The organism is Flavobacterium crocinum, from assembly GCF_003122385.1.
In the GTDB taxonomy this organism is placed as follows: Bacteria; Bacteroidota; Bacteroidia; order Flavobacteriales; family Flavobacteriaceae; genus Flavobacterium; species Flavobacterium crocinum.
The window spans coordinates 5,075,086-5,190,428 of sequence record NZ_CP029255.1; the positions used below are offsets into that span (position 1 = coordinate 5,075,086).

At 33.9% G+C, this 115,343-nt stretch carries 81 protein-coding genes and 1 other RNA gene (1 of these 82 running past the window's edge); 31 read left to right on the plus strand and 51 right to left on the minus strand.

Annotated features, from left to right (window positions below; genetic code table 11):
- The 14 genes from HYN56_RS21565 to HYN56_RS21630 form a co-directional block, all read right to left on the minus strand.
- Positions 1-1,815, minus strand: the 5' portion of a protein-coding gene (locus tag HYN56_RS21565) for a metallophosphoesterase family protein (RefSeq protein WP_109194088.1). It extends 15 nt beyond the left edge of the window; 1,815 of the gene's 1,830 nt are visible here — the first part of the coding sequence; the start codon lies at positions 1,813-1,815; its stop codon lies beyond the left edge, outside the window.
- A 224-nt stretch (positions 1,816-2,039) separates the two neighbouring features.
- A complete protein-coding gene (locus HYN56_RS21570) occupies positions 2,040-2,891 on the minus strand; it encodes a DUF4861 family protein (RefSeq protein ID WP_109194089.1) in 852 nt (283 codons plus the stop codon).
- 84 nt (positions 2,892-2,975) lie between these two features.
- Positions 2,976-4,772 carry a hypothetical protein gene (locus HYN56_RS21575; RefSeq protein WP_146194626.1) on the minus strand — a complete coding sequence of 599 codons (1,797 nt, stop codon included), beginning with the start codon at positions 4,770-4,772 and terminating at the stop codon, positions 2,976-2,978.
- Between the two features lie 309 nt (positions 4,773-5,081).
- Positions 5,082-5,645: a hypothetical protein gene (locus tag HYN56_RS21580; protein ID WP_109194900.1), complete on the minus strand. Its 564-nt coding sequence runs from the start codon at positions 5,643-5,645 to the stop codon at positions 5,082-5,084.
- Between the two features lie 13 nt (positions 5,646-5,658).
- The gene (locus HYN56_RS21585; protein WP_240622612.1) at positions 5,659-7,962 is read right to left on the minus strand and encodes a GH92 family glycosyl hydrolase; all 2,304 of its coding nucleotides are present in this window, start codon (positions 7,960-7,962) and stop codon (positions 5,659-5,661) included.
- A gap of 80 nt (positions 7,963-8,042) precedes the next feature.
- Positions 8,043-10,364, minus strand: a complete 2,322-nt coding sequence (locus tag HYN56_RS21590; protein WP_109194091.1) for a GH92 family glycosyl hydrolase — start codon at positions 10,362-10,364, stop codon at positions 8,043-8,045.
- 292 nt (positions 10,365-10,656) lie between these two features.
- On the minus strand, positions 10,657-12,270 hold the full coding sequence (locus HYN56_RS21595) for a RagB/SusD family nutrient uptake outer membrane protein (protein WP_109194901.1): 1,614 nt from the start codon (positions 12,268-12,270) through the stop codon (positions 10,657-10,659).
- Positions 12,271-12,289: 19 nt separating this feature from the next.
- The gene (locus HYN56_RS21600; RefSeq protein ID WP_109194092.1) at positions 12,290-15,301 is read right to left on the minus strand and encodes a SusC/RagA family TonB-linked outer membrane protein; all 3,012 of its coding nucleotides are present in this window, start codon (positions 15,299-15,301) and stop codon (positions 12,290-12,292) included.
- Between the two features lie 278 nt (positions 15,302-15,579).
- On the minus strand, positions 15,580-17,754 hold the full coding sequence (locus tag HYN56_RS21605) for an alpha-N-acetylglucosaminidase (protein ID WP_109194093.1): 2,175 nt from the start codon (positions 17,752-17,754) through the stop codon (positions 15,580-15,582).
- Positions 17,755-18,216: 462 nt separating this feature from the next.
- Entirely contained in the window at positions 18,217-20,010 is a 1,794-nt protein-coding gene (locus HYN56_RS21610) for an alkaline phosphatase (RefSeq protein WP_109194094.1), read from the minus strand.
- A gap of 263 nt (positions 20,011-20,273) precedes the next feature.
- Positions 20,274-22,016, minus strand: coding sequence for a RagB/SusD family nutrient uptake outer membrane protein (locus tag HYN56_RS21615; RefSeq protein WP_109194095.1), 1,743 nt, complete (start codon positions 22,014-22,016; stop codon positions 20,274-20,276).
- 16 nt (positions 22,017-22,032) lie between these two features.
- Positions 22,033-25,002, minus strand: coding sequence for a SusC/RagA family TonB-linked outer membrane protein (locus tag HYN56_RS21620; protein ID WP_109194096.1), 2,970 nt, complete (start codon positions 25,000-25,002; stop codon positions 22,033-22,035).
- A 177-nt stretch (positions 25,003-25,179) separates the two neighbouring features.
- Complete coding sequence (locus HYN56_RS21625; RefSeq protein ID WP_109194097.1) at positions 25,180-28,875, minus strand: AraC family transcriptional regulator; 3,696 nt, start codon at positions 28,873-28,875, stop codon at positions 25,180-25,182.
- Positions 28,876-29,030: 155 nt separating this feature from the next.
- Positions 29,031-30,011 (minus strand): YheT family hydrolase, encoded by a 981-nt coding sequence (locus HYN56_RS21630; protein ID WP_109194098.1) that lies wholly within the window; start codon positions 30,009-30,011, stop codon positions 29,031-29,033.
- A gap of 201 nt (positions 30,012-30,212) precedes the next feature.
- Between HYN56_RS21630 and HYN56_RS21635 the strand changes: the two genes are divergently transcribed.
- The 3 genes from HYN56_RS21635 to HYN56_RS21645 all read left to right on the plus strand — a co-directional run bounded on the left by HYN56_RS21635 (position 30,213) and on the right by HYN56_RS21645 (position 32,775).
- Positions 30,213-31,043: a helix-turn-helix transcriptional regulator gene (locus tag HYN56_RS21635; RefSeq protein ID WP_109194099.1), complete on the plus strand. Its 831-nt coding sequence runs from the start codon at positions 30,213-30,215 to the stop codon at positions 31,041-31,043.
- Positions 31,044-31,204: 161 nt separating this feature from the next.
- A complete protein-coding gene (gene ygiD / locus HYN56_RS21640; protein ID WP_109194902.1) occupies positions 31,205-32,038 on the plus strand; it encodes a 4,5-DOPA-extradiol-dioxygenase in 834 nt (277 codons plus the stop codon).
- Positions 32,035-32,775, plus strand: coding sequence for an alpha/beta hydrolase (locus HYN56_RS21645; protein ID WP_109194100.1), 741 nt, complete (start codon positions 32,035-32,037; stop codon positions 32,773-32,775). The genes ygiD and HYN56_RS21645 overlap by 4 nt, the downstream gene beginning before the upstream one ends.
- Positions 32,776-32,945: 170 nt before the next feature.
- On the opposite strand, the gene HYN56_RS21650 is transcribed toward HYN56_RS21645, so the two are convergent.
- Positions 32,946-33,635, minus strand: coding sequence for an SIMPL domain-containing protein (locus HYN56_RS21650; RefSeq protein WP_109194101.1), 690 nt, complete (start codon positions 33,633-33,635; stop codon positions 32,946-32,948).
- 51 nt (positions 33,636-33,686) lie between these two features.
- Positions 33,687-34,325: a rhomboid family intramembrane serine protease gene (locus HYN56_RS21655; RefSeq protein ID WP_109194102.1), complete on the minus strand. Its 639-nt coding sequence runs from the start codon at positions 34,323-34,325 to the stop codon at positions 33,687-33,689.
- Between the two features lie 111 nt (positions 34,326-34,436).
- On the opposite strand from HYN56_RS21655, the gene HYN56_RS21660 reads away from it, so the two are divergent.
- The gene (locus HYN56_RS21660; RefSeq protein WP_109194103.1) at positions 34,437-35,309 is read left to right on the plus strand and encodes a lysophospholipid acyltransferase family protein; all 873 of its coding nucleotides are present in this window, start codon (positions 34,437-34,439) and stop codon (positions 35,307-35,309) included.
- A gap of 67 nt (positions 35,310-35,376) precedes the next feature.
- Here HYN56_RS21660 and HYN56_RS21665 read toward each other — a convergent pair whose 3' ends face one another.
- The 3 genes from HYN56_RS21665 to glmM form a co-directional block, all read right to left on the minus strand.
- Positions 35,377-36,213 carry an IS3 family transposase gene (locus HYN56_RS21665; protein ID WP_240622704.1) on the minus strand — a complete coding sequence of 279 codons (837 nt, stop codon included), beginning with the start codon at positions 36,211-36,213 and terminating at the stop codon, positions 35,377-35,379.
- Positions 36,210-36,740, minus strand: a complete 531-nt coding sequence (locus HYN56_RS21670; protein WP_109193491.1) for a helix-turn-helix domain-containing protein — start codon at positions 36,738-36,740, stop codon at positions 36,210-36,212. The genes HYN56_RS21665 and HYN56_RS21670 overlap by 4 nt, the downstream gene beginning before the upstream one ends.
- 229 nt (positions 36,741-36,969) lie before the next feature.
- A complete protein-coding gene (gene glmM / locus HYN56_RS21675; RefSeq protein WP_109194104.1) occupies positions 36,970-38,358 on the minus strand; it encodes a phosphoglucosamine mutase in 1,389 nt (462 codons plus the stop codon).
- 207 nt (positions 38,359-38,565) lie between these two features.
- On the opposite strand from glmM, the gene HYN56_RS21680 reads away from it, so the two are divergent.
- From HYN56_RS21680 to HYN56_RS21720, 9 genes are all read left to right on the plus strand, one after another.
- Complete coding sequence (locus HYN56_RS21680) at positions 38,566-39,150, plus strand: acyl carrier protein phosphodiesterase (protein WP_109194105.1); 585 nt, start codon at positions 38,566-38,568, stop codon at positions 39,148-39,150.
- A gap of 29 nt (positions 39,151-39,179) precedes the next feature.
- Complete coding sequence (gene ggt, locus HYN56_RS21685; protein WP_109194106.1) at positions 39,180-40,859, plus strand: gamma-glutamyltransferase; 1,680 nt, start codon at positions 39,180-39,182, stop codon at positions 40,857-40,859.
- A gap of 73 nt (positions 40,860-40,932) precedes the next feature.
- Entirely contained in the window at positions 40,933-42,717 is a 1,785-nt protein-coding gene (locus tag HYN56_RS21690) for a chloride channel protein (protein WP_109194107.1), read from the plus strand.
- Between the two features lie 65 nt (positions 42,718-42,782).
- The gene (locus HYN56_RS21695) at positions 42,783-43,736 is read left to right on the plus strand and encodes a Fic family protein (RefSeq protein ID WP_109194108.1); all 954 of its coding nucleotides are present in this window, start codon (positions 42,783-42,785) and stop codon (positions 43,734-43,736) included.
- 100 nt (positions 43,737-43,836) lie between these two features.
- Positions 43,837-46,668: an excinuclease ABC subunit UvrA gene (uvrA, locus tag HYN56_RS21700; RefSeq protein ID WP_109194109.1), complete on the plus strand. Its 2,832-nt coding sequence runs from the start codon at positions 43,837-43,839 to the stop codon at positions 46,666-46,668.
- A 100-nt stretch (positions 46,669-46,768) separates the two neighbouring features.
- Positions 46,769-47,677 (plus strand): hypothetical protein, encoded by a 909-nt coding sequence (locus tag HYN56_RS21705; protein ID WP_109194110.1) that lies wholly within the window; start codon positions 46,769-46,771, stop codon positions 47,675-47,677.
- Positions 47,678-48,090: 413 nt separating this feature from the next.
- A complete protein-coding gene (locus HYN56_RS21710) occupies positions 48,091-48,819 on the plus strand; it encodes an LOG family protein (RefSeq protein WP_109194111.1) in 729 nt (242 codons plus the stop codon).
- Between the two features lie 299 nt (positions 48,820-49,118).
- Positions 49,119-51,869: a gluzincin family metallopeptidase gene (locus HYN56_RS21715; RefSeq protein ID WP_109194903.1), complete on the plus strand. Its 2,751-nt coding sequence runs from the start codon at positions 49,119-49,121 to the stop codon at positions 51,867-51,869.
- A gap of 188 nt (positions 51,870-52,057) precedes the next feature.
- Positions 52,058-54,469 carry an alpha-ketoacid dehydrogenase subunit alpha/beta gene (locus tag HYN56_RS21720; protein WP_109194112.1) on the plus strand — a complete coding sequence of 804 codons (2,412 nt, stop codon included), beginning with the start codon at positions 52,058-52,060 and terminating at the stop codon, positions 54,467-54,469.
- A 270-nt stretch (positions 54,470-54,739) separates the two neighbouring features.
- Here the strand turns inward: HYN56_RS21720 and kdsB are convergent, their stop codons facing one another.
- The 3 genes from kdsB to HYN56_RS21735 all read right to left on the minus strand — a co-directional run bounded on the left by kdsB (position 54,740) and on the right by HYN56_RS21735 (position 58,589).
- Entirely contained in the window at positions 54,740-55,474 is a 735-nt protein-coding gene (kdsB, locus tag HYN56_RS21725) for a 3-deoxy-manno-octulosonate cytidylyltransferase (protein WP_109194113.1), read from the minus strand.
- 204 nt (positions 55,475-55,678) lie between these two features.
- On the minus strand, positions 55,679-56,491 hold the full coding sequence (locus tag HYN56_RS21730; protein WP_109194114.1) for a class I SAM-dependent methyltransferase: 813 nt from the start codon (positions 56,489-56,491) through the stop codon (positions 55,679-55,681).
- A 688-nt stretch (positions 56,492-57,179) separates the two neighbouring features.
- Positions 57,180-58,589, minus strand: coding sequence for an ATP-dependent DNA helicase (locus HYN56_RS21735; RefSeq protein WP_109194115.1), 1,410 nt, complete (start codon positions 58,587-58,589; stop codon positions 57,180-57,182).
- A 298-nt stretch (positions 58,590-58,887) separates the two neighbouring features.
- Here HYN56_RS21735 and HYN56_RS21740 point away from each other — a divergent pair, with 298 nt between their 5' ends.
- Complete coding sequence (locus HYN56_RS21740) at positions 58,888-59,709, plus strand: DUF3822 family protein (RefSeq protein ID WP_109194116.1); 822 nt, start codon at positions 58,888-58,890, stop codon at positions 59,707-59,709.
- Complete coding sequence (locus tag HYN56_RS21745) at positions 59,706-60,311, plus strand: RsmD family RNA methyltransferase (protein ID WP_109194117.1); 606 nt, start codon at positions 59,706-59,708, stop codon at positions 60,309-60,311. Before HYN56_RS21740 ends, HYN56_RS21745 begins: the two co-directional genes overlap by 4 nt.
- Positions 60,312-60,394: 83 nt before the next feature.
- Here the strand turns inward: HYN56_RS21745 and HYN56_RS21750 are convergent, their stop codons facing one another.
- Positions 60,395-62,512, minus strand: a complete 2,118-nt coding sequence (locus HYN56_RS21750) for an outer membrane beta-barrel family protein (protein ID WP_109194118.1) — start codon at positions 62,510-62,512, stop codon at positions 60,395-60,397.
- A 284-nt stretch (positions 62,513-62,796) separates the two neighbouring features.
- Here HYN56_RS21750 and HYN56_RS21755 point away from each other — a divergent pair, with 284 nt between their 5' ends.
- The gene (locus tag HYN56_RS21755; protein ID WP_109194119.1) at positions 62,797-64,155 is read left to right on the plus strand and encodes a sensor histidine kinase; all 1,359 of its coding nucleotides are present in this window, start codon (positions 62,797-62,799) and stop codon (positions 64,153-64,155) included.
- A gap of 10 nt (positions 64,156-64,165) precedes the next feature.
- Positions 64,166-64,855, plus strand: coding sequence for a response regulator transcription factor (locus HYN56_RS21760; protein ID WP_109194120.1), 690 nt, complete (start codon positions 64,166-64,168; stop codon positions 64,853-64,855).
- Positions 64,856-64,887: 32 nt separating this feature from the next.
- Here HYN56_RS21760 and HYN56_RS21765 read toward each other — a convergent pair whose 3' ends face one another.
- The gene (locus HYN56_RS21765) at positions 64,888-65,439 is read right to left on the minus strand and encodes a hypothetical protein (protein ID WP_109194121.1); all 552 of its coding nucleotides are present in this window, start codon (positions 65,437-65,439) and stop codon (positions 64,888-64,890) included.
- A gap of 193 nt (positions 65,440-65,632) precedes the next feature.
- Between HYN56_RS21765 and HYN56_RS21770 the strand changes: the two genes are divergently transcribed.
- Positions 65,633-65,827 carry a hypothetical protein gene (locus tag HYN56_RS21770; RefSeq protein ID WP_068845681.1) on the plus strand — a complete coding sequence of 65 codons (195 nt, stop codon included), beginning with the start codon at positions 65,633-65,635 and terminating at the stop codon, positions 65,825-65,827.
- Positions 65,828-66,006: 179 nt separating this feature from the next.
- Here HYN56_RS21770 and HYN56_RS21775 read toward each other — a convergent pair whose 3' ends face one another.
- The 3 genes from HYN56_RS21775 to rnpB form a co-directional block, all read right to left on the minus strand.
- Positions 66,007-66,924, minus strand: coding sequence for a ketopantoate reductase family protein (locus HYN56_RS21775; protein ID WP_109194122.1), 918 nt, complete (start codon positions 66,922-66,924; stop codon positions 66,007-66,009).
- Between the two features lie 101 nt (positions 66,925-67,025).
- A complete protein-coding gene (locus HYN56_RS21780) occupies positions 67,026-68,276 on the minus strand; it encodes a cation:dicarboxylate symporter family transporter (RefSeq protein ID WP_109194123.1) in 1,251 nt (416 codons plus the stop codon).
- Between the two features lie 31 nt (positions 68,277-68,307).
- Positions 68,308-68,637, minus strand: an RNA gene (rnpB, locus tag HYN56_RS21785) — RNase P RNA component class A.
- A 124-nt stretch (positions 68,638-68,761) separates the two neighbouring features.
- On the opposite strand from rnpB, the gene HYN56_RS21790 reads away from it, so the two are divergent.
- The gene (locus HYN56_RS21790; protein WP_091493065.1) at positions 68,762-69,055 is read left to right on the plus strand and encodes an SH3 domain-containing protein; all 294 of its coding nucleotides are present in this window, start codon (positions 68,762-68,764) and stop codon (positions 69,053-69,055) included.
- Positions 69,056-69,378: 323 nt separating this feature from the next.
- Here the strand turns inward: HYN56_RS21790 and HYN56_RS21795 are convergent, their stop codons facing one another.
- The 4 genes from HYN56_RS21795 to HYN56_RS21810 form a co-directional block, all read right to left on the minus strand.
- Complete coding sequence (locus tag HYN56_RS21795; protein ID WP_109194124.1) at positions 69,379-69,756, minus strand: LysM peptidoglycan-binding domain-containing protein; 378 nt, start codon at positions 69,754-69,756, stop codon at positions 69,379-69,381.
- Positions 69,757-69,762: 6 nt separating this feature from the next.
- Positions 69,763-70,242 carry a BON domain-containing protein gene (locus tag HYN56_RS21800; protein ID WP_109194125.1) on the minus strand — a complete coding sequence of 160 codons (480 nt, stop codon included), beginning with the start codon at positions 70,240-70,242 and terminating at the stop codon, positions 69,763-69,765.
- 171 nt (positions 70,243-70,413) lie between these two features.
- A complete protein-coding gene (locus HYN56_RS21805) occupies positions 70,414-70,965 on the minus strand; it encodes a hypothetical protein (protein ID WP_109194126.1) in 552 nt (183 codons plus the stop codon).
- 27 nt (positions 70,966-70,992) lie between these two features.
- Complete coding sequence (locus HYN56_RS21810) at positions 70,993-71,478, minus strand: hypothetical protein (protein ID WP_109194127.1); 486 nt, start codon at positions 71,476-71,478, stop codon at positions 70,993-70,995.
- 199 nt (positions 71,479-71,677) lie between these two features.
- Here HYN56_RS21810 and dnaX point away from each other — a divergent pair, with 199 nt between their 5' ends.
- Positions 71,678-72,763 carry a DNA polymerase III subunit gamma/tau gene (gene dnaX / locus HYN56_RS21815; RefSeq protein ID WP_091493057.1) on the plus strand — a complete coding sequence of 362 codons (1,086 nt, stop codon included), beginning with the start codon at positions 71,678-71,680 and terminating at the stop codon, positions 72,761-72,763.
- A 263-nt stretch (positions 72,764-73,026) separates the two neighbouring features.
- Complete coding sequence (locus HYN56_RS21820) at positions 73,027-73,440, plus strand: DNA polymerase III subunit gamma/tau (protein WP_109194128.1); 414 nt, start codon at positions 73,027-73,029, stop codon at positions 73,438-73,440.
- A 90-nt stretch (positions 73,441-73,530) separates the two neighbouring features.
- Here the strand turns inward: HYN56_RS21820 and HYN56_RS21825 are convergent, their stop codons facing one another.
- The 5 genes from HYN56_RS21825 to HYN56_RS21845 all read right to left on the minus strand — a co-directional run bounded on the left by HYN56_RS21825 (position 73,531) and on the right by HYN56_RS21845 (position 78,471).
- Positions 73,531-74,109 carry an NAD(P)H-dependent oxidoreductase gene (locus HYN56_RS21825; RefSeq protein WP_109194129.1) on the minus strand — a complete coding sequence of 193 codons (579 nt, stop codon included), beginning with the start codon at positions 74,107-74,109 and terminating at the stop codon, positions 73,531-73,533.
- A gap of 207 nt (positions 74,110-74,316) precedes the next feature.
- Positions 74,317-74,877, minus strand: coding sequence for a Crp/Fnr family transcriptional regulator (locus HYN56_RS21830; protein ID WP_109194130.1), 561 nt, complete (start codon positions 74,875-74,877; stop codon positions 74,317-74,319).
- 99 nt (positions 74,878-74,976) lie between these two features.
- Positions 74,977-75,867: a Ppx/GppA phosphatase family protein gene (locus HYN56_RS21835; RefSeq protein WP_109194131.1), complete on the minus strand. Its 891-nt coding sequence runs from the start codon at positions 75,865-75,867 to the stop codon at positions 74,977-74,979.
- Positions 75,868-75,901: 34 nt separating this feature from the next.
- The gene (gene ppk1, locus HYN56_RS21840) at positions 75,902-77,980 is read right to left on the minus strand and encodes a polyphosphate kinase 1 (protein ID WP_167398338.1); all 2,079 of its coding nucleotides are present in this window, start codon (positions 77,978-77,980) and stop codon (positions 75,902-75,904) included.
- Between the two features lie 5 nt (positions 77,981-77,985).
- Complete coding sequence (locus tag HYN56_RS21845; RefSeq protein WP_109194133.1) at positions 77,986-78,471, minus strand: SixA phosphatase family protein; 486 nt, start codon at positions 78,469-78,471, stop codon at positions 77,986-77,988.
- Between the two features lie 616 nt (positions 78,472-79,087).
- On the opposite strand from HYN56_RS21845, the gene HYN56_RS21850 reads away from it, so the two are divergent.
- The 4 genes from HYN56_RS21850 (at position 79,088) to HYN56_RS21865 (ending at position 89,850) form a co-directional block, all read left to right on the plus strand.
- A complete protein-coding gene (locus tag HYN56_RS21850) occupies positions 79,088-79,522 on the plus strand; it encodes a hypothetical protein (RefSeq protein ID WP_146194627.1) in 435 nt (144 codons plus the stop codon).
- A 16-nt stretch (positions 79,523-79,538) separates the two neighbouring features.
- The gene (locus HYN56_RS21855; RefSeq protein WP_109194135.1) at positions 79,539-86,837 is read left to right on the plus strand and encodes a T9SS type B sorting domain-containing protein; all 7,299 of its coding nucleotides are present in this window, start codon (positions 79,539-79,541) and stop codon (positions 86,835-86,837) included.
- Positions 86,838-86,983: 146 nt separating this feature from the next.
- Positions 86,984-87,895, plus strand: coding sequence for a PorP/SprF family type IX secretion system membrane protein (locus HYN56_RS21860; protein ID WP_109194136.1), 912 nt, complete (start codon positions 86,984-86,986; stop codon positions 87,893-87,895).
- Positions 87,896-87,906: 11 nt separating this feature from the next.
- On the plus strand, positions 87,907-89,850 hold the full coding sequence (locus HYN56_RS21865; RefSeq protein WP_109194137.1) for an OmpA family protein: 1,944 nt from the start codon (positions 87,907-87,909) through the stop codon (positions 89,848-89,850).
- 123 nt (positions 89,851-89,973) lie between these two features.
- Here the strand turns inward: HYN56_RS21865 and HYN56_RS21870 are convergent, their stop codons facing one another.
- The 7 genes from HYN56_RS21870 to pyrR all read right to left on the minus strand — a co-directional run bounded on the left by HYN56_RS21870 (position 89,974) and on the right by pyrR (position 95,159).
- Positions 89,974-90,477 (minus strand): CAP domain-containing protein, encoded by a 504-nt coding sequence (locus HYN56_RS21870; RefSeq protein WP_167398339.1) that lies wholly within the window; start codon positions 90,475-90,477, stop codon positions 89,974-89,976.
- Positions 90,478-90,652: 175 nt separating this feature from the next.
- Entirely contained in the window at positions 90,653-91,297 is a 645-nt protein-coding gene (gene pdxH, locus HYN56_RS21875; RefSeq protein ID WP_109194138.1) for a pyridoxamine 5'-phosphate oxidase, read from the minus strand.
- A gap of 85 nt (positions 91,298-91,382) precedes the next feature.
- Positions 91,383-92,288, minus strand: coding sequence for a ribonuclease Z (locus HYN56_RS21880; protein ID WP_109194139.1), 906 nt, complete (start codon positions 92,286-92,288; stop codon positions 91,383-91,385).
- A gap of 116 nt (positions 92,289-92,404) precedes the next feature.
- On the minus strand, positions 92,405-92,734 hold the full coding sequence (locus HYN56_RS21885) for a ribonuclease Z (RefSeq protein WP_109194140.1): 330 nt from the start codon (positions 92,732-92,734) through the stop codon (positions 92,405-92,407).
- 204 nt (positions 92,735-92,938) lie between these two features.
- Positions 92,939-93,868, minus strand: coding sequence for an aspartate carbamoyltransferase catalytic subunit (locus HYN56_RS21890; protein WP_109194141.1), 930 nt, complete (start codon positions 93,866-93,868; stop codon positions 92,939-92,941).
- A gap of 79 nt (positions 93,869-93,947) precedes the next feature.
- Positions 93,948-94,589 carry a DUF6891 domain-containing protein gene (locus HYN56_RS21895; protein ID WP_109194142.1) on the minus strand — a complete coding sequence of 214 codons (642 nt, stop codon included), beginning with the start codon at positions 94,587-94,589 and terminating at the stop codon, positions 93,948-93,950.
- A 30-nt stretch (positions 94,590-94,619) separates the two neighbouring features.
- Positions 94,620-95,159: a bifunctional pyr operon transcriptional regulator/uracil phosphoribosyltransferase PyrR gene (pyrR, locus tag HYN56_RS21900; protein ID WP_109194143.1), complete on the minus strand. Its 540-nt coding sequence runs from the start codon at positions 95,157-95,159 to the stop codon at positions 94,620-94,622.
- Between the two features lie 234 nt (positions 95,160-95,393).
- Here pyrR and HYN56_RS21905 point away from each other — a divergent pair, with 234 nt between their 5' ends.
- The 3 genes from HYN56_RS21905 to HYN56_RS25120 are packed head-to-tail and all read left to right on the plus strand — an operon-like array spanning position 95,394 to position 96,459.
- On the plus strand, positions 95,394-95,954 hold the full coding sequence (locus HYN56_RS21905) for a hypothetical protein (protein ID WP_109194144.1): 561 nt from the start codon (positions 95,394-95,396) through the stop codon (positions 95,952-95,954).
- 27 nt (positions 95,955-95,981) lie between these two features.
- Complete coding sequence (locus tag HYN56_RS21910) at positions 95,982-96,230, plus strand: hypothetical protein (protein ID WP_109194145.1); 249 nt, start codon at positions 95,982-95,984, stop codon at positions 96,228-96,230.
- A gap of 55 nt (positions 96,231-96,285) precedes the next feature.
- Positions 96,286-96,459: a hypothetical protein gene (locus HYN56_RS25120; RefSeq protein WP_167398340.1), complete on the plus strand. Its 174-nt coding sequence runs from the start codon at positions 96,286-96,288 to the stop codon at positions 96,457-96,459.
- Between the two features lie 243 nt (positions 96,460-96,702).
- On the opposite strand, the gene HYN56_RS21915 is transcribed toward HYN56_RS25120, so the two are convergent.
- The 3 genes from HYN56_RS21915 to HYN56_RS21930 all read right to left on the minus strand — a co-directional run bounded on the left by HYN56_RS21915 (position 96,703) and on the right by HYN56_RS21930 (position 100,329).
- On the minus strand, positions 96,703-98,322 hold the full coding sequence (locus tag HYN56_RS21915; RefSeq protein ID WP_109194146.1) for an ABC-F family ATP-binding cassette domain-containing protein: 1,620 nt from the start codon (positions 98,320-98,322) through the stop codon (positions 96,703-96,705).
- 396 nt (positions 98,323-98,718) lie between these two features.
- Entirely contained in the window at positions 98,719-99,489 is a 771-nt protein-coding gene (locus HYN56_RS21925; protein WP_109194148.1) for a TlpA family protein disulfide reductase, read from the minus strand.
- Between the two features lie 141 nt (positions 99,490-99,630).
- Positions 99,631-100,329, minus strand: coding sequence for a DUF3592 domain-containing protein (locus HYN56_RS21930; RefSeq protein WP_109194149.1), 699 nt, complete (start codon positions 100,327-100,329; stop codon positions 99,631-99,633).
- Between the two features lie 220 nt (positions 100,330-100,549).
- On the opposite strand from HYN56_RS21930, the gene HYN56_RS21935 reads away from it, so the two are divergent.
- The 3 genes from HYN56_RS21935 (at position 100,550) to HYN56_RS21945 (ending at position 103,130) form a co-directional block, all read left to right on the plus strand.
- Complete coding sequence (locus HYN56_RS21935) at positions 100,550-101,290, plus strand: prolipoprotein diacylglyceryl transferase (RefSeq protein ID WP_109194150.1); 741 nt, start codon at positions 100,550-100,552, stop codon at positions 101,288-101,290.
- Positions 101,291-101,320: 30 nt separating this feature from the next.
- Positions 101,321-102,721, plus strand: coding sequence for a radical SAM protein (locus tag HYN56_RS21940; RefSeq protein WP_109194151.1), 1,401 nt, complete (start codon positions 101,321-101,323; stop codon positions 102,719-102,721).
- Positions 102,722-102,932: 211 nt separating this feature from the next.
- Positions 102,933-103,130 carry a hypothetical protein gene (locus HYN56_RS21945; protein WP_109194152.1) on the plus strand — a complete coding sequence of 66 codons (198 nt, stop codon included), beginning with the start codon at positions 102,933-102,935 and terminating at the stop codon, positions 103,128-103,130.
- A gap of 335 nt (positions 103,131-103,465) precedes the next feature.
- Here the strand turns inward: HYN56_RS21945 and HYN56_RS21950 are convergent, their stop codons facing one another.
- From HYN56_RS21950 to HYN56_RS21970, 5 genes are all read right to left on the minus strand, one after another.
- Positions 103,466-105,532 carry a beta-N-acetylhexosaminidase gene (locus HYN56_RS21950; protein ID WP_109194153.1) on the minus strand — a complete coding sequence of 689 codons (2,067 nt, stop codon included), beginning with the start codon at positions 105,530-105,532 and terminating at the stop codon, positions 103,466-103,468.
- Positions 105,533-105,684: 152 nt separating this feature from the next.
- A complete protein-coding gene (gene nagB, locus HYN56_RS21955) occupies positions 105,685-107,622 on the minus strand; it encodes a glucosamine-6-phosphate deaminase (protein WP_109194154.1) in 1,938 nt (645 codons plus the stop codon).
- A 107-nt stretch (positions 107,623-107,729) separates the two neighbouring features.
- The gene (locus HYN56_RS21960) at positions 107,730-109,307 is read right to left on the minus strand and encodes a RagB/SusD family nutrient uptake outer membrane protein (protein WP_109194155.1); all 1,578 of its coding nucleotides are present in this window, start codon (positions 109,305-109,307) and stop codon (positions 107,730-107,732) included.
- Positions 109,308-109,317: 10 nt separating this feature from the next.
- A complete protein-coding gene (locus HYN56_RS21965; RefSeq protein ID WP_109194156.1) occupies positions 109,318-112,383 on the minus strand; it encodes a SusC/RagA family TonB-linked outer membrane protein in 3,066 nt (1,021 codons plus the stop codon).
- 390 nt (positions 112,384-112,773) lie between these two features.
- The gene (locus tag HYN56_RS21970; protein WP_109194157.1) at positions 112,774-115,113 is read right to left on the minus strand and encodes a S8 family serine peptidase; all 2,340 of its coding nucleotides are present in this window, start codon (positions 115,111-115,113) and stop codon (positions 112,774-112,776) included.
- Positions 115,114-115,343 lie beyond the last annotated feature (230 nt).

The following is a 115,343-nucleotide window of genomic DNA, read 5'->3' on the forward strand; positions in this document are numbered from 1 at the left end:
ATTATCAATTTTGTTATTTTTCAAATCAATTTTAAAATGGTCTGAAGGCTCGCCATTCATGGTTTTGTAGAATATTTCTGCCCATAAAACCAGTTTTGGATCATCTGATTTTTTTAACTGCCTGCAGATCAATTCATATTCTTTTAATCTTTTCTTTCCAATTTTTGAAAAAGCCAGTTCATCGGCACTTTTTAGGCGGTAAAAATCAAAAATCATATCAAAACCATTCCATGATTCAAAATCAGAAATAGTGAAAGAATTGGATTTCAAAACGGAATCAATATCTGCAGCATTAGAATTCATCAGCAATAAATCTTTTCCTGAAAGATTCACAATCGATTTTAAAAAATCGGCTGGAAAATCTTCAGGCAGGAATCGTAAACGCACCAATTCTTTTAAATGCCAATTGGTAAATTCTTCATAATCTTTGGCATTCAGAATTTCTTTCTGCCAAATATCTTTGCTTTTAATTTCTTTTAAATGAGCATATTCTTCTTCATAAAAAGGAAACAAACTGTTGAATTTATTGACTTTGCTAATTACAATAGTTTCGACTTCAAGTTCAGAATTAGAATGAATAGTCAATATTTTATAAGCTGGCATGTAAGCGGCAAGCGATGGCGTCTGAATATTAAACAACGTATTTCCTTTTGCAGATGTTCTTACGCCTGTGTCGTTAATGTGCATGTGACCTCCAAAATGAACCTGAATTCCGGCATCTGCAAATTGTTGTGCGACTTCTTCATCGGGCACTCTTTGCAATTGCATTTTATTGGCGCCAAAAAGCTGTTTTAATTCTGGCGAAGCATCGTCATTGAAATCAATCATTGGATAATGACTAAAAGCAATTAGTGTTTTTCCTTTTTGTTTCGCTTCCGTAGCAACTTTTTTTACCCATTTTAAAAGATGGTTTTTATAAATCAGAACGTTATTGTAACCCGTGTTCGCTCCCGAAAAATCATGCGGATCATTTGGTTTTCCTGATAATTTCTCATTCGGAACATACGCATTTGCATCTATTGCCAAAAGCCAAATTCCTTTAATAGGTTCTACCAAATAACTGGCATCGGGCAGATACAAATTAGTATTTTTTATTAGATACGTTCTTTTTTCTAAATCGGATTCTTTTTGAGCTTCTTCAAAATTGTAATTTTCATAGCTGTAGTTAGAAAATGGAGTTTCCCAATATAAATCGGTTTTCTTTGGAAAGAAACCAAAATCACGCATTTCGTTTATAGTTTCTTTGTAACCCCAGTTTTTTATATCAGCAGTAATTATCGGTTCTAGTTCGCTTTTATTTTTGTTGAAGCTGTTTGCAGAACTGCTGATAATCTGTTCTTTTCCGTTTTTTCCTAAAAAATCAGTTTTAACAGCATCTTGAGAAAATGGTCTTACAACATCATGATTTCCTGTAGTCACATAAAAAGAAAGTCCGTGTTTTTGGGAATATTCATTGAGAATTTTTCGCAATCCGCGAACGTGAACAGGTTGTCCGTCATCGCTAAAATCGCCTGGAAGAACGACTTGTTTGATACCTTTTTTAACAATATCATTCAAAGCTTCTAAATAAGCGAAATAATTTTCATTGAAAATTCTCGTAGAATGCAACTGTGAATTCATGGTTCGGATATTGGCATATTCGCCCGTTACCGGATTTGGAATTCCACGATAATTGCTGTCTTCAAATTGGGCAAAAATATCCTGTAAATGAGCATCGGCTATAAAAGCAATCTGAACTTCTTTTTTCGTAGTCTGCTGTGATTTGCAGGAAAATAAAGAAAGTAGTAGTACTAATATAGCCGATATTTTAAACATGTATTTTGTTTTTAATTTTATGATTACCCGTTATTTGTCCTATTTTTAAAAATAGAAAACCTGTAAAATCAGACGCGGATTAAACAGATTCGCTAACGCGAAAACGCGGATAAAAACGGATTTTTATTAATCTTTTAAAAAATATAAATAGATTATCCGTTTTTATCCACGCCTTTACGAAGTAAATCCGTTTAATCCGCGTCCTTGCTTAAAGGATAATTCAATTATTTTTTAATGTATGCTTCCAATTTATCTAAAGTGTTTAGTTCTGTTTCTCTTGCACATGAAGATAAAATAGTTGTTTCTATGTTTTTTGCTGGTTTTGAAATCAACAAATACTGCGTTCCGTCATCTGTATTTTTTTCAAAATCTTTTGGATTGTACTTAATTGCTCCTCCAACTTCAACAATTTCGGCAGCAACGTCTTCCGGATGTTTTCCCCAAACTGCGATATAATTCGCTCCTTTTTTCGTTGCCGAATCTTTAAAGTAATTCACTCCAGTTGCAAATTGTACTTTTTCCCCAGTTAAAGAAACTGCTTCCACTTTTGCTTCTCTTTTACCTGAAAATACCGTTACGCGAACTAGAATGTCCACTTTTTTTCCTTTGTAAGGCACGCCTCTTGAAATCATTTCCATCCAGGAAGTGGTATCTGTTTTTCCAACTCTTGCTAAACGATTGGTTACCGGATTTAAAGGAACTAATTTCTCTCCATCCCAAAGTTTTACACCTCCTAAACCAACAGTTGATGCTACTTTATAATAATCGGCTCCCCAACCTTCTTTTTGCTGTTCTGGTGTTGGATACCAATTTGCTTTTCTTAATTCTAAACCTGGTTTTGCTTTAGAATAAACGTCGATTGCTACTTTATCGCTAAAGTAAATTCGCAATGCCATCCACTCGTTTTCAACCGCTGGCCCGTGATGTCCAATCGTTTTATATAAATCCCCTGAATCTGAGCCGATATCTGATAAATAAGTAATTTTGTCCGACTTCATATACAAACTGTTGTCTGTATTATTCTGTCCAAAACAAACGCAGCAAAAAAGTAAAGAGGTTACAATAGATAGTTTCATAATTTAAAATATTATAGTTTAAGTTGTAATTCCTGTAAATTTAAAAACAACTTTTAAAAATCTACTAAGAATTTCAATCTAATCCTAAAATATTGTCATTTGATGACGAAAAGGTGTGAATCCAGTTATGTAAACATGCTCTCCATTGGTACGCAAACTTCCCTGATGATAAGTGTATTCTTCGCTTTCAAGGTTTTCGACATTTAAATGTTCACATTTTCCCGGCCCAAATTTTATGGCATCTCCTGCGGTGGCAACTTCTCCATAACCTGTTTTAAGAAAATAATTCTTCTTTTCATCAGCCGTTGCTCCATTTACAATACTATTTTCGTTGAAACACATTTCGATTGTTACCTCAACATTTGGCGGGCCATCTACTTTAAAATCCAAACTTAATGATCCGTTATTCTCCGTAATTTCAATTACGGTAATTTGTTTTTTGACATTGCTTTTTGTTCTCGAATCAAAATCCATTTTATTCCAAAATCTTCCATCCGATGATTCTGATAATTTATAGTCTCCATCCGATTTTCGATTTTCAGGGGCAAGAGGCTGATAATAATCTGCTTCTTTGGTTTCGGTCAAAATATATTTATTTCCTTCTTTTACGATTCCGTCACTGCTGAAATAGCCCATTCTAAAAAACGAGGTCGAAAGACGCATGTATTTTAAAATGGCTTCTCCTTTTCTGTACATTAAAAAATTAGGATTTGATGATCTTCCTGATACAATCTGAACCGGCTGATCATTTCCTCCAAATAAAGTAATGGACGTTTTTTCTCTTCTGATTCTTGCCAAATTCGAAAGAACAAAAAACTTTTCGAAATCATTTGGAACATTGCTTTCAGCTGGAACTTGCTTTTGAAGGTCTTCATTTTCCATAAAAAAAGCTAACGAATCGGATAAGATATCACTTGTAAATTCCGGAAGTTTTTCAATCGTATTTACCATATAAACAAACATCGGATTTTGAGTACGAATAGCCATATATCGATATTGCCAGTAAAATTTTGTCACTTTTAAAGCCATAAACTGATCCTGTCTTTTGGAATCGACAGTAACCAGGTCGCCGTTTTTTTCTGTATAATAAAAATAAGTAATGAGGTTTTTATTTACGATTTCCAGCAATTGTGGCCTTTTCAGCAATCTTGCCATCGTAATTAAAGCTTTATCAATTACTGCCGAATAAATACCGCTTCGTTCTGAATAATGCCCGTCTTCGTTGAGATAAATTCCTTCTGCCAGCCATTCGTCAATTCGGTTCACATATCTGGGATCTGGATACAGCGCATTAATATTCGCTAAAGCGGCGCAAATAACCCATCTATGATTTGGCGTATGAACACCTCCTGTTATCATCGCCTCGCCTGCATTTAAAATAAATTGCTTTATTTTTTCACGAAGCAATGTCAGATCTCGCTGTTTACTTTTATTCAACAATACTGCTGCCGGACATATATATTCTAAAATAAAAGCGGTGTCTGGCGGAGATTGTCTATTTCCGCCTGCATCTAAAGTTCCGTCGCTATATTGGTCTTTCAACAAAATAGCTATCGCATCATTCATCTTTTCAACTAAAAGAGGCGACTTGTAATATTCTGAACCCGAATTGCATAATGAAGCTGACATTACAGTTATAGTATTGGCAATGCCCCGAAAATTATTGATTCTAATGGACGGATCTTGTGATGGCTGGTTCAGTAAACTTTTGACTTTGGCATCATTGTTCTGAACTAGTTTTTTCATTAATTGAAGATCCTCTTTTGAGGTTGTACCATTTGCAAAAAAATCATTTGCAAAAAGAGTATTACTCATTAAAACACCTCCTAATGATAAACTGCTTAATCTGATAAATTCGCCACGGCTCATAGAATGTTTCATGATACTCTTTTTATTAATGAAAAAATAGCTTTTACTTCAATTGTTTTAAACACATAGAAACATAGTTTTTGATTGTCTAAAAAGAAGACGAAAAGAAACTAGGTTTCAGAGTTTGTCATTCCGACGAAGGAGGAATCTCCGCAAGTAGCTCGACAAAGATTGTGGATTCCGATTGAGGAGTTTCTCGCGAAGATTCCTCCTTCGTCGGAATGACAAGATTGTGTGGGCTATGCTTGATTAAGCAAAAAAAACTTTTTAACAAGATCTAAAATCTATGTCTCTATGTGTTTAAAAATAAACCCAATATTACTAATCCACTACTTTTACCAAAGTCGGATTAATTCCTAACGGGTTCTTAATTACTTTACAGATCAAAGGAAACTCTGGATTTTTGATAATCCACATTTCGGTTTCGTCTATTTGTGCTTTTACATGCAATGCTTCCACGATTTTTCCATCTATCGAAACTCCGTTTTTATCTTCACTTTTATCCAGAACATAAGTTGTGTTATTGTAAACGAATGAACCTTTTTTAACCAAATCCTGATAAGCTGACTGTGAAATCATAAAAAACGTTTCAGTTGGTTTTAAGTTTAAAACCGGTGCATATTCTCCTTGATTAAAACTTAATTCTGTTCCATTTTTTACGGCTTCGGGAAGCATTACTATTTTACTTTTTACTCCTCTTGTTTCTAGTTTAAAAGCCAATGCATTGTTGGAAGTTTCAGCCGTGAGCTGTAAAGTTCTCGTTTGTCCGTGAAGCTTACAGACATAATGCAATTGGGTATTGTTTTTTAATGTTGGAATGTAATTCTGAGATATTCCTTTCTGATAAACAATGCAGAAAAGAATCATTAAAAATATATTTTTCATCTTGTTCATCATTTTATTTTGCTGGTGGTAAAATTGTTGTTCCCCAAGCTGAAGGTTTCGAATCCATTTCTAAAACTAATTCTCCGCCATTATTAATATCCTCATGCAAAATCCATGCTTTGTTGTATGGTTTTCCGTTTAACAAAGCGGTTTTAATGTATTTGTTTTTATCACTCATTTTTTTTGTAGTGATTTTAAAACTTTTACCGTTTTCTAATTTCATAACCGTTTCTTTTATCAAAGGCGTATTAATCAAATAATAAGGCTGTCCTGCATTTGGATATAATCCCATCATGTGGAAAGCCAGCCAAGAAGACATCGCTCCTGAATCGTCATTACCCGGAAGTCCTTCTCTTGAAGTATTGAAATTATCCTTGATAATCGTTCTGATTCTGTCACTGCTTAAATAGGGTTTTCCAATCCAGTGATACAAACAAGGTGTTAAGAATGAAGGTTCGTTGGCAACATTGAATAAATTATTATCAAAGAATATATCCAATCGGTTTTCGAATGCTTTTTCTCCACCTGATTTTTTTACCAATTCTGGAATATCGTGTGGCAAACTAAAGGAATATTCCCATGAAGTTCCTTCGTAGAAAAACACACACCAATGGCAGACATACCAAGGCGATTCGATAATGACAGGCGTATATTTAAAAGTTGGTTTTTGGATTTTAGATTCTCCGAAAATGACATCATCCAGCCAGTTTCCGTCTTTGTCTTTTGGCATGATGAATCCTTTTGCACCGTTATTTTCATAATCTGCACGCCATAAATTCTGCCAGCTTTCGGCTTGTTTCATGTATTGATTGTACAATTCTGTTTTGCCTAAACCTTTGGCTACTGTAGCAATATTATAATCGTTATATGAATAATCGATCGTTCGGTTTCCAGCGCGGTCGGTTCCGTAAGGAACGTAACCTAGTTTTAGATAATCTAAAAGTCCGCCACGCCCTTCTCTTTCTTCATTTCCTCCCGGCGGTACTGTTGCGTCTTTGATCATTGCCTGCAGAGCAAGTTCATAATCAATTCCTTTTAAGTTTTTTACAAAAGCATCTGCAATTACAACCTCAGCGTTAGAACCTCCCTGAGTTCTTCCATTATCATTTCCGCTTCTTCCTTCGGGCATATAGCCTTCGCGTTTGTATATATTCAGCATCGCATTGATTATATCTACTTTACGTTTAGAATCTATTAAAGTAATTAACGGACTTGAAGTTCTGAAGGTATCCCAAATCGTATAAAAATCATCGTAATACGGTTCATCATTTGTCCATAACGGATTTTCGTCTGTTCGATCCACCGGCATAATCATCGTGTGGTACAAACCAGTATAGAACATTTTTCTATATTCTACCGAAGTATCATCCGATAATTTGATTCGGCTTAATAAATCTTCCCATTTATTTTCTAAAGTGGCCAAAACAGTATTGAAATTCCAATGCGGGATTTCAATTTCAATATTGTTTTTCGCTTTTAATTCACTTAAAAATGAAATTCCGATTTTGACATTTAATTCTTCTTTTCCCGAATTTCCAAAAGAAAGCATAGCTCCTGTTTTCTTTCCGGAATCAAACTGTGCTTTTTGATTGTTGTAAAATTTACCGTCTTTAAAAGTGACATATTTTGCAATTGGCTGATCGAAAACGGCCCAGAAATAAACCGTATAAGCACGTCCGTTATTCCATCCTCCTCTGATTCGGCTGTAACCTCTTACTTCAGTATCTGAAACTATTTCGATTTGAGAACCTACAAACTGCTGGGCTTCTCTTGCATCGGGAATTTTTTCTTCTCCAAGGAAAAATCCTGGGTCAATCTTTAATTCTTTTGATTTATTTTTTGGGTAAGTAATTCTATAAAATGAAACTTTTTCCCCAGTCGTAATTTCTGTTTTAATGTTGTTTTCTTTGAAAACCGTTTCATAATACCCCAGTTTTACATTCTCTTCTGTTCTAAAAGAAGTTTGATCCATTTTATCTAAAGCTCCCGAAAATGGCATAATCTGAATATTTCCATATTTTGGGCCACCTCCCGTTCCGCTCACGTGTACCTGACTGAATCCTGTGACTTCTTTAGGCATTGGAAGCCATCCACTGTTTGGACTCGAAGTACAATCCGGACTTGGTTTTACCATTCCGTAAGGACAGGAAGGCCCGATAAAAACCCTGCCCACTCCCTCTGAACCGATCATTGGGTCAACGTATTGATGAACTTTTTGCTGTGCGCTACCTGTAATAGTAAGAAATGATATTCCTAAAAAAAAGATAAACTTCGATGCTATTTTCATTGTGGTTACTTCTTTGTTTTTTGTTGGCATGTATAATTATTTTTAATATTTCTCAAATAACTATAATTCTATTTTCCTTTACGTTAATAGGGTTTTAACCCAACGTTATATTACTGTTTTTGCAGATTTGAATGATCTGACATTTGTAAAATCAATTCGCCTCCATTCGTAATATCCTGATGTGAAAGCTCAAAATTTGACACTTCTTTCTGGTTGAATTTGATATCCTTTATATATACATTTTCAGGATTATTATTGTCCGCTTTAATCACAAATGTTTTCCCTGAATAATATTTCGGATTTAATGTAATCGTGATTTTATTGAATATCGGACTTCCAATTTCATAAACGGCATCTTTGTCTGTTCCTCCGTTCATTTGGAATAAACCTAATTTCAATAAAACATTCAGGCTTCCCATTAATCCCTGATCTTCATCCCCGTTATAACCTGTTGCAGGTGATAATCCGCTGAAGGTTTCTTTTACCACGTTTCTTGTCCAATATTGCGTTAAATCAGGTCTTCCCAAAACGGTAAAAATATTTGACGTCTGCATAGAAGGCTGATTTCCAAAATTTACCGGAATTCGGCTAAACTCCGGGTGTAATTCTGCATCGTGTGATGTACCAGAGGTATACTTTAGTTTTTTAGCTGCTTCAAATTGAGCATTCAATTTTTCTACTGCTTTTTCTTTTCCGCCCATTAAATCAGCCAAACCTAAAATATCATGCGGAACAAACCAAGTCGATTGTGCGCCGTTTGATTCTATAAATCCGTTTTCGTATTGATACGGATCATAATTTTCACGCCATTTTCCCTCTACATTTTTCGGACGCATCCAGCCTATTTTAGCATCAAAAACATTTTTATAGTTTTCGGCTCTTTTCATGAAATAGTTGTAATCTTCTTCATGATTGAGTTTTTTAGCCAGCTGAGCCAAAGTCCAATCCTGATACGCATATTCCAGAGTCTGGCTCGCACCATCTTCGTGGCTTCCGAAATTTCCATCAGGAAGCGGATACGGAACATATCCTTTTTCTAAATAATATTTTAAGCCTCCTCCAATATTGGTATTGTGTTCATATCCTGCTTTTTCCATGATACCGCCTGGCATATGATTCTTTTTGAGTGCAATGTAAATTTCCTCTAAATTTTCTTTTACAATTCCTTTTTGAATGGCGCTGACAATAAATGGCGTTGTTGAAGCTCCAGTCATTACATAGGTATCATTTCCACCCGAAGGCCCGCGCGGGATTATGCCGCCGTCTTTGTAATACTGCATTAATGAATACACAAATTCTTCCATAATCTCGGGATATACCAATCCCCAAAGGTTATTGATGGTCCATTGCGCTCCCCAAAAAGCATCTGAATTATAGTGGTTGAATTTTGGTTTTCCATCAACATTTAATGGCAAATGTCCTACCCTGAATTTGTCCCCTGTATTGTCAGGATAGGCTCCATTTGCGTCACTAACCATTTTTCTCCCTTGCAGGGCATGCCATAAATCAGTGTAAAATCTTCTTTGGTCGGTTTCGGTTCCGCCTTCTACTTTTATTCTTCCTAATAAATCGCTCCATACTTTTCTGGAATCAGCGGTTGTTTGGTTAAAGTTCCAATGTGGTAATTCGGTTTCTATATTATTATTCGCATTTTCAATCGAAGTATAAGAAATACCCACTTTCATCAATACTTGTTCTTTGGTTTTACCAAAATGAATCAAATAATTTCCTGTCGCATTATCTTTTTCAACAGAAGAAATTGGCTCATTGGTTTTCACTTTAAAAAATACAGTCAATGGTTTTGGGCGTCTGAAATTGGTACTTAAAACCAAAGATCCTGAAAGTTCAAAGTCATTGTTTTTTTCTAATGTTCCGTTGGTATTGTCGCAAGGGCCTAAAACAGTGTTTAAATTAAAAAGAACTGCTTTTTGTGCTTTTGCCGGAAAAGTATATTTATGAAAACCAACTCTTGGTGTGCTGGTTAATTCTGCTGTTATCTGATATCTGTCTAATTTTAGCGAATGATATCCAGGCGTAATAATTTCAGTTTTATGGCTGAATTTGGAATAAAAATTTTTGAAAATAGTCTTTTTATTTTCTTCTGAAATGGTGACAGGCATTACCGATACGCCAGACATCTGCCATTCGTGCACATGACTGAAACCTTTAACTGTATCTGTAGTATATTTATAACCACCTCCCCAATCACCATTAATTTCAGTGTCCGGATTTAAATTAACCATTCCAAAAGGCCGACTCGCTGATGAAAAGAAAAACCATCTTGAGTTTTCAGTGTCCAACAACGGGTAAACCATGTCTGATAACTGTTTTTTCTTTAAAGAAACCGTTTTCTGAGCGTTGCACGACACTAAAAAAATAAGGGTTAGACTTATTGCGATACGTCCTATTTTATTGATTTGACTTAGTTCCATTTATTCTGTTTATTGATGAGGCAACTATTGTTTTGTAGAGGATTCTTTGTACTGGCTTATTATTCTGGATTGAAAGAATGTTTACAAAGCTTAATCTTTCATTTACTCTCAGGAATTACATTCGATCAAGCTTTGTATTCATTCAAAAAATGAAAATGAAACTAAACTGGCTATCATGAGCAACCAAAAAAGACCAGTTTTCTTTTTAGTAAAAAAGGAGAAGAATTTTTACGCTCTTCTCCTTTCACAATTAAAATTGAATTACAATGCGTACTTAACTAAATTTTTATTCTTAATATCCATCATTTTGTGTTAATGCGGGATTTAAAACCATTGCGTTTGTTGGAATTGGGAATACACGACGATAAGTGTCTGTATTCGTTTTATAACCCCAGGATCCTTCATATTTTCCAAAACGGATCATATCATTTCTATGCCAAGCTTCCCAGGCAAATTCACGGCTTCTTTCTTTATAAAGATCTTCCAGTGTTACACCGTTTAAAGCTGCAGATGTGGTACGATTAGAGCGAACCATATTTACTAAGGCATCTGAACTTTGACCTAAAGTTGCTGCTCCGCCACGTAAGATTGACTCTGCTTTCATTAAAAGCACATCTGAATAACGTAAGAAAGGAACATCATTCTTTTGGTTACGGTTTGTTGAAGTTGCATCAGGATAGAATTTGATATTTCTGTATCCCATGTTCCAGGCGATTTCGTCGTTTCCAAGATCAAATAAAGGAACACTTTGACGAGGAATAATATCTGGTGTTAAATTTACCTGATACGTATAAGCTGCTCCTCCATCTGATCCAGTATAAAACTGATCGTATCCTTTTTTCGTTGTTGTAACCGTTACTGGAGTAACACCATCATTCATAAACTGAAGTCCTGTAAGCCATTGTCTGTTACGAATATCATTTGGGTCATTAAAGTAAGCATAGAACTCAGGCAGGGTACTTCTAGGTGCACTTGGCGTGAAAGAAAGACCGAATTTGGCTCTTTCAGAGCGTGGCACATCATAACGCGCGTGGTACATTTGACCATTGTAACCCACCGTAACTGCTGCTGGATCGTAAGGAACTGCAAAAATGAATTCTTTCATTGTTGGTCCGTTGGTTGGGTAAAACATTTGCAAATATGATGCTCTTGGTTCCACTGCGTATAAACCTGAGTTAATTACCTCATCGCAAGCTGCAATACATTCATTGTAACGTGCAGTTCCAGTATAAATATTGGCATTCAAATATAACTTTGCTAACATTGCATTAGCAGTTTGTTTATTTGGTCTTCCGTAAGTAGCAACTCCGGATGCAGGGTTTAAATTTGGGACAGCGCTTTTTAATTCTTTCTCAATAAAATTGAAAACTTCTGCTCTTGGTGTTTTAGCATGAGATGTGAAATCCCCATATAACGTATCCAATGGCACATCTCCATAACTGTCCATCAACATGAAATAAGAAATGGCACGCATGGTTTTTAACTCCGAAATCAAAGTCTTTTTGTCTGCACCTTCCGGCATTGTCTGTCTTAAGATAGAAATTGCCTGATTGCTTGTTCCGATCACTTTAGATGACCAATCCCAAAGACTTCCGATAATACCATTGTCTGCATTCCAGTCATGAAAATGCATTGCAATATAGTTACGGTTATCAAACCAGTTTCCTCCTCTTGCAGGAAGAATAGCTTCATCAGTAGATAAAGACTGAGACCACCACCAGGCAAATGAAAACTCACCGCGGAAAGCTGCATAAACCGGTCCTGTTGTCTGAATATATTGTGTTGAATTTTGTGGAAATACTTCAGGTGTCAACTGGGTTGTTATAGGCACATCAAGATCACTGCAAGACCATACTAAACCAGCCATAAATACTGGAAGACCTAAATATTTTAATATCTTTTTCATAATTTTTAGCATTTAATTTTTAGAAGATCACATTTAAACCAAACATGTATGTTCTGGTTTTTGGATAGAAGTTATTTGAATCTACGCCCGGAGCGGTTCCTCCTTGTTCAACTTCCGGATCAATTCCTTTGTATTTGGTAATGACAAACACATTGTTGATGGTTTGATAAACACGTACACTACTAATGTACCTGCCGACTTTACCAAAATTATACCCTAAAGTCATGTTGTCTAATCTTAGATAACTGCCGTCTTCGATGAAACGATCTGAATATTTGTAAGCGTTCAGGTCATTTGGCGACTCGTTTCCTGCATCTACCAGAATATTAGTAGTCATTGCAGTACTCGGTCTAAATAAATCGGCACGGGTTGCGTTGAAAATTTTATTACCAAATACTCCTCTGAAGAAAATACTTAAATCAAATTTTTTGTATTGGAAGTTATTTGCCCATCCTAATAATAATTTTGGCTGTGCACTTCCTGCATAGTGATAATCTACTCCAATTTGAGGTGTAGTAGTCAAATCACCATTTTTGTCATAATACTGAGAAACTCCGTCAGCATTTTTTCCTGCATATTTAAGTGTAAAGAATTGTCCTAATGGTTTTCCTTCTTTAAAAATCTGTAAAGTACTTCCTGTTTGTCCACCTCCGTCTGGCTGTACACGACGAATTGAATCTCCACCAACAAAGAACGGACTGGTTAATTTCACGATCTCATTCTTGTTATGAGCCAGGTTCAAGTTAGTTGTCCAGCTGAAATCTGCTGTTTTAACCGGAGTTGTACTTAAACTCACCTCAATACCTTTGTTAGACATTGTTCCTCCGTTTGCTACAATTGTTCCTACTGGTACTAAAACCGGATTAACATTGTAGTTAAAAATCATGTCTGTTGTTTTCTTGTCGTACACATCAACAGAACCAGTTACTTTTCCTTTTAAGATAGAGAAATCAAGACCAATATTTGCTGTAGCTGTTTTTTCCCATTTCAAATCAGGGTTTGCTGCCTGGTTTGGTCCGTAAGCTCCAATTTGTTGTCCGTTGTAATAGAAAGTACCTAAACTTCCTGAAATAAATTGTGCTGTGTAAGCATTAAATCCTGAAGAGTTACCTGTTACACCCCAGCTTCCACGAAGTTTCAAATCACTAAAGAAGTTTTGATTTTTCATGAAGTTTTCTTTGTCTAATCTCCAGGCACCACCTACAGAAGGGAAATATCCCCATTGGTTATTTTCTCCAAACATAGATCCACCGTCTCTTCTGATTGATCCTTGTAAAAGATATTTGTCTTTATAATTGTAGTTTAAACGAGCAAAGTAAGCTATCAAACGTGTTTTTTGATAGGCTTTGCTATCTCCAAAGTTTACTACATAACCGTTAACTGAAGTATAATTACTTAGAGCTAAGTTATTATATCCAACATTATCAACAGGAAAGTTAGTTGTTGTAGCCTGAAAACCGTCTCCTAATGTATTTTCCTGCCAAGAGTAACCTGCAACGGCTTTTATTTTATGCTCTCCAAATGTTCTATCCCAAGTAAAGAAGCTTTCAATAATATTGTTTCTAGTCTCATAAGAATTTCTCAAAGCAGAACCATTTACACCAAAATTCACTAAAGTTTTTGTCAAAGGCGGATCTGGGTTGTTGTAGAAGTTCGCACTATTGTATTGTGAATAATAGCTGTCATAAAACTCTCCGTGAGATGCTGTAAGCCTTTGGTGTGCTAAGTTCAAATTATAAGTGATTCCAAATGGTAATTTTACTTCTGCTGTTAAGTTCCCCACAAGGTTATCTGTTTTTGTTTCGTCTGTACCGTGAGCAATTAAAGCTACAGGATTGAAATATCCGGTACTTACAAAATTTTCAAAATAACTTCCGTCAGCATTTTTTACCGGAGAAATTGGAAGATAACTTGCCGCTTGTAAAAGAACTGTATTACGCTGTGGTACATTTTGATATTTTGTTGTAGAGTTCGTAACATTTAAACCAAATTTAACCTTATCGTCAAAAGCAAACTGCTCAACAGATAAACGAGCAATGATACGAGAGAAATCACTTTTCTGCATTACCCCTTCTTTATTGAATGAAGTAATACTTGCTGTATAGTTTCCATGATCTCCTCCTCCGCTCATAGACAAGTTATGGCTGCTTGATGCTGCACGTCCTGGTCTTAAAATTTCTTTTTGCCAATTTGTGTTAGCTCCTTTGTCATTTTCCGGCGTAAAATTCAAATTGTTTTTAGTTGTAAAAGCTCTTAACTGATCTGCATTCATCATGTCCAGATTATTAGAAACTTCTTCCCAACCCATATAACCGTTGTATGCGATTTGCGTTCTTCCTTTACTTCCTTTTTTTGTGGTTACCATGATAACCCCATTTGCTGCACGGTTACCGTAGATTGCAGTTGCCGCCGCATCTTTCAAAACGTCGATTGTAGCAATGTCATCCGGTGCAATTACAGAGATATCTACTCCCGGTATACCATCAATTACATAAAATGGCCCTTGAGAACTATTTAACGTAGATGCTCCACGTAATACTACAGAAGCCGTTTTTGTAGGGTCACCACTTGATGAAATATTCAAACCGGAAACTTTACCCTGTAAAAGCTGTCCAACATCACTGATGGCTCCTCTGTTTAAATCTTCAGCTTTAACCGAAGTTACAGAAGTCGTTAAGTTTTTACGGGATCCTTTACCGTAACCTACTACAACTACCTGCTCTAAACTTGTTGTGGTTGGCTGTAATCGAATTGAATAAGTTGTTTTTGTTCCATCTAATTTTACAGGCTGATCGTCAAATCCCATAAAAGAAAATATAAGTGTTGCGTTTTTGTTTGAAGCCGAAATTTTAAATTTCCCATCAAAATCTGTAGATGCTGTATTCGTTGTACCCTTTTCTAGTACATTGGCTGCTGGCAGTGGAACGCCTTTGTCATCTAAAACTACACCGGACACTTCTGTTTTTTGTGCCCATGTATTCATTGAGAAGCCAAAGCAAAAGGCTAATAATAAAAGTTTAAGTTTTTCCATTGTGATATTGGTTAATTGGTTAAATAGTATTGACGAAATTAGTGCTAAAGAAATGTTAACAAATGGACAAGTTATTCATAAACATGGATAATTTCAATAAAGTCAGTGATAGTAAGGCTTTGCAAAGTTATTTTTGTATTTTTCTATAATCAAATACTTACTAATAAATCGTTTTCGTGGCGTTTTCATTTCATATTTTAGTTGTTATTTAGGTTTTAGTTAATAAGAATTAGTTAATTTTTTCTTTATATACGGATTAATCATAATTAAGTATTGATTTAATTATTCTCTGTCCATTTTATTTCCCAATTTTTAATCGATTCTCTTTCTTTCATTTCATCAAATTGAGTATTATTTACTGCTGCATTTTTTAAAGCTTCCAGAAACATTTTCCATCTTGGCCAGTAAAATCCTTTGTACATTCCCTGCCATGATCTTGAAGCGTAATCATTCAAATGACCTTCTCCACCCCAAAGCGTAATTAAGGTTTTGGCATTTTTTGCATACAGTTTAGAAACTGAAGGAGTACTTCCATAATCTGAAGCCGATTTCACCCATTGATCCAAATTGTTTAAAGGCTGTCCGGACATAATCTTATCTGTTTCTAAAACTTGTTTTTCAATCTGTTTAAACAATTGATCTCCTTTTGCAATGTCTTTCTGCTGATATGCTTTTACACATTCTATCAATTCTTCATCAATAGCAAGTGAATTATAATGTCTTGAAACATCAATTAAATCGTATTGAATAAGATTCTGCTTATTGTACTTTTTAGCCTCTTTGCTTAAAATTTCCAAAGCTTCTTTTAATTTGGTTTTATCTCCGGGATTTCCTTTAAATGCTGTAATGGTTACAGTTGGTCGTTTAAATAACAAATACGCTCCAGCCCAATCGTTCCACCAACGTGTCTCCCAGTATTTGACATTATAAACAGATTCCAGCAATAATTCCCAAGCCTGAAAAACAGGTTTTGATGGTGCTTGTCCATATCTTGCATTTAAATATTTAGTCAGCCAATCGTTTACAGGTTGTTCCCCTTTTGTCCACGGAAGATCATAAATGTATTCGTAAACAATTGAATTATTATTTAATCCTTCCGGCATTGCGCCATAACCGACAACATTTCCTTTGTGTGAATTTTTTAATAAACTTGTCAATTCGTCTTTATAAAAATTCAAATCTCCATAAACCGGATTTGATCCTCCGTAATTATGTACATAACCGTAAGTCCATTGTTTACCATAAAAAGCTTCCTGATTATCCCATACCTTATATCTGTCGTTGGCATAATCCTGAACCATAACTTTATCATTTGGAACTTTACTTAAAAATGCACTTGTGGCTTCTTTGGTCCAGAATTCTTTGTTGTCGCCAAAAAGCCATCCCTGCATAACCCAGGTTGCACCGGGAGCCGCTTCGTTTATGGTTTCATAAACAGCGCTTCCGTAATTTGAAAGTTCTTCATATTTATTATGTTCTGAAACAGGAGGTTCAATTTCATTGAAAGAATCGGCCAAATAGAAATTAGACTTTCCGTACATTTTAGTGTAGATTTCGATAAAACGTTTTCCTATTTTTTTAAATAAAGGATCTTTAGAATCTAACAGAAAAGTACTTGCAAAACCGCCACCTGACCAGGATTTTAGTTCGGTTATTTTGGCTTCTGGATGTTTTTCGGCGAAAGCCTTCGGTACATAACCACTAAAAGCAGGCACAACAGGATGCATGTCCAAAGCTCTCATTCTTTCTAAAATTTTCTTTTGAAGTGCTTCTTTTTTAACGAACCATTCTTGTGGTAACGGACCTTCTAAACTATTGATATTTCCCATTCGCTGCCAAGGCAGATAAGCCGGCCCTGCAAAGTGAGATTCTAACTGAGAATTCGTCAAACCATATTCTTTCCATAATTCCTGCCATACCGCTTCCTGACCTTCCATTGCGGTTGGAAGGTTAATTCCGTGTAGTGCCATCCAGTCGATTTCCTGCTCCCAGCGTTTCCAATCCCACCATGGTGTTGTATAACCAAAAGTACAGGCATTTAGATATTCTCTGTATTCAAATGGTGTATCTCCTTTTTTAGCATATTTCGGCCAGGTTTTAGGCAGATTAACTCTGTTTCCTTCCCAGCTTACTAAAACGGCTCCGATATCTCTTAAAAAATTATAAGCTGCATAACAAAGTGCTGTATTGTTTGATGCTTTTATTTTTACCTTATTATTAGCCGTTTCAATTTCAAACCAATCCGATTTGTTATTGGTTTGATTTTCGGCAATGCTTAACTCAAACTCGCTGACACGATTTCCAACTAGCCTCTCAATTACTCCAAAGGCACTTTTTGTTTTTTCATCGCCTTGACAATGTGCTTTAAAAGATCCCAAAAACAACAGTATAAAAGCCATTACCGCCATTTTTAAGGAATCGTTCTTTTCAATTTTAAAATTCTCACTTTTCATATAAATAACCTATTATTAAATTGTCTTGATTCATTTTAGTCTAACAAAAACAAGGGAGATTAAATTATTTATTAATCTCCCAACTCAAATAAAAACCTAACAAAAATTTATTACTAATAATTAACAATCTTACTTCAGGATTCAGAAGGAAAGAATTAATTCCTGAACCGAAAATAAAATTACTTCAATTGCTTTTTTTAAAGATGGATTAATCAGTCAAAAATATAGACAGATTCTTTGCGTAATTATTGCCTTTGTTATCACTAACGGCTGAAATTATTCTTTTTTTTTGTGGTTAAAAGAAAACATGCATCACAATGCTTAAATAATATAATCAAATTTAAAAGCATTTCAATTGAAATTTGATCTAATACTAAAAGCCTGCCATTGTTTATAAAAACACTGACAGGCAAGATTGAACATTTGGGGGCTGTTCGTTATACTATTATTTTCGGATGCTTTTTATTTTAACACTGAAAGTATTTTATGGAATACTTCGTTGTTTTCATAAACTCCCTGGAAATCTTTAGAATGTGGTCCATAAGAAAAAACAGGAACCATTGTCGCTGTGTGATCTACAGTTATAAAATCACCTTCGATTTTATGTTGTTTCACATTTCCCTGCGGAATAGCAAAACCAGAAGTTTCATGATCTGCTGTAACGATAACTAATGTACCCTCATTTTTATCGGCAAATAATAATGCCTGAGTAATGGCTGTATCAAAATCTATAGTTTCTGCTACAATTCCTCCTACATTATTAACATGACCGAAACTGTCAATCTGTGCACCTTCAACCATTAAGAAGAAAGGTTTATTTTTTTTGTTTAAAAATTCTAAGCTGTATTTTACGGCATCAGCCAATATTTCTCCTCTTCCTTCTAAAACTGACGGAACTCTATGCTGCGAAATGAAAACACCTACTGCATCATTATTCTCGGCCTGCATTTCCTGTACCGTATTCAATAATTTGAATTTAGGAGTCAATGCAATATTTTTAAAAGTTGAAGCACCGCCTCCAACAAACAGATTCAATTTGCTTTTTAATAAATCCTGCGCTATTATTTCAGTATTCGATCTTTCTTCGGTATGTGCATAGAAAGCGGCTGGTGTAGCTCCTGTAACTTCATCAGTCGTAATAATTCCTGTAGAGAAATTTCGCTTTTGCAATACTTCTAAAATATTTGGAATAGGCTTTATTAGACTATCCGTTCCAATTGCTCTGTTGTTTGTTTTCTGGCCTGTTGCCAATGCCGTTCCCGCAGCCGCAGAATCGGTTGTAAAATCATCTGCCGATTGTGTTTTTATGAAACCGATGCTTTTCATTTGTGTTACAGACAAAGCTCCGTTATTGGCCAAAACTGCCGAAGAAATTTGCGATAAACCATTTCCGTCTCCAATTAAAAGGATTACATTTTTTACAGGAGTCTCTTTTTGATCCGTTTTATAAGTCGGAACATACACTTTTGAAGAGTTTGTTGCTGTAACCAATCTTTTTGGTAAAGCCTGCAGATACTGAACACAATTATAAGGTGAATCGGTATTAATGATATCAACTCCTAATTCTAAAAAGGCTTTCCACGCAGTTTTAGTATCCGGACAGCTCCAAAATCTAAAAGGTTTGTTTAAGTTTTTTGCTTTAGTAATTACTGCTTTTACTTTATTGTAATCATCATGGGTTAATCTTCCTAAACCATTCCAAACAGAATATTTTTTGAAATCAACACTGATCATAGCGACTTTTTCCCAATTTTCTTTTGAAATTGTTTTGTCTATTTCCTGAAAATCAAACAAGATAAAGTCAGGGTACTTTTTATACGTTTCTGCATCTGGTCTGTTTCCTGATATAACGATTTTAATATCCTTGTTTTTTGTTATGCTTTCATATTTTTTTAAAACTGAAATAAGCTTATCTAAAGTAGCTGTCGCTTCTGTTTTAATGTCAATCAGTAAAACTAATTTGTGCTCTTTTTTATAATTCATTTTTAGAGCCGTTTCTAACGGTTTTAAATAGAAATCTTCTAAAGTTCTTGTCGCAGAAATTCCTTTTTGATCATGAGACACATATAACATATTATCTTTCAAAAAAATATCGGCTTCTATGGATGTCGCTCCATTTGCATAAGCATTCCAAAATGGAATGGCTTGTTCATAATCGTTATGAGAATGTACTGTAACTAAGTTCTGAGAATATAACTGATCACCTGCTCCCCAGAAAAACAGGGATAGCCAGATGAATAAAAAGGATGTTTTCATTTGGAATAAATTGATGGATTTTGAATGAACAAAATGGCAGGTAGTAGATGGGTAGAGGGCAAAAAAGGGCTGTCAACTGAAATGATCAGCCGAAACAAATACTTAAAAAATAAAATTAGGATTAAAAAAAACAGGGCGTTTTCTTAAAGGTTCAAAAACGCCCGTGTTTTAAACAACTAACACAAAAAGACTGCCTATTTTACAATAGCGTACGATAGAAAATCGGCAGTCTTCAATTCAACGTATAAAAAAACAAACTTAAACTAGTATCCTTTATTTTGTACTAAATATCCGGGAGTATTAGATGCACCGTCAATTGCAACTTGTGGAATTGGGAACAATCTCTTGTTTACATCTGCATCTGATTTCTCAGTCCATTTATCTTCAAAATGGCTGAAACGGATTTGAGTATTTCTTCTTAAACCTTCCCAGTAAAATTCGAAACCGTATTCTCTGTACAAAATATCTAAATTGATTGCTGGAAGCGCAGCAGGAATTGGAGTACGAGCCGTTCTTGACGTTCTAACTGCATTCATATCGGCTAATGCACCAGCGTTATCTCCTTTTCTTAATTTAGCTTCAGCACGCATCATAAAAATCTCAGCATATCTAAGCATTACCATGTCTACACTACTGTATGTATTTCCATCAGGAGAAGTGTGGCTAAATTGATATTTTGATACTCTATATCCAGAATAGTGCATACTTCCTTCTTTAGTAAAATCAACTTTTTCTGTAAGATTTACATAACCAACGTTTTTATCAGGACCATTTCCTTTAATTTGTTTAACCGGATAAATTCTGTACCCGCCATCACATTTGTAGAATGCCCCATTATTGTCTTTTCTTGCGGCCCATGGAATACCTCTCATAATTCCTCTGTCTATTTCAAAATCTTCTGCTTTAACGCAGTAGTAGTGATTTTCATCATTTAATGGAGATAATCCTGTAAGATCTTTTAAGTTATCCGGAACTTTTGCATTGTTTTTATAAAATCTTGAATCAGCATCGGCTGGATCTACAGTACCATAAGCACTTACCCATGTTTGATAAAAATCTGAAGTAATAGCAGGACCATCAGTACCATCTGCATTGATAGACTCAGGTCTTGGGAACATAGATCCCGGAATTGACCAATAGGCCCAACGGTTGTGCTCATCAGCTAAAACTCCACGCTGATCTATTGAGAAGATTACTTCTTTGTTTTTGTCATTGCTGTCATCAAATAAGTCAAAATACTCAGGAGAAAAACTGAATTTACCAGAATTGATAATGTTATCTGTATATTTAATAACCTTATCCATATCTGCTGGAGTAAATGAAGGCACTCCGTAAGGATCACGATATACCGCAGCATTTAAATTTAATCTCGCAAGAAGCCCCCAAACCGCAGATTGAGTCATTCTTCCCGGACCTTTATCTGTATTGATTACATCAGCAACAGAAAGTAATTCATTTTCAATATAAGTCACAGCATCTTGTCCGCGAAGGATTTCAGAAGTACTAGCCGATGATTCTTTTTTAAACACAAGTCCCCAGCTGTCTAATGTCTGCATATTCAAATAAGCTCTTAAGGCTTTCATTTCATAAAGAGCTCCTTGAGCTTCTGCATTGCCTCCTTCTGCAAGAGGAGTTAATACTTCAATAGCAGATAATGTTCTGGAAATATTTTTAGTAAGAGCATTCCAAGTACTTGTAACTAAGTCATTAGTAGGTGTTGTAGTATGCGCATGTACTGCTAAATATTTACCTCCATCGTACCAATCTGTTCCTCCTCTGTAAGGTAAAATACCTTCATCACTGGCAATTAACTGTAAACCAAAATTATTGGTATGGTACCATGTTGCTTTTAATTGTCCATAAGCTGGAGCAATAGCACCACTGATTGCTTCTGCTTGTCCTGCACCGTTTAAGGATTCGTCAAGGATCTTTTCTTCTAAGTCAGTACAGCTCCAGGTAAACAATATACCTAATGCAAGAGCAGCTATTATTATTTTATTTTTCATGTTTTTTTATTTTTGATTAAAATGCTACGTTTAAGCCAAATACAATGGTTCTCGCTCTTGGGTAACTGAAATAATCAATACCAAAAGACTGAATTTCGCCCACAGAAGTTCCAGTATTAATTTCAGGATCAAAACCGCTGTATTTTGTAATTACAAATAAGTTCTGACCTGTTACAGAAAGACGTATGTTGTCCATTACATCTCCAAGTCCAACTAATTTTGGGCTTAAATTATATCCTAAACTCGCATTATTTAATCTTAAGAAACTTCCATCTTCTAAGTATCTTGTAGAAACTGTATTAGAGTTTGTAGAGGCTTCGTTTAAATATTGTGAAGCTCTGTCTGTTGTATTAAAAGAGTTTGCCAAATTTCCTCTATTGAATGAAGTCATTGCAACGTGGTTGTAAATTTTATTTCCGGCTGCACCATTAAAATTAGCAACAAAATCAAAATTCTTGTATTTTAAATTCAGGTAAAAAGCATAGATATAATCTGGTAATGCGCTTCCTGCAACAATACGATCGTTGTCAAGGATAGAACCATCTCCATTTGTATCTGCAAACTGATTTTGACCATCAGGACCAATTCCTGTAAAATCAAGCATGTAGAAAGAACCGATTGGGTGTCCGTTTAAAACTCCGTTGATAGTTGCTCCAGTTTGTCCGCCTCCTTGGGCCGCTCCGGTTGTCAATATTTTATAAGGAGAGTTTACTACTTTATTGTTTGTAAAAGATATATTTCCTCCAATGCTATAAGAGAAGTCTTTACTTTTATCACTGCTGTAATCTAAAGCAACTTCAATACCGTTGTTTTCGATTTGCATATTAGGAATGTTTGTCCAATACTTTGATGCAGGCTGAATAGGATCTACAGGTGCAACCTCTAACAAAATATTATCTGAAACTTTGTTAAAATAATCTACTGTACCTGATAATCTGTTATTGAATAAACTAAAATCTAAACCAACGTTTGTTTGTGTTGAAACTTCCCATTGAAGATTTGGATTTGCTAAACGAGTATAGATTGAACCATAAGGATAACTAGCTAAATCTGTATCGCTTGGATCTAGCGGATACGTATCATAGCCACTGTTACTTTCTGTATAACTTGTTTTGGTAATTTTTGAAGGAATCTCTTGAACACCTGTCTGACCCCAGCTTGCTCTTAGTTTCAAGTTGTTCAGCGTTTCAGATTCTTTTAAGAAATCTTCTTTTGTAATATTCCAACCTAATGCTACAGATGGGAAATATCCGTATCTGTTGTTTTTACCAAATTTGGAAGAACCATCTGCACGCATAGTTGCAGTCAATAAATATTTGTTATCATATCCATAGTTTAATCTTCCGAAGAAAGACTGAAGTTCATTTTCTACTGCCGATGAAGACTTAGTTCTAAGCTCAGCTGCTGCTCCAATTTGATTTTTAGGTTCTACACCATTATCCGGAAATCCTTTAAAATCATAATTCTTCTGATTCACTTGTATTTTCTGGTAAGATTGACCAGCTAAAACCGTAAAATTATGGTTCTTAACATTGAAGTTATACGTCAAAGTGTTTTCGTATAAAACGTTATTATTATTCGTAACAATGTTGTTCAAAGTACTTTCAGTAGTATTAGTAGCAGAAGTATATGGTAAAACTTGAATGTCTCTTTCAGACATAGAATAATCAACTCCAAGATTAAATTTATACGTTAATCCTTTTATAAATTCGTATGATGGACTAATGTTCGCAAGAATACGATTGTTGTTTGTTTCATCAGAATAAATTCTCTGGCTGATTAAAGGATTTACAGCATCGTTGCTTAAGTTAACATTTGGCTGTCCGTTAACATATACTGCATCAGTAGGATTCAATGTCAGCATATTTCCAACAACATTTCTTGCATCTGGTCTTGAATTTTCAAGTTTAGTTGCTGTCAAGTTAAAGGCAATATTAAACTTATCGTTTAATGCTTTTTGGTTCAAATTCAAACGTCCTGAATAACGTTTTAAATCACTATTTTGGAAAATACCTTCCTGATTATCCATCCCCACAGAAGCTGCGTAAGTAGATTTTTCAGTTCCACCACTCATCGATAAATTAACGTTTTGCGAAACTCCTGTTCTTGTTAATTCATCCTGCCAGTCTGTATTTGCTCCACCATCTTGTAAAGTTCCGTTCACAGCAGTAACTTGTTTTCTAAATTCATCTGCACTAAAAACATCTACTTTATTTGCTAAAGAAGAAAATCCGGTAGTCATAGAAAGGTTAATTTTTGACTGTCCTTTTGAACCTTTTTTAGTTGTAATTACTACAACTCCATTTGCCGCTCTGGAACCATAAATAGCCGCTGCAGATGCATCTTTAAGAACATCAATGCTCTCGATATCCTGTGGATTGATAAAGTTTAAAGGGTTTGTAGCAACACCATTACCAGAATTATCAAGAACAAATCCGTCAACTACATAAAGAGGTGTTGTTCCAGAACGTAAACTTCCAACTCCACGAATAATAATATCCTGATTAGCTCCTGGCTCACCACTTGCCGCCATTACATTAACTCCGGCAACTTTACCCTGAATTAATTGCCCTGCATTGGCCACAACTCCTTTGTTAAAATTTTCGTTTTTTACAGAACCAATAGCACCCGTTACATCAGATCTCTTTTGAGAACCGTAACCAACCACTACTACTTCATTTAAAGTACTTACCTCTTCTGCTAAAGAAACAGTTAGTTTTTGAGTACCTGAAAAAGAAACCTCTTTTGTTTTAAATCCAACATAAGAAAAAACCAAAACACCTTCATTCTGTTGTGCCTTAATTTTGAAATTTCCATCAAAATCTGTTGTAACTGCTCCTTTTGGTTCTCCTTTAATATAAACAGAGACACCGGGAACTGGTACTTTTTCAACATCAGAAACTACAATTCCTGATACATTTATCTGCCCATAGGAGTATGACATACATCCAAAGGCAAGAATTAGCAATGCATAAATTTTTTTCATTTAAATTACTTTTTTTGTTTTGCCAAAAGTATTTTAACGATCCCTCCAAAAGGAGGATTTTTGTTTTTCAAAAGAGGACTTTTAATTCAATTTAGGATAGAATTAACGCTGAAAAAGGGGGATTTTTGTACATTAACATTAGCCTAACTTTGTGCAAATACAGGGCTAACAGAAAATCTAAAGCGAATACTCTTTATATTCCTTAGGACTTTTGCCAAAATACTTCTTAAAAGAGCGGCCAAAATATTTTGGATCATTATAACCGCACTCAAAACTAATCTCGGAGATGTTCAATTTTTTAGTTTTTAATAATAATTCGGCCTTTTGCAAACGAAGGGACATTAAAATATCTGATGGAGACTGATTCAAAGTTTCTTTAAATAAACGATAACATTTTACCCTAGAAATCCCTAATTGTTCGCCCATCATTTCAACATTAAATGCCGGGTTCTGCAATTCTTCTTTAATGATTTCCAAAGCCTTTTTCAGAAGCTTTTCGTTAGGCGTGATATTCTCATTGTTTTCTGTCAGAATCTCGAATATCTTCTGCTGGATTTTATACTCTTTTACCGGTTCGCTGTTTTGATTGATCAGCCTATTAATCTTTTTACTGATAAATGATAAACTAGCCGGCAGTTTAATATGAGTATCAATACCCAATTCTAACAATTGTTCATCTTGTTCGTAATTAATATTTTCAGAGATGTAGATAAGCGGAATTTTTACAGCGCTGCTTTCTTTATTTTGTCTTAGAAAATGAATTAGTTCTCTGGAGAATTCTGTCTGATAAAAAACTAATGCCGCAATTTCAGTCTGTTTAATTATGGCATTTAAATTTGAAATGGAACTTTCAAAAATTAAATTATACTTATCATTTTCTAAAATCTGATTGGCAGCCGGAGTATTGTAAGGATCAGCAAAAACCAAAAGACATTTTTTATCTGCAGCAAACTGATCTTGCTGATTAAAATTTTTCCAGGAAATGGTTTCTTTTAAATCGAGATTTGAATCGACAACTTCGATTGGGATTCGCAATTTGGCTTGAAATTGTTCTTCAGACGAAGAAACAATTTCTCCATTCAAATCTTGAAGCAAAATTTCTAAAGCTTTAAAATAAGGACTGTAGTGTAAAATATTGTACCAGTTATCTTTTAAAATAACACTATCCGAAATCGTCTTTATTTCGATACAATCATTTTCGTAAGTAATCGAAATATTTAAAGTACTATCCTTATCTGAATATTTACTTAAGTCATTAAAAAAATACTGAAGCGAAAGTTTTAAACGCAAAACATCTACAGCCGCAAAACAATCTGAATTGTCTATTTCGCAATTAAAATTCACCTGATTAAGCTGTGAATCTTTCTTTAGTTTTTCGACATTGTTTTTTAAAACAGGAAACAAATTCACTGCTGTTTTCTTTACAGGCCCCAAATCTTTTACCTGTTCCAGATAATTCCATTCCGAAATAAGATTGAGCAGTTTACCTGATTCCGCCAATAAAGCTCGCTGCATTTCGGTATCTTTTTTTAAAGAGCTGGAAGTTTTAATTATTCGTGATATGGGTTCCTGAAATTCAGCCAGCATAAAGGTTTTGAACTTTTCAATCTCGAAATTTTCGTTTTTCAAATTGCTGTGAAGAATTAAAAGTTTTTCTTTTTGCTCTACAATCTTTTTATTTTTCTGATCCAGTTCTGCGTTAATTTCTTCCAGGTTTTTCTTCTGATTTTCGATAACAGCCGTACGTGCTGTTACCAGTTCTTCCAAATATTTTTGCTGTGCAAGTGAAGTTTTGTTTTTAGCGCGAACAATCAGTACACATCCTAGCAGTATTAAACCGGATAACAAAATATAGAACAAAATCGATTCGTAAAAAGCTTCCGTAATATGAAGCGAAAAAAGAGCTGGTTCTTCAATTCCGTCTTTTCCTTCTTTAATTAAAAAACTGTAATTTCCGGAAGATAATCCGTTATATTCTATTTTATTATCTTCGGGAAGCAACGTCCAGTCCTCATCGCTTCCTTCCAGTTTATAATAAATATTGTTCCTTTTACTGTTTGGAAATAAAATCGGAATTACCTCAACTTTTAATTCATTATCACTAAAACCTTTTTCGAAAGCAGTGAGATAATTTTCATTTCCATCAATCTTCAATTTTATTTTTGCTTTTGAATTATTGATCTGAAGTGTATTAGGATTAAAATAATTGAGTCCGTTTACACCACCAAAAAACAAATTTCCTTTTGAATCCTGATAATAAGCTCCTTCCGAAAATTCAAGAGCCTGCCAGCCATAATCGGGATTATATGAAGTTACCGAATAATTTTTTTTATCAATAGAAGCAATTCCTTTTGTAGTGCTAATCCAAACCTTGTCTCCGTTATCTATTAAACCATAAACCATGTGACTTGGCAGTCCGTCAGATTCCGCAATGTTTTTTACAACGCCTTTTCTTTTATTATAAATAGTAACACCTCCTAAAGAAGCAATCCAGTAATTATCAGATTCATTATCCAAAAAAACAGAATAAATGCTATTTCCAAGAATTCCTTCCTTAGTTGTTATCTTTTTTAAAGTGCCATTGGTTAAATTAAAGACAACAACACCACTGTTTTCAGTTGCCAGTATCAAATTCTGATTGCTCTTTTTCACACATCTAATGTGATATTTACTTAATAGTTCCTGCCCTTTAAACTTTTCAAACTTTCCGGTTAACATATTAAATTTGGCCATACCGCCCCAGCATCCCATCCAGAGCTGTTTGTTTTGATCTTCGCAGATTGAATAACATCTTTCAATAGGCATTCCCACAGCAGGACTCTCATAACTTGTGCAATTTTGATCTGAAATATGCAGAATTCCTTTGTAAGTCCCTGCCCAAATACTGCCATCACTAGCCGTAAATAAAGATCTAATGCGTTCCCAATCCGAACTTAAAGACGCTTTATCAATACTAAACTTCTGGAAAGAATGATTTGTTTCGTTATAATAATAAAGTCCTCGTGTATAATATCCCAACCAGATTTTCCCTTTGTTGTCTTTGGTTACTGCCCTTATGGTTTCATTTGGAAGATTAGGTTCTTTAAGAGGATGTGGCATAACAGAATTTATTTTTTCAGAACCTCCAAATGCCATACTTAATCCTCCATCCTTTTGTCCAACCCAAATGTTTCCGAAATAATCTTCGTGAATTACTTCTATTTCGTTGTTTTTAAGTGAATAAGGCGAATACAAATCGGCTGTAAAATGTTGTATATTATTCTCTTCAGACTCATTTGTCATAATATACAATCCGTTTTCGCGGGTGGCAAACCAAATATTTCCTGTTTTATCTTTTAGAATATCATTGATAATCAGGTTTGGATATTTTCTCAGTAAAGTAGTTTTCAGATTTTTATAATCTTCTATTTTAATACTATTACCGGTAATTTCTACAAACGATTTATTTTTAAACTCATAATATTTTTTGCCTGTTTCTACAACAATATTTCCTTTGTGAGATAAGTAAATATCCGTTGGAAGGCTTTTGAATTTAAACTCCTGAAACTCCTCATTTCCAAGATATTTATTAATATGCCCCTCTTTGGTAATGAGCCAGATTTTTCCTTCGGCATCTTTTTCCAGCTTGGTAATATAGTTGCTGGAAATCGTTTTTGGATCATCAAAACTCTTTTTAAACACTTTGAAATGATAGCCATCAAAGTAATTCAGTCCGTCCCAGGTGGCAATCCATAATCCGCCGTCTTTGTCGTTTTCTATATCAACTACAGAATTATTGGATAATCCCTGATTGGTTGTGAAATTTTCAAATTTTACCTGTTGTCCAAATGAATATATTGTGAAAAAGTAAAGAAATAGTAATATCCTGGTCATCGTTTGTATTTTAACTCACAAGGATACAATCGGAAGTTTATTTAATCATAAACTGTATGTTAAGTTAAAAACGAAAACGAATTAAAGACTCTCAACAAAGAGAAACTGTAAGTTTTTTACAACAGACTTAAAACAAAAAATTTAATTGGAAATTATTACGCTTTAAAAGTTGACGGAAATTGATAAGTCTTAAAAAACTCATAAGCTCTTTTCTCTGCATAAGAATAAGTTGAATCACGCAATGGAAAAGCACAATGACCACCGTATTTTGGAGTTTCGAGATAAACATATTCGCTGTCCTTTGCTATCGCTCTTGGATAACATCTTTCACCTAAAAAAGGATCGTCAAGTGAGTTGATAATTAAAACGGGAGTTGTAATATCTTTAAGAGAGAATTCAGGAGAAACCCGGTGATAATAGTCTTCCCGACTTGCAAAACCATGAAGTGGTGCAGTGAAATACTGATCTACTTCATCAAAAGAAGAAATCTTTTCGATCTGATCACGGTTGATAAAATCCGGAAACTGAATTGCTTTATATCTTAGCTTTTTTTTAATATCTATTGTAAAGTTTTTTAAATAGACTTTGTTAAATCCTTGCTTGAGTACTTCAGCACTTGTTGCAATATGAGTAGGAACTGAAATAGAAACTGCCGCTTTTATTCGGGTATCAATTTTTGTCCAGCCCAAATAATTCAAAAGCTGCACACCTCCCATAGAATATCCAATCAAATAAACTTCTTCGAACCCTTTTTGCAATGTAAACTGAACTACTTCATTAAGATCGTCTACCGCACCATGATGATAAAGTCTTGGCAATCGGTTCATTTCGCCTCCGCAGGTTCTGTTATTCCACGCAAAAACAGAAAAACCCTGTTCCAGAAAATAAGCTGCACAACTGTTATTATAGGTTCTGCGGGAATCTCCTTCCAGACCATGACATAAGATAACGGCCTTTTTAGAATTGTTTAGGACAAAATCTATATTGATGAAATCCCCATCATTTAATTCCAGTTTTTCTCTGGTATAATGTGGTGCATCAAACTTTTTAATCAAAGCGGCATAAATTGTAGAAATATGCCTGTTGCGATGAATAATAGAAGGAAAGTTATATTCTGATTGTTCAATTATCGGCATAATAAAACGTTTTTTTCTAGTGCGTACTACAAAGCTAAGAAATACATTGATACGTAATTTAAGAACTTTCGTATTTATTTCATTTTTATGAAATTAAAAAAACAGAAGTATAGAAAATAACAGATTGGAATTTACTCAAGTTCTAAAGTATATAATTATCATAAATAGTTACCTTTATAACTTGTCTATAAAAAGTCCATAATGACAGAAATTTTTAAAATATTCCGTATAACAGCATCAGAATCTGAAAAAATAATGCAGTCTGTTAATGAACCTCATTCTCATAATTTTGAAGAACTTATTATTGGTAATAAAGGTCAGCTGGAACATTTTATAGATTTTAATTCAAAACTGATTAATGCTCCTTTTATCAGTTTTGTAACGCAGGGAAAAATTCATCGTGCAAAACCTCTCATAAAAGACGGCGAATGCGATATGTGGGTTTTAAGATTTAAAAGTGAATTCATTGCCGAAACCACTTTTAGTCTTTATGCTTCTTTTCATGACAAAGCCAACATTAGTTTACAAAGCAATCAGTGTTTTGAAAAACTGGACGTTCTATGCGAAATGATTTACGACGAATATATACAGGAAGCATCGGATCTTGCTGTTATCCGTCAATTATTAAGTGCTTTATTTACTATTATAGAATCTGAAAGACGTAAACTCAACCTGAATAATGATGAATCTAAGAAAATCCAGAGTTCAACTTTTAAAAACTTTTTAAGATTACTGGAAGAACATTATAAGGATTCTAAAGACGTTAATTTCTACGCAGAAAAACTCTTTATGACTTCCCGAAATTTAAACCTCATCTGCCAGAATATTTTACAGCAAAGCGTTTCTGAAATAATAGAAACCCGAAAACTTACAGAAGCCAAAAACCTTTTAATGACTACTGATAAAAATATTGCTGAAATTGGTTATGAATTGGGCTTTAATGAAAAAACCTATTTTACTCATGCTTTTAAACGTAAATCAGGCATGACTCCTACTGAGTTTAGGGACGAAATGCAAAAACTGCTTTCTTAAAAACACAACCATTCTTCCGAAAATCGTTACCGTATTCCTTGTTATTAATCCGAACTTTGTAATTACAAAAAACGATATTCTTAAAGAACGAATTACAATATAAAATGGATCGAAAAGATTTTCTAAAAACTATGGCAATACTACCAATTGGAGCTGCTGCAATGAAATTGAGCTCTCTTAAAACTGTTTCAGATTCTTTCGCCGCAACAGAAAGAATGCCCGTGCTGTTTCTTGGACACGGAAATCCGATGAATGCTCTTGCTGATAATAGCTTTACGCAGGGTTTTCAAAACATAGCCAAAACACTTCCGAAACCAAAAGCGATTTTATGTATCTCAGCACACTGGGAAACCAAAGGAACTTTTGTAACTGCTATGGAAAAACCTGAAACGATACATGATTTTGGCGGTTTTCCACAGGCACTATTTGATGTTCAGTATCCTGCTCCCGGAAGTCCGGAACTGGCTTTGGAAACACAAAAACTGATTACTTCAGCTTCTGTTGGATTAAGCAATGACTGGGGTCTTGACCACGGCTGCTGGACAGTGGTAAAATTCCTGTATCCAAATGCTGATATTCCCATTATTCAAATGAGCATCGATTATACCAAACCAGCCTCTTATCATTACGAATTAGGAAAAGAGCTGGCGGCTTTAAGACGTAAAGGAGTTTTGATTGTCGGAAGCGGAAACTCCGTTCATAATTTAAGACTTGCTGCCTGGGACAAAATGATGGTTCCGGGTTACGCTTTTGAATGGGCTCATATTGCCAACGAAAAAATGAAAAAGATGATTCTGGAAAATGATCACCAGTCTTTGGTAAACTTTGATAAACAAGGAAAAGAATTTCAGCTGGCAGTTCCTACTCCGGAACATTATATGCCGTTGTTGTACACTTTATCTCTTAGAGAAAAAGATGAAAAAGCGACTATTTTTAATGATGCCATTTTAGCAGGATCACTCAATATGATGTCGGTTAAAATAGATAAAGCATGAGTTTAAACAAGCCGTTTTGGATTTCATTTGGAATCCTTATTTCTATTTCAATCTTTAGTTTTACCATTATGAATTCAGATACAAAAAATACCAAACTGCACTATTTGATCAGAGAGCCAAAAATAAAAACAGAAAATCCGCCTCTACTGATTTTACTGCACGGAGTTGGCGGAAACGAACAGAATCTTTTTTCGTTTGCTCCCCATTTACCGGATAACTTTGTCGTAGTTTCAGCACGAGGTCCGCTGACTTTTGGCGCTAATAGCTTTGCGTGGTTTCAGGTTGATTTTTCAACAGGAAAACCTCAAATCAATGAACAACAAGCCGAAAATGCCCGAAAAATGCTAATTGATTTTATTGACGATCTAAAAACCGAAATCACTTTCGATTCTAAACAAGTCTATTTAATGGGATTTAGTCAGGGTGGTATAATGAGTTACAGCGTTGCATTGACAGCACCGGAAAAAGTAAAAGGAATTGCCGTTTTGAGCGGAAGATTACTTCCGGAAATCAAACCTTTAATTGTGGATGAAAAACGTCTGGAAAAGCTTAAAATCTTTATTTCACACGGAAAACAAGATGCTGTTTTAAATTATCAATATGCAACGGATGCATTTGAATTTCTTAAAACTAAAAACTTAAATCCTGACTTTCATTCTTACGAAGAAGGACATACGGTAAATCAGCATATGTTTAATGATGTGAATTTGTGGCTAAATACGAATAGTGGTTTATAAAAAGTACATTTTCTATTATTTAGTTTCCAATTCATTCAAAAAGTCCTGAGTTTCATTCAATCGAAACTCAGGACTTTTTTTATCGCTTGGAAAAAATATTCAAAAAAAAAAATCCAAATCCCAACAAGAATTGGAATTTGGATTTTTAAATATTGGAATTTTATATTCGTTTAGTCTAAAACAAAACTTACACTAACATTGGCAGTAATTTCGATTTCACCAATGGCTAAAGTTTCGTTTGAAGATCCCATTGAATCTGCTTCTTTCATTCTCATAGCAGCATAAACCGGCTGCGGATGATAAACTTGTGAATTGTCTGAAATAGTAAACGCTTTACCAACTTTCTGCCCTAAAACAGATACGTACTCTTCTGCTTTTACTTTTGCATCTTTCATCGCTAATTTTCTGGCTTCAGACTGGTATTGTGTCAACTTAGAAGATTCAAAAGAAACTCTGTCGATACGATTAATTCCTTGCTGAACCAGACCTTCCATTAATTCATCATATTTAGACAAATCTTTTACTACAATTTCTACTGTTTGAGTAGCGTTGTAAGAAGTTTTCTTTTTCTCATAATCGTATTGCGGATTTAGAGAAACTTGTTTTGTTTTGAAATCTGCTGTTGGAACATTCATTTTTTTGATGAATTTTAAAACAGCATCCATCTTTTCGTCATTCTGTTTTTTAACGTCTTTAGCATTATTCCCTTTGGTTTCAACCGTAGCTGAAATACAAACCTGATCAGGTGCTACTTTTACTTTTCCTTCCCCATTCACATTGATTAGAGGTATTTGTTTGATTTCCTGGCCGTAAGACATAGTCATAAACATGATTGTTAAAAATAATACTAGTTTTTTCATTTTTGTTAAATTTTAATATTTGATAAAAGCTTTTCAAAAGTTATGCCAGCATTATAATTTACCCAATTTTGCCATTCCAAAAAGTATTATAATTGGTATCGCCAGCAGAATTACCATCATGGTTTGATCTGTAAATAAAGAAGGTTGTTTTATCAAAGTAATCACATAACCGCCTATAGCACCACCAAAGTGAGCTGTATGACCAATATTATCATTTTTCGCTTTCATTCCGTAAATGGAATACAATAAATATAAAATTCCGAAAATATAAGCCGGCATCGGAATTACAAAAAATATCCCTAACATCATGTCAGGTCTTAATAAGATTGCAGAATATAAAACTCCGGTTACAGCACCTGAAGCTCCAACGGCACGATAACTATAATCGTTTTTATGAAAGAGCATTGTCAAAAGGCTTCCAAAAATCAAACTTCCAAAATAAATGAGAACAAAAGAAAAAGTTCCAAGCCAATCCAATACAACCGGAGCAAAGAAATAAAGTGTCAGCATATTGAAAATTAAATGCATCATATCGACATGCAGAAAACCCGAAGAAAACATTCTGAATTGCTCTCCGGAACGAATACTCCCTACATGAAATTCATACTTTCTAAAAAAAGCAAGATCATTAAAACCTTTGTAACTAATAACAGCATTTGCAACGATAATACCGACTAAAATGATATTCATAAATAAAAATTATTGTGAATTGTAAATATAATCATTCTTAAAGATAAGTTAGCACGAAAGCAAAATATCAATCGCTAATCATTTTTAATTTATCTTTGTAAAAAAAATTACATGCAGTTTCTTGTTTATATTCTGGCCTACCCTTTACTTTGGCTTATCTCTATATTACCTTTCCCGATATTTTACTTATTCTCAGATTTTGTTTATTTTTTAATTTACAGAGTTATCGGATATCGTAAAAAAGTGGTTCGCGCAAATCTGGCATTGACTTTACCACATTTAAGTGATGCCGAAAGAAAAGACATCGAAAAAAAATTCTACAAACATATGTGCGATATGTTTTTGGAAATGGTCAAAACGATGAGCATGTCTCCCGAAGAAATGGAAAGAAGATTTCACGTTACCAATATCGATTTAGTTTTAGATTATGCTAAAAAAGGAAAAAGTGTCATTCTTGTGGCTTCTCATTATGCTAGTTATGAATGGCTTTTAACGATAAATCCAAAACTCGGATTTCAGGGAGTTGCAGTTTATAAAAAATTAGCAAATCCGTATTTTGATAAATTAGTTCGAAAAATCCGTTCGAAATACAATACAGAAATGATTGAAACCAGAAAAGCAATTCCAACAATGGCTCAGAACCAGCGTAATGGAGTTTTGGCTATGTATGGTTTAGCAAGCGATCAATCCCCAAAACTGGATAGAATATTTCATTCCATGAAATTTATGGGAGTTGAAGTTCCTGTGCATACCGGAGCCGAAATGCTGGCTAAAAAATATGATTTGGCTGTGATTATGGTAAAAGTTGAAAAAGTAAAAAGAGGTTTTTATGAAGCAACATTTTTATCGCTTGCGGACAATCCAAAGGATTTTGAAGATTTCCAGATTACCGAGATGTATTTGAAAGAAGTGGAAAAACAAATTCTTGCAAAACCTGAATTTTATTTATGGACACATAAACGATGGAAACATCGCGTAAAATAACAGATCGAAAAAATCCGAAGAACAGCAATTGTTTAGACTGCACCCAAAAGTTTAGACGAATTTATAATTAAATTTGATAATAGTGAGCTCGATATTGTATCGGGCTCATTCCTTTTAAATTAAGTTTTATTCTTTCATTATTATAATATTCTATATAGTCGATTATTTCTTGTTTTAATTGGTTAATCGAACTATATTTTTTAAGATGAAAAAGTTCAGATTTTAATATTCCAAAGAAATTTTCAATTATAGCGTTATCCAGACAATTCCCTTTTCTGGACATACTTTGTTTAATTCCTTTTTGTTTTAATAGATACTGATATTGTTTCATTTGATACTGCCATCCTTGATCTGAGTGCAATATTAAATTAGTTTGATTGGGTATTTTTTTAAAAGATCTTTCAAGCATTGATAAGATTTGATTAAAAGTGGGTCTTTCAGACAAGTCATAACTTATAATTTCTCCATTAAATAAATCAATTATCGGAGAGAGGTACAGCTTTTTCCCTGAGACATTAAATTCTGTAACATCTGTAGCCCATTTTTGATTAGGCATTACCGCTTTAAAATTACGTTTCAATATATTGGGAGCTATTTTTCCATGTTCTCCTTTATATGATTTGTATTTTTTTATCCTAATTAAACTTTTTAGACCTAAAATCTTCATTAGCCTGAGCACCGTTTTATGATTAATCAAAATACCTTTGTTTTTTATTTCTAAAGTAATACGTCTATAACCAAATCGACCTTTATGTTGATGGTAAATTTGCTCAATCAGCTCTTTAATATCCTTGTATTTATCTTTGGCTTGATATTTTTTCTCGTAGTAATAATAACTGCTTCTTGCCATATTCATATGATCTAGCATGATGCCCAGATCATAATCATGCCTTAATTCTATTATGGCTTGTGCTTTTTGTTTTGCTTGGCTTCTTCGGCTTGAACTAAGGCATTGAACTTTTTTAAAAGAGCATTTTCACATCGCAATGATTCTATCTCAAGTAAGAGTTCTTCTTCTCTTGTCAAGGGTTTGTTTGATTTCTTTTTAGCTCTTTTGAAGTTCATAGATTTAGGTCTTCCTTTAGGTTGATCTTTTAAGCCTAAGATACCTTGATCTTTATATCTTTTCTGCCATTGAATAACAACAGATTCACTAGAAATATTAAATTCAAGACAGGCGTCTCTCAAAGATAAAGACTTATTAGTAATTTTCAGCAATACATTTTGCTTAAACTTGACACTGTATATCTGATTCTTCCTGGGTAAAAGACCTTCTTTGCCATACTTCTGGTAAAACTTAACCCATTTTCTCAGATTTGACTCGTCAAAATTATTTTCATTCGCAACTGAATTAACTGAACGATGTTTATTTATAACTTCATTTACACACCGAAGTTTAAACTCATAATTGTACTTGATTTTTCTTTCCATAAAAATGCCCCCAAATAGTGTCTAACTTTTTGGGGGCAGTTCATGTTTTTCGGATTTTTTCTTTTAAAATACAAAACTTGCTAAATGCTCGGATCACATTTTTTCTTTCTAACAATGAAACATTCCTACGGAATGACAAGCTGATGAAAATAGAAATGCTCAATTTGTAAAAAAACAAAAGACCTCTTTTTGACAAAAGAGGTCTTTTTTATAATTCAGAACTAAAATCTTAGATTCCGGCAATAACTTTAATTTCGTCAATAATACGAAGAGCTAATTTATCAGCAGCATCCTGAGAAGGTGCTTCTGTATAAATACGGATAATTGGCTCTGTATTTGATTTTCTTAAATGCACCCATTCTGTAGCAAAATCAATTTTCACACCGTCAATTGTCGAGATATCTTCGTTTTTGTATTTCTCTGTCATTTGAGTTAAAATAGCATCAACGTCAATTTGTGGTGTCAATTCGATTTTGTTTTTACTCATATAATATTCCGGATAAGAAGCTCTTAAAGCAGAAACTGACATTTTTTTATTTGCTAAATGCGTTAAGAATAAAGCAACTCCAACCAGACTGTCACGTCCGTAATGCAATTCAGGATAGATAATTCCACCGTTTCCTTCACCACCAATTACAGCGTTATTTTTCTTCATTAATTCCACAACGTTTACTTCTCCTACTGCACTTGCTTCGTAGCTTCCGTTGTGCGCTTTAGTTACATCACGCAATGCACGAGAAGACGACATATTAGAAACTGTATTTCCAGGAGTTTTACTCAAAACATAATCAGCAACAGCAACCAGTGTATATTCTTCACCAAACATTTCTCCATCTTCACTAATGAAAGCCAAACGGTCAACATCCGGATCTACTACGATTCCGAAATCCGCTTTTTCTTTTACAACCAATTCAGAAATATCCGTCAAATGCTCTTTTAAAGGCTCCGGATTGTGAGGAAAATGTCCATTTGGTTCACAGTATAATTCTACTACTTCTACTCCCATTTGTTTCAGAAGTTTTGGAATAATAATTCCTCCAGAAGAATTTACTCCATCAACCACCACTTTGAATTTAGCCTCTTTCACCACTTCAATATCCACTAAAGGTAAATTTAAAACCTCGTCAATATGAATGTCCATATAAGCATCATTTGAAATGATTTCGCCTAAACTATCAACATCAGAAAAATCGAAAGCTTCTGCTTCAGCAATTTCTAAAATTTTAGCGCCATCAGCACCGCTTAAAAATTCACCTTTCGCATTTAATAATTTTAATGCGTTCCATTGTTTTGGATTGTGAGATGCTGTTAAGATAATTCCGCCGTCTGCTTTTTCTAAAGGAACAGCTACTTCGACAGTTGGCGTTGTAGAAAGTCCAAGATCAATGACATTGATTCCTAAACCAATTAAAGTATTTACAACCAGATTGTGAATCATTGGCCCGGAAATTCTGGCATCGCGACCAATTACAACAGTTAATTTATCTTTAGCAATATTATTTTTTAAGAAAGTTCCGTAAGCCGATGCAAACTTCACTGCATCTACAGGAGTCAAGTTATCTCCTACTTTTCCTCCGATTGTCCCACGGATTCCAGAAATAGATTTTATTAGAGTCATTTTTGTGAGTTAGGGTTATTTTTTTACAAATATAAAAAAGTTACTGAGTTACTAAGGTGCTAAGTTTCTAAGATTTTAAATTTAACTTATAAGAAAGCACTTTCATTGTATTGTTTTTATAACAAAATGATTTAAAAAAGTTTTTATACATTTACTAAAATAACTCAGAAACTTAGCCACTAAGATTCTCAGCAACTCTATACGAAAATGAATTTCTTAGCCCATATATATCTTTCTGGAGAAAATGATTTGATTAAAATCGGGAATTTTATGGCAGATGGAATTCGCGGAAAACAATTTGAACATTTTCCCGAAGACGTGCAAAAAGGTATTTTACTTCACCGATTCATTGATACTTATACCGATTCTCACGATGTTTTCAGAAAAAGCACCAAACGTTTACACGACAGATACCATCATTATGCCGGAGTTATTGTAGATATTGTTTACGATCATTTTCTGGCAAAAAACTGGACCAATTATTCTGATGAAAAATTAGAAAGTTTTATTAATCGATTCTATAATTCTTTGCATGATAATTACGATATTTTAACGGAAAAAACTCAAGGTTTAATGCCATATATGATCGAGAGAAACTGGCTTCTAAGTTATCGTACCACTGAAGGAATACACCAAATTCTGACTCAAATGGATCGTCGCTCTAAAAACATTTCTAAAATGCAGTATGCTGTAGAGGAATTAAATGAGTTCTACGATGATTTTGAAGAAGAATTTACTCTGTTTTTTGAAGAAATAAGAAAACAAGCTGGAGAAAAACTCCTTTCTCTATAACGGCAAATTTCAAACTACATCTTATCCACATGAAAAAAATTACGCTTTTATTAGCCTTTATTTATATCAGCAGTAATGCACAGCAAACAAATCCTACCGGATTAGTCGTTACAAAAGCTATGGTAGTTTCTGCCCGTGAAGAAGCTTCGAAAATTGGAACCGACATTATGAAAAAAGGCGGTAACGCATTTGATGCCATGGTTGGAACAGAATTGGCTTTAGCTGTTGCTTTTCCGTTTGCCGGAAATATTGGCGGAGGCGGATTTATGGTTTACAGAAAAGCCAACGGAGAAGTCGGCTCTTTGGATTATCGCGAAAAAGCGCCTCTGGCAGCTACAAAAGATATGTTTTTAGACAGTGACGGAAATGTAATTAAAGGAAAAAGTACCGAAACAGCTCTAGCAATTGGAGTTCCCGGAACTATTGCCGGTGTTTTTGCGGTTCATAAAAAATACGGAACAATGCCAATTTCTAAAATTTTGGAACCCGTAATTGCTCTGGCAGAAAGAGGTGTTGTGGTTACCAAAAAACAAGAGAAAAGCTTAAAAGATTACCACGAAAGCATTGTCAAAATTAACGGAGAATCTTCTCTGCTTTCCGGAAATTTCAAAGAAAATGATACTATCAAATATCCTGCTCTTGCCAAGACTTTGAGAAGAATTCAGAAAAAAGGAAGAAATGAATTCTATAAAGGAGAAACAGCGAAAATTTTAGTTAATTACCTTCAGCAAAAAGGTGGCATCATTACGATGGAAGATTTGGCAAAATATGAAGCTAAATGGAGAAAACCGCTTCAGTTTACTTATAAAGATTTAAAAATAACCTCGATGTCTCCACCGAGCAGTGGCGGAATCTGTCTGGCACAAATTCTAAAAATGCTGGAACCGTATGATTTAGCTAAAATGGGACATAATTCAGCCGATGCCATTCAGGTTATTGTGGAAGCAGAAAGAAGAGCCTATGCCGACAGAAGTTACTTTTTAGGCGATCCCGATTTTGTCAAAATTCCGATAAAAGAATTACTGGATCAAAATTATTTACGTGACCGGATGGCTAGCTTTAACCCTGAAAAAGCGACATTGTCTTCTGAAATAAAAGAAGGAAAAGTAAATTATGCAGAAAGTACAGAAACAACACATTATTCTATTGTAGATCAATTTGGAAATGCAATTGCCGCAACCACAACTTTAAATGACGGTTACGGTTCTAAATATTATTGTGACGAATTAGGCTTCTTTTTAAATAACGAAATGGACGATTTCAGTGCCAAACCCGGTTCTCCAAATATGTTTGGTTTGATTGGAAATGAAGCCAACAGCATTGCACCGCAAAAAAGAATGCTAAGTTCGATGACACCAACAATTGTAGAGAAAGACGGAAAATTATTGATGGTAGTTGGAACTCCGGGAGGTTCAACTATTATCACTTCTGTATTACAGACTATTTTAAATGTTTACGAATACAATCTAAGTATGCAGGAAGCAGTAAATGCACCGCGTTTTCATCATCAGTGGCTTCCTGATTTAATTACTTTTGAACCCAATACTTTTCAAACTAAAACAATAGATCTGCTTAAAGCTAAAAATTATTTAATCAATGAAAAACCAACTCCTATAATCGGAAAAGTAGATGCAATTTTAGTTCTGCCAGATGGTAAATTAGAAGGTGGGGCCGACTTTAGAGGAGATGACAAAGCGGTTGGTTTTTAATACTTATGCGTTTTTATTTTTTTGATACAAGATTATGACTTAATTTTGTAAGACCGTTAATTTTTAAATCAGAATGCTAAAAAAATATTTCAGAAGACTCGAAAGCATCATTGCTTTGGCACAATCCTTAATGACTCCAAAGCAGTTCTTATTTTTGTCAAGTGTTCTTATTGGAATATCATGTTCCTTTGCCGTTATCGTACTTAAGACCTTTGCACACAGTGTTTTTTCCTTTGCAACTTATATTAATGGCATTCTAAAATTAAGCTTCATCAATAGTATTCTGCCAATTATCGGAATTTTACTAACCGTTTTTGTTGTAAAAAAAGTACTTAACGGAAGCATCCAGAAAGGTACTTCACAGATTCTTTATGCTGTTGCCCAAAAGGCCAGTATTATTCCGAGAAAACAGATGTATGCTCAAATTGTGACAAGTTCGTTAACGGTTGGTCTGGGAGGTTCTGCAGGTTTAGAAAGTCCAATCGTAATTACCGGAGCAGCATTTGGTTCGAATTATGCTCAAAATTACAAAATGCAGTATAAAGACAGAACCTTACTGATTGGATGCGGTGTTGCGGCGGGAATCGCGGCAGCTTTTAACGCCCCGATCGCAGGAGTTCTTTTTGCCATTGAAGTCTTATTGGTAGATGTTAGTATTTCGGCCTTTACCCCAATTATGATTTCGGCGGCGACCGGTGCTTTGGTTTCTGCAATTGTTTTAGATGAAAGCATTCTTTTAAGTTTCAAAAAACAAGAAACTTTCGATTATCATAACATTCCTTTTTATGTAATATTAGGGGTTTTAACAGGGTTAACAGCAATTTATTATTCCCGAAATTTTCAGAGAGTTGAACATTATTTCTCTAAACAGCAAATTAATCCTTATAAAAAAGCACTAATTGGTTCATCACTTTTAGCATTATTAATTTTTATTTTTCCAACTCTGTTTGGTGAAGGTTACGAAAGCATCAGAACATTATCTGAAACCGATCCCGGAAAACTATTGGACAATACTCTTTTTGCAGATTTTAGAAACAATCAGTGGGTTTTACTGCTTTTTGTAGGTGCCACTATGATGATGAAAGTTTTTGCTTCCGGACTAACGCTTGGAAGCGGAGGAAACGGAGGAAACTTTGCCCCTTCTTTATTTTTAGGATCTTACCTTGGTTATTTCTTTTCAAAATTTATAACCATGATTGGTTTGTCCAAACTTCCTATTACCAATTTTACAATGGTAGGAATGGCAGGAATTCTAAGCGGTTTATTTCATGCGCCATTAACCGCTATTTTCTTAATTGCAGAAATCACAGGAGGTTATGGCTTAATGATTCCGCTAATGATGGTTTCTTCTATTAGTTTTGCAATTTCTAAACGTTACGAGAAATATTCGCTTGACGTAAAAGGACTGGCTAAAAAAGGTCACGCCTTTACCAGTAATAAAGACTCTAACATTCTTTCAACTTTAGATATTGACACCATTATTCAGTGTGATTATTTAACAGTTCATCCGGATGAAAACTTAAGCAAGCTGGTTGATCTGATTTCTCATTCCAATCAAGTAGTTTTTGCCGTTGTAGATAATGAAAAAGAATTAGTTGGTGTAGTTCATTTTAATGATATCAGAGAAATTATCTTTAATTCTTATCGCGTAAAATACACGCAGATTAAAGACGTAATGAAAACTCCTGCCGCGACAATTTCTTCTTTTGACAGCATGGAAATTGTAATGAGCAAATTCGAAAAATCCAAATCAGCATTTCTTCCTGTTTTACGAAATGGAAAATATCACGGCTTTATTTCTAAATCAATTGCACTGGAAGCTTATCGAACCAAACTTCGCTCTATGACGATTGAGTAAAGCTTAATATCGGATAAATTAAAAATTTTCATTATCCGATATTAACATTTACATTTGTGGTCATAATGTGGAATATAGATCTAACATACCGAGAAGAATTTCAATCAACATTTGACCGATTGCACCAAAAAAGGCAGAAACTGCAAACCAGCAGACCACTGCCCGATATCGCTTTGAATAAAATCCGCGAAAGTTTATCTCTAGAATGGACTTACAATTCAAATAGTATTGAAGGGAATACAATGAGTTTACGTGAAACCCAAATGGTAATTCAGGAAGGTATTACCATTAAAGGAAAATCTCTGCGTGAGCATTTTGAAACACACAATCATGATAAAGCAATTGATTATCTATATTCAATTGTTGACAAAAATTACAAACTCAGAAGTATTGATATACTTTCTATTCATGGTTTAGTTTTACGTTCTATTGAAGATAATTTTGCAGGACGTATTCGAAATGGTGGTGTTCGTATTTCAGGAGCAAATTTTTTACCTCCAAACGCGAATAAAGTTTCAGATTATCTTGATGAATTAATTGATTTTATCAATACAAATCCATTGGATTTAAATGATATCGAACTCGCCACAATTTACCATCATAAACTAGTATGGATTCATCCTTTTTTTGATGGAAACGGCCGAACTGTTCGTTTAAGCATGAACTTACTTTTAATGCGTCGTGGTTTTCCTCCTGCAATCATTCTTAAGAATGACAGCAAAAAATATTATGAGGCATTAAATCAAGCCAATAATGGCAATTATCAAAAGTTGACACTTTTGATGTGTCAGGCTCTCGAAAGAACCTTAAATATTTATCTAAACGCAATGCCGGGAAGTACTTATGATTATCAGTCTATATCAGATATCGTTAGTGAACCCGAATCCCCCTATGGTCAGGAATATGTTAGTTTACTGGCGCGAACAGGAAAAATAGACGCTTATAAAGAAGGCAGAAACTGGTACACCACCAAAGAAGCCATCGAAGATTATATCGCAACCCGAAAAAGAAAACGCTAGTATAAACTAGCGTTTTTTGTTACTAATTATAACATAAACTTTTGCTATCGAGCACTAAAAGAACAAATCAAAGTGGTAACTTTGCGTTTTGCTCAAAATTATGTTAGAAAAAGACAATACTATTGAAGTTCTTGGTGCAAGAGTTCATAATCTTAAAAATATAGACATTTCTATTCCGCGTGAAAAACTGGTTGTTATTACTGGTTTATCCGGTTCAGGAAAATCATCTTTGGCATTTGATACTATTTATGCTGAAGGACAGCGTCGTTATGTTGAAACTTTCTCTGCCTATGCAAGACAATTCCTTGGCGGATTAGAACGTCCCGATGTAGATAAAATTGACGGACTTTCTCCTGTAATTGCCATTGAACAAAAAACAACCAGCAAAAGTCCGCGTTCAACGGTTGGAACTATTACTGAAATTTACGATTTCCTTAGACTTTTATACGCCCGTGGAGCAGACGCTTACAGTTACAACACAGGCGAAAAAATGGTTTCTTATTCTGATGAACAAATTAAAGATTTGATTATTCAGGACTATAAAGGAAAACGAATCAATATTCTGGCTCCGGTTATTAAAGCCAGAAAAGGACATTATGCCGAATTATTCCAACAGATTACCAAACAAGGATTCTTAAAAGTCCGTGTAAATGGAGAAGTTCAGGATTTGGTTTCGGGAATGAAATTAGACCGTTACAAAACACACGATATTGAAATTGTGGTAGACAGAATGCAAATTGAAGATACACCTGACAATCAGAAAAGATTATCAGAAAGTATCAATACTGCCATGCATCACGGTGAAAATGTTTTGATGATTCTGGATCAGGATTCTAATGAAGTTCGTTATTTCAGCCGAAATTTAATGTGTCCTTCCACTGGAATATCGTATCAAAATCCGGAACCGAATTTATTTTCTTTCAACTCTCCAAAAGGAGCTTGTCCGCATTGTAACGGATTGGGAACTGTACATGAAATCAATGTTAAAAAGATCATCCCAAACCCGAAATTATCAATAAAAAGCGGTGGTTTTGCTCCGCTTGGTGAATACAAATCTTCGTGGATTTTCAAACAACTGGAAACCATTGGAGAAAAATTCGGATTCAAAATTACCGATCCTATCGAGAAAATTCCGGAAGAAGCCATGACGATGATTTTGTATGGCGGAAAAGATAAATTTTCTATCAATTCTAAAGATCTTGGCGTAACCAGAGAATATAAGATTGATTTTGAAGGAATTTCTAATTTCATTAAAAATCAATATGATGAAAGCGCTACAACAAGCATCAAACGATGGGCAAAAGATTTTATGGACGAAATTCCTTGTCCGGTTTGCGAAGGTTCACGCCTTAAAAAAGAAGCATTATTCTTTAGAGTAAATGAAAAAAATATCACCGAATTGTGTGATATGGATATTTCAGATTTGACAGCATGGTTTCATGATTTGAATAGTCATTTGACTGACAAACAACTTTTAATTGCTTCTGAAGTTGTAAAAGAAATTAAAGACCGTTTGAACTTCTTAATGAATGTTGGTTTGAATTATCTGGCTTTAAGCCGAAGTTCAAAATCACTTTCTGGTGGAGAAGCTCAGCGTATTCGTTTAGCAACTCAAATTGGCTCTCAATTGGTCGGTGTTTTGTATATTTTGGATGAACCTAGTATTGGTTTACATCAAAGAGATAACGAAAAACTGATTCAGTCTTTAGAACAATTACGTGATATTGGAAATTCGGTTATTGTAGTAGAACACGACAAAGACATGATCGAAACAGCTGATTATGTAATTGATATTGGCCCAAAAGCCGGAAAATATGGAGGAGAAATCATTAGTATTGGAACTCCAAAAGAAACTTTAAAATCAAACACCATTACCGCTCAATATCTGAATGGTAAAATGAAATTTGATATTCCTAAAGAAAGACGAAAAGGAAACGGCAAATTCTTAAAACTTACAGGAGCTACAGGAAACAACCTTAAAAATGTTTCTATCGAAATTCCGTTAGGACAGCTTGTTTGCGTTACAGGAGTTTCAGGAAGCGGGAAATCGACTTTGATAAACGAAACCCTCTACCCGATTCTGAATGCCTATTATTTTAATGGTGTTAAAAAACCACAACCCTATAAAAAGATTGAAGGTTTAGAACATATTGACAAAGTTATTGATATCGATCAAAGTCCGATTGGGCGAACACCACGTTCGAATCCTGCGACTTATACTGAAGTTTTCTCTGAAATCAGAAATCTGTTTACAATGACTTCAGAAAGTATGATTCGAGGTTACAAAGCAGGACGTTTTAGCTTTAACGTTAAAGGCGGACGATGTGAAACCTGTGAAGGATCTGGCGTCAGAACCATCGAAATGAACTTTTTACCGGATGTTTATGTAGAATGTGAAACCTGTCAGGGAAAACGTTTCAACAGAGAAACTCTGGAGATTCGTTATAAAGGAAAATCTATTTCAGATGTTCTGGACATGACGGTTGATGAAGCAGTTCCGTTTTTTGAGAACATTCCGAAAATCCACAGAAAAATCAAAACGATTCAGGATGTTGGTTTAGGATATATTACACTTGGACAGCAAAGCACAACGCTTTCCGGTGGTGAAGCACAACGTATTAAACTGGCCGGAGAATTATCTAAAAAAGATACCGGAAATACATTTTACATTCTGGACGAGCCAACTACTGGATTACATTTTGAAGATATTCGTGTCTTAATGGAGGTTATCAACAAACTGGTTGATAAAGGAAATACGATTTTGATAATCGAACACAATATGGATGTTATCAAACTTGCGGATTACATTATCGATATTGGTCCGGAAGGCGGAAAAGGCGGCGGACAACTAGTTGCTAAAGGAACACCTGAAGAAGTGGCGAAGAACAAAAAAAGTTATACGGCTAAGTTTTTGAAAAAAGAATTAGAGTAAAGAAAAGGTCTTTGTCAAAGTTTAGAACTTTGACAAAGATTTACACATTTTCATAATTTAACAATAATTATTTTATATTTTAGCTTTAAAAAAGCGAAATATGAAAACCACCGTATTATTTATTATAATATCGATATTCTCTCTTACTACTTATTCTCAATCTCAAAAAGACAGTCTCAATAAAGTTTTCCAGGAACGAATTAAAAACATAAAAGAAGATCAGTCTGACAATCCTTACTATACTCAGGAAGAACTCCAAAACGAGTATAAAAACGAAATCAATACCTTTAAGGATTTAGCCAAACCTAGTGAAAATAGTGATTTAGCTAATCATTTCAAGATTTATCTGGAGAAAAAACTGCTCAAAAAAATTGACTTTAGCTCAATTAAATGGTCTACTTTTTATAAAGATGTTTCAAAAAACAAAACCGACCTTAGTGTTCGATTAACTTTTGAATTAAGCAAAACAGGCAAAGCAACAAACTGCCGTATCAATTCCAGAGATAAAGAATTAGAGAAAAAAATTATTGAGGTTTTCAAAAAATTTCCTTTGGAAAAATTAGGGATCAAAGAAAGTGATAAATCAGGTAAAATAAGTGTACAGTTATTTGCCAGAGAAGATAATGAAACTGTAATAAAAGCAAGTCAATTTGCTGTAGTTGATGTACCTCCCGTAATAAAAGGTTGTGAAGATTCTACTTTATACTGGCAAATAAATAAATGTCTGTATGACAGATTATATGATTATATCCTAAAAAACATTTCTTTAAAAACACTTAACAGCCAGGAATTAAGAGGTGAAATTATATGCAGGCCACGTTTTACAATTAATAGCGAAGGAAAAATTACGAATGTAAATTCTATTGCTCCAAACAAAGTCATTAAGGACGAAATTGATCGTGTTATTTTATCTTTTAATGAAATAATTGAACCTGGCAAAAGAAATAATGTTCCTAAAAACACCTATTGCGATACGTTTCGTACTATTACAATAGAAAACTTGAAATAGTAAATTTTCTTTATAAAAGGCCGACAATCAAATCATTTATTGAAATTACGGAACATCCTATTTCAAATTCATAATTAATGTCGAATCTAATTTAATTCATTGATAATGAAACAAAAACCTCAAATTCGTCATTATCGTAACATTAGATTTAGATTATAATTACTGTTTTCTATAACAATTCTGGAAAAAAGAGTTAATTTAGTGTCCGCTTTTTTTGAAAAATTCAAAGTTAAAAGAGAGATCTTTCAATTAAACCAATTATTTATTTGAAACCAACTGCCCTAGCCCTGATGGAAGCGGCATCCTTTTGTTTTGGGGTTCAAAACAAAAGATATAGCGGACAGCAGGAACGAGCTCCTTCTTTTAACTACACAAAAAATATAGAAATAAAATAATAAATTAAAATACCTAAAATGAGATTAGAAGATTTTGATAATGATGAAGATAAAGTAATTCAGGACCGTTTGAAACAAAAAACGTGGAATGAAATTAGAACCAATGACAGCTGGGCAATTTTTAAAATTATGTCTGAATTTGTAAACGGTTATGAAGCAATGGGACGTATTGGGCCTTGTGTTTCTATTTTTGGTTCGGCAAGAACAAAACCAGAAGATAAATACTATCAATTGGCCGAAAAAATTGCTTATAAAATCAGTAAAGCAGGTTACGGTGTGATTACAGGAGGTGGTCCCGGAATTATGGAAGCTGGAAACAAAGGCGCGCATTTAGGAGGCGGAACTTCGGTTGGTTTAAACATTGAATTGCCTTTTGAACAACACTTTAACCCTTATATCGATCACGATAAAAACCTGAATTTCGATTATTTCTTTGTGAGAAAAGTAATGTTCGTAAAATACTCTCAGGGGTTTGTGGTAATGCCGGGTGGTTTTGGAACTCTGGACGAAATGTTTGAAGCCATCACTTTGATTCAGACTAAAAAAATTGGAAAATTCCCAATTATTTTGGTGGGAGTCGAGTTTTGGTCTGGCCTAATCGAATGGGTTAAAACTGTTTTGGTAGAAAAAATGCATACCGTTAGTCCGGAAGATTTGGATTTATTCAAGATTGTTGACACAGAAGATGAAGTAGTTGATGTTTTGGATAAATTCTACAAGAAATACGATTTAAGTCCGAATTTCTAAATATTTCAAACCATATAAGCGATATAAGAAATTATAATTTTGCTGTCAAAGTATTATAATTCAAATACAGTTACCTGACATATATGGTTAAATTTTATTAAATATCGTAAAAATTGAAAGCTGTTTTTTTAAACAGCTTTTTTTATGCTATTTTTACAAAAATCCGAAGTAACTTTATGTACGTAACTTAAGTATATCTGATAAATTTTGCGCCATTCTTGAAATTGTTTTTTAAAATTATCTACACGGTTTTAGTTTTATTCAGTACAATAAAACTTTCAGCACAACATCTTTCTAAGATGGAGGTGGCGGTAAATCTCGAACTAAAAACACTGAATGTAAAACAGGATATTACGTATCACAATACTTCTGAAGATTCTTTATCTACTATTGTACTTAACGACTGGAACAATGCTTTTGTTAGTAAAAACACACCTTTAGCAAAACGTTTCTCGGATGAGTTTTACCGAGGTTTTCATTTAGCAAAAGCTGCAGATCGTGGAAAAACTACTATTTTAAGCCTTACAGACGATAATTCATCTGCTTTTGAATGGGAAAGATCCGGCGAAAATCCGGATTATATTGTGGTTCGCTTAAATCGAAAACTGGCTCCAAATGAAAAAGTTGATTTGCATCTAACTTATATCGTTAAAGTCCCAAATGACAAGTTTACTCATTTTGGGTTTGATCAAAATGGCGGAATGGCGCTTAAAAACTGGTTCTTAAGTCCTGCCCGTTTCGAAAACCATAACTTTATAAAATACAGTAATTTTAATCTTGATGACATTGCCAATGCTACAGTAGATTATGAAGTTGAAATTAAAATTCCAAATCCGTATGCTATTACAACCGATTTAAATTCGGTTTCAAAAGACGTTTCCAACAAAGATTTCAGTATTTATTCTTTTTCCGGAAAAAACAGAACCGATTTTAGTCTTTATATCGAAAAACAAAACTCTTTTAGATCTTATGATAATGGCTTAACGGAAGTTGAAACGAATCTAAAAAACAAGAAGATTGATGAAATTCAAAAAGCGATAATTATTGATCGTGTGGTTTCTTTTGCCACCAGTTTTATTGGTAAGTATCCTCATGAAAAAATCACAGTTTCCCAGGCAGATTATGATCGAAATCCTTTTTACGGATTAAACCAGCTGCCTTCTTTCATTAGTCCGTTTCCGGATGATTTTATGTTCGAAATTCAGTTTTTAAAAACGTTTTTAAACAATTACCTAAAAAACAGTCTCCGCATGGATTCCAGAAAAGACAATTGGGTTTATGACGGAATTCAGATTTATGCCATGATGAAATATATGGAAGAAAATCATCTGGATAAAAAAATGCTGGGCAGACTTTCAGACATGAAACTCTTTAAAAGCTACAATATCACCAATCTGACTTTTAACGAGCAATACAGCTATTATTATATGCTTATGGCTCGAAAAAATCTGGATCAGCCATTGGGAGATCCCAAAAATACTTTGATTAAATTCAACGAACAAATTGCAAGTAAGTACCGTGCAGGTTTGAGTTTGAGCTATCTGGACGATTATTTAAACCACAATATTGTTCCCGAAAGTGTAAAAGAGTTTTATAATCTCAACAAAAATCAACAAACAAACCGTTATGATTTTGAAAAGATTCTAACTCAAAAAAGCAAAAAAAAGATAGACTGGTTTTTTAATACCATAATCGACTCCAGAGATATTATTGATTATAAATTTTCGAACGTTTCAAGAACTGCCGACAGTGTAACTTTTTCTATTAAAAACAAAACGGGAATTTATGCTCCAATTCCTATTTACGGACTTAAGAAAAATAAAGTTGTTTTTAAAGAATGGATCGAACCTAAAACAAAAGATTCTGTTTACGAATTTGAAAGAAAAAATGCAGATAAAATTGTTATCAACTATGATAATGAAGTCCCGGAATACAATCAGAGAAACAATTGGAAATCATTAAAAAGTCTAGTAATCACAAATCGTCCTATCAAGTTTAACTTTGCTAAAGATTTGGAAGATCCGTACTACAATCAGATTTTATACATTCCGACATTATACTACAATTATTATGACGGACTAACTCCGGGAGTTCGTTTTCATAATAAAACCATTTTAGACAAACCATTTAATTTTGATATTAATCCTGCTTTTTCTACTAAAACAGGAAGTCTGTCTGGTTCGTCTGCTTTTTCATGGAATCAATATTACAGAAACAGTACTTTATTCAATGTTCGTTATTCTCTTAGTCAAAACTATTTTCATTATGCGCCCGACGCTACTTATTTGAGACTAAATCCAATGGTGCAGTTCCGCATTCGCGAAAAAGATTTTAGAGACAACAGAAAGCAATTGTTTTTATTTCGACAAGTGATTGTAAATAGAGAGGAAAGCGAATATATCACAGATAATTCCAAACCGAATTACTCCATTTTTAACGCCAGATATTCCAATACTAAGACAGAATTAATTGATCATTTCAGTTTTATGACTGATTTACAATTTTCAGGTGGATTTGGTAAATTTTCAGGAGAAGTAGAATACAGACGATTATTTCAGAATAACCGTAAACTAAACTTAAGATTATTCGCCGGAAGTTTCTTGTATAACAGAACCGATTCGGATTATTTCAGTTTTGGTTTAGATCGTCCTACCGATTATTTATTTGATTATAATCTTTTTGGAAGATCCGAAAGCACCGGATTTTTTAGTCAGCAGTATGTTATTGCAGAAGGTGGTTTTAAATCGCAACTTGAACCCTCTTATGCCAATCAGTGGATGACAACTTTAAACGCGAGTTACGCCGTTTGGAATTGGGTAGAACTTTACGGAGATATAGGTTTTTTAAAAAATAAACATCAAAAAGAGTACTTTGCTTATGACACCGGAGTGCGTTTAAATCTGGTTCCGGATTACTTTGAACTTTATTTTCCAGTCTATTCTAATAACGGATGGGAAATAGCGCAACCAAATTACAACGAAAAAGTACGATTTATAATCACTTTCTCACCAAAAACATTAGTTACTCTTTTTACCCGAAAATGGTTTTAATCAAATAAATTTTAAACAAAATATTGCGAAATTGTCAAAAAATTTAAATTTTACATAGAAACACAATAAAAAAAATACACCATTTTTTGATTTTAAATACAAATAATTAAATTATATTTAGTTTAAAGAATTATGATTATTGATTGTTTTTAAGTAATTTCGCGACATAAACATGACCCTTCAAGATTATGATAAAAGAAATAAACAATACTACATTGACATTTGAAGATTTCAAAACTGAGGTATTGAATGACTACAGAACTGCTGTAATAAGCCGCGAATGTAGTCTATTAGGTCGAAAAGAGGTATTAACAGGAAAAGCTAAATTTGGAATTTTTGGCGACGGAAAAGAAGTTCCGCAGCTGGCAATGGCCAAGGCTTTTAAAAACGGGGATTTCCGTTCTGGATACTATCGCGATCAGACTTTTATGATGGCTATTGGCGAATTGGATGCAAAACAGTTCTTTGCCGGTTTATATGGTCATACTGATTTAGCTTTCGATCCAATGTCTGCTGGAAGACAAATGGGAGGACACTTTGTAACACACAGTTTAAACGAAGACGGTTCCTGGAAAGACTTAACAAAACAAAAAAATTCAAGCTCAGATATATCGCCAACTGCAGGACAAATGCCAAGATTATTGGGATTAGCGCAGGCTTCTAAGATTTACAGAAATGTTGATGGAATAACAATCAAAGACAAATTCTCTGTTAATGGTGATGAAGTAGCTTGGGGAACTATTGGTAATGCCAGTACTTCTGAAGGTTTATTTTTTGAAACCATAAATGCTGCAGGAGTTTTACAGGTACCAATGGTAATGAGTGTTTGGGACGATGAATACGGAATTTCGGTTCACGCAAAACACCAGACGACTAAAGAAAATATCTCTGAAATTTTAAAAGGATACCAGCGCGATGAAGACGCTAAAGGTTATGAAATCTTTAGAGTAAAAGGCTGGGATTATGCAGAATTGATTTCGACTTATGAAAGAGCCGGAGCTATTGCAAGAGAAGAACATATTCCGGTTTTAATTCACGTAAGCGAATTGACACAGCCTCAGGGCCACTCTACTTCTGGTTCTCACGAACGTTATAAAAGTGCAGAAAGACTGGCTTGGGAAAAAGATTATGACTGTATCCGCCAAATGCGTTTGTGGATGATTGCCATCAATATTGCTTCTCCGGAAGAGCTTTCTGAACTTGATTTCGAATTAAAGAAACATGTTTTAGAGGCTAAAAAAGAAGCTTGGAATTCATTCATCAATCCAATTATTGAGGAACAGAAAAACCTTCTTGAATTATTAGGACAAATTGCAGAAGCAAGCATCAATCATAAAGAAAGAATTAAAAAATTAATTTCTGAATTAGCCGCGATTAAAGCGCCTTTAAAAAAGGAATTATTAGTTTATGCTAGAAAAATTCTTCGTTTTATTGAAGTTCCAAACAGCAAAGTTCTACTTTCAAACTGGATTACAAGATTTATAACCGAAACTCAGGAAAAGTTCAGCAGTAATCAGCATTCTGAGTCTGCTCAAAATGTATTTTCTGTTGAAAAAGTACTTCCTGAATATGCAGAAAATGCAAAGCCGGATTTAGATGGAAGAATGATTCTTCGTGATAATTTTGATGCGTTATTTGCAAAATATCCTGAAACTTTAATTTTCGGTGAAGATGTTGGAAACATCGGAGACGTAAATCAAGGTTTGGAAGGAATGCAGGAAAAATACGGAGAACTTCGTGTTGCTGATGTCGGAATTCGTGAAGCTACCATTATTGGACAGGGAATCGGAATGGCATTGAGAGGTTTACGTCCTATTGCAGAAATTCAATACTTAGATTATTTATTGTACGCTATTCAAATCATGAGTGACGATTTAGCTACATTACAATATAGAACTGTTGGAAAACAAAAAGCACCATTAATCATTAGAACCCGCGGACACCGTTTGGAAGGAATCTGGCATTCTGGCTCTCCAATGGGAATGATTATCAACGCGATTCGTGGAATTCATGTGTTGGTTCCAAGAGATATGACACAAGCGGCCGGTTTCTATAACACTTTGTTAGAATGTGATGAACCTGCTCTTGTTATTGAATGTTTAAACGGTTACAGATTAAAAGAAAAAACACCTCTAAATTTTGGTGAATTTAAAACACCTATTGGAGTTGTAGAAACTTTAAAAGAAGGTGCCGATATTACTTTAGTTTCTTACGGATCAACATTACGTTTGGTACAGCAAGCAGCTAATGAGTTATTAGAATTAGGAATTGACTGTGAAATAATTGACATTCAGTCTTTACTTCCATTCGACATCAATAAAGATATTGTGAAAAGTATCGCAAAAACGAATCGTCTTTTAGTTATTGATGAAGATGTTCCTGGTGGTGCTTCAGCATTTATCTTACAGCAGATTCTGGAAGAACAAGACGCTTATAAATATTTGGACAGCAAACCGCAGACTCTTGCTGCAAAAGCACACAGACCAGCATACGGAACTGACGGTGATTATTTCTCAAAACCTTCTGCTGAAGATATCTTCGAGAAAATTTATGGAATGATGCATGAAGTTAATCCTTCTAAATTTCCTAGTTTATACTAAGATTTAGAAGGTTTTAGATAGTAAAAAAGCTCCAAGATTTTTGGAGTTTTTTTTTATTTTTACACATAAATTTTGTCATTTCGAGGAACGAGAAATCACACTCGAAATTCTACAAAGATTGGCGACATCCTGTGTGGAGTTACTAGTGCGATTTCTCTCTTCGGTCGAAATGACAAAAAATCCGTTTAAACATTATATTAAAATAAAAATCCGTGTCAATCCGCGCTTTCGCGAAAGCGAATCCGTTTCATCTGCGTTCTATATCACGAATTAAAGATCTTTCAACATCGCTCTAGCTCGCTCTAGATCTTCAGCCGTATCGATACCAATTCCGACATGTTTAGTTTCGACCATTTTAATGCGTTTTCCGAATTCTAAATATCTCAGCTGTTCCAATTTCTCTGAAGCTTCTAAAGTTTTCATAGGAAGGCTGTAAAAGTCTAATAAAGCCTGTTTTCTAAAAGCATAGATTCCGATATGCTGAAAATATCTTACTCCAACATTTTTCTCTCTCGGATACGGAATTACAGATCTTGAAAAATACAATGCAAACTGCGATTGATCTACCACCACTTTTACATTGTTTGGATTATTTATTTCGTCTACATTTGTAATTTCACGCATTAACGAAGCCAAATCGATTTTTCTGTCCGGATCATTTTTAAAAACTGACAAAACCTCAGCTAAAGGTTCCGCTTCCGTAAAAGGCTCATCACCCTGAACATTTACCACAATATCAACATCAAGATCTGCGATAGCTTCAGCAATTCTGTCACTTCCAGATTCATGCTCTTTGATGCTCATAATGGCTTTTCCACCATTTGAAACGATTTCATCAAAAATCAAATCAGAATCGGTTACTACAAAAACATCGTCGAATAGTTTTGTCGAAACCGCAGCTTCATAGGTTCTCAGAATTATTGTTTTACCTCCTAAATCCTGCATCAGTTTTGCCGGAAAACGGGTTGAAGCATATCTGGCTGGAATTACTGCTATTATTTTCATTCTTATATTTTACTGAGTTAAAAAAACTCAAAATTTAGTAATTTAATTTTCACTGGTTTTAAGTGTTTGCAAATATGCAAAAATTACTTTTAAATTCTCTGTTTTTATATTTCTGTAAAGGATGAAAATCGTGTTCAGGAATTTTCTATTTACCAGCAAACAATACATCGATTGATTATTCGTCTTATTTATTAAGGTAAGAAATCAAACAAAAACTGTAACACGAAGATAAGTTGCAGGAATTAATGTAGAATTTGTGTCATTACTTTTGTTTTGACTGTTAACTAATTCTCCAAGTTTAGCATACAAATCAGAAGTTTTTCCATTTTGTTCAGCAGCTTCAAAAGCATTCATGGTGGGACCATAATAAGTTTTTAATCGATTTAGCCACTCCGAAGGCGGGAATGCTGCTTTAAATGTAAAGGTATCTCTCTCAAAAGAAATATTTTCTTTAGGAACACCCGCATTTGTGAATCTTTCAATCACGTTATCCTCAATCCCCCAAAGCATCGGACTTATAAAACCCTCAGGAGGCGGTGGTGTAAATTCAGCACTAATCTTCAGGATTTGTGCAATCAGTGTTGGGTCTCCGGGTATCCAATTTCCCATAATAATTTTACCTCCAGGTCGTGTAACACGAACCATTTCTTTAGCAACATCAAAAGGTTTTGGGGCAAACATTGCTCCAAAAATGCTCATCGTAACATCGAAAGACTGATTTTTTAATTCATTCAGATCGGTTGCGTCACCTTCTTGAAATACAATATTGTCCAATCCTTCCTTTTTTGCCCGAAGATTACCCGCTTCAACTAAATTTCTTGCTATATCAACACCTAAAACATTGGCGCCTAATTTTGCCGAAGGTATTGCGGTGGTACCATCGCCACAGCCGAGATCTAAAACGTCACTGTTTTCTTTAATTCCAATTTTGGCAACCAATTCCGCACCGCTTTCTCTCATAGATTCTGCCACGCGTGTAAAATCGCCTTTTTCCCATAATGCTTTGTTTGGATTCATGTTAGTTTTATCAGTGATTATAGTGCTGATGCCGCACTCTTGCTTAATTTGTAAACATCTTCTATCATTTTTTAAATTATCACCAGTTAATCCTAAAAGGCATTTAAAAAACTACTTAAAAAAGAAGATACAAAACAAACAATCAACTGACAAACAACTAGTTATACAAAAATAAACAAATTTAGATGAAACATTTTACTATCTCACCAAATTTATTTTTTAAACAAATTGTGTAGATTATAAATTTTTAGACCGTCGCTATTGATAATTAAAAACACCTTTGTGACGATACACATAAAAAAGTATTGGTTTGCGGAAGTTTTTTAAACTAAATGAGGAAAAACAATCCTTCAATTGCATTCATAGGGCTCCCATATCCTAAAAACAGAAACGACATTTTATCTGTGTTTGAAAACGAAGATGAAATTGAATGTAAGTCGTTTAGTATATTCACTTTGTAAACGTTTTTTTTTGCCACAGATTAAAAGGATTAAAAAGATTTTCTAACAATGCTTTTAAAATTTTCTCGCAGATTAAGCTGATTATTAATTCGAACGACCAATAAAAAAATCCGTTAAATCTGCAAAATCTTCGAGAAACAAAAAACTAAGCATCTATGAATCTTCACAATACTAAGCTTTTAAAATAAAAAATCTGTGAAAATCCTTTTAATCTGTGGCTAAAGTTTTTATTCCTCAAAACTTTCGTCCTTAAATCCTATCAAATACAGCTTATTTTTGGCACGTGTCATTGCAGTATAAAGCCATCTAATATAATCACGATCAATTCCGTCTGGTAAATACGGTTGTTCTACAAAAACCGTGTTCCATTGTCCTCCCTGTGATTTATGACACGTAATAGCGTACGAAAATTTAACCTGAAGTCCGTTAAAATATTCGTTTTCTTTTACTTTTTGGAATCTCTTGTACTTCGTTGGTTCGTCTTCGTAATCCTTCATTACTTCTTCATACAGACGATTTGATTCTTCGTAAGTTAAAGAAGGAGATTCGCTTTTTAAAGTATCCAAAATCAAAACCGTCTCAAAAGGTTTCTGATCCGGATAATCGACCATTCTGATTTTTACTTTCGCGAATGTAAATCCGTATAATTCTCTTATTCCAAATAATTCTAAAACTTCAATAATATCACCGTTGGCAATAAATCCGGCTTCATCCGTTTCTTTCAGCCAGAAATAATTATTCTTTACCACCATCAAAAAGTCACCAACCGAAAGTTCGCTTTCTTTAAATAAAATTCGGCTTCTGATTTGTTCATTGTACTGATTGGCTCTTTTGTTGGAACGAACGATAAAGGCTGTATCTTCAATACTATAATTGCTGTACGCCATATTAATTGCATCCTGAATATCGTAACCATCAGTTAATCGGACAATATCTTTAAACTTTTTTACATTAAATCGAAATTCAGTGATAAAGCTCTCTTTCAGTAATTCACGTAATTCCGTAGCATTGTACAAAATCCCTGAACTTTCTTCCTGACGCATTACTTCGTCTAATTCGATATGTTCAATTTCTTTGCTGTAATGAAACCCTAAAGTATCAATATCCAAAGCCGGACTCACATCTAAATTAACTGGTGGAAGCTGAGCCGTATCTCCCAAAAGAAGCATTTTACAGTTTTGCCCCGAATACACATAATTGATCAAATCATCCAAAAGTGAACCACTGTCTAAAGTACTGTCTGAAATCATCGAAGCCTCATCGACAATAAAAATGGTGTTTTTATGTTTGTTAACCTGTTTCGTAAAAGCCACTCCTCCACCCGATGATTTTTTAGGGAAATATATTTTTTTATGAATCGTAAAGGCTGGAGTATTTGAATAATTTGAAATCACTTTCGCCGCGCGTCCAGTTGGTGCCAGCAAAACGTATTTCTTATTAATATCTCCCAAATTGTTTACAATCGTAGAGATTACAGTCGTTTTTCCTGTTCCGGCATATCCCTTCAAAACGAAAATAGTGTCGTTTTGCGGTTCGGTTAAAAAAATAGCGATTTTTTGAAAAAAGATATCCTGTTTAAGCGTTGGAACAAAAGGAAATCGTTTTTGTAAAATACCGTAAAAGTGTGCTGAATTCATAAGGAAAATTTGAAACGCAAAGTTCGCCTTTTTTAATGAGAAGAACAATTAGAATGTAAGTAGCAAAAATAAAATCAAACCATATAAGCAATATAAGTTCATTTAAAAACAAACAACTTAAATTGACTGACATTACTTATATGGTTCAAAAAAATTAATAGTAATGTAACGTCTTCCTAACTTTACTTCAGAATTGTTTTTTGAAATTGCAATTATAATTGTTCCTTTTTAATTTGTAAGTTTGTGGTCGCTTAAATTCTTTCTTGATTTAAAACAGGTAACGAATTGTAAATCAATTATGTCATTACACAACACCAACATTACTTCAAAAAATTACAAAAAACTTTCTATTCAGGTTTCACTGTCTGGATTTTCATATTGCTGTTTTGATACTTTAAATAATGTCATTACTTCTTTTAAAGAAATTAAATTTGATACTTCAAACAAAACGGCTAAAATTGAAGATTTATTAAGTGATGCCTTCAAGAACAATCCTGAATTAAAAGGTAATTATGACGATGTGATGGTTATTCATACCAACAATCTTTCGACTTTTGTTCCGACTGCTTTGTTTGATGAAAATTACCTTGGAAGTTATCTGCAATACACGACAAAAGTATTTGAAACTGATTTCTTTACTTTTGACCGAATTCCAAATTACGAAATGAATTCTGTTTATATTCCGTATGTGAATATCAATAATTTCCTGATTGACAATGTTGGATCTTTTAATTACAGACATGCCAACACTATTTTGGTCGAAAAACTGCTGGATAATTCCCGTAATGATGACGAAAAGAAAATGGTCATCAATTTTAATCCCGGGAATTTTGAAATCATAGTGGTTCAGAATCAGAAGCTTTTATTGTTTAATTCATTTGAATATCAGACACCGGAAGATTTTATTTATTACATTTTGTTTACTGCAGAACAATTAAGCATGAATCCGGAAAGTTTTAGATTAGAATTTCTGGGAACTATATCAGAAAATGATCCATTCTATCAGATTGCTTACAAATATGTTCGCCATATTTCTTTCCTTGACGTTTCTAAACTTCAGGAAAAAAATAGTTTTTCAACAGCTCAAAATCAAAAACATTATATCTTATTTCAATCATGAGAATCATTTCAGGAAAATACAAAGGGCGCCGCATTAATCCGCCAAAAAATCTGCCTGTAAGACCTACGACTGATATGAGTAAAGAAGCATTGTTTAATGTATTGAACAATCATTTCAATTTTGACAGCTTAAAGGTTTTGGATTTGTTTTCGGGAACGGGCAATATCAGTTTTGAATTCGCTTCACGCGGAAGCGCACCCATTACGTCTGTAGATGGCGATTTCGGCTGCGTAAAATTCATCAAACAAGTTTCATCAGAATTTGATTTTGATATCGCTGCGACAAAAAGTGATGTTTTTAAGTTTTTAGACAATGCTAAAACCACTTACGATATCATTTTTGCTGATCCTCCTTATGGATTGGATCAGGCGACTTTTGAAAAAATCGTTTTGACAGTTTTCGAAAGAGATTTATTGGAAGAAGACGGAATGATGATTATTGAACATTCTAAATATACCAAACTCGATCATATGAGTAATTTTTCATTTCAGAAAAGCTACGGCGGTTCTTTTTTTAGTTTCTTCGAACTAAATTCAACCGATGACGATGAAGAATTACCACACGATACTACAAAAAAAGAACCTGAAGAAGACGAAGGTTAATTTTATCAAATTCCAAAAATTAAAAATTCCAAATTCCAATTTGACGCTTGGAATTTGGAATTTTTTATTTTGGAATTTACTTTCTATCTGATTCTGTTTTCGTTTTCATTGACACTTTTTTCTTTGAATTCACTTTCTTTAATTTTTCCAAAAGAATAGCGGAGCGTAATCGAAACTTCATTAGCATCAACCAAATATCTGGCTCTTGAACTGATAGTATTGATTGTAAAACGTTCTGAATAAATAGTATTCTTGAAAATATCATTATAATTCAAAGTGCATGTCCAGTTTTTACCAAATGATTTTGCCAGCGAAAGATCAAAAATCAATTTTGCATTTCGTTCAAAAACACCCTCTTTTTGTTTGGTTGCACCCCAAAAAGACAAAACAAAAGTAAAATCTTTTGGAAGTTTAAATGTATTATTGGAATAGTAATACAAATAGGTTTTGGATGAATTGAATGCTGCAGCATCATCTTCAATTTTGTTGGTTGCAAAAATTAAAGAATTCATATTTGTCCAAAATTTATAAGTGAAAGGCAATGTAAATTCGATATTATAACCGGATTCTTTTCGGAAATTTTTCTCTGTAAAAGTCAAAACATTGTTCTGATCATCAAATATAAAATCCTGATACGTCGGATTTTTGTTTTGATACAAAGTCAGCTTTACCGATTTATCGTGATATTGGAAAACAGTTGAAATCACATCTATATAAGTCGGTCCCAAATTGATATTACTTCCATAAATAAAATACGGATTGATGTAAGTCGCAATCATACTTAAAGACGAATAATTTGGTCTTGAAATACTTTTAGCATAATCGACACTTAGACTTTTAGTACTGTCGATTGTAAACGACAACTGCGCTTTTGGAAAAAGGTTCGTATAATTTTTATCAATCAAAAAAGCATTATCCGTACTGTATTTTGCGCTGACATTGGTATTTTCCAGTCTAAGTCCGACTGAAAAATCAACTTTTTTAATTTTTCCTGAAAGCTGAGTATATACCGCCGAATTGGCTTCTTTAAAGTGATAATCGAAAGTGGTGTTTTCGTTTTTATCATAATCAAAAACATCATAATCCGATTTAGATTTGGCAGAAGAATACAATCCGCCGTATTCCCAGTTCCATTCGTTTTTAAACTTTTTTTCCAAATCAATTCGACAGGAAAATACATCGACATCAAACTTTTGATTACGATTCTGAGATAATTCCAGTTCAGTTTCATTAAAATTATTCTGCACTAAACTCCACAAATCCTGATTAAAGTTGGAACCCTGAAGACCAACAAACAGTTTCGTATCAATTGCTTTTATTTTCTTCGAATAATTGACAAACGAATTAATGAAATTCTTTGAACTGGAATTATCACTGAAGGTGTATACGTTATTTTCTTCGTTGTGATTTTTGTTAAAAGTAAATGTATTGATATCAAAAGTGTCGTTACGTCTTCTACCATTTACATTCACAGAAAAATAATCTTCTTCATTAATTTTATAAAATAACCCTCCACCAAAAATATATTCTTTTCTGTAAGTAACCGCCGAAACATCATAATCTGACACTATATTTGCCTGCGGAATCTGATAAGCAATACTGTGGTTTTCCCAAGGTTGTAATTTGTTATAATTGAAATTAGCTTTCCATTCCAGTTTATTCTTTTTAAAACTAGAATTGAGACCCAGATAATTATTATAGTTTTTTTTGAAAGAAGCGGTTTCAGAAACATTCGTTTTAAAACCGTCTTTCCTGCTTAATTTTCTGGTAATCAAAATCACTGCACGACCTTCGGCTTCGTATTTCGAAGACGGATTCTGAATAATCTCTATGGTTTTGATATCATCAACAGAAAGAGCATTTAAATCGTTCATTCCTACTTTTTGATTGTCAATATAAATCAGTGGATTTCCTTTTCCGACAATCGAAATACTTTCGCGATCTGCACTCACTTGTACATTTGGAAGTTTCGAAAGTAAATCAACCGGATTGGGAATTGAATTATAAACAGAATTGGCAACATCGACTTTTATATTTCCGTTGGTATTGGTAAAAGTCTTTTTGTTTTGGGCTACAACAACTTCTTTCAACTCCTGATTAGAAATTGAATCTTTTGGCGTTTCATTTTGCGCTTGAGCAACAAATGAAAGACAGAAAAGCAAAAGTGCAATTAAAAGTTTTAATGGCAGATAGATATTCATTTTTATCGTTTTTTGGTTTATGACAGTGCAAAAATGCTCTGAAAAACCAATTGCGGAGGTTAATGGTAGGTTAATGCGGAGTTAACGGGCTATTTATGCTTTAAAAACATTATTTTTGACGAAGAAAATTAGCCTATTGATTTTTAAATCTCTCGCAGATTTAGCAAATTGAGCAGATTTTTTATCTCCTAAATCAGCTAAATCTGCGGGAGAAAATTTTGTGGAAATAATTTTTAAAAACTTGTTCAATCAGAGTTATCTGTAAGCTACAATTTGAAACAACAATGAAACAAAGAATCAACTTATTAATCTCATTTTCCGTAATCGCACTTATCGTGCTGATGACCGTACAATGTTATTTGGTAAAAACGGCTTACGAATACAAAGTCGCGCAGTTTCATACCCAGATTAAAAATGAAATCGCTCAAATCACAAATAATTACAGCGATATCGATTCTGCTTTGGTTGCTAAAAAGGAAGCACTTTATAAAAGTCTTTCTGAGAATTATATTAAAGGAAAAAATTCTAAACTGGATATTAAAGTTGGTGTTTTAAAAAATGATTATCAAAGTGCTTTAACAAAGGAAATTCAAAGAAAATTTGAAAGAGATTTACCGAATTTTAAAATTGATTTCGCCATCGTTTTAAACAAATTTATTTTATATAAAAACGAAAAAAAAGCTGATACCATTTTCTCTGAAAAACCTTTTATCCAGAATAAATTATACGGAAATCTGGCTTCTTTAAATCATGCTTTTCTGGTTCGAAATTATGTTGGAACAACGAATGGAATTTATGAAAACGAAGAATATCAATTATTGACCGAAGACTCGATGTACGTTTCTGTTATTGATTGGGAAATGATTATTTTGAGAAGAATGACTTTTATCCTGATTCTTTCTTTATTTTCGATCCTGACTTTAATTACACTGTTTGTTATTGCTTTGAAAGCTTTAATTAAACAAAAGAAAGTAAGCGATGTTAAAACAGATTTCATCAATAATATTACACACGAACTAAAAACGCCTCTTGCCACTTTAGGGATTTCTACAAAGATTTTAGAGCAGAAGAACATTCGCGAAAACGAAGAAAACTTTAATGCCATTGTCAATACCATTTCGCGTCAGAATAATCGTTTACAGAGTTTGATAGATCAGGTTATGGCCAATTCGTTAGCAGAAAATGAAATCGAATTACAAAAAGAAAAAATCGAAACAGAAGATTTTTTGCTTTCTATTGTAAATGATTTTAAAATTACGTTTCCAAAAATCGATTTAAAAACAGATTTCCAGACTGAAAAAACAATATTAATTTTAGACCGATTTCATCTCACAACGGCATTTCTGAATATTCTAGAAAATGCTGTGAAATATGGTTCTAATACGATAACCGTTAAAACAAAAATTATCGAAAATCAGTTTTCTATAAGTATTGAAGATGACGGAATTGGAATTGCAAAAAACAAACAATCGCTTCTTTTTGAAAAATTCTACCGTGTTGAACAAGGAAATCTGCACAATACTAAAGGTTTAGGTCTCGGATTGTATTATGTTTCTCAAATTGTAAAAGCGCATCAGGGTACTATTAATGTGATCAGCGATTTAGGAAAAGGAACCGAGTTTACCATTTTATTAAAAGTTTAAATCCCTTATTTTGAAAAAATTACTTTTAGCCGAAGACGATTTTGATTTTGCTTCTATTTTAAAACAATATTTAGAACTGAATCAATTTGAAGTTACCTGGGCAGAAAATGGCGAAATAGCTTTAGACTATTTTAAAGATCAAACTTTTGATATTTGTATTCTCGATGTCATGATGCCCAAACTGGACGGGTTTTCACTGGCTGAAAAAATGATTACAATCAATCCTGAAATTCCTTTTATTTTCTTAACCGCAAGAAAGTTAAAAGAAGACAAACTTATTGGTCTAAAACTAGGCGCAGACGATTATATCGTAAAACCTTTTGAAGTGGATGAACTGGTTTTACGTTTGCAAAATATCCTGAAAAGAATCGAGCAAAAGAGAAGTCTGGAAGGAAATAACACCATTGAAATTGGTTCGTATATTTTTGACAATGAACGATTAACTCTTAATAATAAAAATCACGTTCAACAGCTTACGGAAATGGAAGCTTCTCTTATTGAGTATTTATATCTAAATCACAATCAGCTTTTAAAAAGAGACCAAATTTTAATGTCTGTATGGAAAAAAGACGATTATTTCTCAGGACGAAGCATGGATGTTTTTATTAGCCGACTTAGAAAATATTTCAATTCAGATCCTAAAATCAAAATTGAAAGTGTCCGTAATATTGGCTTAGAATTTAAAATAGAAAAACCTTGATAAATCAAGGTTTTTCTATTTTAAATTCTAAGTTATTTTCCAATAACCCAGCCTAATGTAAAGTTTGCAATAGGAAGTACTTCCGTTTCATTTCGATCTGTAGTAACGCCCACACCTAAATTTAAATCGATATTCAACTTTCTTTTATAAGTTCTTTGAATTCCCCAAACTGGTCCAACAGAAAAAGAAGGACAATATTCGCTAAATAACTTATTAGTTGAAATGGATTGAAAACTGTAATCAGTATACAATGCGACAAAGTTTCCTGAATTATGATCTGTCCTTTTACCTTTGGCAGCCCTTTTTTCCAAATTATAATAATGTCTGAATTGTTCGCTAATTCTAGGGATAAAATACCAGGTTGATTCATCATAATAACTGTTATGGCGATAACCAATTATCGTACTAAATTCTGAATAAAGTGTGTTTTTCGCAGAAAATCCATATTCGTAAACAAAGCCCGGAGAAAGTAAAGGGTTAATCTTAAACTGATGTTTTACTACAGAAACCGGAGCGTCTTCCTGTGCTTTTACAGCATTAATAAAAAGAACGAAAAGAATTAATAATAGGTAGTTTTTTCTCATTATTGGTTAGTTAAATTGATTGCGACAAAAATAGCTTTAAAAGTATATTATCCTATTAAAACTTAATTTATTTTCTTACAACTTTGAAATCAGTTTTTAAACACTGAAAATCATATAATTTTACTAAACAATTGTATAACAACTATTAAAGTTTATGATTTTAAATTTGACATAAACTTTAAAATCTAACATCATGAACCTAAAAAGATTTTTCGGTGGATTGCTGACAATCCTCGGAATTGTAGGACTTATTTATACTGCCGTTATTTTTGCCGGCACATCTGGAGAAACCAGAGATATCAAATCACTGATTATTTACGGAATATTAGGAATCGTCTTTTTTACATCAGGAATCAGTTTGGTTCGCGCGACGAAAGATGAAAGTTAAGATATACTATAAAGGCGCTATTTTTTTGCCACAAAGGCGCTAAGACACAAAGTTATTTTTTAATCTCGCAAAGTCGCAAAGTCGCAAAGGTTTAATAATTTAAAATCAAAAACTTTGCGACTTTGCGACTTTGCGACTTTGCGACTTTGCGAGCAATTTTTCAGTACTACAATAAAAAATTACTTTACTAAGACACGAGCAATCTTTTCATAAAGAGGCGTTTTTACACCGTATTTTTTTCCTTCGTTTACTACAAACTGAGTTAACGAAATAGCTTCGGTATTTTTGCCTGCCTGTAAATCTCTGTGCATGGAGGAAGTCGCTTCTTTCGGAGATTTTTCCAGCTTTATAATGGTTTGCGAAACAATATCTCTTGGCATTTTCAAACCTTTCGCCAACGCTAGGTCTTCAATTTCATGAAGTAATTCTATATATATCACTTTTGAATCTGCGTTTTTTAAAATTTCTCCAATATTCTGATTCAGATAGGAAGTTGCCGTTGCTAAAGCCGAAATAAAAATAAACTTCTCCCAAACGGTTTCTTCTATATTTTTAACCAAATGACTTTCGATTTTTGCTTTTTGAAGAATATCTTGTAATTCTTCTAATTGAGAAGCAGAAGCCGTTTTGGACCCAAAGAAAAGCTTTTCATAAAATCCAATTTTACGAATGGTTCCCGGCGAAAAAATCATCGAAATGATGTAAACACAACCTTGTAAAACTTCATTTTCCGGATATAATTTCTGAATTCTTTCCTGTGCGTCGACTCCATTGTACAAAGGCAGAATCAACGTTTCTTTTTTGATACAATCTTTTAAAGATATGAGGCTTTCTTCAATATCATAAGTTTTCGTCGCGCAAATAAGATAATCGAGTTTACCAATTTCTTCCGGATTATTTGAAACTAAATTGGGATGAACAATTGTTTCGGAATCGTCTGTAACAATCTTTAATCCGTTTTCTTTTATTGCTTTTTGTGTTTCTCCGCGTGCGATAAAAACAATCTCAATCTCATCTGATTTAAAATACGCTTTCGCTAAAAGTCCGCCGAAGTAACCTCCGACACCGCCAAGTCCTAAGATTCCTATTTTCTTCATAAATTCCAATTTAAAAAATTCCAAACTCCAAATTCAAATAAAAAAATCAGTTAAAAATCAGTGTTTTCGCGATAGCGAATCCGCTTTATCTGTGTATCTCATTATTCGTCCATAACAGGATCCAGATTCAGCTCTGTGAAATCCCTTTCTGTTTTCGAAATAATAATCGTTGCCACCGTATTTCCAATCAGGTTTGTAATGGCTCTGGCTTCGCTCATAAATTTATCAACTCCTAACAAGAATGCCAAACCTTCGACCGGAATTTTATGGAGCGCTGTCAGAGTTGAAGCTAAGACGATAAAACCGCTTCCCGTAACGCCTGCAGCGCCTTTTGAGGTAATCATTAAGATTCCGATTACTGTTAAAATTTCGAAGAAACTCAAATGCACATCATACAATTGCGCTAAAAATATCACTGACATTGACAGATAAATCGAAGTCCCATCCAAATTAAAAGAATATCCAGTTGGAATTACCAAACCAACAACCGATTTACTACATCCCATTCTTTCCAGTTTGACCATAATACTTGGTAAAGCAGCTTCTGAAGATGAAGTTCCCAAAACCAGCAAAAGTTCTTCTTTAATATATTTTAGAATCGAAAGAATACTGATTTTATAGTATTTCAAGATACTTCCTAAAATTAGGAACACAAAAAGTGCCATTGTTAAATAAACACAAAGCATCAATTTTCCCAGCGGAATCAAAGTCTGTAATCCAAACTTTCCAATTGTATAAGCCATTCCTCCAAAAGCACCAATTGGGGCGAGATACATGACATATTTTAAACAGGTAAAAACCACTTTAGAAAAACGTTCCAAAACCAAAATCGTCTGTTCTCTTTTTTGATAAAAGTTCAAAGCAATTCCGCAGACTATAGCCGCTAATAAAACCTGTAAAGTAAAATTGGACAAGAAGAATTCGAGCCATGAAAAATCCTTTGCACTCGCATTTGTATATTGACTTGCATCTCCTAAAGTTAATTTAGACTTATCTACTTTTCCGGGTTGAAACAAATAAGCAACCGCAACACCAATTGCCAATGCAACAGTAGAAACCACTTCAAAATAGGTTAATGCTTTAATACCAATTCTTCCGACTTTTTTCAGGTTTCCCATTCCGGAAATTCCTAGAACAATCGTCAGGAAAATAATCGGGCCAATAAAAAGCTTAATTAAATCAACAAATCTTTTTCCTAAGACTTCCATTTTTACACCATTTTCAGGCGAAAAATGTCCGAGTAAAATTCCAACAATAATTGAAACAAGAACCCAAAAAGTTAGATTGGTCAGTATGGTTTTAAGAATACTTTTATTGTTTTTTGAAGGAGAATTTGGAGTACTTATATTCATGAAATGTGGTTAGTTAGTTTCACAAATATAAAAAAAATGCAGACCTGTAAGCCGGATTCTGTTCTTGTCTCATTTTGCAACAAAACAATACCTTATCATTTATCTAGATCCCGAATTACTTCGGGACTCAATCTACCTACCCTTCGGCAACGAACGAGAAGCCCTTAAATGCCGATATACTTGGTATTTCACCGCATAGAGTTTACCTGGTTTCACTACAGCATTACCTGTACATACTTTCTGCTGCACTTGTCCTAACTCCGATAAATCGGAGCCGACGGGCGTTACCCGCTATGCTTCTCTATGGTGTCCGGACTTTCCTCCCTCCGCCGCGGCGGACGACGATAAGGCGGTCTGCGGTGCAAAAGTAACACTTTATAAACTAACAATAATGATTTTAAATTTCAGTTTTATGGAGTTTATCCTAACTTTTTAATTTTAAAATAGTTATCTTTAAGATTCTATAATTTTTAAATTCAGTTATCATGAGAAGAATGTATCATTACGCAACTGTTTCAAAGGCTTTAGATCAATTGAATGAAAAAGGATTTACATGTGATTTTAATCGAAATGCTGACCTGATTAAAAAAAATCCTGAGAAATTTGAAATTGTTCATGTGTATCGATACGAAGGGGAATCGGACCCGGCGGATGAGGCAGTTGTATACGGAATTAGGTCTGTTAGCGGCAAAAAAGGAGTGTATGTAGCTGGTTTTTCAGCAGATTCAGATCAGGAAACGGCGCAGTTTTTATTTCAATTAAGTATTAAAGGAAGGTAGTTTTTAGTTAGAAAATTTTTTCAATGAAATAAAAAATGCATGGAGTAGTTAAAAGAGAAGTAATCACAACCTACGTCTTCCCGAGTAACGAAGGATTTCCACAAATAAAATCACCAGTCTTTGGCGAGCTACTTACGGAGATCCCTCGTTCCTCGGGATGACATAAAATGAGAAACATTCCTATCTTGAATTACTACTTATTATTTTTTAAGTAATAAAATCAACAACATAAATATTTGTGATCATTGCGTAATTCCTTGCGCTCTTTGCGGTTAAAAAACACAAAAAAGCCCGTCATAAAGAGGGCTTTTAAAACAGTAAAACTACAATACTGTTGTTGGTATCTTCAATTTCCAGCCTGGCTGAATTAAGTCGGGGTTTGAAATAACATCTTTGTTGGCTTCAAAAATGGTCTGCCAGGAAACTCCAAATTCTTTTCCGATCTTTGATAGCGAATCACCGCTTTTAACTGTATATTCTTTTGAAATTCCTTCTGCAACTTTAATATCCATTACAACATCAGCAGATCTGTAATCTGGATCAATGGTTCCATAAGCGTTCCAAAGTTTTTCTTTATCTTCTGCCGATTTTACTATGCCGTCGATATACAACACATTATCTTGTTCCCTTACTTCTAAATTTGTTGCCTCCAACTGAGAAGCCAAATCTATCACCTCTTTATATTTATCTTTTAAACTCATAACAATTTATTTTATGATTAATTTGTTATCTACTTTTTTCGGTTTTAACTCCTGTATGCTTTGCATCAGCGGTTGTAATTTGTCTCTTTTAATTTCTCCCGAAAGCGTTACAACACCTCCAACAACCGTTACACTAACGCCATCATAAGCATCAACAACTTTATGTACGGATTTATCTAATTCAGTATCTGGATTGATCACAACCGCTGCTGCAGCAGGTTCTTGATTAGCTCTGGCCAATTCGCAGGTATTGACAACCGATTTTACACCTTTTACTGATCTAACGCTTTTTTCGATATTTTTCTTGAAAATTTCGTCTTCGCAAGTCCCTGTAATAGTTGCCACACCATCATGAACTGAAACTTGGATTTCTGGCGTATCGTTTAATTTTTCAGTGATTGCTTTTTCGATATCTGCATCATTGGGCTTGCAAGATACCAAAGCAACACACAGACTCATTCCTAATAAAATTGATTTGAATTTCATAACGTTTCCTTTTAAATAATTAACAATCTAAAATTAAACAGTTTGAAATCTAAAACATTATAGGATATACTTGTGGTTTTATAACTTTCCCAGTAAAATTGAGGTTTGAAGTTAGAAATTAATCGTTACACAAAAACAATTAATTTTAAGGACTTTAAAGTTTTCCTAATTTTAAACTTGCTCTGAATACTTAACATCTTTTTTATCAAAATCGGAGAGCATATTTTTATCTGTTTTAAAATAAAAAACTTTGCTGTCAAAATAATTTTCAATCAACAATCCATTATTTACACCTTCAGTCTTTTTTAAAGTATTCTGTAAGGAATTGTAAAATTTTGCAATCTGTTTGTCCGGATTTTTACTGATAATTCTAAGTTTGATTATTTCAATATTATCCTGATCTTCTCTGCCCCCTTTTCCTTCAATACAATAATCAAAAAGTGCATCATCATAGAAACTGATTCTGTCTTTTTTACTGGTTTTCCCTAAAATTAAATTTCCATCTTTTATTTCTACAGCTTTAGAAGAAAAGAAAAAACCACGATAATCTTTATTCGAGAAAAAGTTTATGTTTTCGCTTTTCGGATCAATAAGTTCGTAGTAAAATCCTTTTTTATCATTTAAATATTCTGCATAAAGATTTACAGAGTTTTTATCGATTATGTCTTTTAACTCAGAAATAAACTTTTCAAACGGGATTATAATATTGAAATATACTGCCATTGTATTTTATGATTTAATGAATAGCTATTATTCTAAATTAGAACTTGTTAGTATTTTTATTAATTCTTCCAATTGCAAAATCGGCATTTTCACAACCGATTCTATTTGAACATTATCCAAAGCTATCACCAAAACACCTTCGTTATCTTCTTCATATCCAGCAGGCACAGCATAGAAGTTTGGATTTGAAATTACTGTTTCTTTTTTCCCATCTTTAAACCAGCCGTAATTGGCTTCGTAAATAATTCTATCATCAAAAAAAGAAATAGTTTCTTCACCATAAGTATTCCATAACGACATTCTCAGAAGATAAAATCCTAAAAGAGAAAATATTCCGATTCCGATAAAAAAGCCAATATGTAAACCAAATCCAAGTACCACACTAAAAATCGCTCCAAATATTGGAAAAACAAAAAAGGAAAAGGAAAGCAAAAACATTACTAATCGAACCAAAAATGGAGATTTTTTTACTTTTAGATTAAGAATGTTGTTTTGAAAATAGTATTGCTGCATAAAATTCAAGTAAAGATATTACATTGGCAAGATTAATTAAAATCATTTAAAAATTTATAATAAAACTATTACTTTTTTTCTAGAAATGAGATCTTAATTCATATTTCTTTCTACAATTCAACCACTTAAAAATCTTTCAATTTTAAAATTTTTAATTCATTAAATTATACTTTATATTTGCTATCGAATAAAAAAGAATATGGAACAATTTGTAGTATCGGCGCGTAAATATCGTCCTCAGACATTTAAAGATGTTGTGGGGCAGAAAGCCATTACCAACACTTTGTTGAATGCTATTGAAACCAACCATTTGGCTTCTGCTCTTTTATTCACAGGACCGCGTGGAGTTGGTAAAACAACCTGTGCTCGTATTTTGGCTCGAAAAATAAATCAGCCTGGATATGATGATCCTACCGAAGATTTTGCTTTCAACGTTTTTGAGCTGGATGCTGCATCAAACAACTCTGTTGATGACATTCGTAACCTAATTGATCAGGTTCGAATCCCGCCACAAACCGGACAATACAAAGTATATATCATTGACGAGGTTCATATGTTGTCTTCGGCCGCTTTTAATGCTTTCCTGAAAACATTAGAAGAACCACCAAAACATGCTATTTTTATTTTAGCAACAACAGAAAAACACAAAATCCTTCCAACGATTTTATCTCGCTGTCAGATTTTTGATTTCAAAAGAATTACAGTAAAAGATGCCAAAGAACACTTAGCTGACGTTGCTGAAAGTCAAGGAATCAATTTCGAAGATGATGCACTTCACATTATCGCTCAAAAAGCAGATGGTGCCATGCGTGATGCTTTATCTATTTTTGACCGTGTAGTTTCGTATTGTGGAACCAACTTAACGCGTCAGGCCGTAACGGAAAACCTTAACGTTTTAGATTACGAAACCTATATTTCTATTACTGATTTACTTTTAGAAAATGAAATTCCAAAGCTTTTATTGGCTTATAATGACATTTTGGCTAAAGGTTTTGACGGGCATCATTTTATTGCCGGACTAGCTTCTCATTTTAGAGATTTGTTAGTTAGCAAAACGCCTTCGACTATTGCTTTGTTAGAAGTTGGAGAACAAGCACAGCAAATGTATGCTGCACAATCACAGAAATGTTCTCAGGAATTCCTGCTTAAAGGAATTGATATTGCAAATGACTGTGATTTAAAATACAAATTGAGTCAGAATCAACGACTTTTAGTTGAATTATGCTTGATGCAATTGGCCTCTATCAACTTTGATGGAGAAAAAAAAAAGTTGAGCAATTCATAATTCCGCCCGTTTACTTTAAAAGCGGAGGGTATTCGATTGTTGAAGTTCCAAGTGTAAAATCCCAAAATTCAAATTCGGAAGAAAAAACAAATAGCAATGTCAATGTCAATAACAATGCTAATACCGTTGTTTCAAATACTGAAAATAGTTCTGTAGTTTCGGAGACTCCAAAAGTTCAAACTCCGGAACCTCCAAAAACAGCAACAGATAATACTCCTAAGGTTTCTGCTTTTTCTCTTGCCAGTATCCGCAAGAAAAAAGAAATGGAAGCCAGCAGTAAATCTTACGTTAAACCTACTACTGCTTTTTTAACTGAAGAGTTTAACGAAACCGACATGCGTCTGCATTGGAATAAATATGCGGAACGTTTGGGACAAAAAGGCCTTAAGATCATGGAATCAATTCTATTGATCAGCGATCCGGTATTAAATGGAACTACAATTACTTACGAACTTCCAAATGAAGGTTCAAAATTGGATTTTGAAAACCAAATGAATGGATTATTAGGCTATTTGAAAGGACATTTACATAACCATGATATTACTATTGAAATAATTGTAAACGAAGAAATTCAAACCATAAGAGCTTTCAATGATCAGGATCGATATAATCGTTTCTTAGAAATTAATCCAAACATTGAACTTTTACGCTCTACATTTGGATTAGATTTTACATGATTATTATTCTTTTTAATATCTGCCACTAATTACACAAATTTCCACGAATTTCAATTCTAAAAAAGCTTATTAAGTTGCAGATAATAAAAACTATTTATGCTGCAGGCCAAAGTTGTAGACTTTCTCAAGCCATTTTTTTCTTTGCTTTTCTTCTGAACCTTTTATAATTCCGATATAGCTGACTTTTACAGGTTTTACTCCACAAAATTCTAAAGTAGATTTCTTTAATTGATTGATACTTGGTCTTCCGAAAAACAATCTGTAATACCAGCCTGGCTGATCCAGAGTCGTAATAATATGCGCTGTTTTTCCTTTTAATAGTTTATCCCACCAAACCGAATTTTCCCGGTATTGAAAAGCCATTCCTGGCAAAAATAATCGATCAATAAAACCTTTTGTGATTGCCGGAAGTCCGCCCCACCAAACGGGATGTATCCATATTAAATGATCGGCTCTTTTGATTTTTTCCCAGGATTCAAGTAAATCGGGTTCTAATTCGGTTCGTTTTTGATAACCGAATTGTAAATTAGGATTAAATTTTAAAGCTGCGATTGTAATCGTTTCAATTTGTGCTCCAGAAGCTATTGCCCCACTTTTATACGATTCTGCAATTCCGAAATTGAAGCTTTCAGGATTTGGATGTCCGTTTATAATTAGTATTTTTTTCATATTTATGTTTTTTCAAAAATACTTTTTGCAGTTTTTATTTTACTAGACAAATGTCCTAAAAAACTTTTCTACAATTTATAATTTTTCACGCAGATCAGGCAGATAAAGACTATAATGACGAATATTTCGATTTGGCAGATTTTATCCTATAATCTGCATAAATCAGCTTAAATCTTTTAAAATCTGCGTGAGATAAGGCTTTTTAATCTAAGCTACTGTTTTTCTGATTCGGCTTAAATGTCTTGGAGTTATTCCTAAATAAGAAGCTAAATATTGTAACGGAATTAATTGTAAATACTTTTGATGATTTTTATAAAGTTCTTCGTAGCGCTGAGATCCTGATAACTTTTGAAAAGAAACCATTCTTTTATGTAGGTTTACAAACTCTAGTTCTGTTAGCTTCCTGCCTGTTTCCTGCCAGTTAAAACCGGATTGATATAGTTTTTCCAAAGATTTCCTGTCCAAAACTTCTAATTCGGTATCTACTAATGCCTGAACACTTTCTTCTGCTTTTTCCTGAGTAATAAAACTGGCAAAAGAAGCCATGAATTCATTTTCAAAAGCAAAACAATTGGTTATTTCGTCTCCTTTATGGTTTAAAAAAAAGGAACGTAAAATTCCTTTTTTTATAAATACAATTTCATTGCAAACCTGATTTTCAACCAATAACAATTCTCCTTTTTTCAAAGTACGAACCGTAATTAAATCATCTAAAAGATTTAATTCTTCTGCTGAAAAATTCTGGATTGACTGAAAAATTGATTTCATAAAAAAGTTTGCAACGAATTACACTAATTTACACTAATTTTTATTGGTAAAATGTGAAAAATAATTCGTGTAAATTCGTGTAATTCGTAGCTAAAAAAATTAAATTTTACCGTAATACATTGCTTTTACGATACCATCAGAAAGTCCGATTTTAGGAACGTAAATCTGGCGTGCTCCACTCCATTTCATTGCATTAAGATAAATTCTTGTTGCGTGTATGATAACGTCGGCGCGGTCAGAGTTCAATCCTAATTCGGCAATTCTTTGTTCGTAAGTCAATGAATTTAAGAAAGCATATTGTGAATTAATATAAATGTATGAAAGTGGTTTTTCCTGCTGTTTTCCGGACATTTTAAAAAGCTTGTTGATGTTTCCACCAGACCCAATAAGTGTAACCTCTTCATAATCTGCTGTATTGGTTTTAATCCATTTTTCGATTTCATCCCAAACCACGTCATGCACCATGTTATTCAACAAACGAACCGTTCCTGCTTTGAAAGATCTCGAAGTAATCATTTTTCCGGAAGAGAAAAGTGTAAATTCTGTGCTTCCACCTCCAACATCCACAAACAGATAAGTTTCGTCAGATTTTATTAAATGATGCAGATCCGTAGAAGCGATAATTGCTGCTTCTTTTTTACCATCAATGATTTCGATTTTTATATCGGCTTTTTTCTTAATTAAAGCCACGACCTCTTTTGCGTTATAGGCTTCACGCATTGCAGAAGTTGCAAAAGCCATATAACGTTCAACTTTATGTACTTTCATCAAAAGGTTAAATGCTTTCATCGCATCAACCATTCGATCTATATTTTCCGGTGAAATTTCACCAACTGTAAAGGCATCCTGTCCTAAACGAATTGGTACACGAACAAGGGAACTTTTGTTAAATTGTGGTTCTTTTCCATCTTGTTCTACAACGTTAGCTATCAGAAGCCTCATGGCATTTGATCCGATATCTATTGCTGCAAACTTCCTAATATTAATCATGCTCACTTTATGATTTTGAAATTGGTTTTTAAAATTAATTTACTTTCTGAGGAACCTCATCTAGTATGGCGATTTTGTTCTGATAATATTTATAGGTCTCAAATTGTGCTCTAAACGGGGCATGATGATTTTTAGGTTTATATTTATTATCTAATTTATAAGAATGGTATCTTACTTTTACATTTCCTTTCCAGGCAATATTGAAATTATCAATTAGTTCTTTTTTAATTTCAAGGTCATAAATTGGACAGGTTACTTCGACTCTTCCGTCAAGGTTTCTGGTCATGAAATCGGCAGATGAAATATACACTTCCGTAAGACCTGCATTTCCAAAAATATAAACCCTTGAATGTTCCAAATAATTATCGACTATGCTTATAGCTTCAATATTTTCACTCATTCCGGGAATTCCTGGAATCAACGAACAAATTCCTCTTACCTGAAGCTGAATTTTTACCCCTGCATTACTTGCCTCATACAATTTATCGATCATTTTAAAATCTGACAAACTATTCATCTTTAGCTTTATATGTGTTTTTCTGCCTGCTAAAGCGTGTAAAATTTCACGATCAATCAGTTTTATAAATTTGGTTCTGGTGTAATGAGGCGATACGATTAAGTGTTTGTATCTGTGAACTCTGTAATTAATATCGAAAAACTCAAATATTTTTGAGGTGTCTTTTAAAATTCCCTGATGGCAAGTTAAAAGCGTGACATCGGTATAAATTTTAGCTGTCGATTCGTTGAAGTTTCCAGTCGAAATAAATCCGTAACGACGGTTTTTACCATCTTCCAATCTTTCGATAACACATATTTTGCTATGCACTTTAAGGCCTTTTATTCCAAAAATCAATTCGATTCCTTCGGTCTGCATTTGCTCTGCATAAGAAATATTTGAAGCTTCATCAAAACGCGCCTGTAACTCAATCTGTACCACTACTCTTTTACCGTTTTTAGCTGCATTTATCAACGAACTGATAATTTGCGAATTCTTAGCCAAACGATATAATGTGATCTTGATACTTGTTACTTTTGGATCTAAAGCTGCTTCACGCAAAAACTTAGTCAGATACGAAAATGACTGATATGGAGCATGTACTAAATAATCTTTTTTACTGATTTTTTCTAAGATACTTCCATCCAGACTTAATCCCGGAACCGGCAAAGGTTCATTAGGTTTGTATAACAAGTCGTAACGTCCTAAATTTGGAAAACTCATATAATCCCGACGATTGTGGTATCTTCCACCCGGAATTATACTATCGGTTTCGACAATCTTCATTTTATCCAAAAAGAAATGTAATGTATCGTCTTCAATTAAACTATCGTAAATGAAACGAACAGGTTCTCCAATTCGGCGGTCTTTTACAGATGTAGCAATTTTTTCGAGCATACTTTTACTCAAATCACTATCAATGTCTAATTGTGCATCACGGGTAATTTTAATCATATGAGCCGAAACGGTCTTATAATCAAATATATTAAAGATGTTTTTCAATTTAAAACGAATAACATCATCAATCAAAATAACATACTGCTTATCATCTTCAGAAGGCAATACCACAAAACGGTTTATATTTTTTGGAATTTCAATCAAAGCATAACGAACTTCATCATTATTTAATTCCAAACGGACTGCCAAATAACCCAAAGTATCTTTTAAAACAGGAAAGACTGCAAGATCATTCAGGATAATCGTTACCAGTTCAGGGCTTAATTTTTGATTGTAAAAATCTTTTAAGAAACATTCCTGTTTTGGAGTAATCTGGGTTTCGTTTATAATAAAAATATTTTCAGCTTCGAGCTCTGTTTCTATATTTCCCAGAATACGTAAACTTTCAGACTGCTGCTGAATTACGATTTCTGTAATATCTTTAATTAATTGATGAGCAGAAATACCGCCCAGATATTTTTCTCCAGAAATACCCGAAAGGCTTAATCGTCGGATGGCTGCGTACCGAACTCTAAAAAATTCATCTAAATTGTTTGAAAAAATTCCAACAAAACGCAGTCTGTCTAAAAGCGGAACTGTGTTATCTGCAGCTTCCTGAAGTACTCTTGCATTAAACGCTAACCAGCTTTTTTCTCTATCGATATATTTCTGTTCGTACACTGTTATTATTTTAAATCTTTGGGGAAAATAGTTTTATGAGTTTTGCCTTTATCTATTGTATCCCAGCTATTGGCTTCAAATTGCAATGAAACGAAGCCTGAAGTTGGAACATTATCGATAAAAACATCTCCAAATTTATTAACAAAATTTGTAATAGCCTCGTTATGTCCAAAAAGAATAACGCTTTCTAAACTATTATCACACGATTTGATAACTTTTTCCAATTGTCTTTCATCAAAAGTGTACAAATCGTCTCTAAAAACTATACTTTCTAAAGGATAGGAAAGGTTTTGTGCAAAAATTAAAGCAGTTTCTGAAGCTCTTGCGGCAGTACTACTCCAAATTATATACGTTTTAGGAAGGTATGGTGAGATATTTAATGAAACATCATGCGCATCTAAGATTCCTCTTTTCATTAGCGGACGATCAAAATCTTTTAAAGGTGCTTCCCAACTCGATTTAGCATGACGTATTAAAATGAGATTTTTCATAAGCTGCAAATTTAAAAACCCGTAAAGCAGGCCAGTATTTTTATTTAACTTCTAATGTACAAAAGATATTTTAATCCTTTTCTATTTTTTAATTCTGTTAACATTATATGGAAATTTTAACAAGTATGATTGCTTTTTAAAAGGTTAACATATAGATAAAATTAAAAACTCATTTTTCTGGATTTTATGTTCTTCATCTATGAAATTCGTATTTAATCGATATTATCAAAATTTGCAATATTTTAACTAAATATTTGATTTTTAGTGATTTACATTATTTCAAAAGAACTCATTTTCATTAAAAAAGCAAAAAAAATGCATTAAAAAATTCATTTTTTTAAGTTAAAAAAAATGCTTTTTAACGCTATTTTTTGTTAAAAAAGATCATTTCAACGAGTTTTTAGGTTAGTTGCAGAGAAAAAAAATCAAAAATAAACGGACTATATAACTTTGATTCTGTTAAAATACTTTAAATACATTAAAACAAAATCTTCGAGTTATGAGAACTAAATCTACTCTTGAAAAAGCAGTAAAATTTGTTACTAATTGTAAGTTTATTTTTTCTTTCAAAAAGAACATTTTTCAAAAAAACATTTTTTTTCTGCTATTTTTTTTAATGACAAATTTTTCATTTGGTCAAATTGAAAATGTGGATTCGTACTTAACAAACTTAGAAAGTTCCGGACAGGATTCTAAGCTTAGCAACCTCAAACATTTACTGTATGATTTACAATCTGCAGTGTATGCTTCTTCAGGAAAAATAAACAGTTATGGTGATCAGCCTACTGCTTTATTTACAGACAACAATTCTATTAACAGCCTAAACACTACGGTTACTGCAAAAAACGACATTGAAATTGCTACGATTAAAATTGAAAAAGCTTCAGATTTAAACCAATCTATTGACCTGAATTCTTTCTCGGGTTTTGAAAATTTAAAATACATTTTCCTTATTTCGGAAATTGATACAACTCCTTCCGTGATTAATAATCTGATTAAAAATAACACTTCAAAATACATTCTTCTTTATAAAATTTCTATAGGCGGATAATTAAAAAACTTCTGGTATGAAAAAAATTTACTCTCAATGTTTAACGGTTTTTTATTTCTTTTTAATCCTGGTTATTGGTGTTAATGAAGTAAATGCGCAAGTAATAAAACCGTTTAAAGAAAGAACTTCTTCTTATTCTCCTGCCAAAACAATCTATAAAATTAAAGGAGATTTTACGATGATAGGAAACACCAATCTTACTTTACAGAATTACGCTGTGGATAAAACAAATGGTTCAAATGCCATGGTTTATGTGGATAAAGACAATAATAATCAAACCCACAACTCTTCGGCAGCTACTTTAGATTTATTAAATGATAGTGGGGCAAAATTAACCAACTGTTATAATATCGTTTACGCTGGTTTGTATTGGACTGGAAGGGTTTCTGATGCTCTTGTAAGTCCTAATTCATTTACTGTAACTAAAAATGGAGTAACTAAGACTTTAGACAAAAGAAAAATCTTATTCAAAGGTCCAACCAGTAACAATTATAATGAATTTACTGCTACTGATATTTATTTTCCAACAAATGCAGATAATAATATTTACACCGCTTATGCTGAAGTTACAGACTATGTAAGAAACAATGGAGTTGGTGAATATTTTGCCGCTAATATTGCGGCAACTGAAGGAGCTGATGGAGGCGATATAGGAAAATTTGCGGGTTGGGGCTTAGTTGTAGTTTATGAAAACTCAGCAATGAAAAATAGAGACATTACTATTTTTGATGGTCATGCCTTTGTGAGTAATAATATTATTGCCAATTATACAATCCCGGTTTCCGGGTTTAATTCTGTAACCTCAGGTCCTGTTGGTATTAAACTTGGTGTTATGGCTGGAGAGGGTGATGTAAATTATGCAGGGGACAACTTTACGATTCAGAAACTAAACACTAACGAATATTTAGAATTAAGAACACCTGCGAATGATTATACTAATTTCTTTAATTCTTCTATCTACACAGGAGGAAATAATCGAAATCCGAACTTGGTTAATAATTCAGGAATTGACATTAGTATGTTTTACCTGCCAAATGAGAACAAAGATATTATTGGCAATAACCAAACCTCAACCTCTTTTAAATACGGGTCAAGAGTAGACAGTTATGCTATATTTTCTATCGTAATGGCTGTTGATGCCTACGTACCCGAAATTGAGGGGGTTCTTTCTGCTACAACTATTAATGGTAGTAATGCCGGCGCAGGTCCATACACGGTTTTACCCGGTCAGGAACTTGGCTATAAAGTACAAATAAAAAATAAAGGTACTGAAGCGATACAAAATGGTAAACTTGTTATTCCAATTCCTTATAATGCTACATTTGTTTCCGGAAGCCTCGCAAAAACTATAAATTTTTCTCCGCTTCCTACTCCAAATTCATTGACATATGAACCAACAATTGGTGCAAACGGATCAATAGTCTGGGATATAGGAACATTACCACTTCCTACAAATCCGGATACTGTTTTAGCAGAATTGTCATTCAAATTAAAATCTACAGAGAACTGTGCTTTGCTAAAAAATTCAAACTGTAACAATAGCATTCAGGTAAATGGTGTATTAAGTGGAAAAGGTGCAAATTCTACAGTAACTGTAGCCGACAAATCTTTAATTTTAGGGTATACTAACTCTGGAAACTGTACAGGAACTTCTATATCAGCACCGCTTCAGACTACAATAGACTCAGCAAATTATACCAATGCTAATTGTCAGGCAACACCGCCAACTATTGCATTTACTTTCTGTAATAATTCAATGACATCAATTCCGGTTACTGATGTAATAGGATCATTTCCTACCGGATCTACATTCTATAATGCTTATCCTATAGCTGCAGGTACAACAACTCAATACACAATTAACAATCCGTTCCCTGCAACAGTTGGAACTTCAACGTATTATGCAATTCCTCCCGGAGGAGCTAACAGTGGTTGTTACTTTCAATTTACTATAACTGTTGAAAGTATTACAACTATGCCGACTGTTAACTCTCCTGTAAACTATTGTATTGGAGACACTGCGGTTGCATTAACTGCAATTCCAAGCAAACCTGAATATACATTATACTATTATCAAACAGCGACTTCTACAGCTCAGCAATCTATAACTCCTTCGACTACTACAGTAGGACAATTTACCTACTATGTTGCAGAAGGAAAAACAAATGCCTGTATTGGACCTAAAAAAGAGATTGTAGTCAATGTAAATTCAAAACCAACACTTACGATAACGAATCCGCTACCTATTTGTGCTCTGGCAACTTCATTAGATTTAAGCGCTGCAAGTATTACTGCCGGAAGTACAACTGGCTTAACTTATACTTATTGGACTGATGCTACTGCGACTACGTCGTTTTCAAATTTTAATGCTGCAGTTCCCGGAACGTATTACATTAAAGCAACAAACTCTTCTAATTGTTTTGACATAAAACCGGTAGTTGTTACAAAAAGTACCATTACAATCACAGAGTTAACAGCATCACATATTGATGTAAAATGTTTCAATCAATCTACGGGATCAATTACAGTAAACAATGCTTCTGGCGGGGTCGCTCCTTACACTTATTCATGGAAGAAGAACGGTACAACTTATGAAGGTACTTCTCAAACTTTAAATAACTTAGGATTTGGAAATTATGAAGTTACCGCAACAGATGCAAATGGTTGTCAGGGAACATTAACAATTACTATCTCACAACCAACTGCGGCTTTAGCCCTTACAGATTCTTCTAAAACAGATGTTTCGTGTTTTGGCGCAAGCACTGGTTCTGTAACCGCAGGAACTGTATCGAATGCTGTAGGAACTGTGATCTATTCCTGGAAAAATAGTGCCAATGTTGAAGTAGGAACGACAGCAACTGTTTCTAACCTTCCTGCCGGAACTTATATTTTGACAGTAACGGATTCCTGCTCATCACAATCAAACACTGTGACAATCTCGCAACCAGGTGCAGCTTTAACCCTTACTGATTCTTCTAAAACAGATGTTTCTTGCTTTGGTGCAAGTACTGGTTCTGTAACAGCAGGAACTGTATCGAATGCTGTAGGAACTGTAAACTATTCATGGAAAAACAGTGCCAATGTTGAAGTAGGAACCACAGCAACTGTTTCAAACCTTGCTGCCGGAACTTATACTTTGACAGTAAAGGATTCTTGTTCTTCTCAATCAAATTCGGTAATAGTAATTCAGCCTACTACTGTTTTAAGTTGTTCTGTAACACAGAACAAAGCTGTTACTTCGAATGGTTTAAGCAATGGTGAAGCAACTGTAACACCAATTGGCGGTAATGGCGATTATACTTATTTATGGGACAATAATGAAACTACACAAACTGCTTTAGCATTAAGCGCAGGAACTCATTCTGTAACCGTAACCGATTCTAAAGGCTGTACTACAACTTGTACCGTAACTATAACCCAACCAAATATACTTTCCTGTACTATTTCTCAGGACAGTACTGTAAAATGTTTTGGTGAGAACACTGGTAAAGCCACTGTAACAGCTTTAGGAGGTAATGGAAATTATACTTATTTATGGGATAATGGTGAAACAACTGCGCAGGCTATTGCTTTAAGCGCAGGTTTACACACTGTAACTACAACTGATAAATTAGGTTATACCACTACTTGTACAGTTACAATTTCACAACCGCAAAATGCATTGAGTGCTATAAAAAGTCAAACTGATGTTACCTGTGGTGGAGGAAATAACGGTTCTGCAACAGTAATTGTTTCAGGAGGAACAGCCGGATATACTTATAACTGGAATACAACTCCGGTTCAAACAACAGCGACAGCAAATAATCTTACTTCAGGAAACTATACTGTTTTGATTACAGATGCAAATGGATGTAGTATTTCTGAATCGTTTACCATTCTTGATGGAGATACTGTTATTCCTGTAATAAATCCGTTACCGGAAACAACAACTATTAATTGTCCGGCTCAACCTGTTTTTGCACAAGCAACAGCTACTGATACTAATGGAAATATCGCTTCATTAACTTACTTAGATAATACAACACCTGGAAATTGCGCTGGGTCTTATACGATAACAAGAACCTGGACTGCAGTTGATGCATGCGGAAATATATCACTTCCCGTTAGTCAAACTATTGTTGTACAAGATACTACTGCTCCAACATGGACAACTCAGGCAGAAACTTTAGATAAAACAATTGAATGTAGTGATGCAACGGCTTTAACAGCAGCTCTGGCTTTGTTCCCAATTGCTTCTGATTCTTGTGATACTGATGTAACTAACATTGTAAAAGTAAGCGGTCCGTTTGTGGCTTCTGCTAATTGCAGCAATGCCGGAACTTATACCAATACATGGACTGTAACTGATGATTGTGGAAATGTGTCTGATACTTTCACACAAGTAATTACTATTCAGGATACTACTGCCCCAACATGGATAACTCAGGCTGGAACTTTAGATAAAACAATTGAATGTAGTGATGCAACGGCTTTAACAGCAGCTCTGGCTTTGTTCCCAATTGCTTCTGATTCTTGTGATACTGATGTAACTAACATTGTAAAAGTAAGCGGTCAGTTTGTGGCTTCTGCTAATTGCAGCAATGCTGGAACTTATATCAATACATGGACTGTAACTGATGACTGTGGAAATGTGTCTGATACTTTCACACAAGTAATTACTATTCAGGATACTACTGCTCCAACATGGACAACTCAGGCAGAAACTTTAGATAAAACAATTGAATGTAGTGATGCAACGGCTTTAACAGCAGCTCTGGCTTTGTTCCCAATTGCTTCTGATTCTTGTGATACTGATGTAACTAATATTGTAAAAGTAAGCGGTCCGTTTGTGGCTTCTGCTAATTGCAGCAATGCTGGAACTTATATCAATACATGGACTGTAACTGATGACTGTGGAAATGTGTCTGATACTTTCACACAAGTAATTACTATTCAGGATACTACTGCCCCAATATTTACAAGTAATCTTCCTTCTGATATTGAAGTATCTTGCGACGTTGTTCCTGAGCCTGCTGAAATGACAGCTTCAGATAATTGTAATGGCGATTTACCAATCGTATTTACTGAAACAAAATCGGATATCGTAAATGGCTGCACTTCTAATTATACTTTGACACGTATCTGGAAAACCAGCGATTGTGCCGGAAACACAACTTCGCATACTCAAATTATTAAAGTAAAAGATACAACTCCTCCAACAGGAACTGTTCCTGCAAATGTAACTAATTTAGCTAGTATTGACTTGATTCCGGTTGGAAGTCCTACAGATATTAAAGATGCTGCAGATAATTGCAGTCCAACAGTAAATATTATGGTAACAGATACGAATACTCCATGTGATGGAAACGTAACTATTATAACCAGAACGTACACATTAACAGATTGTGCAGGAAATAAAACGGAACTAACTCAGACTTTCAGTGTAAATTGTAAAGTTAAAAAAGTCATTGTTGCTAATGATGACAGTGCTGGTCCAATTGCCGGAGTAAATCACACTACTACAAACGTTTTGAATGTATTTTCAAATGATACTCTTGATGGTAATGCAGTAAATCCTTCAAATGTTATTCTTACAACAGTTACTCCTAATGATTATTTACATCTAAATCCTGATGGCTCTATAGATGTATTACCAAATGCTCCAGTTGGAACATTAACTATGGTATATCAAATTTGTGAAGCTGCTCAGACAGATAACTGTGATACAGCAACGGTTAATATTACAATCGAGGCACCAAAAATGATTGTTACAGCAACACCAATATGTGTTAATGATGTTCCATACATAGACTATGTGGTTACTCCCATAAACTTTACTCCTGTTGATGGTGTAACAATTACTTGGGCTGACAGCAATAACAATGTAGTTACAACTATGACAGAGTTACCTCTAAGTGGTCGAGTATTATGGCCTGGAGCAGTTGTTGACGGAAATGGAAAAGGAATCGACTGGCCGGGATGGATTTTTGAAAACAACAAATGGATTCAGGGAGCAGACGGATTCGAAAAATTACGTCCAACAGTTAATTTGACAATTTCACTAAATCCAAGTGAAACGATTACAATTAACTACCCTCCTTCTGATCCTTATTGTACTTCAAGACCAACATTTGCAATTGTTGCCAACGATGATAATCCGCCAGCAATTTCTGTACCTTCGACAGCTACAAATGTGATTAATGTTTTCACTAATGATACATTGAATAATACTGTAGTAAATCCTGCCGATGTAACATTAACGACGGTTACACCAGATCCCAAAGGAGTACTGACTTTAAATGCAGACGGATCTGTAACTGTTGCCGCCAACGCACCTGTGGGAACTTACACTTTAACGTATCAAATTTGTGAAAAAGCCGATGTAGGAAACTGTGATACTGCTATCGTAACTGTTATTGTTCAGGATGCTCCGGCTCCTCCAACTCCGGTTGTAGCAAATGATGACAATTATAACAATATTGGATGCAACACTTTTGGAGTTGTAGGTAATGTATTGAGCAATGATTTAAAAGGAGCTGTTCCTGCAACACTTCAATTAGTTGACTTTACACTTATTACCCAAAATGGTGACAAAACAAATCCAAACATTACAATAGACAATTCCGGAAATGTAACGATTTCAAGTTTAACACCAGCAGGAACTTACATTTACAGCTATAGAATTTGTGATAAATTAAGCAATCAAAATTGCGATACAGCAACCGTAACGATTGTTGTAGTTCCAAATGGAGTAACACAAATAAGCAGCGAAGCTTGTACTGATGATTCATCCTTGATTAACCTTACCAGTTTACTTCCGGAGGGTAGTCCAATTACGGGAACCTGGATTGATAAAAACAACTCAAATGCATTGCAGGGAAGTGTACTTAATCCTTTTGGTCTTGCGCTTGGAAATTATGCTTTCGAATATTTAATAGCCGACGAAAAATGTCCAAGAAGTATTGTCCTTAATATGGAAGTAAATGATGACTGTAAAGTTTTGGCTTGTGGAAAAGTTCTTGCTCACAATGCATTTTCTCCTAACGGAGATGACAAGAATGATATCTTCAAAATTGACAATATTGATGACACAACCTGTTATCCGGGCAATACCGTTGAAATATATAATCGTTGGGGAATCTTAGTTTTTGAAACCACTAATTATAACAATACGACTAATTTCTTTGATGGTACATCAAGAGGAAGAACCACTATCAAACAGTCTGATGGATTACCAACCGGAACTTATTTTTACATCATCAATTATAAGTCTTTAGATGGAAACAATACTATTCAGGAAAATAAACTTGACGGTTATTTATACCTATCAAGATAATAATTTAAGCAAAAAAACATAACACACTCTTTTACAGAATATTAAACAAAAACAGACAGAAATTTTGCTTAATTTTGAACAAAAGAATGCATTGATTTTCAATACATTAAAAAATCGGTGGTAATAATTAAAATAATAAATCTATTATGAGAACAAAATTATTTTTAATCGTCATTCTGTTAGTTACATATCATGGGTATACACAGCAAGATGCACAGTTTACCCAGTATATGTACAATACCATAAACATAAACCCTGCTTATGCAGGCTCTCGAGGCACATTAAGCATTTTTGCTTTACACCGTGACCAATGGGTTGGATTGGACGGAGCTCCCAAAACCAATACAATTTCTATTAATACACCAATCAATAACAGTAATATAGGACTTGGTGTTTCGCTGGTGAATGATAAAATTGGACCTACAAACGAAAATCAATTTTCTGTAGATCTCTCCTATAGTGTTCCAACATCAGAAGACTGGAAACTTTCTTTCGGTATAAAAGGGACAGCTGATATCTTTAATCTGGATATCGATAAACTGAATCCTGAAACAGCCGGTGATCCACAGTTTCAAAACTTAAATAATGATTTCTCTCCAAATATAGGAGCCGGGGTTTACTGGCATTCCAGCAAAGCCTACATTGGTTTATCTGTTCCTAATTTTATTCAGACCAATCGTTATGATGATAATGATGTAGCCATTTATAAAGACAAAATAAACTACTACTTAATTGGAGGCTATGTTTTTGATTTTTCTCAGGAAATAAAATTTAAACCTGCGGTACTAACAAAAATGGTCGAAGGAGCACCGCTTCAGGTTGACGTATCTGCAAACTTCATGTTTTTTGAAAAACTTACTTTGGGTGTTGCTTACAGATGGGATGCTGCAGTAAGTGCAATGGCAGGCTTTCAGGTTACTGACGGACTATATATTGGCTATGGTTTTGATCAGGAAACGACCAGACTAAGAAACTATAATTCGGGCTCACATGAGATTTTCCTGCGCTATGAGTTCTTCAAAAACAATGGTAAAATAACAACTCCTCGTTTCTTCTAAAAAATTGTATCATGAAAAACTATACACTACTTTTCCTAACCATTATAAGTTCTTTTTCATTTAGTACTTATGCACAAAAGGCAAAAATAAATTCCGGTGATAAGAAATATGATAATTACGCCTATGTTGATGCTATTAAAACCTATGAAAAAGTAGCTAATAAAGGTTACAAATCAGAAGATATGTTTAAAAAATTAGGTAACGCCTATTATTTTAATTCCAATTTTGAAGGTGCTGCAAAATGGTATGGTGAACTGTTTGCTATGAATACTACTGTCGAACCGGAGTACTATTACAGATATGCCCAATCACTAAAATCAACTGGAGATATTAGTAAAGCTAATAAAATGTTTGAAGAATTTAAGGCAAAATCAAAAAACGATTCGAGAGCCAAATTTTATAAAGAAGATGTAAATTACTTGGAACAGATTAAAGCTAATTCAGGAAGATATAAAGTTGAAGATGCAGGAATAAACAGCAAATATTCAGACTACGGATCATACGTTTATAACAACAAAATTTACTTTGCATCAGCAAGAGATACGGGAAATTTTACACAGCGCAAACACAAGTGGACTGGTGAATATTTTACAAATATTTATAATGCTGACGTAAATCCTGAAACCGGAAACGCCGGAAAAGTAAACAAATTCAAATCAGCTATTAATACCAAATTTCATGAAGCAGCTCCTGTTTTTACTAAAGACGGAAAAACAGTTTATTTTACCAGAAACAATTACATAGACGGAAAAAAAGGAAAAGATGAGCATAAAATTACTTTGATCAAAATCTACAAAGCGACTTTAGACGAAAAAAATAAATGGAATAATATTACAGAACTACCTTTCAATAGTGATAATTACAGCGTTGGTCATCCTGCTTTAAGCCCTGACGAGAAAACATTATACTTTTCTTCTGATATGCCGGGTTCTATTGGACAATCTGATTTATATAAAGTTACTATCAATCCGAACGGTGGATACGGTACGCCTGAAAATCTAGGAAACGAAATTAATACTGAAGGAAAAGAAACCTACCCATTTGTTACCAATGAAAATGAAATTTACTTTTCATCTGATGGTCATCCGGGATTAGGAGGTCTGGACGTTTTTGTTGCTACTATTGAAGATGATGGAAAAATCAGTAATGTTCAAAATGTTGGTGGTGACATCAACTCGCCTAAAGATGATTTTGCTTATATAATTGACACTAGTACTAGAAGAGGCTTTTTCAGCTCCAATAAAGATGGCGGACAAGGTTCTGACGATATTTATAAATTTCTGGAAACCAAAAGGCTTAAATGTATTCAGGAACTGGAAGGTATAGTAACTGATTTGGACACGGGAACCATTTTACCCGGAGCAAAAGTTACTTTATTTGACAATCAAATGAATGTTAAAAACTCAACTGTTACTGATAATTACGGAAAATATACATTTCCTGTAGATTGTGGTAAAGCCTATTTAGTAAGAGCAGAAAAACCAGAATATACCACAAAAGAATTAAGTGTAACTATTTCAAAAACGACAGGAAAAACTACTTTACCAATTGCATTAGAAAAATCAACCTGTAAAGTTACTGTTGGAGATGATTTAGGTAAATGTTTTGGAATTAAAATGATTTATTTCGATTTGGATAAATCAAATATTAGAACTGAAGCGGCTTTAGATCTGGAAAAAATATTAGTAGTTCTAAATGAATATCCAACCATGAAACTTGATATTCGTTCGCATACAGATAGCAGAGCGACTCATCAATACAATGAAGCTTTATCTGACCGAAGAGCAAAATCAACAATCAAATGGTTAATTAAAAATGGAATAGCACCAAATAGATTAACAGGAAAAGGCTTTGGAGAAACACAACTCGTAAACAAATGTGCCGATGGAGTTAAATGTACAGAAGAAGAACATCAGGCCAATAGAAGAAGTGAATTTATAATTACAGCATTATAAAACCAAAAACTATCTAACCACTAAAACTGCTTGTTATCACAGGCAGTTTTTTTATAATTAAAAAGTCGTTACAACTCTATGAATTGCAACGACCTCTAAAAAACCAACCTGTTCAATATACGTCTAAATCTTAACAAAAATGTTAGTGTAATATTTTTTACCTGTAGTAGCGTCTGTCGATACAGATATTCCGAAATGCGTAAAATCGCCTTCGATATTCTCTTTGTGGCCTGGACTCTCCAGCCAGGCTCTCAAAGCCGCTTCAGGAGTTTTATAGTTGTAGGCAACGTTCTCACCAACTTTTTTAGCTCCTAAAACATTTGTAATATTTTGAGATCTTGCAACAAAATCATTATGATCAACAACATTATTTTCGATCATATAAAGATTATGTTCTTCACATTTAAACGAAATATGATTAATTCTTTCCAAAGCATTTAAACCAACGCTTAGGCGATACTCGTTTATGAGCTTCATGGTTTGAAGTTCTGTATCGTTGTAAGTGTAATTTGTAACAAGCGCTGAGACAGGAGTATTATCCACGCTTCCTACGGCCGTATCTGCAGAACATGAGTTCATTGCGACTAGAATCGCAATGAACAACATGGTGCGCTTAATCTTTTCCATAATCAACAGCATTTTAGCGGTTTAAAGTAAATGTTGGGGCAAATCCTTTAAATTTATTTTTGAATAATTTCTCGTCTAATTTTCTATATCAAACATATTCAATTTACCGTTAAACTACAAAAAAAATCGATGAAATACATTCTATTTTTTCATAACAATATAAAAATCTTACAAATCAGGAAGAAAGCCGCTCAATTTTCCATGAAAAATCAGATTGACTTGTATAACGTATTCTGTCGTGCAATCTATTTGCTCTTCCCTGCCAGAATTCCACCTGTAACGGTGTGACAATATATCCTCCCCAATTTTCAGGTCTTGGAATTGATTTTCCGTTAAATTCAGTTTCTAGTTTTTTTAAATTTTCTTCCAAAAAATCTCTCGACGGAATTACTTCACTCTGATGCGAAACAATAGCTCCAAGCTTACTACCTTCGGGACGCGAATCAAAATAATTGTCCGAAATGATCTCAGAAGTTTTCTGTGCAATTCCTTTAATAATAACCTGACGCTCCATTTCCTGCCAGAAAAAAGACAAACAAACATTCGGATTTGCTTCTATCGCTTTTCCTTTTTCAGAATTATAATTGGTATAAAACACAAAGCCTTCTTCAGAGAATTTTTTCAATAAGACAACTCGAGATTTTGGAAAACCATCCAAACCAATAGTAGAAACGGTCATAGCATTTACTTCTCCGCTTCCGCCGAAATCTTCCACTTCATGAAACCATCGGTTAAAAAGGTTAATAGGATCTTCAGGAATACTGTTTTCCAGTAATTCGCTTTTCTCGTAAGATTTTCTATAATTACTTAAATCACTCATAATTTTTGATTTTAGTTTTATTTTGTTTGAAGTTTCAGGTTCTCAGAAAAACTTAGAATCTCAGTATCTTAGAATCTTAGCAACTTTAAAAATCAAAACTCAGTCCGTCATCTGCTAAAAGCACATTTGAAAAAACTTCCTCTGCTTCTTTCTTAAAAGGTTCTAAACCATCGTAACGCGTAGAATAATGACCTAAAATAAGTTGTTTCACATTTGCTTTTAAAGCAATCGTTGCCGCTTCTTTTGCAGTTGAATGAAGCGTTTTTTCTGCCAGTCGTGCTTCCGAATCTAAAAAAGTAGATTCGTGATATAAAACATCTGTATTCGCGATAACCGGAATTACTTCTTCATTATAAACAGTATCAGAACAAAACGCATAACTTTTTGCTGGTTCAGGATCAAAAGTCAGTTTTTTATTTTCAATAACAGTTCCGTCATCTAACGTAACATTACCGCCATTTTTTATTTTTTGATAATAGGCAACATGGATATCATAACTTTGAACGGCTTCAACATTTAGTTTTCGTTCAGCAGGTTTTTCCTGAAATAAATAACCGTTGGTATAAACACGATGTTTTAGCGGAATTGTTTTGACAACGACTTTAGCATCTTCAAAAATCACTTCACTTTCTTTCGATTCCAATTCATGAAAAAACAGACTATAAGTTGTCCAGGATTCTGTCAATTTCAATTGAAGCAGAATTAATTCCTTAATTCCTTTTGGACCATAAATATGTAAATCGGTAGTTCTTCCTAAAAGGGAAAAGGTCGAAATAGTGCCGATCAAACCATACAGATGATCTCCATGAAGATGTGAAATAAAAATATGATTGATCTTCGAGAATTTAATTTTATTCTTTCGAAGCTGAACCTGAGTTCCTTCACCGCAATCAATTAAAAATAGTCTGTTTCTAATTTCTAAAACCTGTGCGGTCGGATTGGTAAGTGTTCTGGGAGTTGCGGCGTAACAGCCAAGTATAGTTAATTTCATTTTCTAATTTTAGATTTGAGATCGCAGATTTTAGAATTGCAGTAAATATTTTAGAATTGCCGTAAATATTTTTAGATTCAGTTATAATCTAAAATCTAAAGTCTAAAAACTAAAATCTAAAATCCTAAGTCTCTCTCTATTTCTTCCATTTCGATAATATCGTGTGCTTCTAAAAGCGAAGGTACCACAACTAATTTATCTGAAATAGCATTAAAATCAAGATCAGTAGCCACAATTACAAACGATTTTTTTGCCTTTTTCTGTACTTTCGAAAGTGGTAAAAAAAGTTTCAAATCATTTTCTGAAACTTTATCAGACGATAAATCGATAATAATATTGTGCTTTTCAAAGGTTTTAAATTGCTGCGTTACTTTTTCCAAGAAAGCATTTACATCTCCTTGCGTATCTTTAATTGTAACGGTATGTCCTTTTTGATCTACTTTCATTTTATAATTTGTGGGCTTATATTTTATGCAAATTTAATAAGTTTTTTTGTGGTTTCAAGTTTCAAATTTAAGTTGCCAAACTTTGTGAGCTTAACCGCAAAGTTCGCAAGGTTTTTCGCAAAGTACACAAGAAAAAACAAAGCTTTGCGAACCTCGCGTAGCTCTTTGCGAACTTTGCGGTTAAATTTTAAACCAGAAACAAAATTATTGCTGAATCTTAGAAGCCAATAAATAAATAACCGCCATTCTAATCGCAACACCATTCTCCACCTGATTCAAAATAACTGAATGATCAGAATCAGCCACTTCTGAAGTAATCTCTACTCCTCTGTTGATTGGTCCCGGGTGCATGATTACGATTTCTTTTCCAAGAGAATCCAAAAGCGGTTTATCTACTCCGTATTGCTGAGCATACTCGCGTGTTGATGGGAAGAAATTCACATCCATACGTTCGTTTTGTACGCGAAGCATATTCGCAACATCGCACCATTCTAAAGCTTTACGTAAATTCGGTTCAACCGTAACACCAAGCGATTCAATATATCTCGGAATCAATGTTTTGGGTCCGCAAACTTTTACTTCTGCGCCCTGCATCTGCAAAGCATATATGTTGGATAAGGCAACTCTCGAATGCAGAATATCGCCTACAATAACTACTTTTTTTCCGGCAACATCACCCAGCTTTTCTCTAATCGAATAACTATCTAACAAAGCCTGAGTTGGATGTTCATGCGCTCCATCTCCCGCATTTACGATACTCGCTTTGACATTTTTGGATAAAAAATAAGCCGCTCCGGGATTGGAGTGGCGCATTACAACCATATCCACTTTCATCGAAAGGATATTATTTACAGTATCAATCAGGGTTTCTCCTTTTTTAACGGATGATTGAGCTGCAGAAAAACTGATGACATCAGCAGATAAACGTTTCTGCGCTAATTCGAAAGAGAGTTTGGTTCTGGTACTGTTTTCGAAGAAAATATTGGCAATGGTAATATCTCGTAATGAAGGAACTTTTTTAATCGGTCGGTTAATGACTTCTTTAAAATGATCTGCCGTTTCAAAAATCAGGTTAATATCATTTTCGTTAATGTATTTTATTCCTAATAAATGATTTACGCTTAATTCTTTCATTGTTGTTTCTTTAATATTATTGGTCAAATTCCGAATGAAAAACGGGTTTCATTCCATGCTTCTTTAAAGAGCAGCTACTCTATTCAATCATTCTCTCTACAACTTCTCCATAATCCTGAAGGTCTCTCGAATCTTCATTATAAATCTGCTGCCATCTGAAATTTGGAATTTCAATTTTTCGAGAAGCAGTTTCTTCCCATTTTACCTCAAAACCATTATTTCTCAGAACTTCGGCAACTTTCTTTCCAACTTCAATTGTCGTTGCTGGATCAGAATTATCTACTTTTTGAAAAGCGATATACAAACTTGGATTTTCAGGATCAATCGCTCTCGCTAAATCTTGTTCGTGATAAAAACAATAGCCATTAGATGTAACTCCATTTTCACGAAGCTCTCTTTCTACCTCAACCACTTCATATTCGCCATCACTTGTAGTGTAACCTGCATTGTGAAGCGCTACGATATTCTGATCGCATAATTCATCAAACGCGATTATTAGTCTTTCAGTATCAGTCGGGCTTTTCCATTGTTTACTTTCTGCAAGTAACTTTTGGTATTCTTCGTCGATTTTTTCAAAAGCCCAAGCTTCTGAAATTTCTTCTTCAAATTCATTATCTTCAATTTCTTCCATGATGTTGTCTTTAATATCATCAACAGAAAGAAATCCCATTCTTACCTGGTTAAAAATTGATTCATAAATAAACTCTTCGTCCTCTGTCATGATTGTATTTTCAATTTTTAACGATTCATTTTAATTGGTAACCAAATGAACAACATCTTCACCATCATTTTCTTTCCAGCTTACAATTACCTTTTCTCCATTAATCGCATCTACCTGACGGCCTCTGTAATCTGGCTGAATAGGTAAATGACGGCTGAAACGTCTGTCAATTAAAACCAATAATTCAATTTCTGAAGGTCTTCCAAAAGACTGAATTGCTGTCAAAGCAGAACGAATGCTTCTTCCGGTAAACAAAACGTCATCGATAAAAATGACTTTTTTGTCTTCGACTATAAAATTAATTTGGGTTTTATTGGCTTCAAGCGGTTTATCAGTACGGCGGAAATCATCTCTAAAAAAAGTGATGTCCAGATAGCCTAAAGTAATTTCAGGAACCTTGTATTCGTTTTCTAATAATTGTTTTAAACGTTCCGCTAAATAAACACCTCTTGGCTGAATTCCAACCAAAATTGTATTAGAGAAATCAAGATGTTTTTCGATTAACTGACAAGCCAAACGATGGAGTATGATAGTAACTTCTTTCGAATTAAGTAATACTTTTTGACTCATAAGTGATTGTAATGTTTGGTTGCGCAAATATACGGAATCTGATTTTATTTGTTGGGGTGTTGGGGTTGGAAATATTTTTTGAATTCTTTAAACTTTTAATTAAAGCAAATCGCATATATGTAATATTCAAAATCATATTTTCAAAAATAAATCTTACCCTTATTAACAAGTTTAAACTTAAAATTTTACTTTAGCATTATTCAAAAAACATCTTCAAACATAACACAAATAATTATGAGCTTTTTTAAAAAACTATTTTCATCAAAAAAAGAACCAAATAACTACGGATCCAACCAAAGCCAAATCAATACTAAAGAATATTTCGATGATAGATATACCGAAGATATTATAGATCCAAAAATGTTAGAAGGCTGTTTGAAAATGATTGAAAGTTATTTTATAGATAACAAAATTGAAAGAAAAATTGAAACTCCAATTAATCATCCCACAAACTTAGATCAAGTAGACCAAGATGGTTTTGGCTTCTTATTATATTGTAAAGCTTTTCAAATTGAAGAATCTCAAGCTGCAATGTTTTTAGCTTATTCTTTTTCTGATTTTCTAATAAAGAAATATGATTTTAAATTATACATGGACTCTAAACCAGATTATCCTTTAAGAAGTATGACATTAAAATATGAAAAAGATGAAGTCTTTTTATCACTTTATCCTTTCGAATACACAACAAAAGTTTTAAATGGAAATTCAACATTTTCTGATTTGGTTGAAAAAATAAAAACTCAAATTGATGAGATGCCAGATCTTGAAGATCTTGCTAAAAATTCAGCTAATTAGAATTAAATTATTTAAAATTCCGTAGGAATGAACAATATTGTAGCAACGGATTTTAATCCTTTGAATGATTTCCACACACAAAATAAAGTTCCATCGGAACGATTCATATTATTGCGTGTAAAATGTACCGAACCTACGGCTCTTACTTTTGCTAAATTATTTTTAAACTGGATTAAAATCCAGCCCTACAATATGGATCGAGCCGATGGCTCTTTTTCAATTTCTTCGAAATCTAATCATCTCCAAATCCTAAAACATTTCCAAAAAATTCTATAACGCATTTTCCTGATTCGTGAAGTAATTTTAAGTATCAATTTAAAATATCAGAATCATGCAAAATAAAATACTAAGATTGTTAATGGTATTCATAATACTGTTTTCATTTACAAGCTGTGAATTAGTTGGAGACATTTTTAAAGCCGGAATGGGATTCGGAATATTTATCGTAATTTTTGTGGTTGCGATTATTATCTGGATTTTTGCTAAAATGTTCGGAAGTAAATAGTAGTAAAATAAACAAATAAAAAATCCCAAATTCCAATTTAAAACTTGGCGTTTGGGATTTTTATTTATGTAGAATAAAGTCCAATCTTTGTCGAGCTTCTTGCGAAGATTTGCTTCGCCTATTCGCTGCCGCTCGAGTCTCCCTTCGGTCGAAATTGACAAACTATGCGTGAAAGATATAGAATAGAAAATCCCAAATTCACAAAAATTGGAATTTGGGATTTTTAATATTGTAATTTAAAGACTAAAGATTGTACATCTTTTTTCTTTGTTCCTGAATCTTTTCATCATCAAGATATTCATCAAATGTCATGTAACGATCGATTACTCCGTTTGGAGTCAATTCTACGATTCTGTTACCAACAGTTTGTGCAAACTCGTGGTCATGCGTTGTGAAAATGACAGAACCTTTAAAGTTTTTCAATGAGTTGTTGAAAGCCGTAATAGACTCCAAATCTAAGTGGTTTGTAGGCTCGTCTAGCATTAAAACGTTTGCACGCTCCATCATCATTCTAGACAACATACAACGTACTTTTTCTCCTCCAGATAAAACTCTAGACGTTTTTAAAGCTTCTTCTCCAGAGAAAATCATTTTTCCTAAGAAACCTCTAATGAATACCTCATCACGCTCTTCTTCTGTTTTAGCGTACTGACGTAACCAGTCAACTAAACTCAAATCGTTTTCAAAATATTTGTGGTTTTCAGCTGGTAAATAAGCTTGATTTGTTGTAATTCCCCAGTCAAAAGTTCCTGCATCTGCTTTTTGCTCACCGTTTAAGATTTCGTAGAAAGCAGTTGTTGCACGTGAATCTTTAGAGAAAAGAACAATTTTATCGCCTTTTGCCATATTCAAATGAACATCTTTGAATAAAACTTCTCCATCTACAGAAGCTGCTAAACCTTCAACATTCAAAATCTGATCTCCAGCTTCACGATCCTGATCAAAAATAATTGCAGGATAACGACGGCTAGATGGTTTGATTTCAGAAATATTCAATTTCGAAATCATTTTTTTACGAGAAGTTGCTTGTTTTGATTTCGCCACGTTTGCACTAAAACGACGAATAAATTCTTCCAACTCTTGTTTCTTCTCTTCTGCTTTTTTGTTTTGCTGTGCACGCTGTTTTGCCGCTAATTGGCTAGACTCGTACCAAAACGTATAGTTTCCTGAATAGTGGTTGATTTTCCCGAAATCAATATCAGAAATATGTGTACAAACCGCATCTAAAAAGTGACGGTCGTGAGATACAACGATTACAGTATTTTCGTAGTTTGCCAGGAAGTTCTCTAACCAGGCGATTGTCTCGAAATCCAAATCGTTGGTAGGCTCATCCATAATCAATACATCAGGATTTCCAAAAAGTGCCTGCGCCAAAAGCACACGAACTTTCATTTTTCCTTCCATATCAGCCATTAAAGTATAATGATCTGCTTCTGTGATTCCTAAGTTAGACAACATTGATGCAGCATCAGAATCAGCATTCCATCCGTTCATTTCTTCAAATTGCACTTGTAACTCCCCTATTCTGTCTGCATTTGCATCATTATAATCTAAATAAAGTTCATCCATTTCTTTTTTAACAGCGTACAGAACTTTATTTCCCATTAAAACGGTTTCCAAAACAGTATGCTCGTCGAACATGTTGTGGTTCTGGTTTAAAACCGACATACGTTTTCCCGGCTCCAGATGAATATGACCGGAAGTTGGGTCCATATCGCCCGAAATAATTTTTAGAAATGTAGATTTTCCAGCACCATTGGCTCCAATAACGCCGTAAATATTTCCGTGAGTGAATGTGGTATTTACTTCGTCAAACAAAATTCGTTTGCCAAATTGAACTGATAAATTATTGACTGTTAACATGAATGTCTTTTTAATTAATTTGGTGCAAAAGTACGGAAAAAGGTTCAGAGTTGCAAAGGCACAAAGGTTCAAAGTTTTTTATGCTGGTGAGGGGTTTCTCGCAGAGTCGCAAAGGCGCAAATTTTTATTTTTTGAAGCTGATTACTGCGTAATCTTGTCATTTCGACGAAGGAAACCCGAGCAATAGCGAACTGGCGAAGCAAATCACACGCGGGATTCGACAAAGATTAGCGACATTCTATGCGGAGTTTCTAGTGCGATTTCTCCCTTCGGTCGAAATGACAAACTGTGCCTTTAATCTTCATTTTTACACATTGAATTAAAATTCAACTATCTGGAAAATCTAAATAATTCGATATTAATTTCAACTACTCGAAAAATTCGAATAGTTCAAAACTAAAATTTACTTTCCTTCGCCAAAGCCACTTCTAAACTCTCAAAATTTGGTAACACTTTCGAAATCAATCCTTTTTTGTTTAGAATAAAATGTGTTGGAAAAGAATTCAATTGCAACGATTCATTCATATATTCTTTCATATCTGGAATTACAGAATACGAAAGTGGTTTTCTAGCCAAAAATGTTTTTAATTGTTCTGGAGAATCTTCGGCTAGACTTATAAAAAGAATGTCTTTTCGGTCTTTATATGCTGAAACTAATTTATTGACTTGTGGAAACTCTTTTATGCATGGCGTGCAATGAATGTACCAGCATTTTATGACAATGATTTTCCCTTTCATGGATTCATTAGAAACCAAATTCCCCTCTAAATCTTTGAACGAAAATTTCGGAAAAGCGATACCTTCCATTTTATAGTTTTTATAAGCATCAAAGCCAATTTGATTAATTGTCGCTTTTATACTTGTATCTGTTTTGGGTTGAATTTTGAAGAGTTTATAATAATAAAACGAAGCATCTGATTTTAATCGGACAGGAATAAAATTTCCATTTGCTAACTGATCTAAAAAAGATTCTTTTGAAATTTCTTTTGAAGAAGTATCAAGAGCTGTAAAATCTCTCGAAAGCATTATATTTTTATTGTAAGCAGACCATTGTTCATAGTTTTTTTGAATCTGAACAGGATTGACTTCCGGATTTCCGAATTTAGCTTGAGCTGAACCCACAGAAAAGATAAAAAGGAATATAATTAGACTGAAAAATTTTGGCATGAATTCTAAAAAATATATTGGATTTCAAAAGTAGTCAAAATTTAGCAGGCTAATTTTCGTTGCTTCAATTTTAACTCAAAAGTTCGTTATTGTCTCTTCAGTTTAAACAATAACGAACTTATATTTGATTCACTTAATCTTTTAATTCTTAAGAGTTGGTAAAAAAGAAAGATCCATAGTATATTTTGATGGATTTTCCGGATCTATAAAAACTCTCATTGCATCTGTCTTGATAAAGTCAGTTGGATCAAACCAGATATTATCGCTTTTAAACACATACAACTCATTGTTTTTCGGATCCTGCCATTGACTGTAAATCTGAAAAGGATGTCTTCCGTTTGAAGAATAACCGGTATTTAGCTCTACCCCTGTAAATTTCGCAGAAACCGGTTTTCCTGTTTCACGTAAATTCTGTTTCTTTTTATTTTTCAGATAGCCAAACAGAAAAGCTAATGAACCAATCAAAAAGAAAATGGTTCCAAGAATCCCTAATATTAATGGCACTAGCCATAAAGTAGCAAATCCGTTAATACTAGCCTCTTTTGGTTCTGCAGGATCATATAACACTTCAACTGTTTCATCCACACTATAACTTGGAGGATTACTGCTTACAGAAGACGTAAAAGTAATTTCTTGTCCTGCTTTTGTTTTAAAATTTACTACCGGACAATATGTTGTGGAATTATCTGATCTTCTGGCAATCATTTCGATAACAGTTCCCTGCGCTTTTTCTGCTTTTTCCAAAAATGCTTTTTTAGAACTATAAGAATAAACAGCACCCGCCAACAAGCCGGCACCAACGATAGAAAATACAAGTTTAAAAATGGAAAATCCTTTCATTATTTTGAGTTTTATTAGTTGTCGTAAAAATAGCGTTAAAAGAGTTTCTTTCTAATGAATTGAGCATTTTTTAAACAAAAAAAATAGGTTTTATAAATACCCCTGTTTTGTTAAAAACAAAATAACAAATTGACTAAAGTTAATACATCATTTTGAAATAAATTTCGATTAAATAATCTATCAATTTTCCTACATTAGCTAAAAATTCTGATAAAAAAAAATGACCTTTCCTTTTCAGTTTGAAATCTTCGAAAAAACCTTTTATTGGCATGCTGTATTCGAAACTTTGGCATTTTTTATAGGCATAAGGGCTTACTATTTTCTAAGAAAGAGAACAACAGATTCTATTTCAGATATCAATCGTATCGTCATTATGCTTGGTGCTATGGTGGGCGCTCTGATCGGTTCAAGATTTATTGCTCTACTTGAAAATCCTGATGAAATTGCAAATCAGACTTTTCTATCCATTTTTCAGAATAAAACTGTTGCCGGCGGATTTTTGGGAGGTTTGTTTGGAGTTGAACTTTTCAAAAAAATTGTAGGTGTTAAAATCGCCTCAGGCGACATCTATGTTATTCCAATAATTATAGCTGTATTTATTGGAAGAATTGGCTGCTTTTCTATGGGGATTGCAGAACCTACTTATGGTAATGAAACCACCTTTTTTACCGGAATGAATTTAGGCGATGGATTGCTGAGGCATCCTGTAGCTTTATATGAAATGTTTTTTATGGTTTTTCTTTTTATCTTTTTTCAACAGATAAAAAATAAAGAAATGCTCAATGGCGATTGCTTTAAACTCTTTATGGTACTGTATTTTTTATTTCGTTTTTTAGTTGAATTTATAAAACCATATAAGCCTTTATTTTTAAATTTGAGCAGTATCCAATGGAGCTCTATTTTTATATTTGTTTATTACTATAAATTTATTGGTAGAATTCTTAGCATTAAAAATAAATAAAATCTTACTTTTACAATGTAACTTTTTTAGATGAAAACCCGCGACTATATATTTTACGATTATACTAAAAGCTTATGTCCGCATTGCTTGGATCTTGTTGATACTAAAATTGTATTTCAGAACGATAAAGTCTGGATGCTAAAACATTGCAGAAAACATGGTGAACTGAAGTCGATGATTGCTGACGATGTGGATTATTACAAGCAAATTCGGAACTATAATAAACAATCTGAAATGCCTTTGAAATTCAATACCAAAGTTCATTACGGATGTCCATACGATTGCGGATTATGTACAGATCACGAACAACATTCGTGTTTGACAATTGTAGAAGTTACAGATCGCTGCAACTTAACCTGTCCTACTTGTTATGCAAATTCTGCTCCTAATTATGGGAGACATCGAACGCTGGAAGAAATCGAAAAAATGTTTGATACTGTTGTGGCTAATGAAGGTGAACCAGACGTAGTACAGATTTCTGGAGGAGAACCAACTGTGCATCCTGATTTTTTTAAAATTTTGGATATTGCGAAAAGTAAACCGATTAAACATTTAATGCTGAATACAAACGGAATCAGAATTGCAAAAGACATTAAGTTTGTTGAAACGCTTGCTACCTATATGCCTGATTTTGAAATTTATCTCCAGTTCGACAGTTTTAAACCCGAAGTGCTACAAAAACTCCGTGGAGAAGATTTAACCGAAGTGCGCAAAAAAGCAATCGAACATTTAAATCAGTTTAATATTTCTACTACATTGGTAATCACGCTTCAAAAAGGTGAAAATGATGATGAAATTGGACAGATTATTGAATTTGCCTTAAAACAAAAATGTATTCGAGGCGTGACTTTTCAGCCCACTCAAGTCGCAGGGAGAAACGACAATTATGATGATGATTCGGGTCGAATAACTTTGACAGAAGTTCGCCGTAAAATTTATGAGCAGTATCCTCTTTTTACACCACAAGATTTGATTCCGGTTCCATGTAATCCAGATGCTTTGTGCATGGCTTATGCTTTAAAAATAGATGATGACGTTTTCCCAATGACTCATTTAATCAATCCAGAAGATTTATTGAACAACTCAAAAAATACAATTGTTTTTGAACATGATGAAAAATTAAAAACGCACATGTTAAATTTATTCAGCACCGGAATTTCTGTAGATTGTGCAGAAAACGAAATGAATGAATTAATGTGTTGTTTGCCAAGAGTGCAATCTGATACTTTAAACTATAATAATTTATTCAGAATTTTGATTATGAATTTTATGGATGCTCATGATTTTGATGTTCGCGCGGTTAAAAAATCGTGCGTGCACATTGTCAGCGACAAAATGAAAATTATTCCCTTTGAAACAATGAACTTATTTTATAGAGATCATAAAATTGATAAAATTAGGGAAAACATGAACTTAAACATTCTAAAATAAATTTACAATTATGGAAGGTTTATTATTTATTGGTTTTATTCTTGTCATCATGTTTCTAGTTGGTTTATTTGGTTTGATTTTTTCAAATGAAAACAGAAAACTCTTTTTAACACTTTTGCTTATTCCAATAGTTATTCTTGTAATAGGATTTGGCACTTGCGCCCTGATTATAAGTCAACTTTGATTTGAAGAATGATCTAAAAACATAATTATGAATGATTTTTTAATGACAATTGGGGGTTTTGCTGCTTTGGCCAGCTTTATTGGATTTTTTATTGGATTAGTACGTTTAATTTTTGTATCGGAAGATAAAAAGACTTCATTGAAAATTATTTTGTATTCTGTAATAGGATTCGTTGTTGGTTTTGGAACTTGTGCTGCCAACTTTTCATTAGGCGGCATGCATTAATAAAAAAACCTGACAACGAATTGTCAGGTTTATAAATGTCCTCATTTAGGTAAAAACCAAATAACAAATTACCCAAAGTCGGTACATTGTTTTTGAAATAAAATTTAGATTAAAAAATAAATAACCAAACTCAATTTTAACCCACCAAAAATTTTACCTCACTTAATTTTCATGAACTTTGTTATTAACTCTTGAAAATATATTTGATTCCGGTCATTTAAATCTGACCGGAAAAAATGTCTTTGTAAATATCTCTGCCAGAGTTCTTCCGGCAGAGACAGCTAATTTTAAATTAATAAAGGCAATAAATTACTAAACACTAATTCAAACTAATTTCACAATAATTTCTTCAAGCTATTATAAACAGCCAGTTCAACATCTGCATGATCTTTTGTATTACAATCTTCCACTAACTTTTTCAAATCGGCTACTTTCAAAGTCGATTTGTTATCTAAAACCAATAACAATTCCTGTGAAGCATCATTTAATTTTTTAGAAAGTGGTAATATTGGCTGTACTAACGGAGCATTGGCTCCCAGTTCTGTCAACTCTTTGTGTACCCCAATCCATTTATTGAAAAACCCTGTTACTTTGGCTTTGTTTTCAGGAGATTTATTGGCTAAATATTGACTTACTGCTGCATCAAATGCTAATGCATCTTTTGCATCCGGACCACATGCATCTGCGAACAAAGTAAACGGAGAATACATTTGATATTCTGTTCCGCCTTTGTTACGGGTGTACCCTTTTAATGGTTCGCTTACATATGAAAATTCTTCAAGTGCTTTAATATTTTGATTGTTTGCAATGTTTCTAAGAATTACATCTTTATTACGAATATGTGTAATTCCCAATTCTTCTAATCTAAAAGAAATAGTTTCTAAACGTTTGCGCATGTTCTCCACATCCGTAATATCTTCAGCAGACCAAAGTCTTTCTGCAATGGCAGCTGTTCTTGGCCAAAGTCTTGAGTCTATTGTTTCAGAAGTAACCAATTCTGTCCACATTGTAGCTTCACCACCCAGAATTCTTGCTTTTTCTTCTGTGGTTAAGTTTGCACCTTTTGGCATCGGATCATTTAAATAATGACTTGCAATTGGATACATTAAATCGATATAATATCCGTTTGATAAAACTGTTTTATATCCTTTTTTTACTGCATCAACTAAAGATTGTCCCGCAGTCATTCCTTCATTAGGACCTCTCCACGAATGGACAATCGCTTCTTTAGATAAATCTTTCGTTAAAATTTCTTCCCAGCCCATTAATTGTTTTCCGTGTTTTTTCAACATTGGAGCCAATTGCATGGTGAAATACGTTTGTAATTCGTGATTGGTTTTTAAATTGTGTTTCTTTTTAAACTCCTGAATTTTAGGGTTTGCATCCCAGTCTTTCCCTTCGTTTTCATCTCCTCCAATGTGGAAATAAGCTCCAGGGAATAACGGACAAACCTCATCAAAAACACCGCTTAAAATTTGGTATGTTTTAGGATTTGATGGATCTAATGTAGGAGAAAAAATCCCCGCATTTCTTTCAACTCCATAGGTAGCAATTGCTGTACCTTCAATATTTTTTTCGGATGTTCCTCCTGTCAGTGTAATCACTTTGCTTCCAATTTCAGGATAAGCAGTCAAAATAGCTGATCCGTGACCTGGAACATCTATTTCAGGAACAATTAAAATACCACGCTCATCGGCATATTTTACGATATTTTTAATTTCTTCCTGTGTATAATAAAGTCCATCTGAAGCCAATTCGATAAACTTTGTGTATTTTTTCATTTCGATTCGCCAGCCCTGGTCATCAACCAAATGCCAGTGAAAAACATTCATTTTCATTGCTGCCAATGCATCGATGTTTCTTTTGATTACATCAACCGGCTGAAAATGCCTTGAAGCATCAATCATTAAACCTCTCCAGGTAAATCTTGGGAAATCTGAAATTTTTGAAACTGGGAAATAATACGATGAGGCATTGTTATGAAGCATTTGCAATAATGTTTCCAAACCGTGCAAAGCACCTAAATCACTTGAAGCATTTAGGGTAATTTTATTTGAAGTAATATCTAAATGATAACTTTCGTCTTCATACAAACCAATTTTACCGCTCTTAGTACAATTGATTTGTAATTCTGCATTAGGAACTTCATTCAATTTTGTAATGTAACCTTGCTGAAAAAACATACCTGTTCTACCATCTAAACGGCGCAGAAAACGCGTTACTCCTCCAAAAATTCTCGGATTCGGATTACCGGTAACATTTACTTTAAAACTTTTGGTTAAGGCAAAATTACCGTCATTAATAACAACACTCTGAGGCCAGGGCATAAGATTGAGCTGCTCTTTTTTAACCTGAGCGCTTGCAGATAAGCCCGCAAACAATAGTACAAATAGATATTTCATTTTTCTTTTTTTTGGTTTGGATAGTTTTTAAGTATCCTAAATTTATTAAAAAAAACAAAATTCAGACCGATTTCTGCTTCACCTCACTTTCGCAATGAGATCAATCTGAATTTTGTATTCAATTCATTATCAAATGAATTGTAAAAAAATAGTTAGTAATCAAAACGTTTAAAGGCTTCTATCGCTTCATATTCGGCCAGACCTAATTCATCGTATAAAACGGCTGTATTTTTATTTCGGTCTTCCGCCCTAACCCAGAATTCTCTGGAATCATTTCCCTGAAACATAACTCTGTCTTTTTGAGACTGATGAAACAAAATAGCATGGCGTTTTAAAAGAACTTCTGAAGGACTTAACGGAACAGCCATGTCAATTTCATGAATATCCCATTCGTGCCACGCTCCTCTGTAAAGCCATAACCAGCAATCATTCATATAAGGTTCCGGTTTAAGTTCTTTTAAAGCAGCAAAAATGGCATTCAGGCATACTTCGTGTGTACCGTGGGGATCTGCCAAATCTCCTGCAGCAAAGACCTGATGCGGTTTTATTCTGGCAATAATCTCTTTTACAATTTCAATATCTTCCTGTCCTAACGGATTCTTTTTAACTTGTCCAGTTTCATAAAAAGGCAGATCCAAAAAGTGTGTATTGGCATCTTTCAGTCCAATATATCTGGTTGCTCCGTAAGATTCTCTTCTTCTGATAAGTCCTTTTAATTTTCGGACTTCCAAAGAATCAATTTGGTTTTCGGATTTATTGTTTAGAAAATCTATAACGGCTTTGAAATTGATATCCGCTTTTTCTTCACCCACAAAATCACTGGCTAATTCAGCAAATTTTAATGCTTCTTCATCAGAAACTGCAATATTTCCTGAGGTTTGATACACTACATGCACATCATGACCTTGTTTGATTAATTTAGAAAATGTTCCTCCCATAGAAATCACATCATCATCCGGATGCGGACTAAAAAGGATTACTCTCTTTTTTGCCGGATTTGCTCTTTCTGGGCGATGCGAATCATCTGTATTTGGTTTTCCTCCCGGCCATCCGGTAATGGTATGCTGTAAAATATTGAACATATTAATATTCATATCATAAGCAGAACCTTCCTGAGCCAGAAGATCAGACATTCCGTTGTTATTGTAATCACGATCGGTCAATTTCAAAATAGACTGTTTCGTTTTTTGGCACAACCAAACGATTGCTTTGCTTTTTAATTCAGGTGTCCAAAGACACTCTCCTACTAACCATGGCGTTTTAAAACGGGTTAATTCTGAAGCTGCAGACTGATCTAAAACAAAAGTAGCATTTGGATGATTTTGCAAAAATGTCGCCGGAACTTCTGAACTGATATCTCCCTGAATGGTTCTTTTAATAATATCTGCTTTATTTTGTCCCCACGCCATCAAAACAATACGCTTTGATCTCATGATGGTTGAAACTCCCATTGTTATGGCACGTTTCGGCACATTATCAATACCGTTAAAAGCAGATGAAGCATCAACTCTTGTAATGTGGTCTAAAGTAATAATTCGGGTTCCGGAATTAATATGCGAACCTGGTTCGTTAAAACCAACGTGACCTGTACGCCCAATTCCTAATAATTGAAAATCAAGACCTCCTGCGCTTTTAATATTCATCTCGTAATCGATACAATATTGATTGATTTCTTCAATTGCAACAGTACCGTCCGGAATATTAATGTTTTCAGGTTTGATATCAATGTGATTAAAAAGATGCTCATGCATGAAATAGTGATAACTCTGATTGTTCTCTTTCGTCATTGGATAATACTCATCCAAATTAAAAGTGATTACATTGCTAAAACTAAGTCCTTCTTCTCTGTGCATTCGTACCAGTTCTTCATAAACTTTTATAGGAGAAGAGCCTGTAGCCAAACCTAAAACACAAGCTTTATTTTTCTCCTGTTTAGATCGAATCAGCTGCGCAATTTCCTGTGCTACTATTACAGAAGCTTCAACAGAATTTTTGAAGATTTCGTTATGAATTTTTTCAAATCGGGTTTCTTCAAATTTTCCTGCGCTTTTGTAACTAATATCAGGTTTTATGTCTAAAGCACTTTTCATTTCTTTTCTTTTTTGTAGTAATTATCATTTTGATTTTAAGAATGGTATAGACAGCAAACACCGCCTATACCATTACTACTAACCAAACTTACTATTCTTGTTTTTTTTTAGAAATTTGGAGCATTAACATCCCACCAAGTTCTTGTTCCTCCGTTATCTGGCCCGTTAAGTTTTGAAATACCTGTTTTAAGACCGTCTGGATTTCCGTCTTTTTCAGTAGATACAAAGTTTATTCTTCTTACACCAAACTCAGTTGTGATTGCACCAGCACTTTGATTGTTAAGAATTGGCAATAATTTAGGATAACCAGTTCTGCGGTGTTCAGCCCAAGCTTCCATACCGTCAGGGAAATTAGCAATCCATTTTTGAGTAATGATTTTTTGCAATTTCACTTCGTTACTTGCAGTTTCATCCCAAGCAACAGTTACTTTATTTACAGCTAAACCGCTATTAAATGGAGCAACTGGATCTACGTAATCTTTAGCTGTTTTTACATTATTTGCAATATAGTCAGCAGCACCACCTACCGAAAGCTGTTCAAAAGAAGCCGTAATACCTGCTTTGTATAATGTCGCAGCATCACCGCCCATATTCCAACCTCTTAAAGCTCCTTCTGCTCTCAAGAAGTAAATCTCAGCAGCGTTTAACCAAACAACTTGTTTGTCTTCATCTATTATCTTACCAAAATTCGAAAAATTAATGTGTTTTGACTTATCGCCAAGATTACCACCAGTACGGATTCCTTTATATTCTCCAGGAAACTCTTCTGAAGTTTTAAAATAAACACTTATTCTAGGATCATTATACCCTCCCATGATAGACTCCATATCTGCAGACATACGGCTATCATTATATTCATAAGCTGCAACTCTAAGTGGGTGTTGCGAAACATCTTTATTCACAATAAAGCTGTCTGCATTTACTGTCATTACGCCAAATTTTTGGCTAACTGCTTTTTCAGCTTCCGCTTTAGCTAATGTTGGATTTGCTTTTACAATACGCATTGCTAATCTTAAACGTAAAGAGTTTGCATATCTAACCCATTTTGTATAGTCTCCTTTATAAGTCGAACGATCGATTTTTGTAAAAGAACTTGCTTCTCCTGCATCAATTCTTTTTGTTAATTCTGCAACAGCAAAATCTAAATCTTTAAACATTAAACCATAAGCCTCTTCTTGAGAATCATAACCGATTGCTGCATCTGTAGTACCTAATTTAGAATAAACTATTGGTCCCCAAGAATCGGCAGCTTTATGTAAAGTCTGTACTTTTACTATTGTTGCCAAAGCATAAAACTCATCATATTTACCTTTAGATGCAGCTTCAACTTTTAAGTAATTTGCCATTACTTGCGTGTAAATAGCTTCCCAGCCCCAAAGGTTCCAGTTATCAGAAAGTGCATAAGAAAGATTATTATTACCATCAAAACCTGGTGCTGTAGTATATCCACCCCAAGTGTTACCCGATAAATCAATAGCTACTTGATATTTCCAACCTGGCACATTTACCATCACATTGTCAAACATTGTAGTAAAAGGACCTTTAATATGATTAAAGTCTTGCGTTAGTTCCTCTTGTGTAAAACCATCAGGATTACTATTAATCTCGTCAAAATTATCTGTACAACCAACTAAAGCCAAAAGACCAAGACAGATTAGTGATTTTTTTATATTATTTGTTTTCATGATGTTTTAATTAGAAAGTTACATTTAAATTAAGACCAATACTTCTTGTTGATGGTAAACCATAAATATCAACACCTTGTAAGCCCTGACCTGTACTTAAAGCAATGTTTGGATCGAATGGTGCATCTTTATAAAAGAAGAATAAGTTTCTTGCGATTAATGATAAAGTTGCTGTGTTAACAAAAGGAATTGCTTTTTTGTTGAAAGTATATCCAAGTGAAACCTCTCTTAAACTAACGTTTGTAGCGCTGTATACATATTCAGCTGTTGCTCCATTAAGTCCGCCTACAGCTTCATAGTATTTCTGAGGATCCATATTAGTTACTTTTGTACCATCAGGCATTACTGCATTTACTGCAACACCACCAGCATTTCTAGCATCTCCAGATCTTTTTGATACTCCATAAAAATCATTCATAGATTCAGTAATACTCATTACATCACCTCCAAAACGCCCATCAATTAAGAAATTAGCTGTAAAAGAACCAAATTTAAATGTGTTTGACCAGCCTAACATAAAATCAGGGTTTGCATTACCAACTTCGTGGAAGTCAGCTTCAACAGCTAAATTTCCATTATTATCTAAAACAATTTCGCCATTATCATTTCTCACAATACCTTTTCCTTCGATCACACCAAATGGTCTTCCTTCAGTTAAAGAGTATCTGTAATTAATATTATTTACAGGAGTTAATGGAATTTTACCTCCTAATTCTGCTGGAATTTCTTTTACTTTATTTCTATTGTGAGAATAATTTACCATAGTTTCCCATGAGAATTTTTGCCCTTCAATAATTTTTCCGCTAACAACAAGTTCAAGTCCTTTATTTTCTATGCTACCAGCATTTATTCCGTAGAAAGTATAACCGTAAGGGTTTGTTGCTGGAGCTGGAACTTGAATGTATTGATTTTTAGTTTCTGAGTTGTAGTAAGAAATTTCGAAACCTAATCTATTGTTGAACATTCTCCATTCAGTACCAAATTCAAATTCTGATTTCAATTCAGGTTTTAATCCTTCACCTGGTCTTGGCCCTACTACAGGAGGAATAATATTACCTCCTTGAATAGTTGATTTTGGAGAAGTTACAAAAGCAGAAACATCATTCCCCACTTGAGCGTAAGTTCCTCTCACTTTTCCGAAGTTAATCCATTCTGGCATTGTTGCCATTTCACTAATAAGAGCAGTAACCCCTACAGATGGATAAAAATAAGATGGACTATCAGTATTTACTAAAGTAGAAGACCAATCATTACGTCCTGTAACATCTAAATACAACATATTTTTATAACCAAAAGTTGCAGAAGCAAAAATTGACTGAACCTCTCTTGAAGAACCTGTAGCCTGAAGGCTTAAGTTATCTAAACCACTTGCACTTGCAAAATTCCCTAAGGTAAACAAGTTAGCATTTACAAGTCCGCCAACAATACCAGAATCTAACGTAGTCTGTTGATTTGCTAATGTATTATTGATACTTGCTCCTACGATAGCATTAAAGCTAAAATCTTCGTTGAAATTAGTATTAATTTTAGCAATCAAATCCCCATAACGTTGTGTGCTTAAATTGGCAACGTTTATATATCTACCGTTTATATTAGATAAAGAAGTATTGGTTGTAGCATAAATCTTTTTATCATAATCGTTTTCAACTCTATTATAGCTATATCTTGCTGCAATGCTTAACCAATTGTTTGCTTTGTATTCTAGAGCTAAATTTCCGTTGAAGAAATTATCTTTATCAAGAGATTTATTTCTATTAATTAACCAATAAGGATTCTGAACATAAATATCAGCATTTGGTGCGCTGTAAAAGTTTTGACCGTATAGGTTTCTAGAAGGAATAAATGTTTCAAAATTATCTTTATAATAATTAAAGTCATTTCCTCTTTGGAACAAATAAACTCCCGTTAATGGATTTGAATACAATCCGTTTACAGGTCTGTTGCTGATAGTCTGAGTTGTATATTTAGCGTCAGCAGAAACAGTTAATTTATTGTTGAAAAATTTACCTGTCTGGCGAATTCCAAAGTTATTTTTCTTTAATCCATTTCCTTCAATAACTCCTGAAGCAGCTGTATTAGCATAAGAAATACTAGTTGAAGAAACCTCAGATCCAGTTGTAAAAGCAGCAGAAGTAATTTGTGTAACTCCTGTGTTAAAGAAGTCTTTTACGAAATCATTTGAAGATACTTTTCCTCCCCAAGATTTTTGTGCATTTGCTGTTCCATATTCATACTGAAATTCTGGTAATGAATGAACAGATTCAAAAGTAGTAACAGAAGAAATTGCTAAATTCCCAGTGTTCTCTTTAACTTTTTTAGAAGACAATAAAATAACCCCATTTGCTCCTTGTGATCCGTACAAAACTGAAGCGGCAGCACCTTTAAGCACAGTCATTCCTTCGTAATCGTCTGGATTAATCAAAGAAATAACATCCCCTCCATCACGGTTACCTCCAGCAGTACTACCAAATGAATCATTTGACGCATTTGTATTACCCTGCTGATTTGAAGTACCATTATACATAGGAATACCATCAATAACATAAAGTGGCTGGCTATTCATGATAGAAGAGTTACCGCGAATTACAACTTTTGTAGATCCTCCAGTACCACCAGAACTTTTTGTTACTGCAACACCCGCAACTTTACCTGCAATTGTATTAATAACGTTGGCATCTTTTACACGAGTCAACTCTTCTCCTTTAAGTTCTTGAGCAGCGTATGTCAAAGATTTTCTTGTTTTCTTAACACCTAAAGAAGTTACCACAACTTCATTCAATGCATTTGAAGCTCCTTGAACCATTTTTACATTAATTGTAGCAGCATCTCCTACAACAATTGTTTGAGTTTCCAGTCCAACATAAGTAAAAACTAAAGTCTGACCTTTTTGAACTTCGATTGAATACAATCCGTCAAAATCGGTAGTTGTTCCCTTTTGACCTCCTTGTACTGCAACAGAAGCACCTGGTAATGGCATACCATCAGAATCTGTAATCACACCCTTGACACTTTTTACTTGTGCAAGCGAAACCTGCGCTGTAAAAACAATCATAAAGATTAAGAAAATTTTTTTCATGTTTATTTTATTTTGTTAGTTATGAAGTAAAATTATTCTTAAGACATTGTTAAAAAAAATAAATTAAACCAACGACAACAAAATTTAAACCAACGACATAAATCATTCAATAATGCGTTTTGCGAAAACGTTTTCCTGTTACAACAATATTGGTTTTTACTATATTTTTACAATTATTCTTCATCTAAAAATTAAAAACAATAACAAATTCACAATATTAAAAATCAAATTTTCAGCCAAATTGTTATTATGGTAATTTTATGTTAACAAATTTTAGATTTAATGAAAACTATATCTTTCCAAAAAAGAATACCTGATTGTATTTCATTAAAAATGATAAAATACAATCAGGTATTGCTTTAGAAATGTTGTTGTTCCTTTAAGTCTCTATTATTCAATTATAACTTGATGACTTTCTGTTTTTCCATTAATATTTACATGTAATACATAAATTCCTTTTCGAAACTTACTTACATCAATAACTCCCTTATTATCAACTATGGAAATACTTCTTTGCTCTTTTCCGTTTAAGTCATATAATGTTGCTGTAATTGGGATATTAAGATTTTCCGTTTCATTTTTGTTAGACAAATCTATATTAATGATGTCGCTTGACGGATTTGGATAGACATTATACAAAAAGCTATTCGATTTTGAATTTGAATCTGCTAAAGTTTGGGTTGACAATTTAGAAGAACATCCTCCATACATTTTTCGAATAGCAGTGAGGCCACAAGAAGTATCTGCTTCTACTTTCAATATTCCTCCGCTACATCCAAAAGGGACTGTATATGTTCCTGCTGAATTGGCAGTATATATTAAGGTTGATTCTCCTCTGTAAATTTTATACGGAGGAGCTCCGCCATATATATAAATATCGACTTGACCACTTGGTCCAACACCCGATGAAGTAACTGTAAAATTACTACCTACTGTAATGTTTTTAGTAATCGTTCTATAACCACATGATGCATTACCATAATAAAGATTAAGAGTAATAGGACCATTAACTACTTGGGAGGTTCTTGTCAATGTTACAGAACTTGTGTTATTTCCTGAAAGCGTAACCAAATTACTTCCCTGCGTTACTGACCAATTATAGGTTGTCGCACCAGATGGTCCTGCGTATGTTGCATTAGTACAGATTCCATCATTTCCTGTTATTACTGGTAATGAACTCATACAAGCTAACAAAGAAGCTGCATAAGCATCTACTAACCCATATCCCATTTCTGTATTCCATGTTCCATTTGATCTCCCAGCTGTTGTTGTATAAGAATAACTTCCTACTTTTTGAGATGTTTGTTCAATAATATCTCGAACCTGCTGACCTGTCAAATTAGGATTAACAGAAAGTATCAAAGCACTAATACCAGCTACATGCGGCGCAGCCATTGAAGTACCACTTTCAGGAAGTGTCAGATTTCCAGGTATTGTTGATAAAATATTACTTCCTGGAGCTACAACATCTAATTTTGCACCGTAACCCGAAAAATTAGATCGAGCACCGACAGATGTTATGGCACCGACAGTCAAAATATTATCATTAAAATAAGCTGGATAGTCCATTACAGGAGCATAATTACCAGAAGCAAAAACAACTATAGCTCCTTTTCCATTTCTTCCTTCGTTAATAGCCTGTGTAATAGATTGCTCAAGTATTGCACTATATAGCTGTCCATAATAATATCCTCCTTTATCTCCCCACGAATTATTAATGACGTCTGCTTGATTTAGACGCGCCCAGCTTATCCCACTCGCAAGCTCTGCTGAAATTGTATAAGTTGGCAACAAAGAATGACTTACAGTCATTATTTTTGATAATGGGGCAACCCCAACTACTTGTAAATTGTTATCCCTAATTGCTCCAATTGTTCCTGCAACATGAGTACCATGTGTATTACCATTGATAAAAACACTTGGTGAAGATCCTGACTGTGCATCAAAACTTAAAGGAGAAATATTACCTGCCAAATCATTATGGGTTTTATCTATTCCCTGGTCAACCACTGCTATTTTTACACCATTTCCTTGTGATACTGTCCAAGCCTGACATGCATTTATGTCAATATTGGGATTAGCGGTATTATTTAGCCCCCATAAACTTCCAAAATCAGGATCATTTGTACAAGTCTTTTTAAAATCAAACATAAAAGCAGGATCTACATCTGCAAAAAGGCCTGTTTCATAAAACTGATTAGATAAATCTACTGAATTCCCATTAGCTCCTTTTTTAACAGAAAGAATATACCATTCTGGCATATATGGAACCTGCTTAACAATATCAACAGCTTTTTCTGAGGCAGTTTTTTGTAGTAATTTAAGATCTTGTACATCTTTCAATTTGACGTAAAAATAACTTGAAGTTCCAATAGGTTTAGCATCTCCTCTTTTATAATATAAAGAGACACTCTTAATACCTGGATTTTCTCTGAGCTTTTTAATTCTTTGATTAAACTCTGCGTCCGTTTGGTCATTTTTAAATTCTAGTTTTGCCTTCTTTTCACTTGCATTTTTTGATTTATCAGCTGAGAGTTCAAATTCTTTAATTCCCAAAGCTGTTATAGCAGACTTATCTACATCTTGTTCTGTACTGATATTAACAAAACCTTTATCAACAGTCAAATTAACTTTTTTCCCTTTATAATAGTAATAAGGTGCTTCTTGTGCCCGTAATCCTAAAAAACTAATTAAAAAAACGCAAATAGAAATGAGTAATTTATTTTTCATAAGTTTTAGATTTTATCCACCAATACTTATTCAGTTATTTAAGAAATAAGCTATTGATTACATTAGTTAATGTGTTAAATATATTGTTAAAATAAATTTATTTAAAATTTTTTATACCAACTGCCACTTTCTGTAAACCAACGACATAAATCATTCAATAATGCGTTTTACGAAAACGTTCTATTTAAAAAATAAAACACCATTTAAGTTTATTTGCGATTTTTTATTCA

Coding starts and splice junctions, on each gene's coding strand:
- HYN56_RS21965 (WP_109194156.1), bottom strand. CDS start 112,383: ATGAAAAAAATTTTCTTAATCTTTATGATTGTTTTTACAGCGCAGGTT.
- glmM (WP_109194104.1), bottom strand. CDS start 38,358: ATGACTCTAATAAAATCTATTTCTGGAATCCGTGGGACAATCGGAGGA.
- HYN56_RS21805 (WP_109194126.1), bottom strand. CDS start 70,965: ATGGCAGTATATTTCAATATTATAATCCCGTTTGAAAAGTTTATTTCT.
- HYN56_RS21680 (WP_109194105.1), top strand. CDS start 38,566: ATGAATTTCTTAGCCCATATATATCTTTCTGGAGAAAATGATTTGATT.
- HYN56_RS21835 (WP_109194131.1), bottom strand. CDS start 75,867: ATGATTAATATTAGGAAGTTTGCAGCAATAGATATCGGATCAAATGCC.
- HYN56_RS21800 (WP_109194125.1), bottom strand. CDS start 70,242: ATGAAATTCAAATCAATTTTATTAGGAATGAGTCTGTGTGTTGCTTTG.
- HYN56_RS21620 (WP_109194096.1), bottom strand. CDS start 25,002: ATGAAAAAAATTTATGCATTGCTAATTCTTGCCTTTGGATGTATGTCA.
- HYN56_RS21715 (WP_109194903.1), top strand. CDS start 49,119: ATGGAGGTGGCGGTAAATCTCGAACTAAAAACACTGAATGTAAAACAG.
- HYN56_RS21790 (WP_091493065.1), top strand. CDS start 68,762: ATGAGAAGAATGTATCATTACGCAACTGTTTCAAAGGCTTTAGATCAA.
- HYN56_RS21585 (WP_240622612.1), bottom strand. CDS start 7,962: ATGCCAACAAAAAACAAAGAAGTAACCACAATGAAAATAGCATCGAAG.
- ggt (WP_109194106.1), top strand. CDS start 39,180: ATGAAAAAAATTACGCTTTTATTAGCCTTTATTTATATCAGCAGTAAT.
- HYN56_RS21670 (WP_109193491.1), bottom strand. CDS start 36,740: ATGGAAAGAAAAATCAAGTACAATTATGAGTTTAAACTTCGGTGTGTA.
- HYN56_RS21810 (WP_109194127.1), bottom strand. CDS start 71,478: ATGCAGCAATACTATTTTCAAAACAACATTCTTAATCTAAAAGTAAAA.
- HYN56_RS21940 (WP_109194151.1), top strand. CDS start 101,321: ATGAAAACCCGCGACTATATATTTTACGATTATACTAAAAGCTTATGT.
- HYN56_RS21820 (WP_109194128.1), top strand. CDS start 73,027: ATGGAAGCCAGCAGTAAATCTTACGTTAAACCTACTACTGCTTTTTTA.
- HYN56_RS21705 (WP_109194110.1), top strand. CDS start 46,769: ATGAAAACCACCGTATTATTTATTATAATATCGATATTCTCTCTTACT.
- HYN56_RS21915 (WP_109194146.1), bottom strand. CDS start 98,322: ATGTTAACAGTCAATAATTTATCAGTTCAATTTGGCAAACGAATTTTG.
- HYN56_RS21690 (WP_109194107.1), top strand. CDS start 40,933: ATGCTAAAAAAATATTTCAGAAGACTCGAAAGCATCATTGCTTTGGCA.
- HYN56_RS21780 (WP_109194123.1), bottom strand. CDS start 68,276: ATGAATATAAGTACTCCAAATTCTCCTTCAAAAAACAATAAAAGTATT.
- ygiD (WP_109194902.1), top strand. CDS start 31,205: ATGAAATTGAGCTCTCTTAAAACTGTTTCAGATTCTTTCGCCGCAACA.
- HYN56_RS21575 (WP_146194626.1), bottom strand. CDS start 4,772: ATGAAACATTCTATGAGCCGTGGCGAATTTATCAGATTAAGCAGTTTA.
- HYN56_RS21570 (WP_109194089.1), bottom strand. CDS start 2,891: ATGAAACTATCTATTGTAACCTCTTTACTTTTTTGCTGCGTTTGTTTT.
- HYN56_RS21970 (WP_109194157.1), bottom strand. CDS start 115,113: ATGAAAAATAAATTACTCATTTCTATTTGCGTTTTTTTAATTAGTTTT.
- HYN56_RS21710 (WP_109194111.1), top strand. CDS start 48,091: ATGAGATTAGAAGATTTTGATAATGATGAAGATAAAGTAATTCAGGAC.
- HYN56_RS21645 (WP_109194100.1), top strand. CDS start 32,035: ATGAGTTTAAACAAGCCGTTTTGGATTTCATTTGGAATCCTTATTTCT.
- HYN56_RS21655 (WP_109194102.1), bottom strand. CDS start 34,325: ATGAATATCATTTTAGTCGGTATTATCGTTGCAAATGCTGTTATTAGT.
- HYN56_RS21635 (WP_109194099.1), top strand. CDS start 30,213: ATGACAGAAATTTTTAAAATATTCCGTATAACAGCATCAGAATCTGAA.
- HYN56_RS21590 (WP_109194091.1), bottom strand. CDS start 10,364: ATGGAACTAAGTCAAATCAATAAAATAGGACGTATCGCAATAAGTCTA.
- HYN56_RS21850 (WP_146194627.1), top strand. CDS start 79,088: ATGACAAATTTTTCATTTGGTCAAATTGAAAATGTGGATTCGTACTTA.
- HYN56_RS21845 (WP_109194133.1), bottom strand. CDS start 78,471: ATGAAAAATCTCATTTTAATACGTCATGCTAAATCGAGTTGGGAAGCA.
- HYN56_RS21865 (WP_109194137.1), top strand. CDS start 87,907: ATGAAAAACTATACACTACTTTTCCTAACCATTATAAGTTCTTTTTCA.
- HYN56_RS21775 (WP_109194122.1), bottom strand. CDS start 66,924: ATGAAGAAAATAGGAATCTTAGGACTTGGCGGTGTCGGAGGTTACTTC.
- HYN56_RS21580 (WP_109194900.1), bottom strand. CDS start 5,645: ATGAAAAATATATTTTTAATGATTCTTTTCTGCATTGTTTATCAGAAA.
- HYN56_RS21905 (WP_109194144.1), top strand. CDS start 95,394: ATGAGCTTTTTTAAAAAACTATTTTCATCAAAAAAAGAACCAAATAAC.
- HYN56_RS21605 (WP_109194093.1), bottom strand. CDS start 17,754: ATGAAAAGTGAGAATTTTAAAATTGAAAAGAACGATTCCTTAAAAATG.
- HYN56_RS21870 (WP_167398339.1), bottom strand. CDS start 90,477: ATGGAAAAGATTAAGCGCACCATGTTGTTCATTGCGATTCTAGTCGCA.
- HYN56_RS21660 (WP_109194103.1), top strand. CDS start 34,437: ATGCAGTTTCTTGTTTATATTCTGGCCTACCCTTTACTTTGGCTTATC.
- HYN56_RS21610 (WP_109194094.1), bottom strand. CDS start 20,010: ATGAAAACATCCTTTTTATTCATCTGGCTATCCCTGTTTTTCTGGGGA.
- HYN56_RS21765 (WP_109194121.1), bottom strand. CDS start 65,439: ATGAGAAAAAACTACCTATTATTAATTCTTTTCGTTCTTTTTATTAAT.
- HYN56_RS21890 (WP_109194141.1), bottom strand. CDS start 93,868: ATGAAAGAATTAAGCGTAAATCATTTATTAGGAATAAAATACATTAAC.
- HYN56_RS21960 (WP_109194155.1), bottom strand. CDS start 109,307: ATGAAAACAAATAATATAAAAAAATCACTAATCTGTCTTGGTCTTTTG.
- HYN56_RS21910 (WP_109194145.1), top strand. CDS start 95,982: ATGAACAATATTGTAGCAACGGATTTTAATCCTTTGAATGATTTCCAC.
- HYN56_RS21630 (WP_109194098.1), bottom strand. CDS start 30,011: ATGCCGATAATTGAACAATCAGAATATAACTTTCCTTCTATTATTCAT.
- nagB (WP_109194154.1), bottom strand. CDS start 107,622: ATGAAAAGTGCTTTAGACATAAAACCTGATATTAGTTACAAAAGCGCA.
- HYN56_RS21755 (WP_109194119.1), top strand. CDS start 62,797: ATGAAACAAAGAATCAACTTATTAATCTCATTTTCCGTAATCGCACTT.
- HYN56_RS21695 (WP_109194108.1), top strand. CDS start 42,783: ATGTGGAATATAGATCTAACATACCGAGAAGAATTTCAATCAACATTT.
- HYN56_RS21895 (WP_109194142.1), bottom strand. CDS start 94,589: ATGACAGAGGACGAAGAGTTTATTTATGAATCAATTTTTAACCAGGTA.
- HYN56_RS21795 (WP_109194124.1), bottom strand. CDS start 69,756: ATGAGTTTAAAAGATAAATATAAAGAGGTGATAGATTTGGCTTCTCAG.
- HYN56_RS21945 (WP_109194152.1), top strand. CDS start 102,933: ATGAATGATTTTTTAATGACAATTGGGGGTTTTGCTGCTTTGGCCAGC.
- HYN56_RS21830 (WP_109194130.1), bottom strand. CDS start 74,877: ATGAAATCAATTTTTCAGTCAATCCAGAATTTTTCAGCAGAAGAATTA.
- HYN56_RS21935 (WP_109194150.1), top strand. CDS start 100,550: ATGACCTTTCCTTTTCAGTTTGAAATCTTCGAAAAAACCTTTTATTGG.
- HYN56_RS21825 (WP_109194129.1), bottom strand. CDS start 74,109: ATGAAAAAAATACTAATTATAAACGGACATCCAAATCCTGAAAGCTTC.
- HYN56_RS21950 (WP_109194153.1), bottom strand. CDS start 105,532: ATGAAATATCTATTTGTACTATTGTTTGCGGGCTTATCTGCAAGCGCT.
- uvrA (WP_109194109.1), top strand. CDS start 43,837: ATGTTAGAAAAAGACAATACTATTGAAGTTCTTGGTGCAAGAGTTCAT.
- dnaX (WP_091493057.1), top strand. CDS start 71,678: ATGGAACAATTTGTAGTATCGGCGCGTAAATATCGTCCTCAGACATTT.
- HYN56_RS21615 (WP_109194095.1), bottom strand. CDS start 22,016: ATGAAAAATAAAATAATAATAGCTGCTCTTGCATTAGGTATATTGTTT.
- HYN56_RS21925 (WP_109194148.1), bottom strand. CDS start 99,489: ATGCCAAAATTTTTCAGTCTAATTATATTCCTTTTTATCTTTTCTGTG.
- pdxH (WP_109194138.1), bottom strand. CDS start 91,297: ATGAGTGATTTAAGTAATTATAGAAAATCTTACGAGAAAAGCGAATTA.
- HYN56_RS21600 (WP_109194092.1), bottom strand. CDS start 15,301: ATGGAAAAACTTAAACTTTTATTATTAGCCTTTTGCTTTGGCTTCTCA.
- kdsB (WP_109194113.1), bottom strand. CDS start 55,474: ATGAAAATAATAGCAGTAATTCCAGCCAGATATGCTTCAACCCGTTTT.
- HYN56_RS25120 (WP_167398340.1), top strand. CDS start 96,286: ATGCAAAATAAAATACTAAGATTGTTAATGGTATTCATAATACTGTTT.
- HYN56_RS21855 (WP_109194135.1), top strand. CDS start 79,539: ATGAAAAAAATTTACTCTCAATGTTTAACGGTTTTTTATTTCTTTTTA.
- HYN56_RS21735 (WP_109194115.1), bottom strand. CDS start 58,589: ATGAATTCAGCACACTTTTACGGTATTTTACAAAAACGATTTCCTTTT.
- HYN56_RS21730 (WP_109194114.1), bottom strand. CDS start 56,491: ATGAATCCAAACAAAGCATTATGGGAAAAAGGCGATTTTACACGCGTG.
- HYN56_RS21770 (WP_068845681.1), top strand. CDS start 65,633: ATGAACCTAAAAAGATTTTTCGGTGGATTGCTGACAATCCTCGGAATT.
- HYN56_RS21740 (WP_109194116.1), top strand. CDS start 58,888: ATGTCATTACACAACACCAACATTACTTCAAAAAATTACAAAAAACTT.
- HYN56_RS21885 (WP_109194140.1), bottom strand. CDS start 92,734: ATGAAAGTAGATCAAAAAGGACATACCGTTACAATTAAAGATACGCAA.
- HYN56_RS21625 (WP_109194097.1), bottom strand. CDS start 28,875: ATGACCAGGATATTACTATTTCTTTACTTTTTCACAATATATTCATTT.
- HYN56_RS21750 (WP_109194118.1), bottom strand. CDS start 62,512: ATGAATATCTATCTGCCATTAAAACTTTTAATTGCACTTTTGCTTTTC.
- HYN56_RS21880 (WP_109194139.1), bottom strand. CDS start 92,288: ATGAAATTAACTATACTTGGCTGTTACGCCGCAACTCCCAGAACACTT.
- HYN56_RS21860 (WP_109194136.1), top strand. CDS start 86,984: ATGAGAACAAAATTATTTTTAATCGTCATTCTGTTAGTTACATATCAT.
- HYN56_RS21650 (WP_109194101.1), bottom strand. CDS start 33,635: ATGAAAAAACTAGTATTATTTTTAACAATCATGTTTATGACTATGTCT.
- HYN56_RS21595 (WP_109194901.1), bottom strand. CDS start 12,270: ATGAAAAAGATATTAAAATATTTAGGTCTTCCAGTATTTATGGCTGGT.
- HYN56_RS21720 (WP_109194112.1), top strand. CDS start 52,058: ATGATAAAAGAAATAAACAATACTACATTGACATTTGAAGATTTCAAA.
- HYN56_RS21930 (WP_109194149.1), bottom strand. CDS start 100,329: ATGAAAGGATTTTCCATTTTTAAACTTGTATTTTCTATCGTTGGTGCC.
- pyrR (WP_109194143.1), bottom strand. CDS start 95,159: ATGAGTCAAAAAGTATTACTTAATTCGAAAGAAGTTACTATCATACTC.
- HYN56_RS21745 (WP_109194117.1), top strand. CDS start 59,706: ATGAGAATCATTTCAGGAAAATACAAAGGGCGCCGCATTAATCCGCCA.